This is a genomic window from Streptomyces sp. AA4 (assembly GCF_000158875.1).
Taxonomy (GTDB): Bacteria; Actinomycetota; Actinomycetes; order Mycobacteriales; family Pseudonocardiaceae; genus Amycolatopsis.
This window is the reverse complement of sequence record NZ_GG657746.1, coordinates 2,100,047-2,212,513: the sequence shown is the minus strand read 5'-3', so window position 1 is coordinate 2,212,513 and position 112,467 is coordinate 2,100,047. Positions and strand designations below refer to the sequence as shown.

General features: G+C 70.1%; 107 protein-coding genes and 3 pseudogenes (2 of these 110 only partly in view). 42 read left to right on the top strand and 68 right to left on the bottom strand.

The window, feature by feature from the left end; all coding sequences use genetic code 11:
- On the top strand, positions 1-221 hold the final stretch of the coding sequence (locus SSMG_RS10395; protein WP_009075446.1) for a thiolase domain-containing protein. 943 nt of this gene lie to the left of the window's left edge; the window shows 221 of its 1,164 coding nt (coding positions 944-1,164); its start codon lies beyond the left edge, outside the window; its stop codon occupies positions 219-221.
- 32 nt (positions 222-253) lie between these two features.
- On the opposite strand, the gene SSMG_RS10390 is transcribed toward SSMG_RS10395, so the two are convergent.
- The 3 genes from SSMG_RS10390 to SSMG_RS10380 form a co-directional block, all read right to left on the bottom strand.
- Positions 254-1,282: a YhjD/YihY/BrkB family envelope integrity protein gene (locus SSMG_RS10390; protein WP_199785863.1), complete on the bottom strand. Its 1,029-nt coding sequence runs from the start codon at positions 1,280-1,282 to the stop codon at positions 254-256.
- Between the two features lie 49 nt (positions 1,283-1,331).
- Positions 1,332-2,117, bottom strand: coding sequence for a transglutaminase family protein (locus SSMG_RS10385; protein ID WP_009075442.1), 786 nt, complete (start codon positions 2,115-2,117; stop codon positions 1,332-1,334).
- Between the two features lie 66 nt (positions 2,118-2,183).
- Positions 2,184-3,410, bottom strand: coding sequence for a cytochrome P450 (locus SSMG_RS10380; RefSeq protein ID WP_009075441.1), 1,227 nt, complete (start codon positions 3,408-3,410; stop codon positions 2,184-2,186).
- Positions 3,411-3,665: 255 nt separating this feature from the next.
- Here SSMG_RS10380 and SSMG_RS10375 point away from each other — a divergent pair, with 255 nt between their 5' ends.
- A complete protein-coding gene (locus tag SSMG_RS10375) occupies positions 3,666-4,796 on the top strand; it encodes a steroid 3-ketoacyl-CoA thiolase (protein WP_037713228.1) in 1,131 nt (376 codons plus the stop codon).
- A gap of 355 nt (positions 4,797-5,151) precedes the next feature.
- On the opposite strand, the gene SSMG_RS10370 is transcribed toward SSMG_RS10375, so the two are convergent.
- Positions 5,152-5,529, bottom strand: coding sequence for a VOC family protein (locus tag SSMG_RS10370; protein WP_037713226.1), 378 nt, complete (start codon positions 5,527-5,529; stop codon positions 5,152-5,154).
- A 302-nt stretch (positions 5,530-5,831) separates the two neighbouring features.
- The gene (locus SSMG_RS10365; RefSeq protein ID WP_009075435.1) at positions 5,832-6,314 is read right to left on the bottom strand and encodes a pyridoxamine 5'-phosphate oxidase family protein; all 483 of its coding nucleotides are present in this window, start codon (positions 6,312-6,314) and stop codon (positions 5,832-5,834) included.
- A gap of 82 nt (positions 6,315-6,396) precedes the next feature.
- On the opposite strand from SSMG_RS10365, the gene SSMG_RS10360 reads away from it, so the two are divergent.
- Positions 6,397-7,212 (top strand): alpha/beta fold hydrolase, encoded by an 816-nt coding sequence (locus SSMG_RS10360; RefSeq protein WP_037716879.1) that lies wholly within the window; start codon positions 6,397-6,399, stop codon positions 7,210-7,212.
- Positions 7,213-7,702: 490 nt separating this feature from the next.
- Here SSMG_RS10360 and SSMG_RS10355 read toward each other — a convergent pair whose 3' ends face one another.
- Genes SSMG_RS10355 through SSMG_RS10340 form a run of 4 tightly spaced genes read right to left on the bottom strand, consistent with a single transcriptional unit; the run spans position 7,703 to position 11,743 of the window.
- Entirely contained in the window at positions 7,703-8,869 is a 1,167-nt protein-coding gene (locus tag SSMG_RS10355; RefSeq protein ID WP_234392864.1) for a low temperature requirement protein A, read from the bottom strand.
- Between the two features lie 41 nt (positions 8,870-8,910).
- Positions 8,911-10,113 (bottom strand): amidohydrolase family protein, encoded by a 1,203-nt coding sequence (locus SSMG_RS10350; protein ID WP_009075427.1) that lies wholly within the window; start codon positions 10,111-10,113, stop codon positions 8,911-8,913.
- Entirely contained in the window at positions 10,110-11,543 is a 1,434-nt protein-coding gene (locus SSMG_RS10345; RefSeq protein WP_009075426.1) for a sodium:solute symporter, read from the bottom strand. The genes SSMG_RS10350 and SSMG_RS10345 overlap by 4 nt, the downstream gene beginning before the upstream one ends.
- 2 nt (positions 11,544-11,545) lie before the next feature.
- Positions 11,546-11,743, bottom strand: a complete 198-nt coding sequence (locus SSMG_RS10340) for a hypothetical protein (protein ID WP_037713222.1) — start codon at positions 11,741-11,743, stop codon at positions 11,546-11,548.
- 94 nt (positions 11,744-11,837) lie between these two features.
- Between SSMG_RS10340 and SSMG_RS10335 the strand changes: the two genes are divergently transcribed.
- From SSMG_RS10335 to SSMG_RS10320, 4 genes are all read left to right on the top strand, one after another.
- Positions 11,838-12,719, top strand: coding sequence for an NAD(P)-dependent oxidoreductase (locus SSMG_RS10335; RefSeq protein WP_009075422.1), 882 nt, complete (start codon positions 11,838-11,840; stop codon positions 12,717-12,719).
- 208 nt (positions 12,720-12,927) lie between these two features.
- Positions 12,928-13,962, top strand: coding sequence for an acyl-CoA desaturase (locus SSMG_RS10330; RefSeq protein ID WP_009075420.1), 1,035 nt, complete (start codon positions 12,928-12,930; stop codon positions 13,960-13,962).
- 10 nt (positions 13,963-13,972) lie between these two features.
- Positions 13,973-15,022, top strand: a complete 1,050-nt coding sequence (locus SSMG_RS10325) for an MBL fold metallo-hydrolase (protein ID WP_009075416.1) — start codon at positions 13,973-13,975, stop codon at positions 15,020-15,022.
- Positions 15,004-15,240 carry a hypothetical protein gene (locus tag SSMG_RS10320; protein ID WP_158688004.1) on the top strand — a complete coding sequence of 79 codons (237 nt, stop codon included), beginning with the start codon at positions 15,004-15,006 and terminating at the stop codon, positions 15,238-15,240. Before SSMG_RS10325 ends, SSMG_RS10320 begins: the two co-directional genes overlap by 19 nt.
- Here SSMG_RS10320 and SSMG_RS10315 read toward each other — a convergent pair.
- Both SSMG_RS10315 and SSMG_RS10310 read right to left on the bottom strand, forming a co-directional pair.
- Complete coding sequence (locus SSMG_RS10315; RefSeq protein ID WP_037713220.1) at positions 15,237-16,415, bottom strand: NAD(P)/FAD-dependent oxidoreductase; 1,179 nt, start codon at positions 16,413-16,415, stop codon at positions 15,237-15,239. The two genes, SSMG_RS10320 and SSMG_RS10315, sit on opposite strands and share 4 nt — an antisense overlap.
- The gene (locus SSMG_RS10310) at positions 16,412-17,005 is read right to left on the bottom strand and encodes a PadR family transcriptional regulator (protein ID WP_199785862.1); all 594 of its coding nucleotides are present in this window, start codon (positions 17,003-17,005) and stop codon (positions 16,412-16,414) included. The genes SSMG_RS10315 and SSMG_RS10310 overlap by 4 nt, the downstream gene beginning before the upstream one ends.
- An 80-nt stretch (positions 17,006-17,085) precedes the next feature.
- Between SSMG_RS10310 and SSMG_RS10305 the strand changes: the two genes are divergently transcribed.
- On the top strand, positions 17,086-17,340 hold the full coding sequence (locus tag SSMG_RS10305; RefSeq protein ID WP_009075408.1) for a Smr/MutS family protein: 255 nt from the start codon (positions 17,086-17,088) through the stop codon (positions 17,338-17,340).
- Between the two features lie 28 nt (positions 17,341-17,368).
- Here SSMG_RS10305 and hsaB read toward each other — a convergent pair whose 3' ends face one another.
- From hsaB to SSMG_RS10280, 5 genes are read right to left on the bottom strand one after another with little or no spacing between them, the layout of a single operon-like run.
- Complete coding sequence (gene hsaB / locus SSMG_RS10300; protein WP_009075406.1) at positions 17,369-17,935, bottom strand: 3-hydroxy-9,10-secoandrosta-1,3,5(10)-triene-9,17-dione monooxygenase reductase subunit; 567 nt, start codon at positions 17,933-17,935, stop codon at positions 17,369-17,371.
- A complete protein-coding gene (gene hsaC, locus SSMG_RS10295; protein ID WP_009075403.1) occupies positions 17,932-18,831 on the bottom strand; it encodes an iron-dependent extradiol dioxygenase HsaC in 900 nt (299 codons plus the stop codon). The genes hsaB and hsaC overlap by 4 nt, the downstream gene beginning before the upstream one ends.
- The gene (hsaD, locus tag SSMG_RS10290; protein ID WP_009075401.1) at positions 18,831-19,676 is read right to left on the bottom strand and encodes a 4,5:9,10-diseco-3-hydroxy-5,9,17-trioxoandrosta-1(10),2-diene-4-oate hydrolase; all 846 of its coding nucleotides are present in this window, start codon (positions 19,674-19,676) and stop codon (positions 18,831-18,833) included. Before hsaD ends, hsaC begins: the two co-directional genes overlap by 1 nt.
- Positions 19,676-20,845, bottom strand: a complete 1,170-nt coding sequence (gene hsaA / locus SSMG_RS10285) for a 3-hydroxy-9,10-secoandrosta-1,3,5(10)-triene-9,17-dione monooxygenase oxygenase subunit (RefSeq protein ID WP_009075399.1) — start codon at positions 20,843-20,845, stop codon at positions 19,676-19,678. Before hsaA ends, hsaD begins: the two co-directional genes overlap by 1 nt.
- A 32-nt stretch (positions 20,846-20,877) precedes the next feature.
- Positions 20,878-22,464, bottom strand: coding sequence for an FAD-binding protein (locus tag SSMG_RS10280; RefSeq protein WP_009075397.1), 1,587 nt, complete (start codon positions 22,462-22,464; stop codon positions 20,878-20,880).
- A gap of 100 nt (positions 22,465-22,564) precedes the next feature.
- On the opposite strand from SSMG_RS10280, the gene kstD reads away from it, so the two are divergent.
- From kstD to SSMG_RS10250, 6 genes are read left to right on the top strand one after another with little or no spacing between them, the layout of a single operon-like run.
- The gene (kstD, locus tag SSMG_RS10275; protein ID WP_009075395.1) at positions 22,565-24,241 is read left to right on the top strand and encodes a 3-oxosteroid 1-dehydrogenase; all 1,677 of its coding nucleotides are present in this window, start codon (positions 22,565-22,567) and stop codon (positions 24,239-24,241) included.
- On the top strand, positions 24,238-25,413 hold the full coding sequence (locus SSMG_RS10270; RefSeq protein WP_009075393.1) for a Rieske 2Fe-2S domain-containing protein: 1,176 nt from the start codon (positions 24,238-24,240) through the stop codon (positions 25,411-25,413). Before kstD ends, SSMG_RS10270 begins: the two co-directional genes overlap by 4 nt.
- Positions 25,410-25,676 carry a hypothetical protein gene (locus SSMG_RS10265; RefSeq protein ID WP_009075391.1) on the top strand — a complete coding sequence of 89 codons (267 nt, stop codon included), beginning with the start codon at positions 25,410-25,412 and terminating at the stop codon, positions 25,674-25,676. Before SSMG_RS10270 ends, SSMG_RS10265 begins: the two co-directional genes overlap by 4 nt.
- Positions 25,669-26,694, top strand: a complete 1,026-nt coding sequence (locus tag SSMG_RS10260) for a ferredoxin--NADP reductase (protein ID WP_009075389.1) — start codon at positions 25,669-25,671, stop codon at positions 26,692-26,694. The genes SSMG_RS10265 and SSMG_RS10260 overlap by 8 nt, the downstream gene beginning before the upstream one ends.
- Before the next feature lie 35 nt (positions 26,695-26,729).
- A complete protein-coding gene (locus SSMG_RS10255) occupies positions 26,730-27,566 on the top strand; it encodes a MaoC/PaaZ C-terminal domain-containing protein (RefSeq protein ID WP_286157038.1) in 837 nt (278 codons plus the stop codon).
- A 27-nt stretch (positions 27,567-27,593) separates the two neighbouring features.
- The gene (locus SSMG_RS10250) at positions 27,594-28,061 is read left to right on the top strand and encodes a riboflavin kinase (protein ID WP_009075384.1); all 468 of its coding nucleotides are present in this window, start codon (positions 27,594-27,596) and stop codon (positions 28,059-28,061) included.
- A gap of 1 nt (position 28,062) precedes the next feature.
- Here SSMG_RS10250 and SSMG_RS10245 read toward each other — a convergent pair whose 3' ends face one another.
- Entirely contained in the window at positions 28,063-28,620 is a 558-nt protein-coding gene (locus tag SSMG_RS10245) for a DUF5134 domain-containing protein (protein ID WP_009075382.1), read from the bottom strand.
- A 159-nt stretch (positions 28,621-28,779) separates the two neighbouring features.
- Between SSMG_RS10245 and SSMG_RS10240 the strand changes: the two genes are divergently transcribed.
- Positions 28,780-29,343, top strand: a complete 564-nt coding sequence (locus SSMG_RS10240; RefSeq protein WP_037713217.1) for a dihydrofolate reductase family protein — start codon at positions 28,780-28,782, stop codon at positions 29,341-29,343.
- On the opposite strand, the gene SSMG_RS10235 is transcribed toward SSMG_RS10240, so the two are convergent.
- From SSMG_RS10235 to SSMG_RS10215, 5 genes are read right to left on the bottom strand one after another with little or no spacing between them, the layout of a single operon-like run.
- Positions 29,331-30,503 (bottom strand): lipid-transfer protein, encoded by a 1,173-nt coding sequence (locus tag SSMG_RS10235; RefSeq protein WP_009075377.1) that lies wholly within the window; start codon positions 30,501-30,503, stop codon positions 29,331-29,333. The genes SSMG_RS10240 and SSMG_RS10235 overlap by 13 nt on opposite strands.
- Entirely contained in the window at positions 30,500-30,898 is a 399-nt protein-coding gene (locus SSMG_RS10230; protein ID WP_037713215.1) for a MaoC family dehydratase, read from the bottom strand. Before SSMG_RS10230 ends, SSMG_RS10235 begins: the two co-directional genes overlap by 4 nt.
- Positions 30,895-31,803 (bottom strand): bifunctional MaoC family dehydratase N-terminal/OB-fold nucleic acid binding domain-containing protein, encoded by a 909-nt coding sequence (locus SSMG_RS10225; RefSeq protein WP_009075373.1) that lies wholly within the window; start codon positions 31,801-31,803, stop codon positions 30,895-30,897. The genes SSMG_RS10230 and SSMG_RS10225 overlap by 4 nt, the downstream gene beginning before the upstream one ends.
- Positions 31,800-32,972 carry an acyl-CoA dehydrogenase family protein gene (locus tag SSMG_RS10220; protein ID WP_037713213.1) on the bottom strand — a complete coding sequence of 391 codons (1,173 nt, stop codon included), beginning with the start codon at positions 32,970-32,972 and terminating at the stop codon, positions 31,800-31,802. The genes SSMG_RS10225 and SSMG_RS10220 overlap by 4 nt, the downstream gene beginning before the upstream one ends.
- Before the next feature lie 2 nt (positions 32,973-32,974).
- Complete coding sequence (locus SSMG_RS10215; RefSeq protein ID WP_009075369.1) at positions 32,975-34,042, bottom strand: acyl-CoA dehydrogenase family protein; 1,068 nt, start codon at positions 34,040-34,042, stop codon at positions 32,975-32,977.
- Positions 34,043-34,169: 127 nt separating this feature from the next.
- On the opposite strand from SSMG_RS10215, the gene SSMG_RS10210 reads away from it, so the two are divergent.
- Positions 34,170-35,111 carry an alpha/beta fold hydrolase gene (locus SSMG_RS10210; RefSeq protein ID WP_009075367.1) on the top strand — a complete coding sequence of 314 codons (942 nt, stop codon included), beginning with the start codon at positions 34,170-34,172 and terminating at the stop codon, positions 35,109-35,111.
- Positions 35,112-35,276: 165 nt separating this feature from the next.
- Entirely contained in the window at positions 35,277-36,428 is a 1,152-nt protein-coding gene (locus tag SSMG_RS10205; protein WP_037713211.1) for an IS481 family transposase, read from the top strand.
- A gap of 58 nt (positions 36,429-36,486) precedes the next feature.
- Here the strand turns inward: SSMG_RS10205 and SSMG_RS10200 are convergent, their stop codons facing one another.
- A complete protein-coding gene (locus SSMG_RS10200) occupies positions 36,487-37,041 on the bottom strand; it encodes a Uma2 family endonuclease (RefSeq protein ID WP_286156945.1) in 555 nt (184 codons plus the stop codon).
- A 478-nt stretch (positions 37,042-37,519) separates the two neighbouring features.
- Here SSMG_RS10200 and SSMG_RS10195 point away from each other — a divergent pair, with 478 nt between their 5' ends.
- Both SSMG_RS10195 and SSMG_RS10190 read left to right on the top strand, forming a co-directional pair.
- The gene (locus SSMG_RS10195) at positions 37,520-39,160 is read left to right on the top strand and encodes a TIGR04141 family sporadically distributed protein (protein WP_037716875.1); all 1,641 of its coding nucleotides are present in this window, start codon (positions 37,520-37,522) and stop codon (positions 39,158-39,160) included.
- A gap of 48 nt (positions 39,161-39,208) precedes the next feature.
- Complete coding sequence (locus SSMG_RS10190; RefSeq protein WP_009075358.1) at positions 39,209-39,751, top strand: hypothetical protein; 543 nt, start codon at positions 39,209-39,211, stop codon at positions 39,749-39,751.
- Between the two features lie 10 nt (positions 39,752-39,761).
- On the opposite strand, the gene SSMG_RS10185 is transcribed toward SSMG_RS10190, so the two are convergent.
- Complete coding sequence (locus SSMG_RS10185) at positions 39,762-41,156, bottom strand: wax ester/triacylglycerol synthase family O-acyltransferase (protein WP_009075356.1); 1,395 nt, start codon at positions 41,154-41,156, stop codon at positions 39,762-39,764.
- 59 nt (positions 41,157-41,215) lie between these two features.
- Here SSMG_RS10185 and SSMG_RS10180 point away from each other — a divergent pair, with 59 nt between their 5' ends.
- Positions 41,216-42,454 (top strand): alpha/beta hydrolase, encoded by a 1,239-nt coding sequence (locus SSMG_RS10180; protein ID WP_037713203.1) that lies wholly within the window; start codon positions 41,216-41,218, stop codon positions 42,452-42,454.
- On the opposite strand, the gene folE is transcribed toward SSMG_RS10180, so the two are convergent.
- A complete protein-coding gene (gene folE / locus SSMG_RS10175; RefSeq protein ID WP_009075352.1) occupies positions 42,418-43,020 on the bottom strand; it encodes a GTP cyclohydrolase I FolE in 603 nt (200 codons plus the stop codon). The genes SSMG_RS10180 and folE overlap by 37 nt on opposite strands.
- A 141-nt stretch (positions 43,021-43,161) precedes the next feature.
- Here folE and SSMG_RS10170 point away from each other — a divergent pair, with 141 nt between their 5' ends.
- A complete protein-coding gene (locus tag SSMG_RS10170) occupies positions 43,162-43,872 on the top strand; it encodes a metalloregulator ArsR/SmtB family transcription factor (protein ID WP_037713201.1) in 711 nt (236 codons plus the stop codon).
- 28 nt (positions 43,873-43,900) lie between these two features.
- Here the strand turns inward: SSMG_RS10170 and SSMG_RS45295 are convergent, their stop codons facing one another.
- The 9 genes and pseudogenes from SSMG_RS45295 to kstR all read right to left on the bottom strand — a co-directional run bounded on the left by SSMG_RS45295 (position 43,901) and on the right by kstR (position 52,136).
- Positions 43,901-44,227, bottom strand: coding sequence for a hypothetical protein (locus SSMG_RS45295; RefSeq protein ID WP_009075348.1), 327 nt, complete (start codon positions 44,225-44,227; stop codon positions 43,901-43,903).
- 10 nt (positions 44,228-44,237) lie between these two features.
- On the bottom strand, positions 44,238-44,786 hold the full coding sequence (locus tag SSMG_RS10160; protein WP_009075345.1) for a TetR/AcrR family transcriptional regulator: 549 nt from the start codon (positions 44,784-44,786) through the stop codon (positions 44,238-44,240).
- Position 44,787: 1 nt separating this feature from the next.
- Positions 44,788-45,609 carry an SDR family NAD(P)-dependent oxidoreductase gene (locus SSMG_RS10155; RefSeq protein ID WP_009075343.1) on the bottom strand — a complete coding sequence of 274 codons (822 nt, stop codon included), beginning with the start codon at positions 45,607-45,609 and terminating at the stop codon, positions 44,788-44,790.
- Positions 45,610-45,667: 58 nt separating this feature from the next.
- Complete coding sequence (locus SSMG_RS10150) at positions 45,668-46,819, bottom strand: SWIM zinc finger family protein (protein WP_009075342.1); 1,152 nt, start codon at positions 46,817-46,819, stop codon at positions 45,668-45,670.
- Positions 46,819-48,846, bottom strand: a complete 2,028-nt coding sequence (locus SSMG_RS10145; protein WP_353611751.1) for a DEAD/DEAH box helicase — start codon at positions 48,844-48,846, stop codon at positions 46,819-46,821. The genes SSMG_RS10150 and SSMG_RS10145 overlap by 1 nt, the downstream gene beginning before the upstream one ends.
- Positions 48,847-50,065: 1,219 nt before the next feature.
- Complete coding sequence (locus SSMG_RS44690) at positions 50,066-50,920, bottom strand: IS3 family transposase (RefSeq protein WP_037713023.1); 855 nt, start codon at positions 50,918-50,920, stop codon at positions 50,066-50,068.
- Positions 50,917-51,240, bottom strand: a complete 324-nt coding sequence (locus SSMG_RS46780; protein WP_234392755.1) for a helix-turn-helix domain-containing protein — start codon at positions 51,238-51,240, stop codon at positions 50,917-50,919. Before SSMG_RS46780 ends, SSMG_RS44690 begins: the two co-directional genes overlap by 4 nt.
- Before the next feature lie 39 nt (positions 51,241-51,279).
- Positions 51,280-51,351 (bottom strand): annotated as a pseudogene (locus SSMG_RS47595) (hypothetical protein); the annotation flags it as partial.
- A gap of 152 nt (positions 51,352-51,503) precedes the next feature.
- The gene (kstR, locus tag SSMG_RS10130) at positions 51,504-52,136 is read right to left on the bottom strand and encodes a cholesterol catabolism transcriptional regulator KstR (protein WP_009075339.1); all 633 of its coding nucleotides are present in this window, start codon (positions 52,134-52,136) and stop codon (positions 51,504-51,506) included.
- Positions 52,137-52,286: 150 nt separating this feature from the next.
- Between kstR and SSMG_RS10125 the strand changes: the two genes are divergently transcribed.
- The gene (locus SSMG_RS10125) at positions 52,287-54,287 is read left to right on the top strand and encodes an acyl-CoA dehydrogenase family protein (RefSeq protein WP_009075337.1); all 2,001 of its coding nucleotides are present in this window, start codon (positions 52,287-52,289) and stop codon (positions 54,285-54,287) included.
- Positions 54,288-54,346: 59 nt separating this feature from the next.
- On the opposite strand, the gene SSMG_RS10120 is transcribed toward SSMG_RS10125, so the two are convergent.
- Positions 54,347-55,183 carry an LLM class F420-dependent oxidoreductase gene (locus SSMG_RS10120; protein ID WP_009075334.1) on the bottom strand — a complete coding sequence of 279 codons (837 nt, stop codon included), beginning with the start codon at positions 55,181-55,183 and terminating at the stop codon, positions 54,347-54,349.
- Between the two features lie 107 nt (positions 55,184-55,290).
- On the opposite strand from SSMG_RS10120, the gene SSMG_RS10115 reads away from it, so the two are divergent.
- Positions 55,291-55,995: a class I SAM-dependent methyltransferase gene (locus tag SSMG_RS10115; RefSeq protein ID WP_009075331.1), complete on the top strand. Its 705-nt coding sequence runs from the start codon at positions 55,291-55,293 to the stop codon at positions 55,993-55,995.
- Between the two features lie 4 nt (positions 55,996-55,999).
- Here the strand turns inward: SSMG_RS10115 and icmF are convergent, their stop codons facing one another.
- Positions 56,000-59,239, bottom strand: a complete 3,240-nt coding sequence (gene icmF, locus SSMG_RS10110) for a fused isobutyryl-CoA mutase/GTPase IcmF (protein WP_009075329.1) — start codon at positions 59,237-59,239, stop codon at positions 56,000-56,002.
- Positions 59,240-59,361: 122 nt separating this feature from the next.
- Here icmF and SSMG_RS10105 point away from each other — a divergent pair, with 122 nt between their 5' ends.
- The 5 genes from SSMG_RS10105 (at position 59,362) to SSMG_RS46775 (ending at position 61,422) form a co-directional block, all read left to right on the top strand.
- Positions 59,362-59,694, top strand: coding sequence for a helix-turn-helix transcriptional regulator (locus SSMG_RS10105; RefSeq protein ID WP_009075328.1), 333 nt, complete (start codon positions 59,362-59,364; stop codon positions 59,692-59,694).
- A complete protein-coding gene (locus tag SSMG_RS10100; RefSeq protein ID WP_009075326.1) occupies positions 59,691-60,128 on the top strand; it encodes an SRPBCC domain-containing protein in 438 nt (145 codons plus the stop codon). Before SSMG_RS10105 ends, SSMG_RS10100 begins: the two co-directional genes overlap by 4 nt.
- Positions 60,125-60,775 (top strand): DUF899 domain-containing protein, encoded by a 651-nt coding sequence (locus SSMG_RS10095; protein ID WP_037713194.1) that lies wholly within the window; start codon positions 60,125-60,127, stop codon positions 60,773-60,775. The genes SSMG_RS10100 and SSMG_RS10095 overlap by 4 nt, the downstream gene beginning before the upstream one ends.
- 84 nt (positions 60,776-60,859) lie before the next feature.
- The gene (locus SSMG_RS10090; protein WP_255409844.1) at positions 60,860-61,285 is read left to right on the top strand and encodes a dihydrofolate reductase family protein; all 426 of its coding nucleotides are present in this window, start codon (positions 60,860-60,862) and stop codon (positions 61,283-61,285) included.
- Entirely contained in the window at positions 61,240-61,422 is a 183-nt protein-coding gene (locus SSMG_RS46775) for a dihydrofolate reductase family protein (RefSeq protein WP_255409884.1), read from the top strand. Before SSMG_RS10090 ends, SSMG_RS46775 begins: the two co-directional genes overlap by 46 nt.
- Before the next feature lie 139 nt (positions 61,423-61,561).
- Here SSMG_RS46775 and SSMG_RS10085 read toward each other — a convergent pair whose 3' ends face one another.
- The 4 genes from SSMG_RS10085 to SSMG_RS10070 form a co-directional block, all read right to left on the bottom strand.
- Positions 61,562-62,125 (bottom strand): ATP/GTP-binding protein, encoded by a 564-nt coding sequence (locus tag SSMG_RS10085; protein WP_037713192.1) that lies wholly within the window; start codon positions 62,123-62,125, stop codon positions 61,562-61,564.
- A gap of 28 nt (positions 62,126-62,153) precedes the next feature.
- A complete protein-coding gene (locus SSMG_RS10080; RefSeq protein WP_199785860.1) occupies positions 62,154-62,657 on the bottom strand; it encodes a DUF742 domain-containing protein in 504 nt (167 codons plus the stop codon).
- Positions 62,658-62,931: 274 nt separating this feature from the next.
- Entirely contained in the window at positions 62,932-63,384 is a 453-nt protein-coding gene (locus SSMG_RS10075) for a roadblock/LC7 domain-containing protein (RefSeq protein ID WP_009075317.1), read from the bottom strand.
- Positions 63,381-67,538, bottom strand: coding sequence for a nitrate- and nitrite sensing domain-containing protein (locus SSMG_RS10070; RefSeq protein ID WP_199785859.1), 4,158 nt, complete (start codon positions 67,536-67,538; stop codon positions 63,381-63,383). The genes SSMG_RS10075 and SSMG_RS10070 overlap by 4 nt, the downstream gene beginning before the upstream one ends.
- A gap of 970 nt (positions 67,539-68,508) precedes the next feature.
- Here SSMG_RS10070 and SSMG_RS10065 point away from each other — a divergent pair.
- Positions 68,509-68,949 carry a DUF485 domain-containing protein gene (locus SSMG_RS10065; protein ID WP_037713188.1) on the top strand — a complete coding sequence of 147 codons (441 nt, stop codon included), beginning with the start codon at positions 68,509-68,511 and terminating at the stop codon, positions 68,947-68,949.
- A complete protein-coding gene (locus SSMG_RS10060; protein ID WP_009075312.1) occupies positions 68,946-70,547 on the top strand; it encodes a cation acetate symporter in 1,602 nt (533 codons plus the stop codon). The genes SSMG_RS10065 and SSMG_RS10060 overlap by 4 nt, the downstream gene beginning before the upstream one ends.
- Before the next feature lie 60 nt (positions 70,548-70,607).
- Here SSMG_RS10060 and SSMG_RS10055 read toward each other — a convergent pair whose 3' ends face one another.
- From SSMG_RS10055 to SSMG_RS46065, 5 genes are all read right to left on the bottom strand, one after another.
- The gene (locus SSMG_RS10055) at positions 70,608-70,958 is read right to left on the bottom strand and encodes a DUF3817 domain-containing protein (RefSeq protein WP_037713186.1); all 351 of its coding nucleotides are present in this window, start codon (positions 70,956-70,958) and stop codon (positions 70,608-70,610) included.
- A 26-nt stretch (positions 70,959-70,984) separates the two neighbouring features.
- Entirely contained in the window at positions 70,985-71,371 is a 387-nt protein-coding gene (locus SSMG_RS10050; protein ID WP_199785858.1) for a hypothetical protein, read from the bottom strand.
- A gap of 665 nt (positions 71,372-72,036) precedes the next feature.
- Entirely contained in the window at positions 72,037-72,969 is a 933-nt protein-coding gene (locus SSMG_RS46770) for a lytic transglycosylase domain-containing protein (RefSeq protein ID WP_050788142.1), read from the bottom strand.
- 412 nt (positions 72,970-73,381) lie between these two features.
- Positions 73,382-73,864: a hypothetical protein gene (locus tag SSMG_RS10040; protein WP_037713183.1), complete on the bottom strand. Its 483-nt coding sequence runs from the start codon at positions 73,862-73,864 to the stop codon at positions 73,382-73,384.
- 340 nt (positions 73,865-74,204) lie between these two features.
- Entirely contained in the window at positions 74,205-74,372 is a 168-nt protein-coding gene (locus SSMG_RS46065) for a hypothetical protein (RefSeq protein ID WP_009075303.1), read from the bottom strand.
- A 196-nt stretch (positions 74,373-74,568) separates the two neighbouring features.
- Here SSMG_RS46065 and SSMG_RS10035 point away from each other — a divergent pair, with 196 nt between their 5' ends.
- Entirely contained in the window at positions 74,569-75,090 is a 522-nt protein-coding gene (locus tag SSMG_RS10035) for a GNAT family N-acetyltransferase (protein WP_009075302.1), read from the top strand.
- A 32-nt stretch (positions 75,091-75,122) separates the two neighbouring features.
- On the opposite strand, the gene SSMG_RS10030 is transcribed toward SSMG_RS10035, so the two are convergent.
- A complete protein-coding gene (locus SSMG_RS10030) occupies positions 75,123-76,265 on the bottom strand; it encodes a CaiB/BaiF CoA-transferase family protein (RefSeq protein ID WP_009075300.1) in 1,143 nt (380 codons plus the stop codon).
- A gap of 27 nt (positions 76,266-76,292) precedes the next feature.
- Positions 76,293-77,438, bottom strand: coding sequence for an acyl-CoA dehydrogenase family protein (locus SSMG_RS10025; protein ID WP_009075298.1), 1,146 nt, complete (start codon positions 77,436-77,438; stop codon positions 76,293-76,295).
- 104 nt (positions 77,439-77,542) lie between these two features.
- Here SSMG_RS10025 and SSMG_RS10020 point away from each other — a divergent pair, with 104 nt between their 5' ends.
- Together SSMG_RS10020 and SSMG_RS10015 are read left to right on the top strand one after the other, a co-directional pair.
- Positions 77,543-78,151, top strand: coding sequence for a TetR/AcrR family transcriptional regulator (locus SSMG_RS10020; protein WP_037713178.1), 609 nt, complete (start codon positions 77,543-77,545; stop codon positions 78,149-78,151).
- A 66-nt stretch (positions 78,152-78,217) separates the two neighbouring features.
- A complete protein-coding gene (locus tag SSMG_RS10015) occupies positions 78,218-79,828 on the top strand; it encodes a succinic semialdehyde dehydrogenase (protein ID WP_009075294.1) in 1,611 nt (536 codons plus the stop codon).
- Between the two features lie 203 nt (positions 79,829-80,031).
- Here SSMG_RS10015 and SSMG_RS10010 read toward each other — a convergent pair whose 3' ends face one another.
- The 8 genes from SSMG_RS10010 to SSMG_RS09975 all read right to left on the bottom strand — a co-directional run bounded on the left by SSMG_RS10010 (position 80,032) and on the right by SSMG_RS09975 (position 90,119).
- Positions 80,032-83,037, bottom strand: coding sequence for a helix-turn-helix transcriptional regulator (locus SSMG_RS10010; RefSeq protein WP_199785857.1), 3,006 nt, complete (start codon positions 83,035-83,037; stop codon positions 80,032-80,034).
- A 673-nt stretch (positions 83,038-83,710) separates the two neighbouring features.
- Entirely contained in the window at positions 83,711-83,917 is a 207-nt protein-coding gene (locus SSMG_RS10005) for a hypothetical protein (protein ID WP_037713173.1), read from the bottom strand.
- 185 nt (positions 83,918-84,102) lie between these two features.
- Positions 84,103-84,306, bottom strand: a complete 204-nt coding sequence (locus SSMG_RS10000) for a DUF397 domain-containing protein (protein ID WP_037713171.1) — start codon at positions 84,304-84,306, stop codon at positions 84,103-84,105.
- A gap of 13 nt (positions 84,307-84,319) precedes the next feature.
- Positions 84,320-85,219: a helix-turn-helix transcriptional regulator gene (locus SSMG_RS09995; RefSeq protein WP_009075286.1), complete on the bottom strand. Its 900-nt coding sequence runs from the start codon at positions 85,217-85,219 to the stop codon at positions 84,320-84,322.
- Between the two features lie 426 nt (positions 85,220-85,645).
- On the bottom strand, positions 85,646-86,539 hold the full coding sequence (locus SSMG_RS09990) for an acyl-CoA thioesterase II (protein WP_199786200.1): 894 nt from the start codon (positions 86,537-86,539) through the stop codon (positions 85,646-85,648).
- A gap of 45 nt (positions 86,540-86,584) precedes the next feature.
- Positions 86,585-88,009, bottom strand: coding sequence for a pyruvate kinase (pyk, locus tag SSMG_RS09985; protein WP_037713168.1), 1,425 nt, complete (start codon positions 88,007-88,009; stop codon positions 86,585-86,587).
- A gap of 157 nt (positions 88,010-88,166) precedes the next feature.
- Positions 88,167-88,832 carry a DUF2461 domain-containing protein gene (locus SSMG_RS09980; protein WP_009075280.1) on the bottom strand — a complete coding sequence of 222 codons (666 nt, stop codon included), beginning with the start codon at positions 88,830-88,832 and terminating at the stop codon, positions 88,167-88,169.
- Between the two features lie 60 nt (positions 88,833-88,892).
- On the bottom strand, positions 88,893-90,119 hold the full coding sequence (locus SSMG_RS09975; protein WP_037713165.1) for a glycoside hydrolase family 18 protein: 1,227 nt from the start codon (positions 90,117-90,119) through the stop codon (positions 88,893-88,895).
- A 166-nt stretch (positions 90,120-90,285) separates the two neighbouring features.
- On the opposite strand from SSMG_RS09975, the gene SSMG_RS09970 reads away from it, so the two are divergent.
- Together SSMG_RS09970 and SSMG_RS09965 are read left to right on the top strand one after the other, a co-directional pair.
- Positions 90,286-90,591: a helix-turn-helix transcriptional regulator gene (locus tag SSMG_RS09970; RefSeq protein WP_009075277.1), complete on the top strand. Its 306-nt coding sequence runs from the start codon at positions 90,286-90,288 to the stop codon at positions 90,589-90,591.
- 10 nt (positions 90,592-90,601) lie between these two features.
- Positions 90,602-92,038 carry an aromatic amino acid ammonia-lyase gene (locus SSMG_RS09965; protein ID WP_009075275.1) on the top strand — a complete coding sequence of 479 codons (1,437 nt, stop codon included), beginning with the start codon at positions 90,602-90,604 and terminating at the stop codon, positions 92,036-92,038.
- Here the strand turns inward: SSMG_RS09965 and SSMG_RS09960 are convergent.
- Together SSMG_RS09960 and SSMG_RS09955 are read right to left on the bottom strand one after the other, a co-directional pair.
- The gene (locus SSMG_RS09960) at positions 92,035-92,589 is read right to left on the bottom strand and encodes a 3'-5' exonuclease (protein WP_037713163.1); all 555 of its coding nucleotides are present in this window, start codon (positions 92,587-92,589) and stop codon (positions 92,035-92,037) included. The genes SSMG_RS09965 and SSMG_RS09960 overlap by 4 nt on opposite strands.
- A 63-nt stretch (positions 92,590-92,652) precedes the next feature.
- Positions 92,653-95,469 carry an AAA family ATPase gene (locus tag SSMG_RS09955; protein ID WP_158688003.1) on the bottom strand — a complete coding sequence of 939 codons (2,817 nt, stop codon included), beginning with the start codon at positions 95,467-95,469 and terminating at the stop codon, positions 92,653-92,655.
- A gap of 169 nt (positions 95,470-95,638) precedes the next feature.
- Here SSMG_RS09955 and SSMG_RS09950 point away from each other — a divergent pair, with 169 nt between their 5' ends.
- Positions 95,639-97,387 (top strand): putative Ig domain-containing protein, encoded by a 1,749-nt coding sequence (locus SSMG_RS09950; protein WP_199785856.1) that lies wholly within the window; start codon positions 95,639-95,641, stop codon positions 97,385-97,387.
- Positions 97,388-97,436: 49 nt separating this feature from the next.
- On the opposite strand, the gene SSMG_RS09945 is transcribed toward SSMG_RS09950, so the two are convergent.
- From SSMG_RS09945 to SSMG_RS09935, 3 genes are all read right to left on the bottom strand, one after another.
- Positions 97,437-97,871, bottom strand: coding sequence for a VOC family protein (locus tag SSMG_RS09945; protein ID WP_009075267.1), 435 nt, complete (start codon positions 97,869-97,871; stop codon positions 97,437-97,439).
- 9 nt (positions 97,872-97,880) lie between these two features.
- Positions 97,881-99,155: a S41 family peptidase gene (locus tag SSMG_RS09940; RefSeq protein WP_199785855.1), complete on the bottom strand. Its 1,275-nt coding sequence runs from the start codon at positions 99,153-99,155 to the stop codon at positions 97,881-97,883.
- 83 nt (positions 99,156-99,238) lie between these two features.
- Positions 99,239-100,264, bottom strand: a complete 1,026-nt coding sequence (locus SSMG_RS09935; RefSeq protein WP_009075263.1) for a 6-phosphofructokinase — start codon at positions 100,262-100,264, stop codon at positions 99,239-99,241.
- Between the two features lie 291 nt (positions 100,265-100,555).
- Between SSMG_RS09935 and SSMG_RS09930 the strand changes: the two genes are divergently transcribed.
- Positions 100,556-101,647, top strand: a complete 1,092-nt coding sequence (locus SSMG_RS09930) for a 3-deoxy-7-phosphoheptulonate synthase (RefSeq protein WP_009075261.1) — start codon at positions 100,556-100,558, stop codon at positions 101,645-101,647.
- A 543-nt stretch (positions 101,648-102,190) separates the two neighbouring features.
- Here SSMG_RS09930 and SSMG_RS09925 read toward each other — a convergent pair.
- Together SSMG_RS09925 and SSMG_RS09920 are read right to left on the bottom strand one after the other, a co-directional pair.
- Complete coding sequence (locus tag SSMG_RS09925; protein ID WP_009075260.1) at positions 102,191-102,679, bottom strand: polyadenylate-specific 3'-exoribonuclease AS; 489 nt, start codon at positions 102,677-102,679, stop codon at positions 102,191-102,193.
- Positions 102,680-102,699: 20 nt separating this feature from the next.
- Complete coding sequence (locus tag SSMG_RS09920; protein WP_037713154.1) at positions 102,700-103,461, bottom strand: 1-acyl-sn-glycerol-3-phosphate acyltransferase; 762 nt, start codon at positions 103,459-103,461, stop codon at positions 102,700-102,702.
- A 216-nt stretch (positions 103,462-103,677) separates the two neighbouring features.
- Between SSMG_RS09920 and SSMG_RS09915 the strand changes: the two genes are divergently transcribed.
- Genes SSMG_RS09915 through SSMG_RS09900 form a run of 4 tightly spaced genes read left to right on the top strand, consistent with a single transcriptional unit; the run spans position 103,678 to position 106,617 of the window.
- Positions 103,678-104,445, top strand: coding sequence for a carboxylesterase (locus SSMG_RS09915; protein ID WP_037713153.1), 768 nt, complete (start codon positions 103,678-103,680; stop codon positions 104,443-104,445).
- Entirely contained in the window at positions 104,442-104,993 is a 552-nt protein-coding gene (locus SSMG_RS09910) for a hypothetical protein (protein WP_009075254.1), read from the top strand. The genes SSMG_RS09915 and SSMG_RS09910 overlap by 4 nt, the downstream gene beginning before the upstream one ends.
- A 10-nt stretch (positions 104,994-105,003) precedes the next feature.
- Entirely contained in the window at positions 105,004-106,143 is a 1,140-nt protein-coding gene (locus tag SSMG_RS09905) for a glutamate--cysteine ligase (RefSeq protein WP_009075252.1), read from the top strand.
- Positions 106,144-106,161: 18 nt separating this feature from the next.
- Positions 106,162-106,617, top strand: coding sequence for a YdeI/OmpD-associated family protein (locus SSMG_RS09900; RefSeq protein WP_009075251.1), 456 nt, complete (start codon positions 106,162-106,164; stop codon positions 106,615-106,617).
- On the opposite strand, the gene SSMG_RS09895 is transcribed toward SSMG_RS09900, so the two are convergent.
- Positions 106,614-107,180 (bottom strand): TetR/AcrR family transcriptional regulator, encoded by a 567-nt coding sequence (locus SSMG_RS09895; protein WP_037713150.1) that lies wholly within the window; start codon positions 107,178-107,180, stop codon positions 106,614-106,616. The genes SSMG_RS09900 and SSMG_RS09895 overlap by 4 nt on opposite strands.
- Before the next feature lie 107 nt (positions 107,181-107,287).
- Here SSMG_RS09895 and SSMG_RS09890 point away from each other — a divergent pair, with 107 nt between their 5' ends.
- Entirely contained in the window at positions 107,288-108,076 is a 789-nt protein-coding gene (locus SSMG_RS09890) for an oxidoreductase (RefSeq protein ID WP_009075247.1), read from the top strand.
- 1,507 nt (positions 108,077-109,583) lie between these two features.
- Here the strand turns inward: SSMG_RS09890 and SSMG_RS46765 are convergent.
- The 5 genes and pseudogenes from SSMG_RS46765 to SSMG_RS09870 all read right to left on the bottom strand — a co-directional run.
- Positions 109,584-109,938: pseudogene (locus SSMG_RS46765) on the bottom strand (NTP pyrophosphohydrolase); the annotation flags it as partial.
- Between the two features lie 93 nt (positions 109,939-110,031).
- A pseudogene (locus SSMG_RS46760) lies at positions 110,032-110,415 on the bottom strand (NUDIX domain-containing protein); the annotation flags it as partial.
- 303 nt (positions 110,416-110,718) lie between these two features.
- Positions 110,719-111,660 carry an ROK family protein gene (locus SSMG_RS09880; protein ID WP_009075243.1) on the bottom strand — a complete coding sequence of 314 codons (942 nt, stop codon included), beginning with the start codon at positions 111,658-111,660 and terminating at the stop codon, positions 110,719-110,721.
- Complete coding sequence (locus tag SSMG_RS09875) at positions 111,661-112,119, bottom strand: hypothetical protein (RefSeq protein ID WP_037713145.1); 459 nt, start codon at positions 112,117-112,119, stop codon at positions 111,661-111,663. It abuts the gene before it with no gap.
- On the bottom strand, positions 112,116-112,467 hold the 3' portion of the coding sequence (locus SSMG_RS09870; RefSeq protein WP_009075239.1) for an ArsA family ATPase. The gene runs 806 nt beyond the window's last position; the window shows 352 of its 1,158 coding nt (coding positions 807-1,158); the start codon falls outside the window, past its right edge — the gene reads right to left on this strand; the stop codon is at positions 112,116-112,118. The genes SSMG_RS09875 and SSMG_RS09870 overlap by 4 nt, the downstream gene beginning before the upstream one ends.

The following is a 112,467-nucleotide window of genomic DNA, read 5'->3' as shown; positions in this document are numbered from 1 at the left end:
CGATCGGCGGGCGGCTGCCGGTGAACCCGTCGGGCGGCGTGCTGTCGTCGAATCCCATTGGCGCGTCCGGGATGCTGCGGTTCTCCGAAGCGGCGAAGCAGGTGATGGGCCGCGCGGGCGATTATCAGGTGGACGGGGCTCGGGTCGCGATGGGCCACGCTTACGGCGGCGGCTCGCAGTATTTCAGCATGTGGGTCGTCGGGGCGGAAAAGCCCTCGTGAGTGTTCCGGCCGGTTAGAACCGGCTTAACCACTCACGAGTCCCTCCGCCGCCCCCTTCTCAACGCGACCGCTGTCCCCAACGCCCCGACCACCGCCCCCAGCAGCGCCGCCTTGCCGCTGTTCTGCTTGGGGGCGATGATCGGCCGCAGCTGCGTCGCCGCCGGGGGCTGGATCGGCTTGCGCGGCGCGTCGCGGGCGGTCGCGGTCCAGGCCGTGATGTAGATGAGCATCCGGGCGATCAGCGAGATGAAGAACAGCAGACCGATGACCGAACCGAACGCCACGCCGGACGGCGATTTGCTGATCAAGTTCAGGTAGAACCCGCCGGCCAGTTTGAGCAGTTCGAAGCCCACCGCCGCGGCGACCGCGCCGCGCATCGCGCTGCGCCAGCCGACGCGTTCCCGCGGCAGCCGGGTGAGCACCCACAGGAACACCAGCCAGTCGGCGAGCAGCGCCAGCGGCACCGAGACGAACGACAGCAGGTTGTGCCCCCAGCTCGTGTCCTCGACGCCGACCAGCCCCAGCAGCGAACGGCCGACCGCGGTGCCGGACACCGAGATCCCGAACGACACCAGCAGCGCCGCGGCGAGGCCGAGCAGCGCCAGCACGTCCATCAGGATCGTGCGCAGCAGCGGGCCTTCGGACCGGTTCTGGCCGTACATCGCGGTGAGCGCGTCCCGCAGCGCGTTCATCCAGTTCCAGCCGGAGTACAGGCCGACGACCAGACCGGCGACCCCGACCCCGGTGCGCTGCTCGACGAACCCGGTCAGGAGCGACGAGACCTGGGAGCCGATCGGGCCGGGCAGCGAGCCGGAAATGCCGCGTACCAGCGCGTCGAGCAGGTGCGGCTGCGTCGCGAGCACGAAGCCGGCCGCCGACGAGGCCACCATCAGGATCGGCACCAGCGACAGCAGGCTGAAGTAGGTAATCGACGCGACGTAGTGATAACCGCCGTAGTCGATGTACCGGTTGGTGGCGCGTGCGATGTGGTCCAGCCATCGGTACCGGGCACGCGCGCGGGCCCACTTGCTCGGCCCCGGGGTCTTGCTGGAACGCTTCACCGTCACTGTTTACCCAGCGGACGCGCTCTTTGTCGCAAAAGACACGCATTCAGGCCAGTACGACCGGGGCGTGCCCGTCGTCACGCGGCAGCGGTTCGTCGGTCGTGGCGAAGACAGTCGCGCCGAGGAAGTCGAGTTCGCAGCCCAGCGTCGCGAGGAACGGGGTGTCGGCGGCGTCGCGTCCGGTGGCGATGCGGAGCATGGTCTGGCGCGGGGCCAACCGGGTGGCGTCGAAGACGTACCAGCGGCCGTCGATGCCTGCTTCGAAGACCGCGTGGAAGTCCATCGGCTGCAGACCCGGCGCATACACCGACGTGTAGCGCGCGGGTACGTCGACGAGGCGGCACAACGCGACGCATACGTGCGCGAAGTCGCGACAGACGCCTTCGCCGGCGAGGAGCGTGTCGATGGCGTCGTGGGTGGGGCCGCCGGAGCCGACGACGTACGCGAGCCTGCGGTGTACGTGGTCGACGATCGCCTGCACTCGCGCCCGCGCGCCGGTCAGCTCGCCGATGCCCGGTGGCAGCAGACCGCCCATCCGGTCGGACGGGCAGTACCGGCTGGGCCGCGTGTACCGCGCGATGTCGGCGAGCGTGACGGATTCGGCGTTGCCGCGATGCAGCACGCGTTCGCCGTGGTAGGTGACGCGGTGCTCTCCCTCGGCGAGGTCGTACACCTCCGCGCGAGTGCCGTGTTCGAATTCGGCGGTGCGCGCGGAACCGGCGTCGGACACGGCGAGTTCGCCGGCGTCCGCGCGCACGGCGGCGACCGAAATCGCGGCGAGGCCGGGTTTCGTCACCCGGACGCCGAATTCCACGTCTACCGTCGTGCGCACGGGGCCATCATGCCGGTGCGTCGCGCGCCTTGCCGGACAAGCCGTTCGCCCGGGCGTTTCGCCTGCTCAGGCGTAGCGGACCTGGTAGTGCTTGATCCCGTTGAGCCAGCTGGAACGCAGCCGCTCGGGCGCGGAGACCTTGGCGATGCCCGGCATCACGTCGGCGATCGCGTTGAAGATCAGGTCGATCTCCAGCCGGGCGAGGTTCGCGCCGATGCAGTAGTGCGAACCGGTGCCGCCGAAGCCGACGTGCTGGTTGTCCTCGCGGAGGATGTCGAACTTGCCGGGTTCGTCGAAGACTTCGGGGTCGAAGTTGGCCGAGCTGTAGAACATCCCGACGCGGTCGCCCTTGCGGATCCGCGCGCCGCCGAGTTCGGTGTCGCGGGTCGCGGTGCGCTGGAACGCGACGACCGGCGTCGCCCAGCGGACGATCTCGTCCGGCGCGGTCTTCGGGCGCTGCTCCTTGAAGATGTCCCACTGGTCCGGGTGGTCGAGGAACGCCTTCATGCCGTGCGTGATCGCGTTGCGGGTGGTCTCGTTGCCCGCGACGGCCAGCAGGATCACGAAGAACCCGAACTCGTCGGAGCCGAGCGATTCGCCGTCGACGTCGGCCTGGACGAGCTTCGTGACGATGTCGTCCATCGGGCAGCGGCGGCGGTCCTCGGCCATGTTCCAGGCGTAGTCGACGAGCTCCGCGGACGCGGCGATCGGCTCGAGGTCGTATTCCGGGTCGTCGTAGGCGATCATCTGGTTGGACCAGTCGAAGATCTTGAGCCGGTCCTCCTGCGGCACGCCGATCAGTTCGGCGATCGCCTGCAGCGGCAGCTCGCACGCGACGTCGGTGACGAAGTCGCCGGAGCCCTTCTTCTTGGCCTCGTGCACGATCCGCTCGGCGCGGTCGCGCAGGGTGTCCTCGAGCTTCGCGATCGAGCGCGGGGTGAACCCCTTCGACACGATGCGGCGGAGCTTGGTGTGCTGCGGCGCGTCCATGTTCAGCAGGACGAGCCGGTTGGCGTCGAGGCCCTCGGCCGTCATCTGGTCGTCGAACCGGATGATCGCGGTCTTTTCCCTCGACGAGTAGAGCTCGCTGTCGCGCGAGACCGCCTTGACGTCGGCGTGGCGCGTGACGACCCAGTAGCCGTCGTCGCCGAAGCCTGCGGTGTTGTGCGGCTGCGGGTTCCACCAGACGGGCGCCGTGCGGCGGAGTTCGGCGAACTCCTCCAGGGGCAGCCGGCTGGCGTAGAGGTCCGGATCGGTGAAGTCGAAACCGGCGGGCAAAAGGGGGGCTGCCACGGCTTGGCCTCCTGCGCGGGATCGGCGGTGATACCCAACTGCAACGCGTTCTATGACCCCAGTAGAGCATACGGTGTTAACCAACGGAACCCGCTTGAGTGAAACCTGTTTACTTTACCGTTCCAGAACCAATTTGCGCAGGTGAGCGCTTGCTCATCCCGCAGTGATCGACTTCCGTGCTGTCATGCGGTCGCTTGTCATTAATAGGAACGTGTTCTAGTTTTGCCGGGGACGGAGCTTCGGAAGGGGACACTCGTGGGCGAACCGGTGATCGTGGCCGCGGCACGCACGCCGATCGGCAAGCGCGGCGGCTGGCTGTCCGGCCTGCACGCGGCCGAACTGCTGGGCGCGGCGGTGCGCGGGGTGGTCGAACGGGCCGGCATCGATCCGGCTCAGGTGGAGCAGGTGATCGGCGGAGCGGTCACGCAGGCGGGCGAGCAGTGCGGCAACCTGACCCGCACCGCGTGGCTGCACGCGGGCCTGCCGGAATCGACCGGAGCCACGACGATCGACGCGCAATGCGGTTCGGCGCAGCAGGCCGCGCATCTGGTGGCCGGGTTGATCGCGGCGGACGCGATCAGCGTCGGCGTGGCCTGCGGTGCGGAAGCGATGAGCCGGGTGCCGCTGGGCGCGAACCGCGGCGAGGGCGTCGGCTCCCCCAAGCCGGACTCGTGGTCGATCGACATGCCGGACCAATACGGTGCGGCGGAACGGATCGCGATCCGGCGAGGCATCACGCGCGAGGACGTCGACGCTTTCGGCGTGCGGTCGCAGGCCAATGCCGCGGCCGCGTGGTCGGCCGGGCATTTCTCCCGGGAAATCGTGCCGGTCACGACGGAAGCCGGGGTGGTGGACCGGGATCAGGGCTTGCGCGAGACCACAATGGAGGGTCTGGCACGGTTGAAGCCCGTGGTGCCGGACGGAATCCACACGGCGGGCTCGTCGTCCCAGATCTCCGACGGCGCCGCGGCGGTGCTGATCATGGACGCCTCGCTGGCCCGCTCGCTGGGCCTTCGCCCCCGCGCCCGAATCCGGCGGCAAGCGCTCGTCGGCGCGGAACCGTACTACCACCTCGACGGCCCGGTCCAGGCCACGACGAGGGTCTTGGAGGCGGCCGGGATGAAGATCGGGGACGTGGACCTGTTCGAGGTGAACGAGGCCTTCGCGTCGGTCGTGCTTTCGTGGCAGCGCATGCACAATCCGGACGAGTCGCGGGTGAACGTGAACGGCGGGGCGATCGCGCTGGGACATCCGGTAGGGAGCACCGGCGCGCGGTTGTTGACGACCGCGCTGCACGAACTGGAACGGCGGGACGCGACGACGGCGCTGGTGTCGATGTGCGCTGGCGGGGCGATGGCTACGGCGACGATCCTGGAGCGGATCTGAGTTCCCCGGGGGCCTGGTGTGTCCGTTGTCCGAGGTGCGGGACGACGGTGCTGCTTTCGACGTGCGCAGGCGGGGCGATCGCCACCGCGACGGTTTTCGAGTGGATCTGAGTTCAGCGGCGCAGCACCACCGTGCCCGTTGCCCGAGGTCGCTGATCTGCGGGACGACAGTGCTGGTGTCGACGTGCACTGACGGAGCGATCGCCACCGCGACAATTCTGCAGCGGAGCTGAGTTCACCGGCGCAGGACCGGCGTGTCCGTTGGCCGAGAGGTCGCCGATCTGTGTGACGGCGTTCGGGCCGTTTCTTGCCGCGCTGGCACGAATGTCGTTGCGGCAAGGGAACTTCGCGCGTCACTAGGGCCGGTCGTCAGTCCAGAGGCAGAACGGGTGCCCTGCCGGGTCCAGCAGTACGCGCACGTGGGGTTGCGGCTGGAACTCCGCCACCCGCGCACCCGCGGCGACCGCCTTTGTGACTGCGGCTTGCAGCGCCGTGCGTCCGTCGACCTCGAAGTCGAGGTGCAGTTGCATCTGCTGCTCCCCGACGGTCGCGGGCCAGACCGGGGGCACGTACTGGGTTTCCAGCTGAAACGACAGCCCTGCCCCGCCGCCGGGTGGGCGCAACGTGACCCACTCCGGTTCGTCAGTGCCGATCGGCCATCCGAGCAGCTTCCGGTAGAACTCGGCCAGCGTGCGGGGGTCGGGTGCGTCTAGGACGGTGGAGGTGAGTTTCATCAGGCCAGACTAGGGTTTCTGGCGCTGTACGCTTCTCCCCCGCGGCAAGACCGTCGCTGCGGGCGGCGAAGCCCAGCCGGACGTCACCGCAGACCAGCGCGGTCGCCGTCTACTGCGTCCGCGCTTCAGAAGGTCGACGATGGTGCCGCCGCGACCGGGTCGCGTCAGTCGAGCAGCTGCGCTTTCTCGGGCGCGGCGCATCCTCGCGTCTGAGCGCGCCCCACTGCCTCGCCCAAACCCGACATGCTTCCCCGGCCGTCGCTCCCTCACCGGATCTCAGCGGGATCCGCCAAGCAGCCCCGTCAGCTCACCTCCAGTTCCGTCCGCACCGCGGGGCCGTTGTCCGGTCTCGCGAAGCGCACCCAGCTGCCGGGGTGCCACGATTCGATCCACAGCGTGTTGTCTTCCACCCACGTCACCACGGCCTCTCGCAGATCCAGCCGGAACAGGTGGCTTTCCTGCCCCTCCTGGACGCGCGCGACCTCCGCCGGGTCGGTGATCTCCACCGCGTGGCCGGCGATTTTCGCGTCGCAGTCGTCCTCGATGCCGGGGAACGCGTGGAGCGCGAACCGGTCGTCGCGTTGGAGATCGCGGGCCTTGACCGCGCCGAGCATCGACCCGAGGTACGCCTCGCCGTCGCGGAAGTCGATCTCCGAACCGCTTACTCGTGGCGCGCCGTCGCGTCGCAAAGTGGCCAAGACGTGCGAATCCGCGGCGGCGAAGCGGGCTCGTACGCGCGAGGCCAGTGACGGGGCGGCGGCACTGAACTCATCCCAACTCGTCATTCCCGGAGTCTCGCACCCGCCACCGACAAAAACCGGCGTCCCGGAAGCGATCGGGTGAACCGGGTTGTGCTTGACTCTCGGCATGATCGCGGAAGATGCGGAGACTGCCCAGCATCGCTGTCCGGTCGAGGGCGGGGAACTGGCCGTCCGCACGACCGGCGAGGGGCCGCGGCTGCTGCTGGTCCCCGGCGGCACCGGTTCGGCGGACTCGTTCCGGGCGCTGGTCAAGCTCTTGCGCACGGATTTCACCGTGATCACCTACGATCGCCGCGGCCATTTTTCCAGCACGGACACCACGACCGGGCCCGTTCCGGTGGCCCTGCAGGCGGACGACGCCCTCGCGGTGCTCGACCACGTCGGCGGCACCGGGCCGGTTTCGATGTTCGGCACCAGTGCCGGTGCGTTGATCGGGCTGGATCTCGTCGCGCGGTACCCGGATCGGGTTGCCACGTTCGTCGCGCACGAGCCGCCCGCGATCCAGCTCATGCCGGACGCCGCGGGCATTCTCGAGGCCGCCGCGGCGCAGGTTCGGTTGGCCCGTTCGGGTGATCTGATGGGGGCGGTCACGCGGTTCGCGGACGGGATCGCCGGCGCCGCCCTGCCCGACCTGCCGCATCTGCGGCTGCCGAACGAGGCCGACTGGCTCCGGCTGTTCGACCGCGAGCTGACCGAGTTCTTCGACTACCTGCCGGACTTGCGCGCGCTGCGCCGGACGAACACCGAGATCGTGCCGGTCGCCGGGGAGGCCAGCCGCGGCTGGTACCACTACCAGCCCGCCAAAATCCTCGCGCTCGAACTCGGGCTGCCGTTCACCGAGACGCCGGGTGCGCACCTGGCGCCGCAACGCAATCCGGCCAAGTTCGCGGCGGCGTTGAAGGAACTTCTCGCCAACGCCTGAGAGTCGTGAGGGGCACCTTCACGCGCGCCGAAGGCGGCGAGGGGCACCCTCACGCACGCCGAAGCCGTGAAGGGTCCCTTCACCCACGCCGAAAGCAGCGAGGGGCACCCTCACGCACGCCGAAGCCGTGAAGGGTCCCTTCACGCACGCTCCGCGTGCGAGACCACGCCGAAAGCCGCGAAGGGCACGCTCACACACACCGAAAGCAGCGAGGGGGACTCTCGCGCACGCCGAAGCCGCGAAGGGTCCCTTCACCCACGCCGAAAGCAGCGAGGGACACCCTCACGCACACCGAAAGCAGCGAAGGGCACCCTCACACACGCCGAAGCCGCGAAGGGTCCCTTCACCCACACCGAAAGCCGCGAAGGGCACCTTCATCGACGCTGAGTCCGTCAGGGTCCCCCTCGCCGACACCGTCAGGGTGCCCGGCCCGGATCGGGGCTGTCCGTGAGGGGCTCCTTCACGGACGTGAGGTCCCTCAAGGAGCCCTTCACGGACCTTCCGCGCCCGCAGCAGCACCCCGCCGACGCCAAGGAAACTCCCGCACCAACCCCGGCAGCACGGCCAGCAGCAACACCCACAAAAACCGCGGCGGAGTCAGCGCCCCGCCGAGGAAGGCCAACGCGGCCGGAATCCCCACCCCGGCGAGCACCGCGGCGAAATCCCACCCCCGCCACATCCCGGAAGCCGCCCGTGCGACCACGCCCACCATTGTGAACGCCGCGACGCATCCGCACAGCAACCATCGCGTCCCCGCGGCGACATGCCCATGCGCGACAGACTCCACGGCATCCCCGAAACCCGCCGCCAAAGCCGCCAGCAGACCGGCCACCAGGCAGTGCACCGGCAGCAGAACGCGCGGCCCCCAAGCGGTCTGCGACAAATACGGGATCCCGCCGAACCCCTGGTACAGCGCCGCTCCCCACAAAGCCGCCAGCAGCGCCAAAACCCCGAGCACGGTCGAGAGCAGCGGCCACTCCCAGTCCGGGATCTCGGTCATCGCGTCGGTGACCGTCAGGACGCCCTCGCCGAGCACGATGATCGTGAAAAGTCCCAAGCGCTCGCCGAAATGCGCGATGTCCAGATGCGCGAAAGCCAGCCCCGGAGCGGATCGCTTGGACTGGGAGACCCGTTCCGCGACCCGTTCCGCCACCTGCTCCCCCGACATGGTCAGCCCGGCCACCAGGTCGATCCCCAGCCCGAGCGCCCACAGCGCGTACTTCCACGGCGCGTCGACCCACAACGAAACAACCCACGGCACCACGCCCATCCCGGCGTGCACCACGGGCCATTCGACGATGATCCGCGTGCTTTCGCGGCCTTCCCACACCCGGCTCGCAAGCGCGCGCACGGCCACATACGAGATGGCGAAGCCCTGCGCGTGCTCGCCGAGGTCGTGCACCGAACCGGCCATGAAAACCAGTCCGGCCATCGCCAGCAGCACCGGCATCGTGCGGGCCGCTTCGCCGGTGACGTTGCCGTACACGGTGAAGCACATCCACGCGGTCCAGAACGCGAGGAAGCACACGACGTAGAGGCCGGCGTCGCTCCAGGAAGTCGTTCCGCGCACGAGGTGCGAAAGCTGGGCGACGCCGGCGACCGCCACCAGGTCGAAGAAAAGTTCGAGCCAGGACGCGTGGCGTTCCCCGGTTTTCATGATCACGGCGGACAGTATGCCGTGATCATGAAGCTACCGGCCTAAACCGCGCGCGCTCCGTCCTGCCACACTTCCCGAACGTTCCCCGCCAGAGCCGGGAAATCGTACACATCGCCCGAAACGACCACGAGATCCGCGCGATATCCGGGAGCCAGCCGGCCCAGTTCGGCGTCCTTGCCCAGCAGCCGAGCGGCCGACGACGTGGCGGCGACCAGCACGTCCGCGGGGCTCATCCCGGCCGAGCGCATCAGTTCCAGCTCTTCGAGGTTCGTCCCGTGCGGGCCGACGCCGCTGTCGGTGCCCATCGCGATCCGGACCCCGGCTTCGGCGGCCCGGCGCACCGAATCGAGGTGGACCTCCGCGACCTCTTTCGCCTTCTGCACCACCGCGTCCGGCAGGGCGGCACCGGCGGCGGCCGCGCGGATGACGTTCACCGGGGCCACCAGCGTCGGGACGAGCCAGGTGCCGTGCGCGAGCATCAGTTCGATCGCTTCGTCGTCGAGGTAGATGCCGTGTTCGATCGACCGGATCCCGGCGCGGACGGCGTTCTTGACCCCCTCCGCGCCCTGGGCGTGGGCCATCACCGCGCGGCCCTGCATGGTCGCTTCGGCGACCAGGACGTCCAATTCCTCCGGCGTGAACTGCGAATGCCGCGGATCGTCCCGAGGAGACAGCACGCCACCGGTCGTGCAGACCTTCAGCACGTCGGCCCCGGCGCGCAACAGCGTCCGTGCGACTCGGCGCATCTCGTCCGGTCCGTCGGCCAGCGCGCTCGGGCGGCCGGGGTGCGGGAGCGACAGCGGAACGCAGTGCCCGGACGGCATCCATCCGTCGCCGTGCCCGCCGGTCGGGCTGATCAGGCCGATCGCGATTTCCAAGCGGGGACCGGGAATCAGGCCGTCCGCGACCGCCTGCTTGATGCCGAGATCGGCCCCGGCGGCGTCGCGGACCGTGGTGATGCCGAGCTTCAGCGTCGTCCACAGGTTCCGGGCGGCCTCGTAGAACTGGTACGAGAACGGCTTCTGCACCCGCTGCAGCAACCCGAGGTCGGACACCGTGACGTGCACGTGGCAGTCGAACATCCCGGGCAGCAGCGTCGCTCCGGCGCAGTCCACCGCGCGGTCGCCGTCGAGGCCCGTGCCGACCTCGACGATCCGGCCGTCCTCGACCGCGACGTCCGCCGGCGCGGGCGCGCTGCCCGCCCCGTCGAACACCGTGCCGCCGGTGAAAAGGGTCCGCGTCATACCGGTTCTCCTGTCTGCACAACGTCTCCGGACCGGGTCACGGCCCGTTCGATGGCTGCCGCGATCGCGAGCACGACCACGTTAACGGCAAGCCCGACCAGCCCGACGTTGACCGTGCCGACGAGTTTCGGGTCCACGAAGGTCAGCCAGATCACCACGACCTCGCCCGCGAGCAGCCCGGCGAACACCGGGGCCTTGCCGACCGGGACCTTCTTCAGGAAGCCCAGCAGGTTCGCCGGGGCCAGCTGCACCGATCCGGAGTACGTGAGCAGCAGCAGGTTCGCCAGCAGGTCCGGCCGGAAGATGCCGAGCACCAGGGCCAGCGCGCTGGCCAGCACGACCGTCCCGTGGTTGATCCAGAACTGCTTGCGCTCGCTGCGCACCCGGGTGATGTTCCGTGCCACCAAAGAGGAAATGCCGATCAGGATGCCCGCCGCGGGCACCATCGCGGTGGCCGTCGCGGCGACGACCACGAGGCCGGTGACCCAGCCCGGCAGCGCGTCCTTGCTCAGCGTCAGCAGGACGCCGTTCGGGTCGCTTCCTTTGGGCACCACCAGGATCGCGGCGAACCCGATGATCATCGGCAGCAGCAGGCACAGCTCGTACACCGGCATCCAGGTGTAATTGCGGCGCAGCACCTTCGGGTCGCGCGCGGACATCAGCGCGGGCCAGGTGTGCGGCAGCGTCATCAGGCCGACGCCGATCGCGCTGACCAGCATGCTCGTGATGAACCACGTGTGGTCGTTGGACCCGGCGTGCACGAACAGCTTCTCCGGATGCAGCTGGTCGATCTTGTGGAACACCCCGGACACGCCGCCGGCGAAATGCGCGGGCACCGCGATGATCAGCACCACCAGGACGACGAGCATGATCGCGTCCTTGAAATACGAAGTCGCCGCGACGCCGCGCAGCCCGGCCCACAGCACGAACGCGACCACCAGCACGCTGCCCGCGATCATGCTGAGCGTGCCGGACGCGTGGTCGCCGGTCACGAGCCGGACGATCAGCCCGAGCCCGGTGATCTGCAGCTGCAGGTACGGCAGCACGAACACGACGCCGAGGATGGCCGACACCGTGCCGAGCGCGCGGCTCGAGTACCGGTCCTCGAGGAAATCGCCCTGGGTCAGGTAGCCGCGTTCCTTGCCCATCCGCCAGATCCGCTTGGCGAGGAAGAACAGGACCACGTAGGCGATCGGGACGTACGGCAGCGCGTACATCGCCGCGACGCCGCCGGAGAACGCCAGCCCGGCCATGCCGAGGAAGGTGAAGGTCGTGAAGACCTCGCCGGCCTGCAGGAACCACATGGTCAGCGCGCCGAACTTCCGGCCGCCGACGGTCCATTCCGCGAGGTCCGCGGCGGGACGGCGGCGGCCGACGAAGCCGAGCACGCCGATGAGCAGGATGCCGGCGAGAGTGAAGGCGAGGATCATCGTCAATCCTCCTCGCCGCTGCGGGACAGGAGCCGTTCGGACAGCAGCAGGGCCGGGGTGAACATCAGACACCAGAAGGCGCCCCAGACCATCATCTTCGGCAGGCCCAGCCACAGGCCGGAGGAGTTGACGAAGGGCAGGAACGGCATGAGGACGAGAGCGACTACGGGGACGATCGGGGGGAGGTAGTAGCTGCGCATGGGCACACGTTGCCAGAAGACGTGTCGCTCGGCAGGTTGGTTTGATACCCCCCGACCTCGGGGTTCACCGGGGACGGGTCGAGGAAGGATGAACATGGCCGAATCAGCGCGCCGGGTGGGCTTCGTCGGGCTCGGGAGGATGGGCACGGCGATGGCCGGTCGCCTCGTCGACGCGGGGTACGACGTCACCGTGTGGACCCGCAGCGCGGGCAAGGCGGACGGCTTGGCGGCACGAGGCGCGACCGTCGGCGAAACTCCGGAGGACGCGATCGCCGCTGGGACCGTCTTTTCCATGCTGAGCGACGAAAACGCGGTGCGGCAGGTGTTCACCGCCGAGCGGCTCCGGTCCGCGCCGGAGGGCTTTATTCACGTCAATCACGCGACGATCAGCCCGGAGGCGGCCCGCGAGTTCGCCGCGCAGGGCGGGCGGTACCTCAGTGCGCCGGTGGTCGGCCGCCCGGAGGCGGTGGTGGCCGGAAAGCTGACCCTGCTGGTGTCCGGCGACGCGGACGTCCGTGCCGAAATCGCGCCGATGCTCGCCGCGCTCGGACGGCGGGTCTGGGAGTTCGGCGACGCGGCCGACGCCGCGCCGACGGCGAAGATCTCGGTGAACTACCTGATCATCCACGCGTTGCAGGCGCTGTCCGAGTCGATCACGATGCTGCAGCACGCCGGATTGGACGCCGGGCAGTTCGTCGACCTGATCAACGATTCCGTCTTCCCCGGCGCGGTTTACCGCGGCTACGGAGACGCCATCGCCGCCAGCGCCTACACGCCGCCGGGATTCACCGCAGCGCTGGGGCTGAAGGATCTGAAGCTCGCGTTGTGCACCGCCGGCGAGCTCGGCGTCGAACTGCCCACCGGGCCGGTTCTGCGGGACGTATTCTCCACCGCGGTCGAGCAGATCGGCGCGGACCTCGACTGGGCGAGCATCGCCGAGGTGACCCGGCGGCGCTCCGGCGGCGAGCCGTCCTGAGGAGCCGCCGAACGAAGGAAATTTCCCCGGCACCCGGAGTAACCCGGTCGTCCCGGGAACCCGCGCGGGTGCCATCGCGGGAGCCCCATCGCCCGCTTGAGCAGCACCCCTTCGGGCATGCACAGGAGGCATGGTGGGGGCAACCCCAGGACGATCCGTCGGGTCTGCAGGTTTCCCGTCGGGGCGCCGCGCCGCAATACTCGCCCGGGTGACCACCGAAAAGCTCGTCCTCCCCTCGCCCCCACGGCCGGGAAGCGACTTCGCCCGGCTCTGCCGCCGGATCACCGACGCCGGTCTGCTCGACCGGCGCCCCGGCTACTACACCGCTCGAATCTCGCTCGTGACCGTGCTGTTCGCGGGAGGCTGGGTCGCGTTCGCGCTGCTCGGCGACTCGTGGTGGCAGCTGGCCGTGGCCGCGTTCCAGGCGTTCATGTTCGGGCAGATCGCCCTGCTTTCGCACGATCTGGCGCACCGGCAGGTGTTCCGGACGCGCCGTCCCGCGGAGATCGCCGGGCGGCTGGCCGGCAACCTCGGCATCGGGATGAGCTACGGGTGGTGGATGGACAAGCACACCCGCCACCACGCCAACCCGAACCACGAGGAGCTGGACCCGGACGTCGACCCGGACATCCTCGTCTGGTCCCAGCGCCAGGCCCGCGAGGCGCGCGGCCTGCCCCGGTTCGTCGGACGGCACCAGGCGCTGCTGTTCTTCCCGCTGCTCACCCTCGAAGGTCTCAACCTGCACTGGTCCGGCATCCGCGCCGTCGCGCGCCCCGGCCTGCGCCGCCGCGGGCTCGAAGCGGCGCTGCTGGTCACCCACCTGGCGGTCTACCTCGCCGCGCTGTTCATCGTCCTCCCGCCCGGTCTCGCACTGCTGTTTTTCGCGGTCCACCAGGGGCTGTGGGGCGTCTACATGGGTTCGATCTTCGCGCCGAACCACAAGGGCATGCCGACGCTGACCGGCCGCCCGGAGCTGGACTTCCTCCGCAAGCAGGTGCTCACCTCCCGGAACGTCGCGGGCGGACCGGTGATCGACGTCCTGCTCGGCGGCCTCAACCACCAGATCGAGCACCACCTGTTCCCGAGCATGCCGTCGGTGCACCTGCGCCGCGCCCAGCCGATGGTGGAGGCGTACTGCGCCGAGATCGGCATCCCCTACGTGCGCACCGGCTTGGTCTCCTCGTACCGGCAGACGCTTCGGCACCTGCACGAAGCTGGGGCCCCTCTCAGGAACGCTTCGTAAACTCGGTGGCATGAGCTTCCGGGCAGTCACTCCGGCGGCCTTCGGCGCGAAGGCCGCCGGAGCTCGTGCGGAACGGATGCGCCAGTCCCCGCAGTACGCCGACGGCGTGTTCCACAACGCCGCCGCCACTCGCGCGACGCCCGCCTCCCCCGGTGCCCTCGTGCGCGAGTTCTTGTTCGGCGAGGACCGCGCCCGCCGCCGTCCGGGCGGGGCGGTCCCGCTGGTTTCCGCGCCGGCCGCCACCGCAGCGGACGGGCTTTTCCTTACCTGGTACGGACATGCGTCCACCCTGGTGGAGATCGACGGCGCCCGGGTGCTGTGCGATCCGGTGTGGGGCGAGCGGGTTTCGCCGACGACGTTCGCCGGTCCGCGACGGCTGCACGCGCCCCCGGTTTCCCTGCGCGAGCTGGGCAGGCTGGACGCGATCGTGATCTCCCACGACCACTACGACCACCTGGACCTGCCCACCGTCCAAGCCTTGATCGCGCTGACCGACGCGCCGTTTCTCGTCCCGCTCGGCGTCGGCGCGCACCTTGAACGGTGGCACGTCCCGGCCGCGCGGATCATCGAACTCGACTGGCACGAGGACGCCGTCGTGGCCGGGATCCGGTTCGTCGCCACGCCCGCGCAGCATTTCTCCGGCCGCGGCCTCGCGAACGACAGCACGCTGTGGGCGTCGTGGGTGCTCGCCGGGCCGGAGCATCGCGTCTACTACAGCGGCGACACCGGGTACTTCGCCGGTTTCGCCGAGATCGGCGCGAAGTACGGTCCGTTCGACGCGACGCTCATCCAGGTCGGCGCGTACGCCCCGAACTGGCCGGACATCCACATGACGCCGGAGGAAGGCGTCGCCGCGCATCTGGACGTGCGCGGCGGGCTGCTGGTCCCGGTGCACTGGGCGACGTTCACGCTGGCCATGCACACCTGGTCGGACCCGGCGGACCGGGTGTGGCGGGAGGCGAAGGCCAACGACCTCCCGCTCGCGATCCCGAAACCCGGACAGCGGATCGACGCCTCCGCCCCGCCTCCCGTGGACGGGTGGTGGCAGACCCTGGGCTGACGGGCGGTTCCCCCGTCCGTCCGCGCCCGGACCCCGCCGCGCTGATCGACGCCGTCACGCACGGCCCCGACTGGCGCGCCGACGACCTGCTGCGGGCCTCCGAACGGACTCAGCTCCGCGTGATCCGGACTGGTGGTCCCCCGGATGCATTGACCGTGCTGGGATTGCTCGGCCGCACGGCCCTCGTCCGCCGGTCCGCGCTCGCCCGCCTCCGCTAGGCCGAAGCGAGCGAGGACCCGAACTCGATCCGGTGCCGATGCAGGTCCCCGAACATCTTCTCCGGGCTCATCACCGTCTTCATCATCACGGGCATCAGCAAGTCGCGCACGATCCGCGCGACCGGCCCCGCGGCCTTGTCGTTGTTGATCTTCGCCGCCCGTGCGATGATCCGTTCGACGCGTTCCCGCCGGGCCGCTTCGTACTGGGCGAAAGCCGTTGCCACGTCCGGAGCGTCCCGCAGCGCGCGAGCGAGTTCGAGGGAACTCTCGACCGCCTGCGAAGCGCCCTGTCCGGAACTCGGCGACGTCGGATGCGCGGCGTCGCCGACCAGGACGACCCGGCCGCGGTGCCACGTCCGCACCGTCGGGATGTCCTCCAGGATCCCCGGCTGGCCGACGTCTTCCGGCTTCAGCAGGGCGATGATGTCACGCGCCGGAATGTCGTCCGCGTGCCGTTCCCGCAGCACCGAAAGCCAGTGCTCCGGCGACGCGGACTTCGCCTCAGCCGGATCGGCGGCGGGAACGTTGCTGAACCAGAGAATCTCGTCCGCGTCGACGAAATACCCGAAGAACGCGCGCTTGCCGAAGGCGAAATGCTGATAGTTGCCGGTCGTCGGCAGTCCCGGGTTGCGGATCCAGCCGCCGAGGCCGAGCAGTCCGGTGTAGCGCGGAGCGGGCGCTGCCGGGTCCAAAGTGGACCGGACCGCCGACCGGATGCCGTCCGCGCCGATCAGCACGTCCGCCGAAACCGAGGAACCGTCCGCGAAGTGCGCGAGCACCTGGTCCGGCTTGTCCTCAATGGACTTCAGCCGCTTGCCGAATTCGACCGTGATCCCCCGGCGCAGCGCTTCGTCCATCAGCGCGCGGTACAGCCGGTCGCGGCGCAGCAGCAGGCTCGACGGCAGGTCCGGCAGTCCGTCGAATCTGCCGACCACGCGTCCTTTGTGGTTCTGCATCACCATTCCCGGCACCTCGATGCCGACCGCGGCCACCGCGTCGTCGGCGTCGATCTGGCGCAAAGCGTTGCGGCCGTTGGGAGACAGCGTCAACGCGCTGCCCACTCCGTCCGCCGCCTTCGGATAAGCCTCGTACACGGCGGCTTCGATTCCCGCCCGCTGCAACGCCATCGCGGTCGTCGCCCCGGCGATGCCGCCGCCGATCACTGCTACGTTCATGATTTCCCCTTGAAGTAGGTTTCCCACGCCTGCCGGTAGTCCTCCCCGGCGACCGACTCGGCGAGCCGTTCGACGAAGCCGCGCTCCGCCTCGACCTTCGTGAGCCGGTAGTCCTCCTCGACCAGGAACCACCAGGCGAGCCCCTGCTCCCGCCCGGCGTCGAGCGTCGCGCGGATGTCGTCGGCGATCGCCGCGAGCGCGACGAGCCGCTGCTGGAGCAGCTCGTGCACCTCGTCCGCGGGCAGCACCACGAACAACGACAGCGCCGCCCCGAACAGCGGGTACTCGGTGGCCGGTTCGGCGACGAGCTCGCGCATCCAGTCGAACAGCTCGAGCCGCCCGGTGGGCGTGATGGCGTAGACCGTCCGCTCCGGGCGCGCCGAATCGCGCAGCGTCTCCTGCGCCGCGATGAACCCGGCCTTCTCCAGCTGCCCGACCACCATGTACAGCGAGCTGCGGGTGTACTTGAAGTCCCGCTCCTTGCCGTAGTCCACGAACCGCCGGGCCATCTCGTACGGATGCATCGGCTCCTCGAGCAAGCCCGCCAGCACGGCCAGCCCGAGCGGATTCCCCACCACGCGTCGTTTCACCACTGCTCCCTTAGTCAGGATCGACTATACGCGGAGGAGTAGTTGATGTCGACTATCAGTTCGTGGGGTAGGAAGGACCTATGAAGCTCAAGCTCGATCTTCACGACATCTACAACCGCGGCGGGGAGATCGACCGGGCGCTGCGCGCGGTCATCGACGAGGCGGTCGCGAAGAAGGCGCCGCTCGTAGAGATCATCCCGGGCAAGGGGTCCGGGCAGCTGAAGAAGCACGTGCTGCGGTTCCTGGAGCGCAAGGACGTGAAGGCGCTCTACCACCGCGTCGAGAAGGACAAGGACAACTTCGGGCGGGTGTTCGTGCACTTCCGCTGGAAGTAGCGCGAGCACCCGCCCGAAGCGGCAGAGGTCAGAGCCAGTCGTCCGGGCGGGGCCAGGGCATCAGCGCGGTGAGCGCGTCCGGCACCGGTTCGGTGACCGTGTAGCGGCCGCGGTGGAACAGCAGCGGGCGGGCGTCGGACGTCTCGCCCAGTGCGGTCACGCGACCGACCACCACGTAGTGGTCCCCGGCCGGGTGGACCGCCTGCACCTCGCAGTCCACCCAGGTCAGGGCCCCGTCCAGCAGCGGCGCGCCGGACGGCGCGGGCCGCCAGGAGACTCCGGAAAACTTGTCGCCGCCGCGGCGGCCGAATTCGGCACAGACCGCCTGCTGGTCTTCGGCGAGCACGTTCACCGCGAACGTGCCCGCCGCGGCCAGCGCGGGCCAGGTGCGCGACGTCCGGGCAACGCAGAACAGCACCAGCGGCGGGTCCAGCGACAGCGCCGCGAAGGACTGGCAGGCGAAACCCACCGGTCCGGTCGGCGCGACGGCCGAGGAATCCTCGACGTACCCGGTCACCACGGTCACCCCGGTGCAGAAGTGGCCCAGCACCTCGCGAAACCGGTCCGACACAGCCTCGGGGACGGCGGCTGTCATTGCGCGCCTACCGAGAAATCGTGGCCCCACAACGAAACCGCGGTGCTCTCGCGAGCGATCCACGCCTCGTCCTCGACCTGCCGGCCCTCGCAGCCGAACTCGACGTCGAAGCCGCCCGGGGTCTTCATGTAGAACGACAGCATCAGGTCGTTCACGTGCCGGCCGAGCGTCGCCGACATCGGGACGTTCTTGCGTTTCGCGCGGTCCAGGCACAACCCGACGTCGTCGGTCTCCTCGACCTCCACCATCAGGTGCACGATCCCGCTCGGCGTCGGCATCGGCAGGAACGCCAGGCTGTGGTGCCGCGGATTGCAGCCGAAGAACCGCAGCCACGCCGGGTCGCCGTCGGCCGGGCGGCCCACCATCTGCGGCGGCAGGCGCATCGAATCGCGGAGCCGGAAGCCGAGCACGTCCCGGTAGAACCTCAGTGCGGCCTCGTTGTCGTGGGTCGACAAAACCACGTGCCCGAGGCCCTGCTCGCCGGTGACGAACCGGTGGCCGTACGGGCTCACCACGCGCCGGTGCTGCAGCGCGACCCCGTGGAACACCTCCAGCGTGTTGCCGGACGGATCGGTGAAGCTGATCATCTCCGCGACGCGGCGGTCGGCCAGCTCCTCAGGCGTGCCTTCCTTGTACGGCACCGAAGCCGCGTCGAGCCGGGCGCGGACGTCGTCCAGTTCCGCGGCGTTGGCCGCTTCCCAGCCCGCCTGCGCCAGGCGGTCCTTCTCCCCCGGCACGATCACCAATCGCGCCGGGAAATCGTCCATGCGCAGGTAGAGCGCGTTCGGGTCGGTGCCCGAACCCTCCACCATGCCGAGCACCTTCAGCCCGTAGACGCGCCAGGCGTCCATGTCGGTGGCTTCGATGCGCAGATATCCCAGCGAACGGATAGCCATCACGAACTCCCGAGGAAGTCGAGGGCGAGTCGGTTGAACTCGTCGAACTTCTCCAGCTGCGCCCAGTGCCCGCAGCCGCCGAACACGTGCAGTTGCGCACGCGGAATCGTCTTCAAGGCCAGCATTGCGCCGTCGAGCGGGTTGACCCGGTCCTCCCGGCCCCAGACGAGCAAGACCCGTTGGCGCAGGCGGTACGCCTCGCGCCACAACATGCCTTCCTCGAAGGAGTCCGGCAGGCTGAAGGACTTGCCCATCGCCCGCATCGCCGCGAGCGACTCCGGCGAACGCGCGATCTCGAAGCGTTCGTCGATCAGCTCGTCGGTGACCAAAGCCTGGTCGTGCACCATGATCCGGAGGAACGCTTCCATCCGCTCCCGCGTCGGGTCCCCGGCGAACTTCGACAGCAGCCGCACGCCTTCGGTCGGGTCCGGCGCGAACAGGTTGACGCTCAACCCGCCCGCGCCCATCAGCACCAGCCGTCCGGCACGACCGGGATGGTTCAGCGCCAGCCGGACCGCCGCGCCCGCGCCGAGCGAGTTGCCGACGAGGTGCGCCTTTTCGATGCCGAGCCGGTCCATCAGGCCGACGATCGCGTCCGAACTGTGCCGGAAGTACTGCGGGTGGTCGGTCGGCTTGTCGGACCGGCCGAACCCGGGCTGGTCGATCGCCAGCGTGCGGTAGGACTTGCCGAACACCGGCAGGTTCCGGCCGAAGTTGCTCCACGCCGAGGCACCGGGACCGCCGCCGTGCAGCAACAGCACCGTCTCGACGTTTTCGGCGCCGGATTCGTGGTAGTGCAGGCGAAGCCCGCCCGCGGTGTCTGCATAGGAACCTTCGGGCGTCATCAGACCATCGCATTCTCGACGGGCAAGCCGAACTCGCCGGTGCCGAACATGACGTACGCGCGTTCCGCGTCGTTCGCCGCGTGCACCCGGCCCGCGTGCGCGTCGCGCCAGAACCGCTGGATCGGCGTGCCCCGCTGCAGCGCGCGGCCGCCGGAGTTCTCGAAAAGCCGGTCGATCGCGGAGATCGCCCGCTCGGTGCCGCGCACCTGGTCCCGGCGCACCCGCAACCGCGTGCTGAACGGCAGCTTCTCGCCCTTGCAGGCCAGCTGGTACAGCTCGTCGATATTGTGCGTCAGCTGCAGCCAGGCCGCGTCGATCTCGCTGCCCGCCTCGGCGATCCGCACCTTCGAGAACGGGTCCTCTTTGGACTGTTCGCCCGCGTAGGCCGCCCGCACCCGCTTGCCCTGGTGCTCCACGTGCGCGTCGTACGCGCCCTGCGCCATCCCGATGATCGGCGCGGTGATGGTGCTCGGGTGCACGGAACCGTACGGCAGCCGGTACAGCGGCCCCGGATTGACTTCCTGCCCCGGCGTCTTGCACTTCGACGTCGCCATGAAGCTCAGCGCGCGGTGCTTCGGCACGAACACGTCGTCGACGACGATGTCGTTGGACCCGGTGCCGCGCAGCCCGACCGTGTCCCAGACGTCCACAATGGAGTAATCCGAGATCGGCACGAGATACGTGCAGAAGTCCACCGGCTTGCCGTCGGCGAACGCCGGCCCGCCCAGCAGCACCCACGTGCAGTGGTCGCTTCCGGACGAGAAGCTCCATCGCCCGGACAGCCGGTAGCCGCCCTCGACGACGGTCGCCTTGCCCATCGGCGCGTACGAAGAAGAAATCCGCACGTCGTGGTCCTCGCCCCACACGTCCTCCTGGGCCTTCGCGTCGAACAACGCGACGTGCCACGGGTGCACGCCGAGAATCGACGCGACCCAGCCGGTGGACCCGCAGGCGCTCGCGATGAGCTTGACCGCGGTGTAGAAGGTGACCGGGTCGGCTTCGTAGCCGCCGTACGGTTTCGGTTGCAGCAGGCGGAAAAATCCGGTCTCCTGCAGCGCTTTCACTGATTCGGCGGGGATCCGACGGGCGTCCTCGGTCTCCTGTGCGCGTTCCCGCAGCACGGGAAGCAGGTCGCGCACCCCCGCGATCACGGCAGCCAGCTCGCTCATCGGCCGTCCTCTCTCGCTCGACACGCTCAAGACTAGAACACGTTCTCGTTTTTGTCGACGCGGTCCGCCCCGCGCGCGCCGTGCAACCCAGCCCGGCGACCGGAAAACACGCAGTCGGCCAGCGAAAGTCCGCTCACATACGACCTGGAACAGATTCCCACCGCGGTGCGCCCGGCAGCGTAAAGCCCGCGTACGCCGGCCACCGCGCCGGTGTCCTCGTCGACCACCAGGCCGCCAAGCGTCAGCATCGGGCACGGGTAGCCGAGGTTGGGTTTCACCGACACGTCGATCAGCGAGTACGGCGGCGTGTCCAGCGGCCGCGCGAAGTCCGCGGGCTTGCCCGCCGGATCGGGACCGCGCTGGTATTCGGCGTACGTCGCCGCCAGCCCGGCCGGGTCGATCCCGGCCCGCTTGGCCACTTCTTCGAGCGTCCCGCCGGTCACCCGGCCCTTGCCCAGCAGGTACCGCAGCTGCAGCGTCGCGAACCATTGGCCCTGCTTGCGCCCGTCCCGGCGGGCTTCGGCGACGATCGGCTCGTCGACCAGCAGCCAGCCGCGTCCGCCGTGTTCGGCGATCATGCGTTCGCCGATCGCCGCGCCGTACCGGGATTCGTCGATGATCCGGCGGCCGTCCGCGTCCACCAGCAGCCCGCCGAGGAACGCCGTCGGCGGCGTGAGAAAACGCCACGCCGACACCCGGTCCAGTTCCGCCGTGCGCCCGCCGACCTCGACACCCATCCGGATGCCGGAACCGTCGTCCGCCGACGTCCCGAGATCCAGCCCGCCGCGATACGCGGGCGCGTGCTCGCGCACCATCGCCCGGTTCACGATGAACCCGCCCGCCGCCAGCACGACGCCCCGGCGCGCGCTGATCCGCAGCTCACGCGCGTGCTTGCGCTCGATCCGCTCGACCCGCTGGTGCAGCGACCGACGCATCGCGGGCACGTAGATGCCCGGCTTCGCCGCCCAATCCGCGAGCCGCGCGTGCCGCGCCCGCACCCACGACGGCGCGTCTCGCAAAGTGTGCGTGAGCACCCCGGTGACCGTGCCGGAGTCGTCGGTGATCAGGTTCATCGCCTGCGTCTGCGGCAGCACCTGCACCCCGCGTTCGCGAGCCGCCGCCAGCAACTGCTTCATCAGCAGCTTCCCGGATGTACCCGGCCCCTTGACCCGGTGTCCGCGCGGCGCGGGTTTCGCCACGTCGCGGAAGCCGCCGGACAGTTCGCTGCCGGAGTAGTACAGGTAATGCTTGTTGCTGGGATACGACGTCTTGTAGTCGCACATGCTGCCCTCGAACGGCACGCCTTGGCGCTCCAGCCACGCCACCAGGTCGACGCTTTCCTCGCAGAACCGCCGCAGCGTCCGTTCCGACACGACGTCGCCGGTTTCCATCCGCAGGTACGCGTACATCGCGTCGACGCTGTCTTCGACACCCGCGGCGCGCTGCTGCGGCGTCCCTCCCCCGGCGTAGACCACGCCGCCGCTCACGCGACTGGCCCCGCCGCCGGAAAACCGGTCCACTAGGAGCACGCTGGCGCCCGCGTCGGCCGCTTCGATGGCCGCGCACACGCCGGCCGCGCCGGCTCCGATGATCACGACGTCCGCCCCGAGCTCGTCCATAGTCCGCCACCCTAGAACTGGAACACGTTCTCGTCTATGGTGACGGAAGTGGCCCCGAGCAGGCCAGCTTTAGCCGATAACACGTTGCATGTGAGGTGGCATGTCGGACGAGTACGACGTGGTGGTGGCCGGCAGCGGCGCCGCCGGGATGACCGCCGCGCTCGCCGCCGCCCATCGCGGGCTTTCCGTGGTGGTGCTGGAAAAGGCAGCCTGCTTCGGCGGTTCGACCGCCCGCTCCGGCGGGGGCGTCTGGCTGCCCGGCAACCACGCGCTGCGGGCCGCGGGCATCGAAGAACCACCCGAACGCGCGAGGCAGTACCTGGAGTCGATCGTCGGCGACGTGGTGCCGGAGCAGCTGCGCACGACCTTCCTCGACCACGGTCCCGAGGTGCTCGAGTTCGTCACCCGGAACACGCCGCTGGAGTTCAAGTGGGTGCCCGGGTACAGCGACTACCACCCGGAGGCGCCCGGCGGACGTCCCGGCGGCCGGTCGGTGGAGCCCAAGCCGCTCGACGGCAAACTGCTCGGCGCCGACCTGGCGAAGCTCGAACCGCCGTACAGCGCGCCGCCGCTCGGCGTGCCGATCACCCAGTCGGACTATCGCTGGCTGAGCCTGATCGCCCGGCATCCGCGCGGATTCGCCCGGATGCTGTCGCTCGGGATGAAATGGCTGGCCGGACGCGTCCGCGGCCAGCAGCCGCTGTCCATGGGGCAAGCGCTTGCGGCCGGGTTGCGGAAGGGCCTGCGGGACGCCGGCGTCGAGGTTCTGCTCGACACGCCGTTGGTCGATCTGCGGGTGGAAAACGACGTCGTGACCGGCATCGTAGCCCGGCGCGACGGCGAGGAGACGCTGTTCCGCGCGCGGCGCGGGGTGGTGCTGGCCTGCGGCGGCTTCGAGCACAACGAAGAGATGCGCACCAAGTACCAGCGCGCGCCTATCGGCACCGAATGGACCGTCGGCGCGGCGGCGAACACCGGCGACGGGATCAACGCCGGGCTCAAGCTCGGCGCGGCGACCGACCTGATGGACGACGCGTGGTGGGGCCCGTCGTTCCCGCTCACCGGCGGTCCGTGGTTCGCGCTCGCCGAGCGCTCGCGGCCCGGCTGCCTGATGGTCGACTCGCGGGGCACGCGGTTCGTGAACGAATCCGCCCCGTATGTCGAGGCCGTGCACGCGATGTACGGCGACGGCGACGGACCCGGCAAGCACGTCCCCGCGTGGCTGGTGTTCGACCAGCGCTACCGCGACCGCTACCTGTTCACCGGTCTCGGCCCGCGGCAGCCGCTGCCCGGGCGTTGGTACAAGGCCGGGATCGTGGCGAAGTCCGCGACGCTGGCCGGGCTCGCCGAGAAGATCGACGTGCCCGCCGACGCGCTGGAGCAGACCGTCACGCGGTTCAACGGCTTCGCGCGCAAGGGCGTCGACGAGGACTTCCAGCGCGGGCTCAGCGCCTACGACCACTACTACGGCGACCCGCGCAACCGCCCCAACCCGAGCCTCGGCGAACTGGCCAAGGCCCCGTACTACGCGGTCCGCGTCGTGCCCGGCGACCTGGGCACCAAGGGCGGGCTGCGGATTGACGAGAAGGCCCGCGTCCTGCGCGAGGACGGCACGGTCGTGCCCGGCCTCTACGCGGCGGGCAACACCAGCGCGCCGGTGATGGGCCGGACCTACGCCGGACCGGGCGCGACCATCGGCCCGGCGATGGTGTTCGGCTACCTTGCGGCACAGGCGCTGGCGAACGAAGATCAGACCGGCACGGGAGGCAGGCAGTGACGCCGAAGAGCGAGGGATCCGAGATCCGCACGATCGACGCGGGGGCGCCCCCGGCGCGGTACGCCCGCGGCTGGCACTGCCTCGGGCTCGCCGAGAGCTTCCGCGACGGCAAACCGCACGCCGTGCAGGCGTTCGGCACGAAGCTCGTCGTGTTCGCGGACACCGCGGGCAAGCTGAACGTGCTCGACGGGTACTGCCGGCACATGGGCGGCGACCTGACGCAGGGTTCGGTGAAGGGCGACGAGATCGCGTGCCCGTTCCACGACTGGCGGTGGGGCGGCAACGGCAAGTGCAAGTCGATCCCGTACGCCAAGCGGGTCCCGCTGCGGGCGCGCACCCGGGCGTGGCAGGTGCTGGAGGAGAACAAGCAGCTGTTCGTCTGGCACGACCCGGAGGGCAACCCGCCGCCGGAGAACGTCGTGATCCCGCGCGTCGAGGGCGCGTTCAGCGACGAGTGGAGCAACTGGACCTGGGACTCGATCCTGATCGAGAACGCCAACTGCCGCGAGATCATCGACAACGTGGTGGACATGGCGCACTTCTTCTACATCCACTACGCCTTCCCCACGTATTTCAAGAACGTGTTCGAGGGCCACATCGCCACCCAGTACCTCAACACCAAGGGCCGCCCGGACATGGGCATGGCGTCCAATTACGGCGGCGAGGAAAACCTGCTGCGCTCGGAGGCGTCGTATTTCGGCCCCTCCTACATGATCAACTGGCTGGTGAACTCCTTCCAGGGCTTCGAAATCGAGAACGTGCTGATCAACTGCCACTATCCGGTTTCGCCGACGTCGTTCGTGCTGCAGTGGGGCATCATGGTCAAGAAGATGCCCGGCGTTTCCGACGAGCACGCGGACAAGATCGCGAAGAAGCTCGCGAAGGGCATCGGCGTCGGCTTCCTGCAGGACGTGGAGATCTGGAAGAACAAGACCAAGATCGACAATCCGCTGCTGTGCGAGGAGGACGGCCCGGTCTACCAGCTGCGCCGCTGGTACGACCAGTTCTACGTGGACGCCGCGGACGTCACCGAGGACATGACGCGCCGGTTCGAGTTCGAAGTGGACACCACGAAGGCCAACGAGGTGTGGGCGGCCGAGGTGCAGGAGAACCTGGCGCGCCAGCGGGCGGAGGCCGAGGCGGCGGCTCAGTCGGAGGAGGCTGGAGTGTGACGGCCGAAGCCACCGAATTCCTCACGTCCGGGCTGCGGCCGCACGAATGCCGCAGCTGCGGAACCTGTGTGCTGGTCAAGAAAAACAGCCTCAAGCACACCAGCATCCAGTGGACCACCGACGCGGCGACCAGCTGTCCGGTGTTCGCCGCGCACGCCGCTTCCGGCGGCACCACCGCGTTGCTGGACACCTGCGAGAAGCTGGCGGACAGCATCGACAGCGCGGTGCGCGACGGCGATTTCGGGCAGGTGCGCAATGACTGAAATCGTCACGCTCACCGTCGCCGAGGTGATCGAGGAAACCGCGGACGCCCGGTCCATCGTGTTCACCGTCCCGGACGAGCATCGGGAACGGTTCGCCTACTCCCCCGGGCAATTCCTCACGCTGCGGATTCCCAGCGACCAAACGGGTTCCGTCGCGCGGTGCTATTCGCTTTCGAGCGCGCCGCACGAGGGGCGGGTGCAGGTCACGGTCAAGCGGACTACCGACGGGTACGGCTCGAACTGGGTCTGCGACGAACTGAAGGCGGGCACGACGATCGACGTGCTGCGGCCCTCCGGCGTGTTCTGTCCGTCCTCTTTGGACGCGGATTTCCTCCTTTTCGCCGCGGGCAGCGGGATCACGCCGGTGATGTCGATTCTCAAGTCCGCACTGGAAAAGGGCGACGGCCAAGTGGTGCTCGTCTACGCGAACCGCGACGAGCAGTCCGTCATTTTCGCCGCCGAACTGCGCGAACTGGCCGAGCGGTTCGGCGACCGGCTCACCGTGGTGCACTGGCTGGAAACCTTGCAGGGCTTGCCGACCGTCGCCGCGCTGCGGGCGCTCGCCAAGCCGTACGTGGGGCACGAGGCGTTCCTCTGCGGCCCAGCGCCGTTCATGGCCGCCGCGCAGGACGCGTTGCGCGAACTCGGCGCGCCGCGGGAACGCGTGCACGTGGAGAAGTTCCACTCGCTCACCGGAAATCCGTTCGCGGACGAGCCGGAACCGGAGGACGAGACCGGCGGCGAGACCACCGCGCTCACCGTCGACCTCGACGGCGAGACCCGGCAGCTCACCTGGCCGCGGCAGCGCAAGCTGCTCGACCACCTGCTCGCCGAGGGTCTCGACGCGCCGTATTCCTGCCGCGAGGGCCAGTGCAGCGCGTGCGCGTGCCGGATCGTCTCCGGCGAGGTGAAAATGCTGAACAACGAGGTGCTGGACGCCGAGGACATCGCCGACGGGATCGTGCTGGCCTGCCAGTCGGTACCGTTGACCGACGAGGTGTCCGTCAGTTACGAGTGAGTGGAGAGCCCGTGCCCATCGACCCCGCGGTCGCGATCGGAGCCGATCTCGGCGAGGTCCGTTTCGCCTGGACGCCGTCCGACGTGCTGCTGTACCACCTGGCGGTCGGCGCGGGCGCGGATCCGGTGGCCGAGCGCGAACTGCGCTACACCTACGAACGCGACCTGCGCGTGCTGCCGACCTTCGCCACCGTCGCGGCGAACCTCCGCACGTTCGAGCCGCCCGCGCTGAACTTTCCCGGCGTCGACATCGACCTGGCGAAAGTGCTGCACGGCAAGCAGGAGATCGCCCTGCACCGGCCGATCCCGGCCGAGGGCAAGGCGGTCGCGCGCACCCGGATCGCCGACGTCTTCGACAAGGGCAAGGCCGCGGTGCTGGTGCAGGAGACCGAGGTCGCCGACGAGTCCGGCGCTCCACTGTGGACAGCCCGGTCCAGCATCTTCGCCCGCGGCGAGGGCGGCTTCGGCGGCGAACGCGGGCCGTCGGACAAGATCGAATGGCCGGACCGCGAACCGGACGCGGTGCTCGACGTGCCGACGCTGCCCCAGCAGGCGCTTCTGTACCGGCTGTGCGGCGACCGCAACCCGTTGCACGCCGACCCGGCGTTCGCCAAGGCCGCCGGGTTCGACCGGCCGATCCTGCACGGGCTGTGCACGTACGGCGTCGTCGCGAAGGCCGTGGTCGACGCGTTCCTCGACGGCGATCCCGAGCGCGTCTCGGCATTCGGGACGAAGTTCGCCGGCGTCGTGTTCCCCGGCGAAAACCTGCGCGTGCGCGTGTGGCGCGAAAACGGACGTCTGCTGGTCACGACCACCGCGTCGGAACGCGGCGACGCGCCTGTGCTGGCCGACACAGTGCTGACGCCCCGCTGAGCCTCGGGACCGTTATACCGTTGTCCCATGGCGGACGAGCGAGACGGCACCTTCTTCGTGGTGCGCGGGCCAGTCGAGCCGGGCGACAAGCGCGGCCGCGAGCTGGGCTTCCCCACCGCGAACATCGCGCTGCGCGACCAGCGCGGCGAACTCGGGGACGGGGTGTGGGCCGGCTGGGCGGAGCGCGCGGACGGCACGCGCGTGGCCGCCGCGGTGTCCGTGGGCCGCCGCCCGACCTACTACGGCGCCGACGGCTACCGGCTGGTCGAGGCCTTCCTGCTCGACTTCGAGGGCGACCTGTACGGCGAGCGCCTCACCGTCTGGCTCGGCAAGCACCTGCGGAACCAGCGGGGTTTCGATTCCTCGCAGGACCTGATCGACGCGCTGGGCCACGACGTCGCCGCGGCTCGCGAGTGGGTGGCCGCGCATCCGGCGGACACGCTGCCGAAGCTGGACGAACTCCCGCCGGACGGCGAAGTCCACCGGATCGGCTGAGTCAGATCCCCGCGAGCAGCATGACTCCCATGCCCGCGCCCATCACCGCGCGGCACAGCGTGCGCGACGCGTGTCCCGGCACCGTCGTGCCGCGCGACCGCATCGCCACCACGCCCGAGCGGACCGCGTCCGCCGCGAAGTAGGCCGCCGCGGCTATCGCGACCACCGGCCACGCCAGCCGGGTGTCCATTGTGGACATGGTGAGCCACGGACCGTGCCCCATGCCGTCGTGCGGCATCGCGGTGACCATGTACAGCATCGCCGCGGCCGACAGCGCGTGGTGCGCGCAGCCGTGTCCCTCGGCCCGGCCTCGCCACGCGGACCAGGCGAACCAGCCCGCGGTCAGCACCAGCACCGCCTGCCAGCCCGCGGCCGGGATCGGGCCGCCGACCGGGGACAGCATCGCGACCATCGCCACGACCAGCAGGAGCTCGGCGAGGTCGCCGTTGCGCACCCGGTGGCCGAGGCGGACGTAGTCGAGCCGCACCAGCCGCAGCACGCACGGCAGCGCCAGCAACGCGAACAGCGCGGTGAACATCCAGGCCAGCGGGACAGTCACCTCGGCACCTCACTCCTCCGGACACGCTGCGTCACACGGGCCTTACCACCGTGACACGCCCCAGGTCGCGGGCACCAGCCAGCAATGAGGTGATCCGCGTTGACCCACAAGGGCTATGCGCGCGCCGACAAGCGCAGGTCAACCCGCTATCCTCGGCCGATGCGCCCGCTTCGGTACTCCATCAACGTGACGCTGGACGGCTGCGTCGACCACCTCGCCGGCATCGCCCCGGACGAGGAGCTGCACCAGCACTCGACCGAGATCATCGCGCGCGCCGACGCTCTTCTTTTCGGCCGGGTGATCTACCAGATGATGGAAGAGGCGTGGCGGCCGTCCGCGGAACCCGTCGACCGGCCGGCCTGGATGGAGTCGTTCGGCCGGACCATCGACGCGGCGAAGAAGTACGTCGTGTCCAGCCGGCTCGAGAGCGTCGACTGGAACGCCGAACTCGTGCGCGGCGATCTGCGGGAAGCGGTGCTGCGGCTCAAAGAGCAGCCCGGCAAGGGCCTGTACACCGGCGGCGTGCAGCTGCCGCTCGCGCTGGCGTCGATGGGACTGATCGACGAGTACGAGTTCGTGGTGCACCCGCGGATCGTGGGACACGGGCCGACGTTGTTCGCCGGCCTGCCGCAGCACCTCGACCTGAAGTTCGTGGACCGGCGCGAGTTCTCCTCCGGAGCGGTCGCGATGCGGTATGTGCCGAAGGATCCTCAGCGAGCCTGAGTCAACACCAGCCCGCTCGTCGGGACGCCGGTTCCCGCCGTGACCACCGCGGTCCCGGCGTTCGAGACCTGATTCGCCGCCGTTCCGCGCAGTTGCCGGACCGCCTCCGCGATGCCGTTCATGCCGTGGATGTACGCCTCGCCGAGCTGGCCGCCGTGCGGGTTGAGCGGCAGCTTCCCGTCGAGCGTGAGCGTGTCGCCCGCGATGAAGTCCTTCGCCTCGCCGCGACCGCAGAAACCCAATTCCTCCAGCTGCATCAGGACGTACGGGGTGAAGTGGTCGTACAGCACCGCGACGTCCACATCGGACGGTCCGATTCCGGACTGCGCCCACAACTGCCGTCCGACCACGCCCATTTCCGGCAACGCGGCGAGATCGTCTCGGTAGTAGCTGGTCATCACGTACTGGTCCGGTCCGCTCCCCTGCGCCGCCGCGGAGACCACCACCGGGGCCTGCCGGAGGTCGCGGGCGCGTTCGAGGCTGGTGATCACGAGCGCGACGCCGCCGTCGCTTTCCTGGCAGCAGTCCAGCAGGTGCAACGGTTCCGCGACCCAGCGCGAGGCCTGGTGTTCCTCCAGCGTGATCGGCCGGCCGTGGAACCAGGCGTTCGGGTTCGTCGCCGCGTGCGCCCGGTCGACGACCGCGATCTTGCCGAAATCCTCGCTGGTGGCCCCGTATTCGTGCAGATATCGCTGCGCGACCATGGCCACCGTCGCGGCCGGGGTCGCGATGCCCATCGGGTAGTGGAACGCGTTGTCCACGCCGGACGTATTCACCTGCTGGGCCGCGGCCACCGACACGCGGCCAAACCGCATTCCAGAGCGCTCGTTGAACGCGCGGTAGGCCACCACGACGTCGGCGATCCCGCTGGCGACCGCCATGGCCGCCTGCTGCACGGTCGCCGCGGCCGCGCCACCGCCGTAATGCACGCGGCTGAAGAACGTCAGCTCCGGGATGCCCAGTTCGCGGGCGAGCGCGATTTCCGCGTTGCCGTCCATGGTGAACGACACCATTCCGTCCACATCGGACGGTTTCAGTCCGGCGTCGGCCAGCGCGTGGCTGACGCACTCGGCCGCCAGCCGCAGCTCGCTGCGTCCGGAGTCCTTGGAGAACTCCGTCGCGCCGATCCCGGCGATCGCGGTGGTCCCGGTGAACGTCATGCGTCCTCCTCCGGCAGCGTCAGCGAAACCGTGCCGGTCACGTGCGCGCCCAGACTGTCCATAGCGGACACTTCGAGTTCGAGGTCGTTGCCGTCGCGGGCGGTGACCTTGCCGGTGAAGGTGAGCGTGTCCCCGGCGTAGCACGGCACGCCGAGCCGGATTTTGATCGAGCGGATGAGCGCCTGCGGACCGGCCCAGTCGCTCACGTACCGCTGCACGAGCCCGGTGTCGGTGAGGATGTTGAGGAAGATGTCCTTCGATCCGCGCGCGACCGCGGCGTCCCGGTCGTGGTGCACGTCCTGGAAATCCCGCGTCGCCAGCGCGGTGCTGATGACGAACGTCGGCGTCGCCTCTATCACCATCGGCGGCAGTTCGGTCCCGACTGCGGCAGTCATCGCGCCACCTTCCACGCGGGCAGGGTCAATTCGTCGTCGACGCGCACGAACGCGGCGGTCACCGGGAGTCCGATGTGGACCTCGTCCGGCTCGGCGTCCAGCAGCTCGGCCATCAAGCGCACGCCTTCCTCCAGCTCCACCAGCGCGACCACGAACGGCAGCCGCTTGCCCGGCACCGCGGGGTGGTGGTGCACGACGAAGCTGTAGACGGTTCCGCGTCCACTTGCGACCACGTAGTCCGGCACCGTGTCGAGCGAGCCGTCCGGCGGCATCGGACCGGGCGGATGCCGCAGCACGTCACCCCAGCGCTGGATGCGCAGCTCGCCCTCGCGCAGACCGTCCCAGAAGAACTTGGTGTCGTGGCTGATCACCGGCCGCAGCACCGGCGACGGCGGCGGTTCCGGTTCGCGCGGGCGGAACTTCAGCACGCGGAACACCATGTCCGCCACTAGTTCCCCGTCGACGTACCAGTTCGTCCGCGTGGTCACGAACCAGCCCTCGCCGAGCCCGGTGCGCTTCGGGCCGGTGACGTCCTCCAGCACGTTCGTGGTCGAAACGTGCTCTCCGGGCCGCAGGTAGCGGTGATAAGTCTGCTCGGAGTTGGTGGCCACAATGGACGTGTACCCGGCGTCGTCCAGCACCTTCAAGATCAAGCCGAGCGGGTCGTCGTCCCCGCGCACGCCGTGCAGCCCCGGCATCGTCCACACCTGCGCCATCGCCGGCGGCGCGACCAGTCCCTTGTGGACACTTGCCTCGGCGAACTCCGCGTCGGTGTACACCGGATTGGCGTCGCCGATCGCCTCGACCCAGTTGTTCACCATCGCCTGATTCACCGGATCGCGCGCGTACCTCGGCGCGCTTTCGCCCTGTGCGGCGATTTTCGCGGCGGCTTCCTCGATCGTCATCGCGGCACCCTCGGCAGTTTCAGTCCGGCGGAGGCGATCAGTTCGCGCTGGATCTCGCTGACGCCCCCGCCGAACGTCAGCACCAGGTTCCGTTTCGCCAGCACGTCGAGCCATTCGGCGAGGTCCGCGGTGTCCGGGTCGGCGAGGTCGCCGTGCCGCCCGACCAGCTCCTCCAGCAGCCTCCCGATCCGCTGGATCCGCTCGGAGGCGAACACCTTCGTCGCCGAGGCGTCGGCGATCTCGACCGACCCGTGCGCCGCGGCCGCCGCGACCTGCCAGTTCAGCAGTTCGTTGACCCGCGCGACCGCGAACGTTTCGGCGAGCACCGCGCGGACGTCCGGAAGGTCGAGCAGCGCCGTGCCGTCCGGGGTCCGGCGCGCCGCCGCCCACGCCCACACGCGGTCGTGCAGGCCGCCGATGCGCCCGGCCGGGCCGAGCATCACGCGCTCGTGGTTGAGCTGGGTGGTGATCAGCCGCCAGCCGCGGTTTTCCTCGCCCACCAGCATGTTCGCCGGCACCCGGACGTCCTCGTAGAACGTCGCGTTGACGTGGTGCGCACCGTCGCAGGTGATGATCGGGGTCCACGAATAGCCGGGGTCTCGGGTGTCCACGATGAGGATCGAGATGCCCTTGTGCTTCGGCGCGTCCGGGTCGGTGCGCACGGCGAGCCAGATGTAGTCCGCGTCGTGGCCGCCGGTGGTGAAGATTTTCTGGCCGTTGATCACGTACTCGTCGCCGTCGCGGACCGCGCGCGTGCGCAGCGCGGCGAGGTCCGTCCCGGCTTCCGGTTCGGTGTACCCGATGGCGAAATGCACTTCCCCGGCCAGGATTTTCGGCAGGAACAGCGCTTTCTGTTCCTCGGTGCCGAAGGCCTGCAACGTCGGCCCGACCGTCTGCAGCGTGACCGACGGAAGCTGCACGTCCGCTCGAGCGGCTTCGTCGACGAAGATGTGCTGCTCGATCTCGCCGAAACCGCCGCCGCCGTACTCTTTGGGCCAGCCGACGCCGAGCTTCCCGTCGCGGCCCATCCGGCGCACGACGTCGCGGTACACCTGGCCGTGCCGCTCGCGCAGCAAGGCCCGACGCTCGTCGGCAGTCAGCAGGCCCGCGAAGTACTCGCGCAGCTGCGCCCGAAGTTCTTGCTGCGCGGCTGTCAGTTCGATGTGCATGCTCATCCCGCCACTCGTTCGCCCAGCCGGCCGAGCCGGTGCGCCGCTCCCCCGACGGCGCGGCCGAGGTCCTTGATCGCCGAGGAGTACCGGTGCAGCGGATACGTGCGGTCGACGCCGACGCCGCCGTGCAAGTGATGACAGATCGCCAGCGCGGACGGCGCTTCCTCGGTCAGCCAGTACGCCGCGATGTCCAGCTCAGTGTCCGCGTCCAGCCCGGACGCCAGCCGCCACACCGCCGACACCGCGGCCAGATGCACGGTGCGGGAAGCGACGTAGACGTCGGCGATTTGCTGTGCCACGGCTTGGAAAGTCGCCAGCGGACGACCGAATTGCGTGCGCTCGCCGACGTGCTGGGCAGTCAACGCCAAGGCTCCGGCGAGCAGTCCGTCGCCGAGCGCGAGCGCTCCTGCCAACGCGTACCGGTGCAGCGTCTGCACCGCGTGCCCGGCGGTGCGGTCACGGAGGAAATCCGCTTCGCTGACCCGCGCGCCGTCGAACCGCACCGTGTATTCGGGCGTCCCGGTCGCGTTGTACGCGGGCAGCACTTCGACCCCGTCCGCCTGCGGGTCCACCAACGCGACGCCGGTCCCGCCCGGCAATGCGATCGGCGTGAGAATCCGCGTGGCCTCCGCGGCATACGGCACGTGCGTCTTGACGCCGGTCACCGACCAGGCCCCGTCCGCCGCCGCACCGCTGGTCCCGGGGAGGGCGGTCAGCGGCGCGGACGGCTCGTGCAAGGCGGCAGTGAGAATGGTCTCCCCGGCCGCCGCGGGCGGCAGGAACTCAGCGCGCTGCGCCGGGGTGCCGAGGGCCTCGATCGGCAGGAGCCCGAGCGCCAGCACGGCGTACGCGGGCACCGCCGCCGCGGCCCTTCCGACCTCGGTGAGCACCGGGGCGACGTGGTCGACGCCGAGCCCGTCCCCCCCGAGGTCGGCGGGCAAGGGCAGCGCGAGCAGGCCCGCGTCGGCCAGCGCTCGCCACTGGTCCGCGGGTTCGTCGGCCTTCCCGAGCACTTGCGCGGCGAGCGAGGTGATCTCGCCCTGCGTATCGTCGGGGGTGAAGTCCACTCCGGTCTCCCTCCACCTAGGTGGAACACGTTCTATTTTTAGCCGGTATGGGCTGGCTCGGCAACCCCCGGGATCCGGGGCCCGAGCGGTGGATCGACCACGAAGCGGAGAGGGGCGGCACGCCGACGTGGGTGCGGAACAAGTTCTCAAATCAGCGCTGGGCGACGTCGGCTGGCAAGCGACCCGCAAGCTCGCGACCATCCCGCCGACCGCGGGCGTGCCCGACCCGAAGCCGCTGTCCCTGCCCGGCCGCGGCCAGACCGTCGTGGTCGACGTCGGCCCCCGGCACGCACCCGCGGTCATCCTGCTGCACTCGGTCGCCTGCACCGGGCTGCTGACCTGGTATCCCGTGCTGAAGCGGCTGTCGGCCAACCACCGGGTGGTGGTGTTCGACCAGCGCTGGCACGGCCAGGGCATCCGCTCGCAAGACTTCACCCTCGACGACTGCGCGGACGACGTCGTGGCGGTCGCGGACGCGCTGGGGATCGGCGAGTTCATGGTCGCGGGCTACTCGATGGGCGGCATGGTCGGCCAGCTGACCGCCCACCGGTACCCGGACCGCGTCACCGGCCTGGTCCTGTGCTCGACGGCGAGCAACTTCCGCCGCGGCCTCCGGCAACGCGTCGCGCTCGACGTGTTCGGCCGCACCCTGCACCTGCTGCGCGACCAGGCCCGCATCGGCCTGGTCCCCGGCGAACCGCGCCGCGAACGCCTCGCCCGGCTGGAGGACCACCGGTGGGCGCTGGAGGAATTCCGCTCGACGAGCCCGTGGGCGATCGCGGTCGCGCTGGACGAGATCGGCCGCTTCGATTCGACCCCGTGGCTGCACACCCTCACCCTGCCCGCCGCGGTCGTGGTGACCTCGCGGGACGGGTTCATCGCACCGGCGCACCAACGAAGCCTGGCGCGGCGGATTCCCGGGGCGGCTGCGTATGAGATTCCAGCCGGGCATACCGCGTGCGTCTTCGCGGCGGACCAGTTCGTGGCGGCGTTGATGGCGGCGTGCACGTCGGTGCAGGCGGCGATCGGCGGGCTGGAGCGGGCGGCGGAGATCGCGGATTCGGCCTAGGGCTGGGTTCTCGTGAGTGCGGAAGCCGGTTCTAACCGGCTGTCTGAGTTCAGGACATCGTGAACAGGTGATGTTTCAGGACATCGTGGACACTGACCGGCCTGTCGGTCTGGTCGCCACGGCTGCTGTGGTGATCATGCGGCGATGGGCAGAGCAGGGTTTTCGATGGATCCTGAGTTCGTCGCCGCGGTCGCTGGCGCCGCCGCGGGCGAAGACGTCAACATCGCGCGGTTCTGCCGCGAGCACGGTGTGTCCCGGACGGTGTTCCACAAGTACCTGAACCGGTTCCGGGCCGAGGGCGCCGACGGGTTCACCCGCCGCAGCACCGCCCCGCACCGCCGCCCGACCGCGCTCGGGACGGAGGTGGCGGAGGCGGTGCTGCGTGCCCGCAAGGAACTCGCCGACGAAGGGCTCGACAACGGGCCGATCTCGATCCGCTGGCGGCTGGAAGCCCAGGGCGCCGCTGCGGTGCCGTCGCAGTCGGCGGTCTACCGGATCCTGCGCGCCCACGGGCAGATCGTCCCGCAGCCGCGCAAGAAACCCCGGACGCGGCGCCGGTTCGAATACGCCGACCCCAACGGCTGCTGGCAGATCGACGGCATGGAGCACCACCTGGCCGACGGGACGAAGGTCTGCATCATCCAGATCCTCGACGACCACTCCCGCCTCGACGTCGGCGCCTACGCGGCGACCGGCGAGACCACCGCCGCCACCTGGGCCGCCCTGCAACACGCCTTCGCCGGACACGGCCTGCCCGTGGCGCTGCTGTCGGACAACGGGCTCGCCTTCTCGGGCAAACACCGCGGCCGCATGGTCGAACTCGAACGCCGCCTCGCCGCCCTCGGGATAACCGCGATCGCCGCCGCCCCGCACCACCCGCAAACCTGCGGCAAGAACGAACGCAGCCATCAGACCCTGCAGAAATGGCTCGCCGCCCGACCGGCCGCCGGCACACTCGCCCAGCTGCAGGAACTGCTCGACGAATACCGGACGATCTACAACCACCGCCGCCACCAAAGCCTCAACGGCGACACGCCCCGGCAGCGCTACGACGCCCGGCCCAAAGCCGTCCCCGCCACCGGGCCGCGCCGGCCCAGCGGCCTCGCCACCCGGCCCGTCTCGGCCACCGGCGTCATCGCGTTCTCCGGATGCTCCATCGTCCTGGGACGCCGATGGGCCGGACACACCGCCAGCGTCTACTGGCAAGGCGACCGCGTCACCGTCATGATCAACGACACGATCGCCCGCCAGCTCACCCTGGACCGATCAGTACGCTACCAACGCCTCGCCAACCAAAAACTGCCCACAAAGTCCTGAAACACATCTGTTCACGAAGTCCTGAAACATGGCAGCCGGTTCTAACCGGCATCAGCACTCACGAGTACGTCGACACCAGATCCGCCGGGCGAAGCTCCAGCCGGTACGGCACTTCCAGCCGCACGACGTCGTCTCCGGTCGCCTCGCCGTCCAGCACGTACTCGCCCTCGGCCAGGCGGAAGCAGCTCAGCGTCGGCTCGTCCGGCTCGATCACCCAGTAGTACGGGCATCCCGCGAGTGCGAGCCGGGCCGGTTTCAGGAACCGGTCGATGTGCCTGCTCGACGGCGACACCACCTCGACCGCCAGCACCGGGACGCCGACCAGGGCGCGTTCGGTGAAGGTTTCGCGCCGCCCGATCACGACGTCCGGGATCATCACGGTGAACTCGTCGAGCACCACGTCCACCGGCGCGGGGAGGACCTCGCAGTCGGCAGGGCACACCGGGGTGAGCGCGGCGAGGAGGCGCGCGACCACCCGCTGGTGCAGCGGACGCGGGGACGGGCTCACCAGAAGCGTCCCGTCCACCAGCTCGTACCGGCGGCGTTCATCCGAGATCGTCTCCAGGTCCCGACGCGTGAGACGGTCGCCGTGCGCGAACATCGGGACTGTCATCATGCTGCCCCCGCAGGCGGGCCGACCGGAAACGACTCGGCCAGGGTAGTCGGGCACGCGCGGCAGCGCGAACCGTCCCGCGACCGGCGCCGGACCCGGCTAGCCCATTCGCCGCGCGGCGCGTTCGCCGAATCGCTCACCATGCGTCACCGAAACGCGGGGATACCGCCCCGGTCAGCCCAGCCGTGCCCAGCGAACAGGTTCTTTCCCGGGAACGGGACAATTTATTCCGATCGCAATTCCGCGTCCAGTAAACGGCCATCACGGGATCACCCACTCGTTGCCCGGCCTCGGAAAACCCGCTGTGGCACATCTCGGAAGGAAACCCTATCATCGGCCGTGCCCGCGTCCCGTGAATGGGTAATTCAACGGGATTTCACCATTTCGCACGCCATTCGCGCTCCGTGATTAACCGGCCGTACCGCCGCGCGGCCTACGCTGATCGGACGTCCTGGAATTCCGTCCTTCGGTGGTGGTCATGCCTGCCCCCAGCCGTCCGGCGTCCCTCTTCCGCCTCGACGGCTCCGCGGCGGAATCCGACCTGCTGACCCCGCTGTCGGCCGACCAGATCACCGCCGACCGCCCGGTCGACCTGCCCGGCACGCGCGCCCGGCTCGTCGCGGGCGCGTTCCGCACCGAGGCCCCGCACTGGCTGCCGCACGCCGAAGCCCTCGGCGGCGGCCCGCTCGACCTGCCCTCGACGCTGCCGTTCGCCGTCCTGCTCGTGCCGCGCCCGCCGTGGACCTACGCGGTCACCTGGGGCGCGGGACATCTCGTGCTCAACGACGAACACGTCGAGCAGGGTTTCGGGCTGCGCTTCGGAATCCGCCGGCTCGACCCGTTCGACCTCGGCCTCGTCGCGAGCGCCGCGCTGGACGTTTCCGCGCGCGCCACGCAAATCTCGATCCCGGGCGGCGGCGAACTGTCCGCGTTCCGGCTCGAACCGTACGGCGACCTCGTGCACCGGCTCGCCGGTTCGGCGGATCTCACCGACCTCACCTACGGCCGGGTGACCGGCAAGCGCTACCGCATCCGCGTCGGCACCTCGCTCTGGGCGCCGCTGGCGAAGGATCCCGAAGCGTTCCTGGCCGATCTCGACGCTGTCGGGGCCGTCGTCGACGAGCCGGACGCGGATTCCGCACTGCGGTTCATCGCCCAGACCCGCCCGATGGACCGCCACCACCCGCTCGTGCCCGAACTCGAACGGCAACTCGCCGAAGCGCTCGGCGGCAGCGACGCGCTCGGCCTGGCCTGGCCGTCCAGCGCCGCGAACGACGCGGAGAACGCCGGTTCGTTCCGCATCACCGGCCTCGGCCCCGGCGGCCCGATCCACGTCCCCGGCCGCCTGGAACTGGACCACCTGACCACGCGCCTCTCCGGAATCCCCGTGGAGCGGCGGCTGAAAGCCCTGCGCGCGGGCCGCATCACGACGTGCGCCGACGAGGCCGGCGCGGAACCCACCGGAGCGCCGCTGCCCGCCGCGCGCTGGCTGGTGTTCGAGACGACCGTCGAGCACACCCGGTACGTCTTCCATCAGTCGCGCTGGTACCGGATCGGCGAGACATACGTGGCGCAGATGCGGGATCAGGTGCGCGATGTGCTGGCGCGCAAGCAGATTTGGCCGGACGTCACATGGAAACCGAGCGGGCAGCCCGACGACGAGCATCGGTACTGCCAGCAGGTGGCCGCGCTCGCACCGGGATATCTGTGCCTGGACAAGGATTTCGCGAGCACTCCCCTGCATCCGCGGTTCGAACTGTGCGATTTGCTGGGACCCGAGGACGAGCTGATCCACGTCAAATGGCTGGGCCGGGCGACGGCGGCCAGCCACCTCTACACCCAGGCGCTCGTGTCTGCCGAAGCTTTGCACGACGAGCCGGAAGCGTTGGCGCAGCTGGCCGACAAAGTGTCCACATTGGACCCCGGCCGGACGCTGGGCGGCGCACCGGACACTGTCGTGCTCGCTGCCGCCGGGCGGGCGTGGGAAGTCGACGAGTTGTTCACGCTCTCGCAGGTCGCCTTGCTGCGACTGGACCGGGCGGTGCGGAGCTTGCGGGCGACGTTGAAGGTCGCCGACATCCCTTACACGGCGAAGAAGAAGCGTCGACACGGAGGGTGACCCAAGGTGCGGAATCGGGGACAATAGACCTCCGGAAGAGGGGGCCCGATGTCTGAAACGCCTGAAAGCACCGGCGGCACACCGTCCGGCGGCGATCCCAAGCACATCAAGGAGTGGCTCGGCGTGGCGACCGCGGTGCTCGCCCTGCTGGCCTGGTTCGGGATCCACAACTGGGACGAGCTGAAAGCCTGGTTCGATCGCCATTCCGCGCATCCGCAGACGACCGCGCAGTCCGCCTCGCCGCAGCCTGCCTCCGTGCGGTCGACCCCCACCCGGACCGCCCCCGTGCAAGACCCCGGCTGCGGGCAGGCCACGAGCGTGATGCGGGAGAGGAAGACGAGTCTCGACGCGAATCCGTCCGGCCCGGCCGATCCCGGGTCCGCGGCCGCCGAGTTCCGCGGTTGCGCCGCCGAGTTCGCCAGCGCGGCCGACGAAGCGGGCACCGGCCGGGCGCGCACCGAGATCCGGATCGTGGCCAGCGACCTCCGCCTCATCGCGAGCGGCTTCGAGAACCGCGATTTCCAGGGCGTCAAAGCACTGGCGGACAAGATGGACGCCGACTGCCGGGCCGTGACGCTGGAGTGCTCGTAGCGCCCGGCGATCAGACCGGCGCGGCCTTGCTCAACTCGTCCATCGCCTCCGGCAGCGCGTCCGCCAGCGGCCACAGATCCTTCACCAATTCCTTGGCCCCCAGCAACCCGACGCCGATCTTGCCGTCGTTCGACAGCACCGTGATGTTGAGCCCCGCCCCGTGAAAGACCGGCCCCAATGGGTACAGCCCGGTGATCCGCGCGCCCAGCAAATACAACGGCATCGGCGGACCGGGCACGTTCGAGATGATCAGGTTGTGCACCACCGGATGCCGTTCGGCCAGCCGCAGCGCCGAATACGCGCGCACGCCCAGCCCGAACACCGTCGCCGGGGAGAACTGGGCCCAGTCGGCGAGCATGTCGGCGTCGATGTCGTAATGGTGGTCCTTCGCGCGGCGGTTCGCCTCGGCCAGGAAGAACACGCGCGCCGCCGGGTCGGACAGATGCGTTGGCAGCGAAGCGAAAAAGGCGGACACCCGGTTGCTGCCGCGATCGCGTTCCGTGCGTTCGTGCACGGACACCGGCACCGTCGCCACCAGCGGGTCTCCCGGCAGTTCGCCGCGGCCGAGCAGGAATTGCCGCAGCGCACCGGAAACCAGCGCCAGCACCACGTCGTTCACGGTGACGCCGAAAGCGTCCTTCACCTGCTTCACCGCGTCGAGGTCCAGCTGCGCGAAGGCGACCGAACGGTGCCCGGTGATGGTGCCGTTCAGCGAGGTCCGCGGCGCGGTGAACGGCACTGGCATTCCCTTGCCGCGCAACGCTTTTCCGAGCCAGCGCGGGACCAGTTCCAGCAGCTCCGGCAGCAACCGGGCGATCTCGAACGGGCGGTGCAGCAGCGAATCGGCGCTCTCGCGCAGCAGCCGCAGCCGGGTGGGGAGACCGTCGTTGTGGCGCTCGCCTGCGGGCAGTTCCGGCAGCGGCGCGTCGGGTTCGAGACCGGCTAGGTAGCCGATCAGGCTGGCCCCGCCGACGCCGTCGACGCTCGCGTGGTGCATTTTCAGCAGCACCGCCAGCCGCCCGTCCGAAAGACCCTCGATCACGTAGCACTGCCACAGCGGATGCGCGCGGTCGAGCCGCTGCCCGGCGATGTGCGCGCACATCTCGGCGAGTTCGCGGTCGTCGCCCGGGGCGGGCAGGCCGATCCGGTGCACGTGGTTGTCGAGGTCGAAATCCTCGTCCTCGACCCACACCGGATGGTTCAGGTTCCACAGCGGATTGTGGAGTTTGCGGCGGAACGCCGGGATCACCGCGACGCGTTCGGCGAGGCGGCGCTTGAACTCCCCGAAGGTGTAGCCGCCGGGCATGGTCGAGCCGTCGAGGGTGAGCAGGCCGCAGACGTGCAGGACCTGCGAGGGCGTCTCCAGGTAGAGGAAGCTCGCGTCCAGCCCGCTCAGTCGCTGCATGTCTGCCAGGGTAAGGCAGAACCCTGGCCGCGGCGCTCGGCGGAGGTAGCATCGGGCAGGTGAAACCGGACTTCGTGACCCGCCGCGCGGCGCAGCTCGGTCTCGCCGCACTCGCCGTGGCACCGCCGAAACCGCGGTCGACCTCGATCCCGGTGTTCTTCGCCGGCTGGCTCACCGGCGAACTCGCGCCGCACCTGCTCGCGCTCACCGCGGCCGACACCGTGCAGCACCTCGCGCGCCACGGGGTGCGCCGCCCCAGCGACCGCGTCGGACTGGCGTTGGCCGGGCTGTCCGCAGCCGGTTTCGCGTCGCTGATCGGGACCTCGCTGAAGGCGCGCCTCGAGGTCGAGGCCGCGCTGGTCGAGGCGCTCGGCGAGGACTACAAGGACCACCTGGAGAGCCCCTCGGACTTCTCGACGCCGTGGGGCCGCCTGCTGATGCCGTTCCGGATGCACGAGCCGGACGTCGTGCGCGACCGGAACGTCGCGTACGCCCCCGGTGGCAAACGTTTCCTGCTGGACGTCTACCGCCCGCGCGAGACGGTCCGCGACGCACCGGTGCTGCTGCAGATCCACGGCGGCGCGTGGACGATCGGCAACAAGGAACAGCAAGGCCTGCCGCTGATGCGCCACCTCGCCCGCCGCGGCTGGGTCTGCGTCGCGATCAACTACCCGCTCTCCCCCGCGTCGCGCTGGCCCGCGCACATCGTGGCGGCCAAACAAGCGCTCGCCTGGATCCGCGAACACATCGCCGAGTACGGCGGAGACCCCCGGTTCGTCGCGGTGACCGGCGGTTCGGCGGGCGGGCACCTGGCCGCGCTGCTCGCGCTGAGCCAGAACGACCCGGCACTGCAACCCGGGTTCGAGGAGGCGGACACGAGCGTGCAGGCCTGCGTGCCGCACTACGGCGTGTACGACATCGCCGCCTCGACCGGCGAGGCGGAAAGTCGGTACCGGCTGGAAAGCCTGATGGCGCGCCGGGTGTTCGCCCCGGAGCACCGCCTGGACGACTACCTCGCCGCGTCCCCGATGGACCGGGTCTCCGAGGACGCCCCGCCGTTCTTCGTGATCCACGGCAAGCACGATTCGCTCGTGCCGGTCGCGGAAGCGCGGGAGTTCGTCGCGCGGTTGCGGGCTAAGTCCGCCCATCCGGTGGCGTATGCCGAACTTGCCGGGGCGCAGCACGCGTTCGACGTGTTCCCGTCAATCCGCAGCACGCACGTGGTTCGGGGTGTCGAACACTTCCTCGACTGGGCCTACGCTCAGGCGTTCACGCCGGTCAACGAGAAGAACTCCTGACGCGACCGGGCGTCCTCCCGAAGCGTCCCCATCAGCGTGGACGTCACCGTCGACGAGCCGGTCGCCTGTACGCCGCGCAGGGTCATGCAGGTGTGTTCGGCCTCGATCACCACGCCGACGCCCTTCGGGGTCAGCTGGTCGCCGAGCCAGCCCGCGATCTGCTTCGTCAGCCGTTCCTGCACCTGCGGGCGGCACGCGAAGTGCTCGACGACGCGCGCCAGCTTCGAGAGTCCGAGGATCCGCTCGCCCGGCAGGTACCCGACGTGCGCGACCCCGATGAACGGCAGCAGGTGGTGTTCGCAGACCGACCGGACCGGGATGTCGCGGGCCAGCACCAGTTCGTCGTAGCCCTCGTCGTTGGGGAACGTGGTCAGGTCGAACGAGCGCGGCGTGAACAGCTCGGCGTACGCGCGGGCCATCCGGCCGGGCGTGCCGCGCAGGCTCTCCGAGTCGAGGCTGATGCCGAGGGCGCGCAGGAAATCCCCCGCCGCGTTCTCGGCCGCGGCCAGGTCGAAGCCGGGGACTGGCTCGTGGACGACGCGGAGGGCGGTTCCGGACGACTGCATGGGCGATCCTCGGGCTTCGGGGCTGGCAGGACAGGGTTTCGCCGATAAATCTTTGTCTTATTGCCCGGTGGAGTCAATGTGACCAGGTGAACAAGCCAGGTGGCGGGTTCGGGGAACCTCGCTGGGCGTTATCGTGGGTGTGTGACGAGTGACCTGGCGACCATCCGCGCGGTAGCGGCGCTGGACGAGGACCTGCGCCGGGGCATGTACGCCTTCATCCGCGACGCCGGCCGCCCGGTGACGCGCGAGGAGGCGGCCGCCGCGGTCGGCATCTCGCGCAAGCTGGCCGCGTTCCACCTGGACAAACTCGTGACGGCCGGCCTCCTGCGCGCCCGCTACGAGACAGTCGGCGGCGTCCGGAAGGTGGGCCGCGCCCCGAAGGTCTACGAACCCGCCCCCACCGACTTCGCGATCACCATCCCGCCCCGGCAGCCGGACGTCCTGGCCGCGATCCTGGTCGACGCGGTCGCCTCGGCGGCCCCTGGCGAACCGGCCCGCGACGCCGCCCTCCGCGAAGCCGGACGGCACGGGTCCGCGGCTGGCGCCGCCGAACGCGAACGCTCCCGACCAGGCCGTTTGGGCACCGAACGCGGGCTGACCCTGACGAGCACGGTCCTGGCCCGGCACGGTTTCGAACCCAACCGCGAGACGCCGGTGTGCCTGCGGCTGCGCAACTGCCCGTTCCAGCCGCTGGCAGGCCGCGCGCCGGACCTGGTGTGCGGCATGACGGACCGGTTCCTGAACGGGGTCGTGGAAGGCCTCCAGGTCCCGGGCGTGACGACGGCCCGGGTCGCCCCGCGCGACGGCGGGTGTTGCGTGGAACTTCGCGGGACGGAGTCGACCGGCAGCTGACTCGGCGCGCGGACTACCCGGAACCGAGTCAACCGGCCGCCTTCAGCCTGCGGGCCAGGTAAGCGGGGATGTCCTCCAGCTTCACGTGAGCTTCGAAAACACCCCGGACGTCTTCGAAGGCGGCCGTCGAGAGATCCGCCGCGACGAACGCGTCGAATTCAGCGTCGTCGATGGCGAACGAGAGGAACCAGTTCCAACCGGACGTCGGAGCCGACTCCGGGTGCAGCTCCACGACGACAGTCCGCGCCGGAACGCGGGTTTCCAGGTCGGCTTTCCAAGCGCGGCAAAGATCGAGCAGGAACGGGCGCTGCCGGGCCCATCGGTCAGCGGCAGAGCGCGGGGTCTGTCTTGCCACGTGCGCAAAGCTAGCCGAACGAGACCGCGCGCAGGACTCGCTCCACATGTGCGGCAGGCCAGTCCTCCGGGAACGGCCGGGTGCGCAGCAGCCAGCGATGGAAAACCGGGCCCAGCAACAGTTCCGCGCCGTCGTCCGGGCAGGCGATCTCGGCGCGGGCCAAGCGGTCGGCGAGCGCGCGCAACTGCGGGCCCAGCAGGCGGTCCAGGACCTCGGCGCCGATGGCCGGATCGGTCTGCAGTTCGGCGGTCACCGCGCGGAGCAGGCGGTCGGTCGCCGGATCGGTCAGTTCGGCGATCATGCCGCGCACCAAGGTTTCCAGGTCAGCGCGCAGGTCGCCGGTGTCGGGGATGGCGACTTCGCCGGTTGCGTCGAGGCTCTGCTCCAGCAGCGCGTCGAGCAGCACCGCGGCGGGCGACGACCACGTGCGGTACAGCGTTTGCTTTCCGGCGCCCGCGCGGGCCGCGATGCCCTCCATGGTCAGGCCGCCGAAACCGGACTCGGCGGCGAGGGAGAGCACCGCGGCGTGCACGCGGGCTCGGGTGCTGGCGCGCGCCACGTCAGATCTCCGCGTCGGCGAAACGCTTGTCCTTGCGGTAATCCGTCAGCCGTCCGGACAGCGCGGTCGCGACCATCGCCGGGGCGTCGGCACCGGTCAGGACGCGCAACCGCTGGTCGGCGGGGTCGTTCACGTGCTGCAGGATCTCCGCGGCGATCTCCGCGGGCGGGGTGCCGCCGCCGGTGCCGGTGGTCGGCCACGGGACGGTCGTCGTGCCGAACATCCGCTCGCGCAGTCCGTCGTACGCCGGGTCCGGGGCGGCGAACCGCATGCTGCCGGTCGCCCATTCGGTGTCCATCCCGCCCGGTTCGACGATGCTCACCCGCACGCCGAACTCCGCGACCTCCTGCGCGATCGCCTCGCTCATCCCTTCCAGCCCCCATTTGCTCGCGCTGTACAGCCCGAATCCGGGCACCGAACCGGCGCCGCCGACCGACGAAATCTGCACGACGTGGCCCGACCGCTGCTCCCGCAGCACGGGCAGCGCCGCCTGCGTCAGCCACAACGCGCCCAGCAGGTTCGTCTCCAGGATGTCCCGCGCTTCGTCCTCGCCCACCTCCTCGGCCATGCCGACCAGTCCGTAACCGGCGTTGTTCACCACCACGTCCAGCCGTCCGAACTCGGCCACTGCCCGCCGCACGGTTTCCCGCGCGGCGGCCCGGTTTCGCACGTCGAGCACGTGCTCGACGACGTTCCGGTGTTCCGGCGCGCTCCCCGGCGTCCGGACGGTCGCCAGCACGCGATCGCCCGCTTCCGCCGCGGCAAGCGCCAGCGCACGGCCGAGGCCGCGGCTCGTTCCGGTGATCACCCAGGTTCTCGTCATGACGCCCACGCTAGCACGAAACGAGACGGTCCGTCTCGTTTCGCTGGGCGTCAGCGTTTCAGCCCTCCGCGGGGTAGGCGAGATCGACCGGCTGCTCGGCTGGCGGTCCGTCCGGCCACCACTGCCCCGCGACCCGCACGAACCGGTACCACCGGCGGTCCCTTCCATAGCGCAACTGCACCGGCCCGGCTGTCACCCGGTTGCGCCATACCTTCACCTCCCCCGCCAATTCCGCGAGTTCCGCGCGCGCCGCCGCCAACGGGCCGGGCCCGGGATTCCACACGTCCCGCAGCGCCGCCAGCCCGCTGCGGCCCGCTTCCCGCCACGCCTGCGCGGACACGATCAGCTCCGACGGCGCGACCTCGGCGGCGGCCGCCAGCCCGAAGACGTCCGCACCCGGCCGGGCCGCGCGACGGGCCAGGTCCTCGGCGAAAGTCAAGTCCGCCAACGCATCTCGGGTGTGCAGCAGCTCGAGCGCGAGCGACGCGGCGTCGGCGGCCAGCGCGGCGAGGCCGGCCGACGTCAGGCCGGAGCGGGCGGGCGGGTCGAGGTCGAGCACGGCGGGCGGACCGGCTTCTCCGGGAATGGCGGGCAACGGCGGCAGCGGCGCGATCCGGCGCGAGTAGGCTTTTTTCGGCGTCAGGCCGACTTCCGGAGGGCGAGCCTGGCGAGCGCTCGGAGTCCGCAATTCGCGCAGTTGAGCCAAAACCTCGTCCCGGCCTCGGCCGCGCAGGGTGAACAGCACGAACGGATCGGCATCGACCTCGTCGGCGACCAGGTAGTAGACCGCGGCCACGTGTTTGCACGGATTCGCGCTGTCCGGACAGGAACACCGCGGCCGCAGATCGCCGGGTCCGGGCAGCAAATCGGCCCCGGCCTCGCGCGCCTGGACGGCCAGTTCCTCCGGCAACTCTCCGTCGAGTAAGGCGGCGGCATGCCCGAGGCGGCGACCCGCGACGTCGAGCAGCTTGTCCCATTCCGACTCGCTGAACACACGCATCCGGATCGCGACGCGGTACGGGTCCGGGCGGCTTCCCCGTACCCACGCGGTGATCTCGCCCGCGCCGATCTCCAGCTGGTCCACGACGCCCTTGCGCGCGTACGTCCGCCCGCGCGGCAACCGGTTCGGGTCCAGTTTGGCGCGCTGCTCCAGCGCTTCCACCCACGCCCGGCCCCACCACCGGCTCCCGAACGTCCGCCGCGGCGGCATCATCCGCTCCCGAGCCGGACCAGGTCGGCGAGCTGGTCGTCGGACAGTTCGGTGATCCAGTCCTCGCCCGCGCCCACGACCGCGTCGGCCAGCCCGCGCTTGGTTTCCAGCACCGCGGCGATCCGTTCCTCCAGCGTGCCTTCGGCGATCAGCCGGTGCACCTGCACCGGCCGGTCCTGCCCGATCCGGTACGCGCGGTCGGTGGCCTGGTCCTCCACCGCCGGGTTCCACCACCGGTCGTAGTGGATCACGTGCGTGGCCTGAGTGAGGTTGAGCCCGACGCCGCCCGCCTTGAGCGACAGCAGGAACACCGGCACCTCGCCGGACTGGAAGGCGGCCACCATCTCGTCGCGCTGCTTCGGGCCGACCTCGCCGGACAGCAGCGCGGTCGGCAGCCCGCGTTCGGCGAGCCGCCGCTCCAGCAACCGGCACAGCCGCACGTACTGGCTGAACACCAGCACGCTCTCGCCCTCGTCGAGGATGACGTCCAGCAGTTCCTCGAACGCGGCGAGCTTGCCGGACCGTCCGCTCAGCACCCCGGCGCTTTCCTTGAGGTAGTGCGCCGGGTGATTGCAGATCTGCTTGAGTTCGGTGAGCAGCTTCAGCACCTGCCCGCGCCGCTGCACCCCTTGCGCCTCCCGGATCTGCGCGAGGTTCTCCCGGACGACCGCCTCGTACAGCGTGGTCTGCTCGGCGGTGAGCGGGACGTACCGGTCGGTCTCGGTTTTCCGCGGCAGCTCCGGCGCGATGTCCGGGTCGGTTTTGCGGCGGCGCAACAGGAACGGCCGGACCGTCGCGGCGAGCCTTCCGGTGACCGTCTCGTCCCGGTCCCGTTCGATCGGCCGCGCGACGGTGCGCCGGAACTTCTCCAGCGGGCCGAGCAGCCCCGGCGTGGTCCAGTCGAGCAGCGACCACAGTTCGGTGAGCCGGTTCTCCACCGGCGTTCCGGTGAGCGCCACGCGCGCCGCCGCGGGCACCTGCCGCAGTTCCTTCGCCGTGGCGGACAACGGGTTCTTGACGTGCTGCGCCTCGTCCGCGGCGACCATGCCCCAGTCCACTTCGGACAGCAGCTCCCGGTCGCGGCGCAGCACCCCGTACGTGGCGAGCACGACCTCGTCCGGCGCGAGATCGTCGAGATGCCGTCCGCCGCCGTGGAATCGCCGCACCGGCACATCCGGCGCGAACTTGCCGAACTCGCGTTCCCAGTTGCCCAGCAACGACGTCGGGCACAGCACGAGCGTCGGCCCCGCGGCCTGCGCGCGCCGGTGCAGATGCAGAGCGATGAGCTGGATTGTCTTGCCCAGCCCCATATCGTCGGCGAGACAGGCACCGAGACCGAGTTCGGTCATCGCGATCAGCCAGCCCAGCCCGGCTCGTTGATACGGCCGCAGCGTGGCGGTGAGCCCCGCCGGTTCCTCGACCGGCGCGGGCTCCCGTTCCCGCAGGCGTTCGGCGAGCCCGGCCAACGCCGGTTGCGGGGCGAACTCGACGCGTTCGCCGTCGACCTCCAGTTCGCCAGTGAGCGCCGCGGCCAGCGCTTCGGCCCCGGTGAGCCGCGACCGGCGGGCCCGCATCCGCGCCAGCAGAGCGGGATCGAGCTTCACCCACTGCCCGCGCAACCGGACCAGCGGACGTTTGGCTTCGGCGAGCGCCGCGACTTCCTCGTCGGTGAGTTCGCTGCCGCCGAGACTGAGCCGCCAGCGGAACTCCAGCAGTCCGTTGAGCGGAAACGCGGGACCGGATTCGCTCGCCGGAGCCTGCGTGACGCTCGCCTTCGCCCGCACTTCCCCGGCGAAAAGATCCTTGGGCCACAGGACTTCGATGCCCGCGCCGCCCAGGTCGCGCGCGCCGGTGCCGAGCAGGTCGACCACCTCGTCGTCGGACAGCGGCAGCGTGGTGGGCGCCGGTTCGGACAGGATCCGGCCCAGCGGCGGCCACGCGCGCGCACCCCGCCGCAGGCCGAGCAGAAGCTGCGTTTCCACCTGGTCGCCGAGCCGGTGCACAACCGCCTCGGGCGCGTTTCCCACAGCGTGGCCGCGTCGACCACCAGACTCGGTTCGAGGGTGGAACGGACGGCCAGTGCTCCGGAGAATTCCTCGTCGGTCGCTTCGATCCGCAACAGCAGTTGCGCGCCGTCCGGGCTACGGGCTTCCAGTTCGGTGAGCCAGGCCGCGCCGTCCGGGTCCAGCAGCGTCGGCTGCGCTTCCGCGAACGCCGCCCCGCCGGATCCGACTGCCGCTGCCGGACTGCGCACGAGCACGTCCGCCGCTGCGTCCCAGACCGCGCGGACCAGTGATTCCGGTGAGTGCAGGCGGATTCGTTTCACGCCGGACAGCGGCAGCGCGTGTGCTTCGGGCGGCAGCGCGGCCGCTAGTCCGCGCAGGAGTTCTTCGTCTGCTGCGTCCAGGGGGCCTACCCGCCAGGTGGCCAGTCCGCTCGGAGTGGAGGCTGGGCGCAATCGTCCGCGTGCCACGGAGGTTCACTCCGGCGTTGACCACTGCCGACCATGCTGTCAGCGACGGGCTCGTTTCGTCCGGTACTGCGAGGAGGCGCGGGAGTGCTTTCGCGAGCGGGACGAGTCGGGCGACCACCTCGGTGCGGGCGAATTTTCCGCCGCCGGGCAGGACTAGCTGGATCGGGGTGTCTCCCTCGATCTCGTCGCCCCATAGCGCCAGGGTTCCCTCGCGCGGGGGGTCGGAGGGGAGGTAGGTGGCTTGGGTGGTCTGGTCGAACTCCACCTTCGCACGGTAACTGGTGGGTCTGACAGTTTTGCTGTTCGGCCTGGTGGGCGCTGCTCGTCGCCTGGCGGCGACATTGCTGCGCCTTGGTTGCGTGGGGCACCCCGAAGTTTGATTGTGCTGACGGTCTGGGGGTGCTTGTCAAGGCGGGAAAGATGCCTTGACAAGCACCCCCAGACCGCAGGGCGGCTTCGTATCGGGGTTGGGGGAGGGCTGGGTGCCACGCTGCTTGAGTGCACCGGCGGCGGTTTTTACGCGGCTTAGGTGAGTGGTTGCGGTGGGGGGCGCGGCGTGCGGGTAGCGCCCCAATGTGGCATTGGGTGCATGTGACGCACCCAATGTGGCGTTCGGTGCATGTGATGCACCCAATGTGGCGTTCGGTGCGTCTGACGCACCCAATGTGGCATTGGGGCGCATCCCGGGCGGCGGGGCGGCGGGGGCGGCGGGTGGGTCGTGAGGGGAACCCTGAGTGAACTGGGCCCCGGAAGTTGGACTGGTTATGTAGAGGTTAGGCGGCGAGGGTCTGGGCCCGGTATTCGGCCGGGCTCAGGCCTTGGAGCGTGGTGGAGATGCGGGTGGTGTTGTACCAGTCGATGTAGTCGTGCAGTGCCGTGATGAACGTGTCGACGGTGTCGAACTTGGTGTGGTGGAAGAGTTCTTCTTTGAGGTGGCCGAAGAAGTTCTCGGCGACGGCGTTGTCCAGGCAGGTGGCTCGCCGGGACATCGACTGGGTCAGGCCGGCGTCGGCGAGCAGGGAGCGCCAGGAGGCGTGCCGGTACTGGAAGCCCTGGTCGGAGTGCACCAGCGGGCGGGCTCCGGCGGGCAGGGTCGCGATCGCGGCGCGCAGCGAGGAGTTCGTCAGCTCCAGCGTCGGGGACGGCCCGCAGGCGTAGGCGATCACGGACCGGTCGAACAGGTCGATCACGGGCGAGAGGTAGACCTTGCGGTCGCCGATGCGGAACTCGGTCACGTCGGTGACCCATTTGGTGTCCGGGGCCTCGGCGCCGAACTCGCGGTTGAGCAGGTTCTCGGCGGCCGTGCCGGGCCGGCCGGGCCAGGACCGGCGCCGGCGCGGCCGCCGGACCTGGCAGACCAGGCCGAGGGCGTTCATCAGCGCGAGCACGGTTTTCTTCGCCACCCGCCAGCCGGCGCGGGCCAGGACCGTGTGGATCCGCCGGTGCCCGTAGCGGCCGCGGGCGGCCTCGAACGCCTCGGCGATCGCGGCCTTGAGCCCGGCGTGCGGGTCGGGCCGGTCGGGCCGGGCCTGGTGGTGGAAGAACGTCGACCGGGCCAGGCCCGCGACCGCCAGCAGCACCGGCAGCGGATAGTCGGCCTTGAGGGCGGCGACGGCCTGGGTTTTCACCCTCGCCCCTGCTCCCTCAAGGCCCGCAATTTTTTTAGGTAGGCGTTCTCCGCCGACAGCCGCAGGTTCTCCGCCCGCAACCGCTCCAGCTCGCCGGGACCCGGCGAGTCCGCGACACCGGGCGGACGGCCTTTCGGCTTGGGCCGCAACGCGTCCTCTCCCTCGCGCCGATACGCCCGCGCCCAGTTCTCCACGAGTTTGGGCGAGGACAGCCCGTGCTCGCGCGCCAGCTCGGCCGCGGTCGCCTCGCCGCCGACATACCGGCGCACGACCTCCAGCTTGAACTCGAACGCGAACGACCGCCTGCCTGGCTTGTCCATCAGCGCTCCCGCGCTCCGCAGCCTCCAACGATCACGCAAGCGTCGCACGGCACCCGCCGACACCCCCAACCGGGACGCCACGGCCTTCGCGCCATACCCGTCCTCGAACAACGCAACAGCGGACGCCCGCTGCCACTCAGACAACGAACTGCGTGGATGCAACGAACCACTCCCCGGACAGCTGGAACTGGATTCCCAGTCCAACTTCCGGGGCGCAGTTCAGAGGGACTCTGAGTGCGTGAGGGTTCCCCTCACGTACTGGGCTACTTGTCCAGGAGCAGGTGAACGGAGAGTTCCAGGCGGCTCGCCACGTCTGCGGCGGAGGCGCGGCGGGTCACCCAGGCGACCAGGTTCGCCATCCACACATCCGCCACCACGTGGAAGATGTCGCGGTCCGACTCCGTCGGGTCCTCGATGCCCATCGCGCTCGCGAACATGTCCTCCATCAGGCGGCCGACCAGTTCGACCTCGGCGGCCGCGGACGTGTCGGCGAACATGAACGCGCGCACCATCGCCTCTGTCAAATGCGGGTCGCGCTGCATCAGGCGGGTGTTGCGGCCCAGGACGAACATCAGCCGCTCGGCGGGGGTTTCTCCGGGGATCGCGCTGCGCTGGATTTTCTCGTGCGCGGCCTCGAACTGCTGTGCCAGACCCGACACGAGCAGGTGGATCTTCGACGGGAAATACCGGTACAGCGTGCCCAGCGCGACGTCGGCCTTCTCCGCGACCGCGCGCATCTGCACCGCGTCGTAGCCGCCCTTCGAGGCCAGGGCCAGCGTCGCGTCGATGATGCGGCGGCGGCGGTCCCGCTGGGCCGCGGAGCCCAGTTCCTCGCCCATCGCGCCGAGGCCGTTCGCCCGCGTTTTCGCCGCCGGCGTCTTCGCCTTCCCCGGCATCGCCAATCCCCTCTGCCTTGCGGAACTCGTTCCAGTTTCCGGGTAAGCGTACCTGCCCTGGAGAAAGGTTCAACTCGCGACCGCCTGGCGGAAAAACTATAACACGTTCTACACTCGCCAGTAGCTCCGTACCCCGCGAGGAGGAGACCGATGCCGGTCGCGCTCACCGAGGAACAAACCGCGCTCGCTGCCGCCGTGCAGGCCTGGGCGGCGGCACACGATCCGATCGCCGCTGTGCGCTCGGCCGAACCCACTGGCGCCAGTCTGCCGGACGGGTTTGCCGCGCTCGGCCTCACTGGCATCGCGCTGCCCGCGTCGGTGAACGGCGCGGACGGGACGGTCGCGGATCTCGCGGCCGGGCTCGCCGCCGCTGCGGAGGCGCTGGTGCCGGGGCCGTTGCTGAGCACCGCACTGGCCGGGTTGCTGCTCGCGGAGCACGCGAAGGAACTCGCCGCCGAGATCGCCGACGGGACCGCACAGGTCGCGGTGCAGTTGGAAGAATCGGCGACCGTGCCCGGTGCGGACGCCGAGTCGTGGTTGCTCGTGCCGCGCGGCGACCGGTACGTCCTGGTTCCGCCTGGAACAGCGGTGGAACCGTTGGCTCCCTTCGACTTTTCCCGGTCGCTCGGGCGCGTCAAGGCCGACGCCCGCGGAGAAGTGCTGGACCTGCCGGACGTCCGCGACCTCGCGGCGACGCTCGCGGTCGCGGAAGCGGCGGGTGTGGCGCGTTGGTGCCTGACGACGGCCGTCGAGTACGCCAAGGTCCGGGAGCAATTCGGCCAGGTCATCGGCGCTTTCCAGGCGGTGAAGCACCTCTGCGCGGAGATGTTGTGCCGCACCGAAGCGGCCGAGGCGCTGGCATGGGACGCAGCTTCGTCAGTCAGCGATCCGCTGGCCGTCGCGAGCGCTGCGGCAGTGGCGTTGGATGCTGCGGTCGAGAACGCGAAGGACTGCATTCAGGTACTCGGCGGAATCGGGTTCACCTGGGAGCACGAGGCGCACCTGTACCTGCGGCGCGCGTTGGCGTTGCGGCAGTGGCTCGGCGGTTCGCAGCGATGGCGGAAGCGGGCCGCAGACCTCGCGTTGGCCGGGAAACGGCGGACGCTCGGGGTGAACGTCGGCGAGGATGCCGAGGTGACCCGGCTGGTCGCGGAAATCGCCGCGCAGCCGGAAGAAAAGCGCCGGACCGCGCTCGCGGACTCGGGTTTGCTCGCCCCGCACTGGCCCCAGCCGTACGGTCTGGGCGCGGACGCGGCCACCCAGCTGCGCATCGACGCCGCATTGACCGCGGCGGACATCCGCCGGCCGGACCTGGTGATCGGTGGCTGGGCAGTACCGACGATCCTCGCGCACGGCACCGACGACCAGCGCGAACGCTTCGCCAAGCCGACCCTGCGCGGCGAGGTGACGTGGTGTCAGCTGTTCAGCGAGCCCGGCGCCGGCTCGGACCTCGCGTCGCTGCGCACCGTGGCGCGCCGGACGGACGGCGGCTGGCGGCTGACCGGGCAGAAGGTGTGGACGTCGCTCGCCCACGAGGCGGACTGGGCGATCTGCCTCGCCCGCACCGACCCGGACGTGCCGAAGCACAAGGGAATCACGTACTTCCTGGTCGACATGCGCGCCGACGGAATCACCACGCGACCGCTGCGCGAGATCACCGGCCGGAGCGTGTTCAACGAGGTCTTCCTGGACGACGTGTTCGTGCCGGACGCCGATGTCGTCGGCGAACCCGGCGCGGGCTGGAAGCTCGCGCGCACGACGCTGGCGAACGAACGCGTCGCGCTGGGCCGCGGTTCCGCGGTGGGCGAGAACGTGGAGGCCCTGCTGGAATCCGCGCCCGGGGACGTGGACCGCGACCGGCTCGGCACGTTGATCGGGCAGGGCAGCGCGTGTTCGGTGCTCGACCTGCGCGCGACGCTGCGGCGGCTGGACGGCCTCGGACCGGGCGCGGAATCGTCGGTGGCGAAGCTGCTCGGCGTGCGGCATCGGCAGGAAACGGCCGAGTTCGCGCTCGAACTCGCCCCGGAACTGGTCGCGGAAACCCAAGCCGCACAAGAGTTCCTGCTCACCCGCTGCCTGTCGATCGCGGGCGGCACCACCCAGGTCCTGCTGTCCGCCGCCGCGGAACGCGTGCTCGGCCTGCCGCGCTGAACGTCCGTGAAGGACTCCTTGAGGGAATCAGATTCCCTCAAGGAGTCCTTCACGGCACGCTATTCAGCGCGGAAAGCGGCGGCGAGACGGGCGTATTCGTCCAGCAGCGCCAGCGTTTCCGCCTCCGGCAGCGTCGGCAGCATGAACCCGTAGTGGTCCAGCCCGGCGTCGGCGTACTGCTTGATCGCGTCCGCGTCGGCGGGTCCGCCGAAGAGCTGAGACGGCATGTCCCCGCGTCCCGCGTCGGCGAGCTGCTGGCGCACGCGGCGCACGTCGTCCGGCGACACCGCGGGGTTCGGGATCCAGCCGTCGCCGTATTCGATCAGCCGCTTCAGCGCCGCGGGGCTCGCGCCGCCGACGTAGATCGGCGGATGCGGCGTCTGCACCGGCTTCGGCCACGCGAAGATCGGGTCGAAGTCGAGGTGCTCGCCGTGGAACTCGGCCTGCTCCTGCGTCCAGATCTCCTTCAGCGCCCGGATCTGCTCGTTCAGCAGCGCGCCGCGGGTCTTCGGATCGGTGCCGTGGTTGACCATTTCCTCCCGGTTCCAGCCCGCCCCGACGCCGAAGGCGAACCGTCCGCGCGACACCAGGTCGAGAGAGGCCGCCTCCTTCGCGGTGTGGATGACGTCGCGCTGGATCAGCAGCACGACGCCGGTGCCCAGCACCAGGTTCGAGGTGTTCACCGCGGCCGCGGTCAGCGCCACGAACGGGTCGAGCGTGCGGTAGTAGACCCGCGGCAGCTCGCCCCCGCTGGGGTACGGCGTTTCGCGGCTCGCCGGGATGTGCGAATGCTCGGCGAGGAAGAGCGACGCGAATCCGCGCTCCTCCGCCGCCTCGCCCAGCACGTCGGGCCGGATGCCTTCGTCGGTCACGAACGTCGAGATCCCGAAATCCATGCCTCCTTCTACTCCGCGGGCCGGGCAGGTATTCCCCCGGGCTGTTGACAGATCACCGGTCCGGTCCGCTAGCGTTAAATCATCACCCGTTGAATAGGAGGCTCCGGATGGACGTGACGGACGTCGACTTCGAGGAGATGTACCAAGGCAAGACCCCGATCGGGGAGAAAATCCCGTGGGACATCGCCGGCCCGCAACCTGCGGTGGTCGCCCTCGAAGCGGACGGCGGTTTCCACGGCGAAGTGCTCGACATCGGTTGCGGTCTCGGCGAAAACGCGATGTACCTCGCGTCTCGCGGACACCGCGTGACCGGTCTCGACGGTGCGCCGACCGCGCTCGCGCGAGCCCGCGAAACCGCCGCGAAGCGCGGCCTGGACGTCACTTTCGCCCAGGCCGACGCAACCCGGCTCGAAGGGTACGAAGGCCGCTTCGACGCAGTCCTCGACAGTGCGCTTTACCACTGTCTCGACGAAGAAGAACGACACGCGTACGTGGCGGCGCTCGGGCGCGCGACCAAGCCCGGCGCACAGCTGAACATCTTCTGCTTCTCCGACGCGGTACCGGAGAACTTCCCCATCCCGTACCGAATCACCGAGCAGAATCTGCGCGAAACGGTCGGCAACGGCTGGACGATCACCGCGCTCGAACCGGCCGTCTACACCACCGCGATGAGCCGCGAGGGCTTGATCGCCGCGGTCGCCGCCGTCTCGGAGGGCGAACCGCCGGACCCGACCGCGCTCGACACGCTGGACGTCGACGAGCAGGGCCGGGTCCTCGCCCCGGTATGGCGGCTGGCCGCCACCCGGGACTGACCGGTCAGACGTTGCGCCGGTACTGGCCGCCCACCTCGAAGAACGCCTCGGTGATCTGACCGAGCGAGCACACCCGCGCGGCATCCATCAGCACGTCGAACAGGTTGCCGCCGCGGGTGGCCGCCTCGCGCAGCGCCTTGAGCGCCTGCTGGGCCTCCTCGCGGTGCCCCTGCTGGAACTCGGCCAGCCGGCGCAGCTGGGACTGCTTCTCGTCCTCGGTCGCGCGGGCCAGCTCCACCTCGACGTCGTCCTCCCCCGCCTTCGGGTTGCGGAAGGTGTTGACGCCGATGATCGGCAGCGAGCCGTCGTGCTTCTTGCGCTCGTACAGCAGCGATTCGTCCTGGATCCGGCCGCGCTGGTAGCCGGTCTCCATCGCGCCGAGCACACCGCCGCGTTCGGAGATCCGGTCGAACTCGGTGAGCACGGCCTCCTCGACCAGGTCGGTCAGCTCGTCGATGACGAACGAGCCCTGCAGCGGGTTCTCGTTCTTCGACAGGCCCCACTCCTTGTTGATGATCATCTGGATGGCCATCGCACGGCGCACCGAGGACTCCGAAGGCGTGGTGATCGCCTCGTCGAACGCGTTGGTGTGCAAGGAGTTCGCGTTGTCGTACAGCGCGCACAGCGCCTGCAGCGTGGTGCGGATGTCGTTGAAGCTCATCTCCTGCGCGTGCAGCGACCGGCCGGAGGTCTGCACGTGGTACTTGAGCTTCTGCGACCGGTCGTTCGCGCCGTAGCGCTCGCGCATCGCCACGGCCCAGATCCGCCGCGCGACCCGGCCGAGCACCGAGTACTCCGCGTCCATCCCGTTGGAGAAGAAGAACGACAGGTTCGGCGCGAAATCGTCGATGTCCATGCCGCGCGCCAGGTACGACTCGACGTAGGTGAACCCGTTGGCGAGCGTGAAGGCCAGCTGCGAGATCGGGTTCGCCCCGGCCTCGGCGATGTGGTAGCCGGAAATCGACACCGAGTAGAAGTTGCGCACCCCGTGCTGGATGAACCACTCCTGGATGTCGGCCATCATCCGGAGGCTGAACTCGGTGGAGAAGATGCAGGTGTTCTGCCCCTGGTCTTCCTTCAGGATGTCCGCCTGCACGGTGCCGCGGACGTTCTTCAGCGCCCATTCCCGCAGCTCCGCCGCTTCGGTCTCGGAGGGCTCGCGGCCGTGCTCCTCGCGGAACGCGGCGAACTTCTGGTCGATCGCGGTGTTCAGGAAGAACGCGAGGATCGTCGGCGCGGGACCGTTGATCGTCATCGACACCGAGGTGTTCGGCGCGGTCAGGTCGAAACCGTCGTAAAGCGCCTTCATGTCGTCCAGCGTCGCGATGGACACGCCGGAGGTGCCGACCTTGCCGTAGATGTCCGGGCGGGTGTCCGGGTCGTGGCCGTAGAGCGTGACCGAGTCGAACGCCGTCGACAGCCGCTTGGCCTCGGAATCGGCCGACAGCAGCTTGAACCGGCGGTTGGTGCGGAACGCGTCGCCCTCGCCGGCGAACATCCGCGCCGGGTCCTCGCCCTCGCGCTTGAACGGGAACACGCCCGCCGTGTAGGGGAAGTAGCCGGGCAGGTTTTCCCGGCGCAGGAAGGAAAGCAGCTCGCCGGACTCGGTGTAGCGCGGCAGCGCGACGCGCGGGATCCGGTTGCCGGACAGCGTTTCCCGCCACAGCTGGGTGTGCAGCTCCTTGTCCCGGATCTTCACGACCAGCTCGTCCTGCCGGTATTCCTCGGCGAGCACCCGGAAGCGTTCGAGGAGCTTGGTCGATTCGCCGTCCACATCGGACTCCGCGGCGGCGAGCAAGCCGTCCAGCGCGTCGGTGCTGGCGTCCGCTTCGGACAGCGCGGCCTTGGCCGCGGCCAGGTGCTCGCGCTTGCGGACCGCGGCGACCTGCTTCTCGGTCTGCTCGTGGTATCCGCGCACCGTCTCGGAAATCTCCGCGAGGTAGCGCGCCCGGTTGCCCGGGATGATCGTGCTGGCGTCCGTCGAGACCTTGCCCGAAACCTTCGGCAGCGTACCGGCCGACACCGACAGCCCGCGGTCGGCGAGCAGGTCCCGCAGGTGCTGGTACAGCGCGGTCACGCCGTCGTCGTTGAACTTCGCCGCGCTCGTGCCGTACACCGGCATGTCCTCCGGCGCCGAGCCGAACGCCTCGCGGTTGCGCACCAGCTGACGCGCGACGTCGCGCCGCGCGTCCTCGGCGCCGCGGCGCTCGAATTTGTTGATCGCGACCACGTCGGCGAAATCGAGCATGTCGATCTTCTCCAGCTGCGACGCGGCGCCGAACTCCGGCGTCATCACGTACAGCGACTCGTCCACGTAGTCGACGATGCCCGCGTCGCCCTGCCCGATGCCCGGCGTCTCCACGATCACCAGGTCGAATCCGGCCGCCTTGCAGGCCAGGATCGATTCCTTGAGGCCCACCGGGATCTCGCCGCTGGTGGTGCGGGTGGCGAGCGAACGGAAGTACACCGGGGAACCGTCGAGGCAGTTCATCCGGATGCGGTCGCCGAGCAGCGCGCCGCCGCCCTTGCGCCGCGACGGGTCCACCGCGAGCACGGCGATGCGCAGCTTGTCTTCCTGGTCGAGCCGGAACCGGCGGATCAGCTCGTCGGTCAGCGAGGACTTGCCGGAACCGCCGGTGCCGGTGATGCCGAGGACCGGCACCTGCCGCTGCCCGGCCGCCTCGGCGATCGCCGTGAGCCAGTCTTCCGGCAGGTTCTCGCGCTGCAGCTGGGTGATCACCCGCGCGAGCGCCGGCACCTCGCCGGACAGCAGCTTGTCGACCGAGGCGGGCGGCTGCGCGGACAGGTCGCTGTCGCAGGCCTTGATCATCATGTTGATCATGCCCGGCAGGCCCATCTCGTAGCCGTCTTCCGGCGAGAAGATCCGCGCCACGCCGCGCGAATGCAGCAGGTCGATCTCCTCGCGCACGATGACGCCACCGCCGCCGCCGAACACCTTGATGTGCCCCGCGCCGCGCTCGTTCAGCAGCTCGACGAGGTAGCTGAAGTACTCGACGTGCCCGCCTTGGTAGGCGGAGATGGCGACGCCCTGGACGTCCTCGGCGATCGCCGCCGTGGCCACCTCGTCGACCGACCGGTTGTGGCCGAGGTGGACGACTTCCGCGCCCTGGGACTGCAGGATCCGCCGCATGATGTTGATCGAGGCGTCGTGGCCGTCGAACAAGCTGGATGCCGTGACGAACCGGACCGGGTTCGCGGGACGGTACAGGTCGCTGCCGCTCATCCTCCCAATTTACTAGGACTTCCTACTATTGGAAACCCGAGCCGAAAGTGACCCGGCTCTCAAGGGTTGACATCCAGGCTATATTCAACCTGTCAGTTAATTAACCAAGTGATTGAGCACCGATGCCGACGGACCAGCTGAGCACCACTTTCGCCGCGCTGGCGGACCCGACCCGGCGCGCGATCCTCGCCCGCCTGACCGAGGGCGAGGCCACCGTCAACGAGCTGGCCGAGCCCTTCGAGGTGAGCCTGCAGGCGGTGTCGAAGCACCTGAAAGTGCTGGAGCAGGCGGGCCTGATCAGCCGGGGCCGCACCAAGCAATGGCGACCCTGCCGGCTGGAAGCGGGGCCGCTGGCCGAGGTGGCCGGATGGGTCGCGGAGTACCGGCGGTTCTGGGAGTCCGGATTCGACCGGCTGGACGAGCACCTGCGGCAGTTGCGGGAGGGGACTGAATGAGCGAGCTGACCATCGTGCGGGTCTTCGACGCGCCCCGGGAGCTGGTGTTCCGGGCCTGGACCGACCCGGCGCACCTCGCGAGCTGGTTCGGCCCGCACGGCTTCGTCGCGTCCGAGACCAGCACCGACCCGCGTCCCGGCGGTACCTGGCACAGCCGGATCACCAGCACCGAACAGGGCGTCGACCGCCAGGCGTCCGGCGTCTACCGCGAGGTCTCGGCGCCGTCCCGGCTCGTGTTCACCTTCCGCTGGCAGCACCCGGAGGACGAAGTCGGCGAAACGCTCGTCACCATCGATTTCGCCGAATTGGCAGGCAAAACCTCGATGACGTTCCACCAAGCCCCGTTCCCGAATGAAGCCGAACGCGACGGACACAGCGACGGCTGGCAGTCCGGTTTCGAAGATCTCGACCGCATCCTGGAGGACATGAAATGACCGCCGCACTCCCCCGCGTCGTCTCGCCCGAGGAATGGGAAAGCGCCCGGGAAGACTTGCTGCGCAAGGAAAAAGAACACACGCGCGCGGGCGACCGGCTGGCCGCGGAACGCCGCCGGATGCCCATGGTCCGCTTCGCGAAACAGTACGCATTCACCGGCCCGGACGGCCCGCGCACCCTCCTGGACCTTTTCGAAGGCCGCCGCCAGCTGATCGTCTACCACATGATGCTCGGCCCCGGAAACGAAGCGGGCTGCCCGGGCTGCTCGCTGTTCGTGGACTCCATGGGCCATCCCGCCCACTTGCACGCCCGCGACGTCACGCTGAAAATCGTCGCGCCCGCGACGCCGCCGGAGATCGAGCGGTACTGGGCCAGGATGGGTTGGACGCTTCCGTGGGTTTCCGCCGCGGGCACGGATTTCCCCGCGGACTGCGGAGTCGGCGGCGGTTTCGGGGTGAGCGTGTTCCTCCGCGACGGGGACGACGTCTACCGCACCTACTTCACCTCCGGCCGCGGCGGCGACCAGTTCGTCTCCACCCTGCGGTACCTGGACGTCACCCCGTTCGGACGGCAGGAGGCGTGGGAAGAGGAGTCCCGCGGCACCGACGCGCCCAGCAGCTGGTGGCGGCGGCACGACGAGTACTGAAACTTTCCTCGCGCGAGATGTCCGGCCGGCCGCGGCGGCTCCGACCCCTTGGCGACCCATTCCCGCCAAGGAAGCGAGCCCGCCATGGCCGACCTGGTCTACCTCGTCCACACGTCGCTGGACGGCTGCGTCGAAGGCCCCGCCGGAGAGTTCGACTGGCCGCTCATGGGACCGGAACTCTCGGACTACTCGAACGAACTCTCCGAGCGCGCCGCGATGTTCGCCTACGGCCGCCGCGTATGGGAAATGATGGCGAGCTACTGGCCCGTCGCGGAGTCCATTTCGGACCATCCGCACGACCTGGCCTATGCCCCGCTGTGGCGGAAGAAGCCCAAATTGGTCTTCTCCCGCACCCTGACCTCGGCGGACTGGAACACCCGCATCGCCGGCGGCGACCTGGCCGAAGAAGTCGCCGCACACAAGGCAGCCGCGGACGGCGACCTCGTCCTGATGGGCGGCTACGCCTGGCCGCCGAACTCGGCCGCCGCGGGCTCATCGACGAGTACCTGATCTGCGTCCACCCGGTAGTCCTGGGCGGAGACAAACGCCCCTTCGCCGAAGGCGCCGACCGCACAAACCTGGATCTGCGGGAAACCCGCACCTTCGACAACGCGGTCGTCCTGCTCCGCTACCGCACGAAGCTCTGACTCCCGAACCGACCACAACGCGGGATCGCGTCGGCGTGTGGAGGGGCAGTGTGCACGGCCCCCCAGACCGGGCGCACTGCCCCTCCACACGCCGACTTAAATGCGATCCCGCCGCGGCGGCGGAGCCGACGCCAAAATTTCAGTGGGCTTTCGCAGCGCGCAACGCGATCCACTGCCGCATCGCGTACTCGACCAGCGTGATCAGCGTCTGCTTCGTCGATTCCCGCTCCCGGGCGTCGCAGCGGACGATCGGAATGCTCGAATCGATCGACAGCGCCTCGCGCACATCATTGATGTCGTGTTCCAGCACGCCGTCGAAGGTGTTCACGCCGACGATGTACGGCAGGCCGCGGTCCTCGAAGAAGTCGATCGGCGCGAACGAGTCCGCGAGCCGCCGGGTGTCGGCGAGCACGACCGCTCCGATGGCGCCGCGCACCAGGTCGTCCCACATGAACCAGAACCGCTGCTGGCCGGGCGTGCCGAACAGGTAGAGGATCAGGTCCGCGTCGAGCGAGACGCGGCCGAAGTCCATGGCGACCGTGGTGGTCGTCTTGTACGGGGTCTGGTCGAGGTTGTCGATGCCGCGGCTGGCGTCGGTCATCATCGCCTCGGTGGTGAGCGGAACGATTTCCGACACCGAGCCCACGAAGGTCGTCTTGCCCGCCCCGAAGCCGCCCGCCACCACGATCTTCGCCGATGTCATGGTCGGGGGCGCGGTTTCCCGCGGTGCCTTAAAGCCGACGGAGTCCACTCAAAACCCTTTCCATCAACATCAAGTGTGCTTCGGCGCCGTCCTGGCCCGAGATCGTCCGGTGCACGGTGACGAGGCCGGCGTCGGCCGCGTCGCTGATCAGCACCCTCGCCACCCCCAGGGGCACGGACAGCTCCGCGGCGATCTCCGCCACCGAACGCGGGGTCCGGCACGCCTCCATGATCGAGATGCTCTCGATCTGCTCCGCCGCCGCCTGGGGGAAGCCCCCCGCGGCGACATGGTCTTTGGTGGAGATCAGAGTCTCCAGTTCGAGCGCGTAGTTCGCCCGGGTGCGCCCGCCGGTGAGAGCGTACGGGCGCACGATCGACGTCTCCTCGGCCGGGTCCACCCGATCGTGGCGCTCGGGCCGGACGATCGCCGACGGCATCGAGAACTCGCCGCTCGGCGGCCCCGGGTCGAAGAGCCCGCCTGGTCTGGGGCCGTCGGAGTCCGTACTGCCCGGTGGAGAGACGAGAGAGGTCACACCATCTCCTTGGTCGGCCGGCGGCACGGGTGCCGCCGGCGGGTCCGCTGCCGCGTGCGCTCCCGCGGCGGGCGGCGCTGGGGACTGGGATTCCTTCTTTTCTTTGCCGCTCTTCTTCCGTTTTCTGCGCGAGCGGCCCGAATCCAGGCTGAACCCGTTGAGGACGTCGGCGAACGTGCCGTCGTCCCCGGCGGCGGGCTCCTCCCCGCGCGGGGGTTCGCCGCCGGTACCGGGCTCTTCGCCGAACAATCCGGACCCCTGGCTCATCGCGCCATCATCCCACCGGTTCGCCGATCAGCGAGCCCCCGGCGCCCTGCAGCTGCGCGCGCAGCTCCGGGGTCAGGATCTGGCCGACGCGGTCGACGAGCATCGTCATCTCGTAGGCGACCTGCCCGATGTCGCAGTTGGGCGCGGCGAGGATCGCCAGGCAGGAGCCGTCGCTGATGGACATCAGCACCATGATGCCGAGTTCCATCTCGACCACGGTCTCGCGCACCGCGCCCGCCTCGAAACAGCGGGCGGCGCCCTGGGTCAGGCTGACGAGCCCGGACGCCACGGCGGCGAGCTGGTCGGCGCGGTCGAGCGGCAGCCGGTTGGAGGCCGTCAGCAGGAGACCGTCGGCCGACACGACGACCGCGTGCGCGACGCCCGGGACGCGGTCGGCGAAGTCGTTCACCAGCCAGCCGAACTGGTTCTGCTGCGGCTGGGCCGCATTCGGCGAGGTCATTCACCCTCCAATGTTTCGTGGTTCTTCTCAGCGGCCTGCGCGGTGCGGTGCCTGCCGCGCTGGATCCCCTGCTGGAAACTGCTCAGGCGACCGCGCACGTCGTGCGCATCGCGGGACGGACGGGGGCTCGCCGACCCGGCGGGCGGCGGTGCGCTGCCGGGAAGAAGCTGTTCGCCTCGGCGGCGCCGAGGCAATCCTGCCGAAGTGAACGAGGCGGGTGTCGACTGGGACACCGACTGGACGGTCCGCCACCCCTCGTCGGAACCGAAGTTCCACTCGGTGGTGGTTTCGGCAGGAGTCGTGGAGGGGCTCGCCGAACCGTCCGAACCGGCTGGCGGCTGGGCGTCCGGTCCGGCGGAGGACTCCCGCGACGGAGCCTGTCCCGGCACCAGCGGCTGACCCCACAACCCGGTCTGCGCCGGGGTTCCGGACTGGGCCGGGAGGTTCTGGCCGGGCGTCCGGGTCTGGCCCAGTCCCTGCGCCGAAGCCGAAGCCGCCGGGGTCTGGTCCGCCGTCGTGCCGGACTGCTCCGCATTCTCGGCCTGCTGACCCGGCGCGGCGGCCGGAGCCTGCGCGGCTCGCCACGTCGTCAGCGGCGAAGCCGGGCCCGGGTTCTCGGCGGGCTTGCCCCACAAGGAGGTCTCCTGCGCCGCGGCCGGAGCAGATGCCTGTCCGTTCGCGGAAGCCGGGCTGTCCGCCTTCTCCGGCGTCGCGGTCTGGCCGTTCGCGGAAACCTGGTCGGCGGCGGTCTGCCCGGTGCCGGCGACCGCGGCCTCGAGCCCGGCCACGGCCGCCGGGACCTGGTTCGGGTCGGCGGTCGGCGGGGCGGGCGGGAGACTGCTCGCGCCCTTGCGGCGGGTCGGCAGGCTGTCCGGCTTCTCCGGCCGGACGGTGCGGTTCGGTTGCGGCGCGGGCAGTTCCGTGCGCGCGGCGGGCTCCTGGCGCGGCCAGCCGCCGTCCGGGTCGAACGCCGGGGGCACGGCCTGCACGGGTGCCGTCTCGTTCGACGAGTCCGCGTCCGCGGGCCGTTCGCCGAACCCGGCGGGCGCGTCCTTCGCACCGGAACCGGACTGAGTCGTCGCGTCCGGACGGTTCTGGTCCGCGGGAACGCCGAACGCGCCGGCGACCGTCTGCCGCCGCCGGATCGCCGCGTCGTGGGCGCGAGCCCGCTCCGGCGACGTCGTGGCATTCGAAGCGTCCGCAGCGGCGGAATCCGCTGCGGCGCCGGTGGTTTCCGGCGCGGTGCCGCGGACTTCCTGCCGTCCGCGCGTGACGCCGCGCTGGAAGCTGTTCAGCCGTCCCCGCACGTCCGCCGGGTCGCGGACCGGGAGGTCGCTTCCCTGCGTTTCGGCCGCGGGGACCGCCGGTTCCGGCGTGGCGCTGCCCGGCATGAGCTGTTCGCCGCGGCGGCGCCGGGGAAGGCCCGACTTCGTGAACGCGGTCGGCTCCACCTGGGACAGCGCCTGGACCGTCCGCCAGTTCTCGTCGCTCGCGAAATCCCAGTTGCGCTGCTGGTCCTGGTCCGCCTCCGGCTCCGCGGCGGCCTTGCCGGACGCGGCCGGAGCGGACGCGGACGGCGGCTGCGCGGGCGAACGGAACCACGCCGACAGCATCTCGTCGAAGATCGGCGTGTTCTCGATCGTCGTCTCCGCCGCGGACGGCGGCGGGACCTCCGGCACCTGCTGCGCGGCCTGGTTCCACCAGTCGCTCAGCGTCGTCGCGTTGGCCGCGGAGAACAGGTCCTTGCCCGAGGGCAGTTCGCCGTCGCGCTGGTCGCGGCTTTCCGCGGCCGGTTCCGGTTCGGGCTCCGGACGCGGCGGCGGGACGTCGACGATCTGCGGAAGCTTCGGCGCGGGCGGCGGCGGGGCGGGCGTGTCGTCGTCGCGCGGGATCGGGCTGAACAGCGCGGTTCCGGACACCTCGAGGTCGGACGGCGGACGCGCGACCTTGTCCCCGGAGAAACCGGCGAGGTCGCCTGCCGACGGCCAGCGCTGGGTTTCCTCGGAGTTGCTGCCCTGGTGCGGAACGAGACCCGGCACGGCCGACCCGTTGGAGGCCGGGCGCTGCCGGCGGGGCAGGCCGCCCGGCGCGACGGGCGGGGCGGCGAGGCTCGCCTTGGGACCGGGCAGCTGGCCGGGCTCCGACCGGTCGCCCGGCGTCGTGGCCAGCCCGGTCATCACCAGCTCCGGCGGCACCACCACGGTGGCCCGCACGCCGACGATGTCCTTGCCGCCGTGCAGCGAAACGCCGATGCGGTGGCGGCCGGCGAGGCGGCCGACCACGAACAGGCCCATCCGGCGCGAGGTCGCGAGGTCGACCGAGCCCGAGTCGGTGAGCCGGCCGTTGGCCTCCACCACCTCGTACTCGTTCATGCCGATGCCCTTGTCGAGGATGTCGACGTTGAGCGAACCGTCCTCGGCGAGCCGCGTCGCGACCGTCACCTGCGTTTCCGGCGCGGAGAACGCGGTCGCGTTGTCCAGCAGCTCCGCGATGAGGCGCTGGACGTCGCTCGCGGCGAACCCGACGATCTTCACCGCGGGCGGGTGCTGCACCGAAACCCGTTGGTACTGCTCGATTTCCGACACCGCGGCACGCAGCACGTCGTGCGTGGCGACCGGCTGGCCGGAACGGCGGCCCGGCTCGGCGCCGGAGAGGACCATCAGGTTCTCGTTGTTGCGCCGCATCCGGGTGGCGAGGTGGTCGAGCTGGAACAGCGTGGCGAGCTGGTCCGCGTCCTCCTCGTCGCGCTCCAGCCGCTCGATCAGCTGCAGCTGCCGCTGCACGAGGCTCTGGCTGCGGCGCGACAGGTTGACGAACACGCTGGAGTAGCCGGCGCGCATGGCGGCCTGTTCGGTCGCCAGCTTCAGCGCCTGGCTGTGCACCTTCTCGAACGCCCGCGCGACCTCGCCGACCTCGTCCTGCACCTGGACCGGCACCGGTTCGACCTCGACGCTCTGCGCGCGGCCCTCCTGGATGTTGCGGACCGCCTCGGGCAGGTCCTTCTCCGCGACGTCCAGCGCGCTGCGGCGCAGGACCTTCAGCGAGCGCAGCAGCTGGCGGGAGATGACGAACACGACCGCGGCCGCCGCGGCGAGCGCGGCGAACAGCAGCACGGCCAGCAGACCGGCACTGCTGCCGGCGTCCTCGACCAGCGCGGACGACGCCGCGGTGAGGTCGGCGGTCATCCGGCCGGAGACCTCGGTCAGCTGCGAGGTCACCGCTTTCGAGGCGTTGTTCCACTCCTGCGGCGAGAGCCGCTTGAGCGCGTCGTCGGTGGAGACGCCCTGGCCGCCGAGCACGGTGCCGAGCATCCGCTTGCGGTCGTAGGACGTGTCCGGCTTGAGCGTGCTCTCGAAGTCGAGGCGCTGCGGCGCGGTCGCGGCGGCGTTGAAGTCGGCGATCCGGTCGTCGAACCGCAGTTCCGCGTCGCGCACGTCGCTCAGCTGCTGCGGGGTCAGGGTGCCCGCGGAAATGCCGTAGCTCACCAGGGACTGGGTGACCGACACCTGTTCCTTGGCGGCTTCGAGGTCGTGCAGCGCGCTCGGGGTGCTGCCGAGCGCGTCGGCGCTCGCGCCCGCCGACACCGCGGTATCGGCTCCGATCAGCGCGCTGGTGACGGCGTTGTAGTCGCCGACCGCCTCGGCCGCGTTCAGCAGGCCCGCCCCGACCTGCTGGCGGATCACCGCGATTTCGTTGACCTGCGCGTTCGCCGAGTTCACCGCGCCGGACACGCTCGAGCCGTCGCCGCCGACCCGGGCGGCCGCCTCGGTGAACGGCGCGACCGCGGCGTCGGTGGCCGCGCGGGCCGCCTTCAGTTCCGGAGTCACGCCCGAGGTGCCCGCGATGAGCTGGGCCGCGGTCTGGGTGCGCTCGCGCTGCAGCCCGTCGGTGAGCGCGCGCAGCTGGGTGCTCAGCGCGACGAGCCGGTCGATCCGCTGGTAGTCGCTCGACCGCGAGACCTGGCCCGCGATGGCGGTGATGCCGAGGACGAGCGCGAGCACGATGGGGACGATCGTGACCGCGGACAGCTTGACCGGCAGGCTCCAGTCCCGCCAGCGCAGCGCGGCGCGCCAGCCCGACGACCAGCGCGGCCGCTTGGGCGGGCGGCCGAGCAGCTTCTCCACAGGCACTTGGCCTTCTCCTGCAACGGTCACGAAAGTGACTCCCTGTCCGGCGTCGTGGCGGCCCGTCGGCGGTCCCCTCGGGCCCCCGCGCTCCCGGTGCGCAGCGCGCTCCCGGCGCGGGGTCCCGCGGTCCGCCTGCCCGCGCGTCCGACCGGGGGCCGGCACGACCGGGTCGATCCTTCACCGGGCCGGGAGGCGATCGGCTTCCCGGGACTATGCACGTGCACGACGCAACTTGCGGACTGCACGGCGGTGGTCGAGATCAACTTGTCTGTGCCTATCGATCGCTGCGGGCGGCTGGGGCCAAAGAATCGTACACCAATCGCCGCCCGCGTTATTGCGTTCCGCATCGGGGGGCTGACCTGGGAAAATAGTCAAAACTGCGAAACTTGGAGCCGCAGATTGGACCAGGAACGCCCGGCGGGGGAATTCCGGTTACCCGCCGCTCTCGGCCTCGACGTCCGGCCGTCACCCGATTAGCCTACACAGGGTAAGCGACACCCCCAATAGAACTACACCCTGTGCCCCCGTCGAGTGGGTACGGCCAGAAGTTGAACCCGATGTTGTGGAGATGCAGCGACGCGCCGCCCGACCCGGTGATTTTTGCCAGCTTCCCTCCCCATCCGGGGAATCGCCGCCCAGGCCGCGACCTGCTCGCCGAAGCGGAGCGGCTGCTCGTCCCGTCCGACGGCTACGATCGGTCACCATAGTGGATCTTGACCAGCCCGCACTCCTCCGTCTGCCGCAACCCCGGAGGACCCGGCAACTCTCCGTGACATCGGTGCTCACTATTCCGAGTGATCATCCCGTGATCTGCCCAGGCGTGCCGTTTCGCGCTATTTCCCGGGCGAAAAGGAATTTCCGGTGCCCTCGCGAACCGCCTTTTTCCGCGTTCCGGCGGCGTCGTTACTATGGCCGCCTCCCAGTCCGCAAGGGCGATCCGGGCGCTTTCCCGAACGATGCCCGCCGCCATCCACCGCGCAAGTTGCCGGAGGCAGCCATGCACAACGTCGCGCGCACCACCGGCCCGGCCGCCTCGGCCGAGGACACCGGCCAGATGCCCGCGCTGTTCGACCGCGAAGGAGGCGACTCCGCCCCGCGCGGCAGGCGCCGCAAGCACGGCCCGGACTACGAGCAGATCCAGCGCAGCCCCCAGTTCCGCTCGCTGCGCAGCCGCTTCCGCCGGTTCGTGTTCCCGATGAGCATCGGGTTCTTCGTCTGGTACCTCGCCTACGTCGTGCTCGCCGCCTACGCGGGCGAGTTCATGAGCACGCCGGTCTTCGGCCTGGTCAACGTCGGCATGCTGCTCGGCCTCGGCCAGTTCGTCACCACCGCGGCCATCACCGCGCTGTACGTCCGCTTCGCCGACCGCGAGATGGACCCGCGCGCCGCCGAGATCCGCGCGCGGGCCGCCGCTGTCCCGGAAGGAACCCCTCAGTGACTACCGCTTGGCTCGCCGAAGGAGCTTCGGCGAGCAACCCGTTGATCAACACCGGGGTGTTCGCGCTGTTCGTCGCGATCACCCTGTACGTGGTCTACCGCGCGGGCAACCGCCGCTCGTCCACGTCGGGCTACTACACCGCCGACAGCGCCTTCACCGGAAGGCAGAACGGCGTCGCGCTGTCCGGCGACTTCCTGTCCGCGGCGTCGTTCCTCGGCATCGCCGGCGCGATCGCGATCAACGGCTACGACGGCTTCCTCTACTCCATCGGCTTCCTCGTCGCGTGGCTCGTCGACCTGCTGCTGCTCGCGGAGCTGCTGCGCAACACGGGCCGCTTCACGATGGGCGACGTGCTCAGCTTCCGGATGAAACAGCGTCCGGTGCGCGCCGCGTCGGCCACCTCGACGCTGGTGATCTCCTTCTTCTACATGCTCGCGCAGATGGCGGGCGCGGGCGGCCTGGTCGCGCTGCTGCTGGACGTCCACTCCAAGTGGGGCCAGGCGCTGGTGATCACCGTGGTCGGGCTGGTGATGATCTCCTACGTGCTGCTCGGCGGCATGAAGGGCACCACGTGGGTGCAGATCATCAAGGCCACCATCCTGCTCACCGCGGCCTCGCTGATCACGGTGTTCCTGATGGGCAAGTACGGCTTCAACTTCTCGAGCCTGCTGCGCGCGGCCGCCGACCACAGCCCCATGGGCACGGACCTGCTCTCGCCGGGCGGCTCCTACGGCAAGAACGGGACCACGAAGCTCGACTTCGTGTCGCTCTCGCTGGCCCTGGTGCTCGGCGTCGCCTCGCTGCCGCACGTGCTGATGCGCTTCTACACCGTGCCGAACGCCCGCGAGGCGCGCCGCTCGGTGGTGTGGGCGACCGCGTGCATGTTCGTGTTCTACCTGTGCACGCTGGTGATCGGCTTCGGCGCGGCGGCGATCGTCGGCCCGGACGAGATCAAGGCCGCGCCCGGCGGCGAGAACTCGGCCGCGCCGCTGCTGGCCCTGCACGTCGGCGGGACGGTGCTGCTCGGCGTCATCTCGGCGGTCGCCTTCGCGACGATCCTCGCCGTGGTGGCCGGGCTGACGCTGACCGCGTCCGCTTCCTTCGCACACGACGTGTACGCGAACGTCGTCAAGCGCGGCAAGGCGGAACCGGAGGACGAGGTCCGGGTGGCCCGGCTGACCGCGGTCGTGATCGGCGGGTTCGCCATCGTCGGCGGCATCCTCGCCAACGGCCAGAACATCGCGTTCCTCGTGGCGCTCGCGCTCGCGGTGGCGGCGTCGGCGAACCTGTCGACCCTCCTGTACTCGCTGTTCTGGAAACGGTTCAACACCACCGGGACGCTGTGGAGCATCTACGGCGGGCTCATCGCCTGCGTCGTGCTGGTGCTGTTCTCGCCGGTGGTGTCGGGCGCGCCGGACTCGATCTTCCCCGGCGTCGACTTCCACTGGTTCCCGCTGAAGAACCCGGGTCTGGTCTCCATCCCGGTGTCGTTCCTGTGCGGCGCGATCGGCACGTTCGTCGGCGGCGCGAAGGGCGACCCGGAGAAGCACGCGGAGATGGAGGTCCGGTCGCTGACCGGCATCGGCTTCGGTTCCTGACGCCTGCCTGGCACGGAAAAACCGCGGCACCCGTTCGGGCGCCGCGGTTTTTTTCGCCGCTCAGAAGATGTCGCGCCCGGCCTGCACGCGGTGGGTCACCCGGCGCTCGACGACGAACGACACGAACGGGACGCATCCGGCCAGCAGGACCAGGACGGTGCTCTTGATCGACCAGCGGGCCTTGAGCGCGAGGTCGATGGTGAGCACCAGGTAGATCATGTAGAGCACGCCGTGGATCGGCGAGTACACCGCGGCGGGCGTGGCGTTGCCGAAGCCGTACTCGATGATCATGGTGGCGCACAGGGCGAGCAGGCCGACCCCGGTCACGTACGCGCTGGCCCGGAACCGGGTCAGCGAGCCGGACACCTTCGACTGGCGAGCAGGGGCGGCACCGTCGGTGCTGGTCGTCATGGGAGCGTCCTCACTTCCGCGGGCGTTCAGGACTGCTGGTCGCGGGCGTTGAGCTCGCGCAGGTAGCGGTTGTAGGCGGCGAGTTCGTCGTCTTCCTCGACGGGAGCGGCGGCCGGTCGCGGGGCGGGCACGCGGACCGGGGCCGGGGCGGGCGCCTGCTCGCCTTGCTCGGCGGTTTCCTCTTCGCGTTCGCGCAGCTTCTTGATGCGCCAGAACATGAACGCGGGGAACAGTCCGAAAAGGGGCCATTGCAGCACGTAGCCGAGGTTCTGGAAGGTGCCGGTGGCGGACGTGAACCGGTCCCACTGCCACCAGGCCAGCCCGCAGCACAGCGCCAGGCTCACGACGCTCGTGGCGACGATCAGGAGCCGGCGCCCGAACGGGGACACGGCCGGGCCGGGATCTGCGGGCACGGTATCGACGCTAGCACTGGCCGGAAAAACCGTTCCTGAGAGGCGGCGAGGTCGTGACCGGCGCCCCACCCGGCGCTCACGGCTGGGTTCCCCGCGCGCCCGGCGCTTGGCTCGCCGCTCCCCCGCCCGCTTGCTGCCTCCGCGGCCCGGCTCGGTCAAACTCCCCCAATGCCACATTCGGTGCGTTCAGCGCACCGAACGCCACATTGGGTGCATGCGACGCACCCAATGCCACATTGGGGTTTTCTCAGTAGCGCGGGTGCACCTGCCGCGACCGGGCTGCGGGAGTGGAACACCCTTCGAGCCGCGTGCGAGAGCCGCTGCGGCGAACCCGCCCCGACGACGCGCGCGCACCGGCTGAGATGGGCTCCTGCGAAGTCCGTGAGGGGAACCCTGAGGGACTCTGATTCCGTCAGGGTTCCCCTCACGGACTTCGCGCCACCCGCCCCCGCCACCCGTGCAACCCGCTGCCGAGACAACCTCGTTGCCCGCGTCCCAGACACTGAGGTGCGGCCTGTGAAGGACTCCTTGAGGGAATCTGATTCCCTCAAGGAGTCCTTCACAGACCGGCAGCGGGTCGTGAGGGGAACCCTGCCGGACTGAACGACCACGAAAGTCACCCTCGCGGAGAGGTCGGGGCGTGCGGAGCGAGGCAAGCCGGGGCGTCAGCCCGCTTGCACCTTCTGTGCCGCCTTCGCGTAGCCGTCCGCCAGGCCGAAGACCTTCTGCGCGTACTCCGTCGAGTTGTTGTACGACAGGATCCCCGCCCACCACCCCGCCGGGCTGGCCATGTCGCGGCCGCCCGCGCACAGGTAGCGCGCGGCGGTCAGGGCGGCGTCGTCGATCTGCTGCGGGTCGGCGCGGCCGTCGCCGTTGCCGTCGGACGCCCATTTCCGCCAGGTGCTCGGGATGAACTGCATCGGGCCGACCGCGCGGTCCGCGACCGGGTCGCCGTCGAGCTGGCCGCCGTCGGTGTCGCTGATCGCGCGGACGCCGGCGGAACCGTCGAGCGGGACGCCGATGATCGGCTTCGACGGGCGGCCGTCCGCGCCCAGGACCGCTCCGCCGTACTGGCCGTGGTTGGACTCGATGCGGCCGATGCCGGCGAGCGTCGCCCAGGAGATATGGCAGCTGCGGTCGACCTCGCGCATCGCGAGCTCCGCGTTGCCGTACGCGCGTACTGCCCGGGCCGGGATGCCGGTGACCGGCGCGACCCGGTCCGCCCACGCCTGCAGCGGATCGCCGCCGGTCGGGCGCGCCGACTGCGGCGCGGTGCCTTGGTCCGCCGCCCCGCCCGCGACGACGGCGTTGACCGGCGCGATCGAACCGGGTTTGACGTCGACCGCTTTGACGCTCAGCGCCGGGATGTCGGTCGTGGTGGGGCTGGCCTCCGGAGCGGCCGCCCTGGTGACGATCCAGACCCCGCCGCCCGCGACCGCGAGCACCGCGACGACGACGGCGAACCGCACCGCGAGCGCGGCGCCGTGGCCGCGACGAGCGGGCGAGGGGACGGCAGCGGGAGCCGCGGTCTCGTCCCCGGTCTGCGCGGTGTCGGGGGTCTGTCCGGTGGCGGGCACGAAACTCCGGTCCTCCAGCATGGCTTGGGGGTTCGCAACACACAACGAGCCCGCGCAGGTTAGCGTTACGCACGCATCGTCAGGTCCCCCGCCACGCCGGTTCACCCGGCCGGGTAGCCGAGGTCCCGTCAGGTGGACGGTTGCTGCCACACAAAGCTGGGCGCAGCTTGCCGGAAGACCGCTTCCGGCAGGCTATTCAGCTGTTCGCTGGAGCGACCGATCGCAGTGTCCGAGGCAGCGGCGCTCGAGTTCTTGCGGAACAAGCTCAGCGCCGAGATCGAGTTCGCCGCCGCGCCGGAGACCGACGCCGAGCGCGAACCTCAGCGACCCGGATCGGGCGAGAGCCAGACGATTCCGGGCGCTTCGCCGTGTTGCCTGGCCGATTCGCCGACCAGGCAACACAGCTGTCAAACAGGCTTTCGCGAACCCGCGGTCAGGCGGGCTTCTGCTGCCGCGCCAGGCGCGCGACGCACCATGCGGGCGCGCTGCCCCGGCGCAGGTGCTGCAGGACCGTCATCGGACCGAGCCGCCGGGCGAGGTCGGACGGCGCGAGACCGGCCGCCCGGTAGTCCAGGGCGCGCTGGTCCAGCGGGCTGATCCCGGCGTCCCACCACTGCTGCGCTTCGGCGACGTCGCCGACCATCTGCCACCAGCCCGCGGCGGCGACGAGCAGTTCTTCCGGGACCTCCGGCAGCCGGGCGCGCATCGCGTCGAGGTAGCCGGGGTCGGCGGCCTCGACCGGGGCCCAGCGGGCGGGTCCGGACCGGGCGCGCTGGCCGGGGATGCCGGGCGGAGCGGCCGGCGCGTCGGCCAGCCAGGCCGAGGCGATGCGGTCGACCTCCTGCTCCTCAGGGGTCTTCTCGCGCTCGGCCGACCACTGCCGGATCAACGCGTCCACTCCGGGATCTCCGGTCATCCCTGCCTCCTCATCGGTCCCCGACGGGCAGGCATTTCGATCGCCTGCCCCGTTGCGCGTCCACGATTGGCTCCCCACGCGTGACCGGGCCGAAAACCCGCCGTGACCCGGCTCCCGGGGGGGCCGGAGAACCGGCTGATCACGCAATGTGAGCACCGTAGGGCGGCACCCGCTTTCTCCGCCATACCCCGGACCCCGGAAATTCCGTGACCAGGCGGTTTTACGGGCCAATCCACCCGGATGGTCGAGCGAAGTGCCCGAATCCCGGGATCCGGTGACAAAGCGTGACTGGCTGGCCGGAGGGCGCGCGGAGGCGGCCCGGCGAGCGGGAAAACCCGGGTCAGGCGAAGAGGCTCTTGAAGAAGGTGACGATCGCTTCGGCGCCGTCCTTGAGCCAGCCGAGCACGCGGTGCACGAAGTCCGCGGAGTGGGTGGGCTGCGTGATCAGGAAGAACAGCACGAGCGCGACCACTCCGACGACGACGATCTTCTTCAGGCCGCTCGACATGGTTTCGTCCCCCTCCGCTCCCCCCGCGCCCGGGCGGACGCAGGCCCCGCCTCGGCAGAGTCGCGTCCCACTCTAGTGACGACGCGCCGGAATGGCCCGTCGCAGGCCCCCATCCGGCCGGAAAGCTCACGACCGGGTGACCCCGGCCACCATCGGGTGAGCCGGGCCCCGCGGACGCCCCCGGTACGCTCCGGCGATGGACGACGGCCCAGTGACTCTCCGCCCGGTGCGCGAGTCCGACCTCGGTCTGCTGGAGGCCCTGACCAACGACCCGGAGACGGTCGGCGAGCACCAGTGGTTCGGCTGGCACGACCCCGGCTACGTCCGGCGGCTCTGGCGCGAAAACGGCATGCTGACCACCGACAACGGCATGCTCGTCCCGACGCTCGACGAACGCCCGCTCGGGCTGGTCTCGTGGCATCGCACGCGGACCGGCCCGCACACCTACTGCTGGAACATCGGCATGGTCCTCCTGCCGGAGGCGCGCGGGCACGGCCTCGGCGCGCAGGCGCAGCGGCAGCTCGTGCGCTACCTGTTCGCGCACACGCAGTTCAACCGCGTCGAGGCCAGCACCGAGGTCGGCAACCGGGCCGGGCAGCGTTCGCTGGAGAAGGCCGGGTTCACCCGCGAGGGGATCCTGCGCGGGTTCGACTTCCGCGACGGGCAGTGGCGCGATCACATCCTCTACTCGGTGATCCGCTCCGACCTGCCGTCGTGAGTGTTCAAGCCGGTTAGAACCGGCTTGAACACTCACAAGATCGCGCCCGCCTCCCGCAGCGCCGCGACTCCCGCGTCGTCGTAACCCAGCTCCGCCAGCACCTCCGCGGTGTCCGAGCCCTTCTCGTGCGGTGCTTCCGGCGTGGCCGCGGGCGTCCGGTCGAACCGCGGCGCCGGGGCGGGCTGCACCGTGCCGCCGATGTCCACGAACGTCCCGCGCGCCGCGTTCTGCGGATGCTCGGCGGCCTCCCACGGCGACAGCACCGCGGTGAGACACGCGTCGGTGCCTTCCGCCCGCGCGACCAGTTCGTCGCGCGTGAACCGGCCGACCGCCTCCTCCAGGATCTTGCGCAGCCGCGGCCACTGGCTCTGGTCGACGTGCATCGGCAGGTCTTCGTTCTCCAGCCCGAGCACCTTGACCAGATCAGCCCAGAACCGCATTTCGATCGCGCCGATGGCGACGTACTTGCCGTCCGAGGTCTCGTAGGTGTCGTAGAACGGGGCGCCGCCGTCGAGGAGGTTCTCGCCGCGCTCCCCCGGCCACACACCTGCCGCGCGCATTCCGTGCAGGCTCGTGGTCAGCAGCGCGGTGCCCTCGACCATCGACGCGTCCACGACCTGACCGCGTCCGGACGTCGTGCGCTCGTGCAGCGCGGCCAGCACGCCCATCGCGAGCATCAGGCCGCCCCCGCCGAAGTCGCCGACCAGGTTGAGCGGCGGCACCGGGCGTTCGCCCGCCCGGCCGATCGGGTCGAGCGCGCCGGCGACGCCGATGTAGTTGATGTCGTGCCCGGCCGCCGACGCGAGGGGACCGTCCTGGCCCCAGCCGGTCATCCGGCCGTACACGAGCCGCGGGTTGCGCGCGTGCACCTGTTCCGGGCCGATGCCCATCCGTTCCGCGACGCCCGGCCGGAAACCTTCGATCAGCACGTCGGCGCGTTCGGCCAGTTTCAGCACCAGTTCGACGCCCTCGGGCGTTTTCGTGTTCACCCCGACCGACCGCCTGCCGCGGGCGAGCGGGTCGTTCGGGATGCCGAGCACGTCGGAGCCCGGGGTGGCGCGGTCGACGCGGATCACGTCGGCGCCGAGGTCGGCCAGGATCATGCAGGCGAACGGAGCCGGCGCGAGCCCGGCCAGCTCCACCACCCGCAGCCCGGCGAGCGGACCTTGTTTCACGGAAAATCCTTTCGCGGCAGCAGATTTTCAGAGCGTGCGGGAGATGATTTCCTTCATGATCTCGCTGGTGCCGCCGAAGATCCGCGAGATCCGCACGTCCGCCCAGGCCCGCGCGATCGGGTACTCGGTCATGTAGCCGTAGCCGCCGAACAGCTGCAGGCAGTCGTCCACGACCTTGTTCACCCGCTCGGTCGTCCACAGTTTCGCCATCGCCGCGCCCTGCACGTCGAGTTCGCCGCGCAGATGCCGTTCGATGCACTGGTCGAGGAACGCGCGCGACACCGCGGCTTCCGTCGCCGCCTCGGCGAGCTTGAACTTCGTGTTCTGGAAATTGAAGATCGGGCGGCCGAACGCCGTGCGTTCCTTGGTGTAGTCGATGGTCAGGTTCACCGCGGCCTCCAGGCCGGCCACCGCGGTCACCGCGATGATCAGCCGTTCCTGCGGCAGCTGCAGCATCAGCTGGATGAAGCCCTGGCCCTCGGCGTCGCCGAGCAGGTTCGCGGCGGGCACGCGGACGTCGTCGAAGAACAGCTCGGCGGTGTCCTGCCCCTTGAGCCCGACCTTGTCGAGCACCCGGCCGCGGCGGAAGCCCGGGGTATTGGTCTCGACCACGATCAGCGACACACCCTGCGCGCCGGCGTCCGGGTCGGTCTTGCACGCGACCACGACGAGGTCGGAGTGGAAACCGTTGGTGATGAACGTTTTCGCGCCGTTGATCACGTAGTGGTCGCCGTCGCGGACCGCGCGCGTCTTGATGTTCTGAAGGTCTGAACCAGTGCCGGGCTCGGTCATCGCGACCGCGCCGACCAGCTCGCCGGTGGCCATCTTCGGCAGCCACTCGCGCTTTTTCTCCTCCGACGCGTACGCCAGGATGTAGTGCGCGACGATTCCACTGTGGACGGTGACGCCCCACGCACTGTCCCCGGCACGGGCCTGCTCCTCGTACAGCACGGCTTCGTGCGCGAACGTGCCGCCGCCCCCGCCGTACTCCTCCGGGATCGACAGGCACAGCAGGCCGAGTTCGCCCGCCTTGGTCCAGATTTCCCGGTCGAGCTTCTTCTCCGCCGCCCAGCGCTCCTGGTTCGGCACGAATTCCTTCTGCAGGAACGACCGGGCGAGCTCCCGGAGGTCTTCGAGTTCGGTGGTGCTCCACGAGCTCTTCTGGATCTGCAACGGCACGGCTGGCCCTCCCGCGAGCTGGAAAACATGACGCTTGGCAGGTAAGTTCTAGCCGGAATGTACATCCCATCCGTCCGGTACGTAAAGCAGGAGCCGCGATGACTGAGGTCGCCCGGGGACACCGCACCCAGGCCGAACGCCGCGAGCAGACGCGCACCGCACTGCTGGACGCGACGATCGACTGCCTGGTCGACATCGGGTACTCGCGGGCTTCGGTGCAGGAGATCTGCACCCGCGCGGGCGTCTCGAAGGGCGCGGTGCAGCACTACTTCGCCACGAAGGCCGAGCTGATGGCCGCCGCGGTCGAGCACCTCACCACGAAGCTGCGCACCCAGCTCGCCGCCTCGCTCGGCTCGCTGCCGGGCGGCGCGTCCGGCGTCGCGGCGGCGATCGACCTGCTGTGGGAGGGCTATTCCGGCACGCTCTCGACCGCGGTCACCGAGCTGTGGGTGGCCGCCCGGACCGACCCGGAACTGCGCGCCGCGATCCGGCCGGTGGACCGCGCACTGGGCCGGGCGACGCTCGGGCACATCAGCGAAGTAGCCGGTGACCTGCCGAAAGAGCGCGCGGAGATGCTGTTCTGGCTCACCGTGAACCTGACCCGAGGCCTCGCCCTCGACGCCGAACTGGGCGGTGACCCGCGTCGGCGCCGTCAGCTGCTGGAGGAGTGGAAGCGGATCGCCGTGCTGCTGTACTCGGACGACTAGTGTCCATACCCCGGTATGGTGTACTCGTCGGTAACACCCGGCCCCGCACGGAAGAAGGTGCGCTCGATGACGAGTACGACCCCGGCGAACGTCACCGGTCAGCCCCTGCCCGCAACCGTCGGCGGCGTAGCAGGCGCCCCGTCCGCGTCCCGCGCAGCCGCACTCGTAGCCCGCGTAACCGGCGGCGCCGACAACGCGCCAGTGCAGATGACCGCGCCCTTCACCGGGCAGCCGATCACCTCCCTCCCCCAGGCCGACGACGCCGAAGTACGCGCCGCCTTCGCCTCCGCCCGCGAGGCCCAGCGCGAGTGGGCGGCGCTGCCGGTGACCCGACGTCAGCAGTTCCTCGTGCGCCTGCACGACCTGGTCCTCGCGCGGCAAGCGGAGGTCCTGGACCTGGTCCAGGTCGAAGCAGGCAAGGCCCGAATCGACGCCTTCGACGAGGTCAGCGCCACCGTCCTGGTCGCGGCTTACTACGGCAAGCACAGCGCGAAGATCCTCTCCCCGCGCCGCGCCCCCGGCCTCATCCCCGGCCTGACGCGCGCGGGCGAACTCCGGCACCCCAAGGGCGTCGTCGGAATCATCTCCCCTTGGAACTACCCGCTGGCCCTGACCGCGATGGACGTCTTCCCTGCCCTCGTCGCCGGGAACGCAGTCGTGCAGAAACCGGACAACCAGACCGCGCTGTCCGCCCTGTGGCTGCAGGAACTGGCCGAAGAGGCCGGACTGCCCGCGGGCCTGTGGCAGATCGTGCTGGGCCGAGGCTCGCAGATCGGCGACGCCCTGCTCGAAGAATGCGACTACCTGTGCTTCACCGGCTCGACCCCGACCGGCAAAGACCTGGCAGGCCGCATCGCACAGCGCCTCACCAGCTACTCGCTGGAACTCGGCGGCAAGAACCCGATGATCGTCCTGCCGGACGCAGACATCGCCAAGGCGGCCGCAGGCGCGGTTACGGCGTGTTTCTCCTCAGCAGGCCAGCTGTGCGTTTCGGTAGAGCGGATCTACGTGCACGACAGCATCCGCGAGGAGTTCACGCGCGAATTCGTGGCCCGGACCGCAGCCCTGCGCCTAGGCGGGTCGCTGGACTACCACGCCGGAATGGGTTCGCTGACGTCGAAGAGCCAACTGCAAACCGTGACCGCCCACGTGGAAGATGCCCGGGCAAAAGGTGCCCGCGTCCTCACCGGCGGCCGCCCCCGACCAGATCTGGGCCCGCTGTTCTACGAACCGACGGTCCTCACCGACGTACGCCCCGGAATGACCCCATTCGCTTCGGAAACCTTCGGCCCAGTCGTCTCGATCTACGGATTCAGCGACGTCAACGACGCGATCGAGCGAGCCAACGACACCCCCTTCGGCCTGAACGCGAGCGTCTGGACCAAAAACGGCCGAGCAGGCTGGGAAGTAGGCGCCCGCCTGAAAGCAGGCACGGTCAACGTCAACGAAGGCTACGCAGCAACCTTCGGCACAGTCGGCGTCCCCATGGGCGGCATGAAGGAATCCGGCGCAGGCCGCCGCAACGGCGCAGAAGGATTGCTGAAATACACAGAACCTCAATCCATCGCAGTACAACGCGGCCTAGCCCTGCGCCCGCCAAAAGCAGTACCAGGCTCCGTCTGGGCCCGCTTCATGACACTGAGCATGAAACTACTGCGACACCTACCAGGCCGGTAAAAAACCGCAGCCAAACCACCCAAACAGCGAGGCACCCAGCCCCTCCCCCAACCCCGATACAAAGCCGCCCTGCGGTTCGGGGTGCTTGTCAAGGCATCTTTCCCGCCTTGACAAGCACCCCCGAACCGTCAGCACACTGAAAAATCGGGGTGCCCCACGCAACCCAAGGAACGGCAATGTCGCCCGCCAGGGCGACGAGCCGATCACTCCGGCACAGTAAGCAACCCCCGGTCGTAAGCGATCGCGACGGCCTCGGCCCTCCGACTGGCCCCCAGCTTCGCCATCACCCGCGAAAGATGCACGCTCACCGTCTTCTCGCTGATGTACAACTCCTCCCCCACCTGCCGATTCGTCCGCCCCAGCGCGACCCGCTCCAACACATCCCGCTCGCGGTCAGTCAACGGATCCACCTGCGGCCGCACCACCGGAACCTCGACCCCGGCCAACTCGACCCGAGCCCGATGCGCCAAATCCCGCACCGCGTCCCGCAACGGAACGGCATCCAGCTTCACCGCCACCGCATGCGCCGCCTCCAACACCTCCGCAGCCGCCGCGGACCGCCCGGCCCCGAGCAACGCCTCCCCTTGCCGCCACCGGCAAACCGCCTGCTCATACACCGCGCCATAGGAATAGGCCTCCGCCGCCTCTCCCCACAGCTCAGGATCAGCCGGCCCCGCCAACCCCGACGCGGCAGCCTCCATCCGCGCCAGCCAAGCCCGCCCCTCCGGTCCCATGGTCCCGGAACGGGGATGCCCCTCCGCGGCACAACGCCGCCCATGCTCCAAAAGCCGCCGCCCCGCCGCCACCGCCGCTTCCGCCGCGGCCAGATCCCCCTTGGCCCGGGCCTCCGCTGCCAACGCGGCAGCCGACGGAATCGCCAGCGCCACGATCCGGATCCCGCCCAGCAGCGCGGTCTCGACCTTCTCCAGCCAGCCGACCAATTCGTCGGTGATCCGCAGCGCCTCGGCATGCTCCCCGCGCCACGCCGCCAGTTCGATTGCCGCGTCGCCCGCGGCCAAGGCGATCTGCAGATCCGCCATCCACTGCTGCCGCAGCCCCGGCAACGCCTTGGCCGCGTCCTCGAACCGGCCCCGCCCCACCAGGAACAACACCCAGTTGGCCAGAATCCGCGCCGCGACCGCGCTGGACACGCCCCGCCGCGCGCGCCCCGCCGCGTCTTCCTTCGGCCAATCTCCGCTGAGATACCGCAGATAGAGCAGCCGAGCGCGCAATTCCAGCCCGTACGCGCTCCAGGTGAGCCCGACCGCCTCGGCTCGCTCGACCCCGCGCGCCGCGTGGGCGAGCGCCAGCTCCATCTCCGCTTGGTCGTCGTAGCTGAGGGCGAGGAAGTACATCGCCCGGATCTCGACGTTCAGCGCGCCCGCCTTGTGCGCCTTGCGTTCGGCCTCGCACAACCGCTCGCGCGCCTCGACCGGATCGCCCGCCCCGTCGGCCAACGTGCCCAACGTGACCAGCGCCGACGCCTCAGCGCCCACCGCCCCGACCGCACGCGCGTCGGCGACCGCGGTGTGCGCGCTGGCCAACGCCTCGTCCGGCTGGTCGAGCAGCCGCTGGAACCCGGCCCGCGAGGCCAGCACCCACGCCCGCGCACCGCTCGGCTCCCGGTCCGCGACCAGCTCCCAGGCCCGCTCGATCGCCCGAACCGCCTCGTCGAACGTGCCTTCCAACGTAAGCAGCGTTTCGGCCAGCCGACGCCACACCTTCGCCGCGTGTTCGGGCGATGCGTCCGGCTTCAGCGCTTCGGTCGCGGACCGCGCGTAGGCCACCGCACGCTCCGGCTCGCCCGACGTGCCAGCGAAGTACGACGCCTCGCTGAGCAGCTTCAGCTCGTCCACGCCTTCCGGCCGGTTTTCCGGAGCCACCGCGTCCCAAATGGCCTGCGCCTGCTCGATGTGCCGCAGCGCAGCGCCCGGCGCGCCGAGTTTTTCCGCTTCGTCGGCGGCGCGCAGCAACGCGGGGAGGGCAGTGTCGAAGTCCCGGCTTTCCAGGCTGTGGAAGGCCAGCTTCGCGTCGTGGCCGCGCCCCTGCGGCATCGACTGGATCCGCGCGGCGTACCCCGCGTGCATCCGCGTGCGCTCGCCGGGCAGCAGATCGGCATAGACCGCTTCCTGCAGCAAGGCGTGCCGGAAGGTGTAGAAACCGTTCTCGATCACCAGGACGTGGTGCTGCACGGCCTCCCGCAGCGCCTCGTCCAGCTCCAGGTCGCCGAGCCCCGCGACCTGCGCGAGCGCGGCGTGCGACACCGATTCGTTGGCCACCGAGATGACCCGCAGCACCCGGCGCGTCTCGGCCGGGAAGCGTTCCAGCCGGGCGAGGAGGACTTCGGCGAGCCCGGCGGGAAGGTCCTGGCAATCGGCACCGGTGGCGAGCAGTTCCTCGACGAAGAACGGATTGCCCTCGGACCGTTCGGCGATGTCCGCGACCACGTCCGGCGACAGCGGTTCCTCGGCCAGCGCCGCGACGAACGCCCGCGCGTCAGCCGGCCCGAACGGCGCGAGCGTGAGCTGTTCCACCGTGTTCAGCCGGACCAGTTCGGACAACAGGCCGCGCAGCGGATGCCGGCGGTGGACGTCTTCCTCGCGATAACTGCCGACCACCAGCAGCCGCTGCGCGCGCAAGCGGCTGAGCAGGAAGGACAGCAGGTTGCGGGACGAGGAATCGGCCCAGTGCAGGTCTTCGAGCAGGACGACCACCGGCTGCGCCTGGCCGACCTCGGTCAGCACGCCCAGCACCGCGTCGAACAGCTGAAGCTGCCCCAGGTCCTGCTCCGGCCGGATCCGGCGGACGCCCTCGCGCTCCCCTTCGGAAACCTGCCCGTGGTCGCCGGTGGCCGCGGGCTGCGGTTCGCCGCCTTGCGGCAGCAGCATCCCGAGCGCGGACCGCGCCCGCACCGCGGCCGACACCGCGGGATCGCCCGACGACCCGAGCGGGGCCAGCGCCTCGGCGAACGGGAGATAGGGCAGACCGCCGTCGCGCACGTCGATGCACCGGCCGGTGAGCACGAGCCCGCCGCACGCGGCGACGTGCTCCCCGAGCGCGGTGAGCAGGCGGGTCTTGCCGACCCCGGCGTCGCCCGCGATCAGCACCGCACCTGCTTCCCCGCGTTCAGCGCGCGCGAAGGCCGCGCGCAGCCGCCGCATCTCCTGCGTACGGGCGACGAGCGGGATTCCGGAACCGAGACGAGGCACGAGATGCATTCTCACCTACACCCCCGACAGTTCCGACATGGATTTCCTCGTGGCGACCGGTTCGGACAGTGATCTCCGTCCGATCGGCGGACCGAGGACGGCTGGCGCGGCCGGTGGACCTCGTCCCGGGAGCCGGTTCGGCCGGTTGGTCCCGGGGCGAGGGGGCTTCCGGAGGGAAGGGCCGGGGCTCGCGCCGGTGCTTCGGATCTGGACGCACCCAATGCCACGTTCAGTGCGTCGGATGCACCCAATGTGGCATTGGGGCGATCGTCGACAGTCGCGGCGGCGGGAGGCTGCGGGAGGAGCGGCGGCGGGAGGCGGCGGGAGGAGCGGCGGTGGAGCACTTCTCGAAGCGGCAAGGCCGGATCGGATCCCCGTCCGGCGAGCGAGGCGGCGGTGAGCCGATCCCTTGCTTCAGGGCCGACCCGGCGAAGGCGGTTGCGCGCGATCCGGTCAGTCCTCCGGCCAGCGACGCCGCCCAGGTCCGGCAACCGAGGCCGGTCCCGTCCCGCCAGCCTGCCGGAAGCAGCGGAAACGAAGCGGAATCCGGCGGACGGAGCGGCCGACCCGGAATCCGTGTTCCGGCTCAGCCGCCCCGCCCGACCCCCTTACCGTCCCCGACATCCGTGCTGACCTCCGTGCCCGGCATCCGAGCGGCTCCGCGGCCCGGGGCTCAAGCGGTATGTCGCGCCCTGGCCTCCGGTACCGTCGCCGTGCGCCTTTCCTGGCGGGGCACCTCGACGTTCGTGATGCGGTGCGCCCGCACCCAGCGGACGACCCGGTTGCCCCGGCTCAGGCGGGCTTGGCGGGCGGCGCGGCGCAGTTCGGCCATCCGGTAGTCCACCTCGGCGCGGGTGGCGTCCCAGTTGTAGTCGCTCATCGTGTTCTCCCCAGCGGGTCGTCGTTCTCGAACGATGTCCACTTTCGTGCTGAGGGCCCGCCCCGGGCATCAGGTGATCGCCTACTCCCGGGCGCGAAAAGACCCCTTACCCGCGCGGTGACCTAAGGATGTCCAGGTCGAGCGGGGTAAGGGGTCTCAGTGCAGCGATCAGTCGAGCGAACGGATCAAGCCTGTCCCCGGCTGTCGGCGCGCACCGCGTCGAGCAGCCCCTGCCAGCCGGCGGCGGGCAGGCGGAAGGCTCCTCCTTCGGGGTCTTTGGAGTCCCGCACCGCGGCGCCGCCCGCGACGAAGGCGACCTCGACGCAGTCGTTGCCGCCGCCGCTGTAGCTGCTCTTGCGCCACTGGGCCCCGGAAAGGTCGGCCGTCATGGTCCCCACATCCTCACTGTCTCGGGTTGGTGTTCCTCGGTTCCTGAACCGCGGCGGCCTGTTCGGCGAACCGGCCGGCCGCGTCGGTGATCAGCGCCACCGAATCGTCCGGTTTCAGCGCTGCTGCGCGCAGGTGGTCGAACATCAGCGCGTAGCGCCGGACGTCTTCGGGCTGTTCGAGGTACAGGCCGCTGGAGGTGCTGTCGTCAACGTAGACCACGTCGGGATCGGCCTGCTCGGGGAAGCCCATGATGAGGAACGGTCCCTCCATGCCGGGGTGCGCCCCGGCTCCGAACGGCACCACCTGGACGGTCACGTTCGGCTTTTCCGCCATCGCGGTGATCCGGTACAGCTGCTCGGCCATCACCTCGGGGCTGTCGACCACGCGGTGCAGCACCGCCTCGTCGATCACCGCCCAGTACTCGACCGGCGGGTCGTCGTTCAGCAGCTGCTGGCGCGCCATCCGCGCGGCGACCCGGCGGCGCGTCTCGGACTCTTCGGCGTCCGGGCGCAGCGCGCGGATCACCGAGAACGCGTAGCGCTCGGTCTGCAGCAAGCCCGGGACCAGCAGCGCCTGGAACGCGCGCAGCGAACTCGCGTCGGCTTCGAGGCCGACGAAGGTGCCGGTGAAGACTTCGTTGTACGCGTGCCACCAGCCGCGTTTGCGCGCCTCCCGCGCCAGCTGGACGAGCGCTTCCTGCTCGTCGCCGGTGATGCCGTACAGAGCGAGCATGTCCCGCGCGTCGCGCGGGGTGACGCCGACGTGGCCGGTCTCGATGCGGCTCACTTTGGACGCCGAGCACTCCAGCTTCTCGCCGACCTCGTCGATGGTGAGATCGGCGGCTTCGCGCAGCCTCCGCAGCTCGCTCGCGAGGCGCCTGCGGCGAACGGTCGGTCCCTGGCCTCTCGCCACGGCAGCACCTCCGGTCCGTATTGTTGCCCGCACTGCATATCTAACCAGGTGATCGACTTGTCAGTGGAGTAATAACACCGGCGAATTCCCACTGCCGCCGCGGATCCGGCCGTCGCCGGTTCCGACCTGCATTGTGCAGAGTGCGCTTGTACTCTGGCATCCTGCGGGCCGAGACGCGAATCCAACCGCGCCGACGGCCCTGAGCAGCGTAGACGACGGCCGTGCCCGGCTATTCGCGGACACCGGCCGAATGCGCACGACCACGGTGTCCGGGGCCGCCCCCCGACCGGTCCCGGGCACCTTCCTTTGCTTCGCGGTATTACTCAGACGGGTTTTTCCGCGCAATTTCGCCACGAGAGTGTGATGATTTCCGGCGATTTCCGTGCAGACAGCCACTCTGAGTGGTCATCGAGGGGGTGGCTGTCCTCAACGGACCCGCAGCAGTCCTTCTTGGACGACGGTGGCGACGTGCAGGCCGTCGCGGGTGAAGAACCGTCCGGTGGCCAGCCCGCGGGCGCCCGAGGCGCTGGGCGACGTGCTGTCGTAGAGGAACCACTCGTCCGCCCGGAATGGACGGTGGAACCAGAGCGCGTGGTCGAGGCTCGCGCCGAGCACCTTGTCGACGTCCCAGTACACGCCGTGCCGCGCCAGCACCGAGTCGAGCAGCGTCATGTCCGAGGCGTAAGTGAGCACGCAGACGTGCAGCAGCTGGTTGTCGGACAGCGTGCCGTCGGCCCGCATCCAGACGCGGTGCTGCGTCGGGCGTTCACCGGTCGAGCGGGTGATCCACGGCGGCTCGCCGATGTAGCGGATGTCGATCGGCCGCGGACGTTCGGCGTGGCGCAGGCCGTACCCGGCGGTCAGTTCGGGGAAGGTCGGCAGCGATTCCGGGTCGGGCACGTCGGCGGGCATGGTCTCGGCGTGGTCGATGCCCGGTTCGTCCTTCTGGAACGACGCGGACAGCGAGAAAATCGCCTTGCCGTGCTGGATCGCGACGACGCGGCGGGTGGTGAACGAGCGGCCGTCGCGGATCCGGTCCACTTCGTACACGATCGGGACGCTCGGGTCGCCGCCGCGGATGAAGTACGCGTGCAGCGAGTGGACCCGCCGTTCCTCCGGGACGGTCCGCCCCGCAGCGACGAGCGCCTGCCCGGCGACCTGCCCGCCGAACACGCGCACCGGCGAGTGCGCGGGCGAAACGCCGCGGTAGATGTTCTCTTCGATCTTCTCCAGGTCCAGCAGCGCGACGAGCTTGTCCAGCACCGGCTGCCCGCCGCCACCGACGCTCGTGTCGAGTTCGGTGGCGGCTTCCCTGGCCATCTCAGTCATGCCGGAACCATATGTGCCAGGGTTCCGGCGCGTCCCTTATGCGTGGTCGTCTTCACCGAGCCGGTGGACGTGGATCAGGTTCGTCGACCCGACGGTCCCGGGCGGGGAACCGGCCACGATCACCACGAGGTCGCCGCGCTGGTACTTGCCCATTTCGAGCATCGCGTGGTCGACCTGCTGGATCATCTGGTCGGTGGAGTCCACCCGGGGCACGATCTGCGTCGTGGTGCCCCAGGTCAGCGCCAGCTGGCTGCGGACGCTCTGCTCCGGCGTGAAGGCCATCAGCGGCAAGCGCGTGTGCAGCCGCGCGAGGCGGCGCACAGTGTCTCCGGACTGCGTGAACGCGACCAGCGCCTTGGCGTTGAGCCGCTCGCCGATGTCGCGGGCGGCGTAGGAGATCACGCCCCGCTTGGTGCGCGGCACGTGCGACAGCGGCGGCACGACCGGCGAATCCGTCTCGACGGCCTCGACGATCCGGCCCATCGTCTGGACCGTTTCGATCGGGTACCGGCCGACGCTCGTCTCGCCGGACAGCATCACCGCGTCCGCGCCGTCGAGGACCGCGTTCGCGACGTCGGACGCCTCGGCGCGGGTCGGGCGGGAGTTGTTGATCATCGACTCCAGCATCTGCGTGGCGACGATGACCGGCTTCGCGTTCTCGCGGCAGATCTGGATGGCGCGCTTCTGCACCAGCGGGACCTGCTCGAGCGGCAGCTCGACGCCGAGGTCGCCGCGGGCGACCATCACCGCGTCGAAGGCCAGCACGATGGCCTCGAGGTTGTAGACCGCCTCCGGCTTCTCGATCTTCGCGACGACCGGCAGCCGTCCCTTGCCGACGCGGTCCATGACCTGGTGCACGAGGTCGATGTCGGCCGGCGAGCGCACGAACGACAGCGCGATGAAGTCGACGCCCAGGTGCAGCGCGAACTCCAGGTCCTCGATGTCCTTGTCGGACAGCGCGGGCACCGAGACGTCCATGCCGGGCAGCGACACGCCCTTGTTGTTGCTGACCGGGCCGCCCTCGGTCACCTCGCACACGACGTCCGGGCCCTCGACGTCCTTGACCACCAGGCCGACCTTGCCGTCGTCGACCAGCAGCCGGTCGCCCGGCTTGGCGTCCTTGGCAAGTCCCTTGTAGGTGGTGGAGACCCGGTCGTGGGTGCCCGCGACGTCCTCGACGGTGATCCGGACGACGTCGCCGGTGTGCCATTCCGCCGATCCGCTGGCGAACGTGCCCAGCCGGATCTTCGGTCCCTGCAGGTCGGCGAGGATCCCCACCGCCCGGCCGGACTCGGCGGCCGCGGACCGGACCAGGTCGTAGACCTGCTTGTGGTCGCTGTGGCTGCCGTGGCTGAAGTTCATCCTCGCGACGTCCATCCCGGCGTCGACGAGTGCCCGCATCTTCTCCGGGGTGGAGGTCGCGGGACCCAATGTACAAACGATCTTCGCGCGTCGGCTCACGTCCGGAGAGCCTAGTCGCTCGGGCCGCTCGCGTCTGTACCGATCCCGAAGTTCCGGCCCCGGAACGCGGGAAGGATTCAGTTCCGGGCACCGGCGCGCGCTGCGCGGCGGCGCCGCACGCGGGCTCCCGGAATCACCCGAACGGGGGAGGCCGGGTTCAGCGCCGCGGTTTCTCGCTCGGACCCACGTGGTCGCGCGCCCATTCGTTGAATTTCCGCAGCTGACGCCACGATTTCCGCACCCGCTCGAGTGCCTCGCGCTCGTGCAGGAAGTCGTCCGGCTCCCAGGCTCGGACGGCGTACACCGAGCGGTGGCGCAGCAGGTCGAGACGCGGATGATCTTCGGCGAACCCGCGCGGTTTGGACTTCAGCCGGTCACCGAGAATTTCCCAGCCCGCCTTGCGCAGGCTCGCCAGGATCTTCTCCAGCGCGGGCCCGTGCAGTTCGGTGTCGACGGCCGTGCGGTACCGGGCCAGCTGGTCCGAGGCGAGGTGGAAACAGCCGCCGCCGACGCGCAGCCCGGCCGGGCCGACCTCGACGTAATACGCTCCCCCGCCGCGGCCGGCCTCGATCACGCCGCCGCAGTGCGTCTTGTACGGCGTCTTGTCCTTGGCGAACCGGACGTCGCGGTACGGCCGGAACACCTTCGCCTCGCCGAAGCCCGCGCCGAACTCCGGCTCCAGCTCGGCCAGCAGCGCCTCCATCGGAGCCCGGACGTGCTCCCGGTAGATCGCGACGTGGTCGTCCCAGTAGGCCTTGGTGTTGTCCGCGAGCAGCCCGTCGTAGAACTCGACGGCGTGCTCCCCGAATCCGCTGAACTTCACCCGCAGCACGATAAACCGGGGCACCGACAGAATCGGCGCCCCGGCGGTATCGAGCGGGCCTTACTTGGCCAGCGCCGTGATCAGCTCGCCGTTCGAGGTGTCGCCGGACAGCTCCCAGAAGAAGGTGCCGCCGAGGCCCTGGGACCTCGCGTACGCCGTCTTGCCGGAGATGGTCGCCGGGGTGTCGTAGCTCCACCAGTTCGAACCGCACTTGGCGTACGCGGTGCCCGCGACGGTTCCGGTCGCCGGGCACTTGGTCTTGAGGATCTTGTAGTCCTCGATGCCCTGCTCGTACTTGCCCGGAGCCGGTCCGGTCGCGGTGCCGCCCGGGGCGCTCTGCGTGACGCCGGTCCAGCCGCGGCCGTAGAAACCGATGCCCAGCAAGAGTTTCGAAGCCGGAACGCCCTTGCTCTTGAGCTTCTGGATGGCCGCGTCCGAGTAGAAGCCCTGGGTCGGCAGGCCGTTGTACGACGTCAGCGGCGAGTGCGGCGCGGTCGGGCCTTGCGCGGCCCAGGCGCCGAAGAAGTCGTAGGTCATCACGTTGTACCAGTCGACGTACTGCGCGGCGCCCGCGTAATCGGTGGCGTCGAGCTTGCCGCCGTTGCTGCCGTCCGCGGAGATCGCAGCGGTGACGAGCTTCGACGAGCCGAACTTGGCCCGCACGGCCGCGAGCAGCTTCTTCAGCGCGTCGGGTCCGCTCGTGTCACAGGTGAGCCCGCACGCGTTCGGGTACTCCCAGTCGAGGTCGATGCCGTCGAACAGCCCCGCCCAGCGCTTGTCGTTGACCAGGTTGTAGCAGGAGTTCGCGAAGGCCTCGGGGTTCTTCGCGGCCTGCCCGAAGCCGCCGGACCAGGTCCAGCCGCCGAACGACCAGATGACCTTCAGCCCGGGGTGCTTGGCCTTCAGCTTCTTGAGCTGGTTGAAGCTGCCCGCGAGCGGCTGGTCCCAGGTGTCGGCGACGCCGTCGACGCTGCCCGCCGCGTCGTAGGTCTTCTGGTAGTCGGCCCACGCGTCGCCGATCGCGCAGCCGCCGCCGGTGACGTTGCCGAAGGCGAAGTTGATGTGCGTGAGCTTGTTCGCCGAGCCGGACGTCTCGATGTTCTTGACGTGGTAGTTGCGGTCGTAGACGCCCCAGTCGGTGAAATAGCCGACCACCTTGCCGGACGCGGCCTCGGTTCTCGCTGGGGCGGCCGTCGAGGCGGCGGGGACGAGCGCGGCCGCGGCGGCGAACGCCGCGGTCACCAGGCCGGCCAGGGCCAGCAGGCGTTTTCTGCGCAAGCGAAGCATCGTTGCTCCCTTCAGGAGTCACCGTCGGTGCTCACCTGATGACGGTGGGGACAAGCGCACCGTAAGTGGACTAGACCACCAGGTCAATGGTTTAGACCACAAACCGGACATTCGGCGGTACGCGCATTCCTTGACAGGCATATGCCCCGCGAGGCAGATTTCCGGGGTGATGCAGACCTTCGACGTGCTGGCCGAACCCCGCCGCCGCGCGCTGCTGGACCTGCTGCTCGCGGGCGAGCGGTCGGTCGGCGAACTGGTGGCCGAACTGCGGCTCAGCCAGCCCGCCGTGTCCAAGCACCTGCGCGTCCTGCGCGAGGCGGGGCTGGTGACAGTGCGGGTGTCCGCGCAGCGCCGCTGCTACCGGCTGCGCGCCGAACCGCTGGCCGAAGTGGACGCGTGGCTCGCGCCCTACCGGCAGTTCTGGGCGGACCGGCTCGACGCGCTCGAACAGCGGCTCGACGAAACCGAATGAGGAGCACGCCGTGATCCGAGTGGACGGCCGGACCCTGCGGTGCGCCGACGTGGTCACGGCGGCGCACACCGAAGGCCCGCTGGCGATCGACGTCTCGATCGCCGCGCTGCGAGCCGCCGAGCACTCGTGGAAGCTCGCGGAGGACCTGAGCACCCGGCGCGTGGTCTACGGCCGCACCACCGGCGTCGGCGCGAACAAGGACGACGCGGTGGACGAGCCCGCCGAACACGGCCTCCGCCTGCTGCGCAGCCACGCCGGCGGCAGCGGTGAACTGCTGCCCGACGGCCAGATCCGCGCCATGCTGCTGATCCGGCTCAACCAACTGCTCGCCGGCCGGTCGGGGATCAGCCCGGAACTGATCGGCGCGCTCGCTGAAGCGGTGCGCACCGGAACGCTGCCCGTGGTGCACCGGCTGGGCGCGATCGGCACCGGCGACCTCGCTCCCCTGGCGGAAACCGCCCTCGCGCTGGCCGGGGAACGCGAGTGGGCAATCGGCGCGGTGCCACCGGTTCCGGTGCACGCGGGCGACGCGTTGGCGTTCATGAGCAGCAACGCCGCGACACTCGCCGAAGCGACTCTCGCGGCGATGAGCCTGGACACGCTCACCCGCGCGAGCCACGCCGTCGCCGCACTCACGTACGTAGCGCTCGACGGCAACCCTGAGGCGTACGCGACACCTGTGCACGAAGCGCGTCCACACGCTGGACAGGTGGCGTGCGCGGCTGAGATGCGTCGGCTGCTGGGCATGCACGGCACGCCTAAGCCGGGGCGTCGGCTTCAGGATCCCTTCGGGCTGCGCGCTTTCCCTCAAGTGCAAGGTCCTGCTTTGGACGCGATCCACTACTTGCGTGACGTGCTCGCCGTGGAAATCAATGCCAGCACGGAAAATCCGATGATCTCCACGGTGCACGGCGATGCTTACCATCATGCGCACTTCCACACCGCGTACGTGTCGACTGCCCTCGACCAAGCCCGCGCGACGGTGCATCAGGTCGCGGAGCTGTCCGTGGCCCGGTTGGGAGACTTGGTGGAACCGGAATTCACCGGACTGCGCCCGTTTCTCGCGGTCGGGCCGCCGGGGAGTTCCGGGGTGATGATCTTGGAGTACGTCGCACACGACGCCCTGACCGAACTGCGACAGGCGGCACTGCCCGCGACACTCGGGACCGCGGTGGTGTCGCGCGGGATCGAGGATCACGCAAGCTTCTCGACCCAGGCCGCGCGGGCGGCCACTGCGGCTGCTTCAGCTTATCGGCAGGTGCTGGCTTGCGAGCTGGTCGCGGCGGTGCGGGCGTTGCGGATTCGCAAGGCGGAACTGGTGGACCTGCCGGTGCGGGCGGCGTTCGCGGCTGCGGAGGGGGTGTTGGACGAGCGGCTGGAGGATCGGCCGTTGACTGACGACATCGCGAAGGCGGCGGGAGTGTTGGACGAATTGGCGCGGATCTAACCGACCGGCCACGCTCCGCGTTTCGCGATCTCCAGCACCAGAGCGCCGATGTTCCATGCGTCGTCGTCCCCGCGATGGTGACGCCCTTCCAACGGAAGGCCTGCGACGGCAAGGGCTTGCGCCATTCCGGGACGACGACGCAGGCCGTACGCCGCGGTGAACGCGACCTTCGCGTTGGTGTGCAGTCCGGTGAACGGGTACTCGGTGCCGGTGTGGCGGCATTGCCGGGTGAACTGGTTGCGGTCGTAGTCACCCCAGCTGGCCCACGGCAATTCCGTCGTGCGATGCCGCACCGCCAGCGTCCGGCAGGCCTCCCGAAACGACAGGCCACCGTCCACCTCGGACTGAGTCAACCCGGTGAGTTCGGTGCAGAACGGACTCACCTCGGACCGAGCCGGGCGGACCAGTATCCGGTGCTTCGCCACCCGCTCGCCCGCACGCAGATCGACGACCGTCAAGCCGATTTCGATGATCTCGCTGACCTGGCCGGGCGGCGGCTGGTTCTCCCAGCAGGTCGCTTCGACATCGACCACGTTCAGGAGGCTTTCCATGCCAGCAAGGGTAGGAACTGAAGGCAACCGAGTTACCGCGACCGCCCTATGTGGACAGTCTACTCACTCCCCCGCCAACGCATCCCGCCGCAACTCCGTGAACAACTCCTCCGCCCGCCCCCGATCCCGAGCCGCCCCCATAGAGTCGCCGAGGTGATCCGCCAAGGCAGCGCGCGCCGCACTCACCCGCGCGAGCAGGTAAGGCGAAGCCAGCCGTTCAGCCAACGACCAAGCCTCCTCCATGCTCTCCTCCGCCGACGAAACAGCCCCGCACCGGAGAAAAGCCAGCCCCTGCACCCGAAACGCGTCCGTGCGGGCGAGGATATGGTCGATGTGCTCAGTACAAGCCACCGCCTCCGCAGCGGTCTCCCCGGCGGCAACCGGGTCCCCGGACGCCAGTTGGGCTTCGGCGAGGAACGGCAGTGCGTCGGTCATCTGCCAGCTCCGTTCCCCTTGCAGCGCAAGCAAAGGCAGCAACCGACGCACCCCTTCAGCCGGTCGGCCCGCGCGTACGTCGTTCTCCGCCAGCTGGGCGGACGCGTTGCAGATGATGTCGGCGTTGTCGCTTTCCCGGCCCAGCCGAAGCACTCGAGTCAGATCGTCGGCGGCCGTCGCATAGCGGCCGCAGGCGGACCAGAGGGCGCCGCGGCCGATGAGGGCCATCGCGCCGCACATGGGCGAGCGGCCGTGTCCGGCCAGTTCCAGTGCCTGGCTGAACCGTCGCAGTGCGTCGCCCCAGCGGCCGACGTAGACCGCGCTCGCGCCGACGTTGCAGACTGCCCGGCTGAGCAGCTCCCGGTCGCCCAGTTCTTCTGCCAGCCGGAGGATTCGCTCGAACTGCCGGTCGGCGCGGGCCAGTTCGCCGCGGTAGTGGTGCAGGACCGCGACCCCCGTCAGCGCGCGGACGACGATCTCCCGGTCGCCGCACAGTTCCGCGGTCGCTGCGGCGGTGTGCAGATCCGTCAGTGCTTCCTCGTTGCGGCCGAGCAGGCGTAGGGCGAGTCCGCGACGCAGACGGCCGCCGGCGAGACCGTGCTCGTCCCCCGCCGACTCTGCCGCGACGATCGCGGCGGTGGAGACCTCGACGGATTCCCGGTAGCGCGTGCTCTGATACAGATTCGCGGCGCGGGCCAACCGCAGCCGCACGGCAGAGCCGCCAGGGCGGTCTTCGGTCAGCGTCGGCGCGATCCGGGCCAAGCCCTCGCGCGGAGTGCCGCGTTGGTAGTGCAGGTAACCGATCCTCGCGATCACGAGGCGCTGCCGTTCTTCGTCGCCTTCCTTGCGGTACACCAAAAGCGCGCGTTCGGCGGCGGCGAGCGCGGCGTCGTACCGACCGGCCGCGGCGAGTGCGTCCGCCCACGCTTCGGCGGCTTCGGCGACGGCGGCCTGAGAACCGGTGCGGTCCAGCAGGTCGACTAGTGCGCCCCAGTGCTGTGCGGCCGTGTCGTGCGCGGCTTGTCGGCTGGCTTTTTCCGCGGCGTGCCGCAAAGTCTGCGCAGCGCGTTCGGTGTCCTGCGCGTGCGTGTAGTGATAGGCCGCCGCGGCGCCGCCCAACGCGTCGGCGAGTCTGCGGTGCAGGACATGGCGACGGCTTGGCGGCAGGTCGCCGTTCACGACTTCGGCGACCAGTTCGTGTGTGAGCCGGACGCCCTCGGCGTTCTCGTCCAGCAGCCGCGCGGTGTGCGCGGGAGCCAGCACTTCGGACAATTCGGCCGGATCCAGCCCGGCGGCCGCGGCCAGGACGTCCGGGTCCATCCGCTGCTGCCCCACCGCGAGCAGCGTGAGCACCTCGACGGTGCGCTCGGGCAGCGAACCGACCTGCCGCCGCACCGCGTGCGCGAGGCCCCACGGCAGTTCCGCGGGCGGTTTGCCGGATCTGCCCAGTACGTGTCCCAGCTGGACGAGGAACAACGGGAGTCCGCCGGCGAGCCGGAGCACCCGGTCGCGAGCGGACGGGCCGACCTCGGTTCCGGCGCTGCGGTGCAACAGGGTCGTCGCGTCGTCATCTGCCAACGGGGCCAGCGAATGCTGGGTGACCAAGCCTTTCCGGTACAGCTCGAGCAGCGTGTCGGCCAGCGGTTCGGCCGCGGCGAGTTCGGTGTCCCGGTAGGCGGCGAGGAAACGGACCCGGTCCGGCCGGACGTCCTGCACGAGCGAGGCCAGCAGCGCGAGTCCGTCCGGACCGGCCCATTGCAGGTCGTCGAGGATCACCAGCACGCCGTGCCGCCGGGCGAGCGTGTCGAGAAACCGCGCTGCTTCGGCGAACAGCAGCCAGCGAGCCGGAGCCGGTTCGGCGGTGCGTTGTTCGGGCAGCAGGAACGCCAGGCCCGGTCCAGCGGGATGTTCCGACACGTGCCGGGCAATGGCTTCGGACAGCGGCGCGTACGGCTCGCCTCCGTACCGGGAGCACGCGGACGAGAGCACCACCGTGCCCCGCGCCTCGGCCAGCGTCGCGGCCTCGGCGAGCAGCCGGGTCTTGCCGATTCCGGTTTGTCCCGCGAAGACCAGAAACGGCCTGCCGGTGCCCGAAATGTGCTTGTCCAGCAAGGCGTGTTCCTCGACGCGGCCGACGAGGCCGGGTGCCGGACGAGGAGGGGCGACCGGGCGGTCCGGCGGACGCTGCCTGCCGCGCCGCGCAGCCGCCAGCAGTTCGGCCCGGTCGTCCTCGGGCAGCGCGAGACCGTCGGCTAGCAACTGCACGGTGACTCGCCGCGGATGCCGTTGCCCGCGTTCGAGATTCCCGACGCCGCGCGTGCTCAGCCCGCAGCGCTGCGCCAGTTGTTCCTGGGTGAGCCCGGCCGCCCGGCGCAACCGGACCAGCGTCCGGTCGAACGTTTCCGTCCCGCCGTCCGGCATGTCCCGCACCTCCCGCCGGTCCATGGTCGCTCGCCGGGAGGCGCGGAACATCCTCCGAAGGTCGGGTTCCTCCTCCCGGCACAACAGCCGGTTGTGCCGGTTGTTCCTGGTTCGGGCCGCCTCGGTGAAATCCAATGGCGGCACCGCTTTTCGCCCGCCCTCCGGGCAGCGGCGTACGAGGAAGGACGCGATGATGCGTGCAGGAATGACCTTGAGACGGCTGGCCGCCGCCGGCGCCGCGCTCGCTCTCGGAGCCGGGGTGGCGGCGACCTTCACCCCGGTCGCCGAGGCCGCGGCCGGCCCCCAGCTGAGCCCCGCGTCGTGCGCGAACGCACCCGCGGGCTACGCGAAATGCCAGGCCGTGCAACTGGTTTCGGCAGGTGCGCGACCGGCTAATGCGATGAGCCCGGCCGATCTGCAGAAGGCCTACGGCGTCGCCGGGATGAAGAGCGGCGGGACCACCGTCGCGATCGTCGACGCCTTCGACGACCCGGGCATCGAGAAGGACCTGAACGACTACCGGTCGCAGTGGAACCTGGGCTCCTGCACCAAGGCGAACGGCTGCCTGACCGTGGTCGGCCAGGACGGCACGAGCACGCTGCCGTCCAAGACCGACTCGGGCTGGGCGACCGAGATGGCCATCGACGTCGACGCGGTCAGCGCGCTCTGCCCGGACTGCAAGATCCTGCTGGTGGAAGGCAACAGCAACGAGGACAGCGACCTCGCGGCGGCGGTCGACAGCGCGGTCCGGCTCGGCGCGAAGATCGTGTCCAACAGCTACGCCGACCACGAAAGCGCGATCCCGGCGGACGCCGAGCAGCACTACAACCACCCGGGCGTCGCGATCCTCGGCGCCACCGGCGACTGGGGCAGCGAAAGCGGTACCCAGGCCGAATACCCGGCCACGTCGCCCGAGGTGGTCGCGGTCGGCGGCACCACGCTGACCGCGTCCGGCAGCGGCTACTCCGAAACCGCCTGGAGCAAGGCGGGCAGCGGCTGTTCGAGCAAGTTCAGCAAGCCCGCGTTCCAGAACGGGATCACCACCGCCTGCGACAACCGGGCCACTTCGGACATTTCGGCCGACGCGGACCCCAACAGCGGCATCACGATCTACGTCAACGGCCAGCAGTCGCAGTACGGCGGCACCAGCCTCGCCACCCCGATCGTCGCCGGCATCTGGGCGCTCGCCGGGACGCCGAAGGACGGCGACAACGCCGCGACCTACCCGTACGCGCACCCGGGCGACTTCAACGACGTCACCTCGGGCAGCAACGGCAGCTGCGGCACGGTGATCTGCAACGCGGGCACCGGCTGGGACGGCCCGACCGGTCTCGGCACGCCGCACGGCGTCAACGGCCTGACCCCCGGCGGCGGCACCAACGGCAAGCTGAGCGTCAGCAACCCGGGCAACCAGAACAGCGTGGTGGGCAAGGCGGTTTCGCTGAAGGTGACCGCTTCCGGCGGCACCTCGCCCTACACCTACTCGGCGAACGGGCTTCCGGCCGGGCTGGCCATCGACGGCAAGACCGGCTCGATCACCGGCACGCCGACCGCCGCGGGCACCAGCAACGTCACCGTGACGGCCACCGATGCCGCCGGGGCGACCGCGCAGGCTCCGTTCACCTGGACCGTCACGACGGCCCCGGCGGGCAAGCTGACCGCGACCTTCACCACCGACTACGACTACGGGTTCGGCGCCTTCGCGCACTTCACGATCACCAACGGCGGCGCGTCGGCGGCGAACGGCTGGACGCTGTCGTTCGACCTGCCGTCGAACGAGTTGCTGTCGAACACGAACCCGGGCACCGCGTCCGGGTCGACCGGGCACATCGTGATCACCGGCCAGGACAGCATCCCGGCGGGCGGCAGCCTCACCGTGTCGCAGATCTACGACGTGTCGAGCGGCTCGTTCACCGCTCCGTCCAACGTGTCCGTTTCCTGACCCCCGGACAGTCGCCGTGCCGCGGTCGATCCGCGGCACGGCGGCTTCGTCAGTCCAGGCAGAACTCGTTGCCCTCGACGTCCTGCATCGGAATGCAGGACTCGTTCACGCCGTCCGCCTCCAGCACCTGCACCACCGACGCGCCCAGCGCCGTCAGCCGTTCGGCCTCGGCTTTCAGCGCCGCGAGGCGTTCCGCGCCGACCAGCCCACTGCCGACCCGGATGTCCAGGTGCACGCGGTTCTTCACCACGCGGCCCTCGGGCACGCGCTGGAAGAACAGCCGCGGACCGACCCCGGTGGGATCGACACAGGCCGCCCACGAGCCCTGCTCCTCGGGCGGCTGGGCTCGGTCGAACTCGGCCCAGTCGGCGAATCCCTGCGGCGGCGGCGGCACGACGTACCCCAGCGCCTCGCACCAGAAACGGGCGACGCGCGCGGGTTCCGCGCAGTCGAAAGTGACCTGGAACTGTTTGACCGACCCCATGCGCTCACCTTACCGGCGGGCGGCGGCCAGCGCCGGGTCCCGTCCGGCGGCGAGGTCGTCCGGGTCGTACACCGGGACTTCGACGTCCGGGCTGATGCCGGTGCCGTCGTAGGTACGGCCGTCCGGGTCGAGGTACTCCTCGTTCGGCAACGCCACCTTCCAGCCCGGCTTCGGCAGCGTCCGCTCCAGCAGGTCCGAGAAAGCGCCCTGAGTGGACTGTCCGATCAGGACGGGGCGAGGCTGTCGGTTCCGCAATGCCTGCAGGAAGGTCTCTCCCGCGGAGACATCCAGGCTGCCGGTCAGGACGGTCAGCGGTCCGGGGTAGCGCGGCGCGGCGGCGGGTTGCACGAAGAACGGTTGCGGCACGGTGAACCGCGTCGGGTCGTCCGAGTCGTTGCGGGCGCGTTTGGCGTAGGCGAAGTGCGGGACGTCGGTCAGCCGGGCGGCGACCTGCAGGCCGAGCGGGTCGTCCCCGCCGCCGTTGACGCGCAGGTCGAGGATCAGGCCGCGCAGCGCGTGCACCCGGTCTGGGGTGAAGATCTCGTCCAAGGCTTTCGCCAGCACCTTGCTGCTGGCGGCGAAAGTGTCTGCGTAGTCGTGGAATCCGCTGATCCGCAGGTATCCGCGGCCCTCCGGCAGATCCGCGTAGGCGATGGCTCCGTCGGCCCACCGCTGGACCGGCACACCGAGATTCGCGTCGGCCACGGCGATCACGCGCGGGACGGTCGTCTTCAGGTCCGGAGTGCCAGGTCGCGGAGAGGAACAGTGCTGACCTGCCGCGAGAAGGCCGACATGAGCGTCGTGCAGCGGGCGGATCAGTCCACATAGGACGTCGAAGAGGCGTTCCGGATGTGCGGCGAGCTCGCGGCGGGCAGCGTCCCCTTCGGACTTCCAGTCGACGCCTTTCGCGCGGAAAAACGGATAGTTCTCGGCAAAAGTGTGCCAGAAAACGTCGAACACGTCCGCGGCCGAAGTCTGGCATTCCGCGGGCAACCCGCCGGGAACGCGTCGCAACCGGCGCACGCCCAGATTGTTGTCGAAGCTCATCCGGCCCGGCCGGAGGGTGACGACCGAGCCTTCGTTCGTGGAAAACCTGGTGCCGTCCCCGGTTCCGGACAGCGTGCCAGGGAGGCAGCTGACCTCGGTGACGTCGTAGGTCGTCAGCTTGCCGCCGGACACTTGGGCTAATTGCCCGTACCCGTCGGTGCGCCACACACCGTCCACAGTGGAAGCCGGAGCCGCGGTCACCGAGAGCATCGTCAAGCCCGCCAGGAAGATTCGCACGAGCCCGAGAGTAGAAAAAGGCCGGGGGCGCACGGAATACCGCGCACCCCCGGCACTGTGGTGGGGTTTCCCCTACCGGAGACTCAGCCGAAGAACACTTCGGCTTCCTGGTACCGCTCCAGCGGAACGGTCTTCAGCTCGGCCGTCGCCTCGGACAGCCTCACGCGCACGATGTCGGTGCCCTTGAGCGCCACCATCACGCCGAAGTCGCCGTCCGCGACCGCGTCCACCGCGTGCAGGCCGAAGCGCGTCGCGAGGACCCGGTCGTAGGCGGTCGGGGTGCCGCCGCGCTGGACGTGGCCGAGCACGACCGCACGCGATTCCTTGCCGGTGCGCGCGGAGATCTCATCGGCCAGCCAGTTGCCGATGCCGCCGAGCCGGACGTGCCCGAAGGCGTCCTTCTCGCCGGTCAGCAGCTTCTCCTCGCCGCCCTCGGGCAGCGCGCCCTCGGCCACGACGATGATCGGCGCGTACTCCTTTTCGAAGCGCTGCTCGACCCACTGCACGACCTGGTCGACGGAGAAGTGCCGCTCCGGCACCAGGATCACGCTCGCGCCGCCGGCGAGGCCGGAGTGCAGCGCGATCCAGCCCGCGTGCCGCCCCATGACCTCGATGACGAGCGCGCGGTGGTGCGATTCGGCCGTGGTGTGCAGCCGGTCGATCGCCTCAGTGGCGATGGAGACCGCGGTGTCGAAGCCGAACGTGTAGTCGGTGGCCCCGAGGTCGTTGTCGATCGTCTTGGGCACGCCGACGACGCCGATGCCGTCGTCGGTCAGCCGCTTGGCGACGCCGAGGGTGTCCTCGCCGCCGATCGCGATCAGCGCGTCGACCCCCTGGTCGGCGAGCACCTTGCGGATCTGGTCGACACCGCCGTCGACCTTGTACGGGTTCGTCCGCGACGACCGCAGGATCGTGCCCCCGCGGGTGAGGATGTCCTCGACGTCGGCGAGGCCGAGCGGCCGGCTGTCACCGGTCAGCGGGCCCTGCCAGCCGTTGCGGAAGCCGACGAAATCCCAGCCGTGCACCTCGACGCCCTTGCGGACCACCGCGCGGATGACCGCGTTCAGGCCGGGGCAGTCTCCGCCCCCCGTCAGCACACCGACACGCATTCTGTTGCCTCCGTCTTCCTCGCAGGGAGAGTCCAGTCACAGTCCGCGGACAGCGTAGCGGCTTCCATCTGGATCGGTGCAGGCCGGACCACCTGCCCAATCCGGTCCGGGCGGAGCCGTCGCGGCGGTGTGTTACCGTGACGGCGTGCAGCGCTATTTCTGGTTTACGAAGCCGGCCCCGGGTGGGCACGGCGGCGTGAACCTGCGCTGACCTCCACCCCGAGCCGGATCTCGAACCGGCTCGGCGAATCCCCCGCGGGTCGGTGTCCACCAGGAAGGAACCACCCGCTCATGAGCACCCCCCTCGTCGCCGCCCCCGCCGACGCGAGCACGCTGGACAACCGCCGCACGACGTCGGTCAGTCCCCTCATCTCGCCCGCCCTGCTGCGCGAAGACCATCCGGTGGACGCCGCGGTCGCCAAAGTGGTGCAAAACGGCCGCACGGAAACGGTCGACATCCTCGACGGCCGCGACGACCGCCTGGCCGTGATCGTCGGCCCGTGCTCGGTCCACGACCCGGAAGCCGCCCTCGACTACGCCCGCCGCCTGGCCGCGAAGGCCGAGGCCCTGCGCGAAGACCTGCACATCGTGATGCGGGTGTACTTCGAAAAGCCGCGCACGACGCTGGGCTGGAAGGGCCTGATCAACGACCCCGACCTGGACGGCACCTTCGCGGTCAACAAGGGCCTGCGCCTGGCCCGGAAACTCCTGCTGGACGTCTCGGAACTGGGCCTCCCGGTGGGCTGCGAATTCCTGGACCCGATCACCCCGCAGTTCATCGCGGACATCGTCACCTGGGGCTCGATCGGGGCTCGCACGGCGGCCAGCCAGGTCCACCGGCAGCTGTGCAGCGCCCTGTCCATGCCGGTCGGGATCAAGAACTCGACCGAAGGCGACATCCAGGTGGCGGTGGACGCGACCCGCGCCGCCGCGGCCTCGCACGTCTTCCCCGGCATCAACGTGGACGGCCTGGCCGCCTTGGTGACGACCGCCGGAAACCCGGACTGCCACGTCATCCTGCGCGGCAGCTCCGCGGGCCCGAACTACGACCCCGCTTCGGTCGAGGAAACCCTCGCGCGCCTGGCAAAGTCGGGACTCCCGGAACGCCTGGTGATCGACGCGAGCCACGGCAACAGCAACAAGGACCACGTCCGCCAGTCGGAAGTGGTCCGGGACCTGGCCGCCCGGATCGCCGCCGGAGAACGCGGAATCGCCGGCCTGATGCTGGAAAGCAACCTGGTGGCCGGACGCCAAGACCTGGTCCTGGGCCGCTCGGAGGACCTGACCTACGGCCAGTCCATCACCGACGCCTGCATGGACTGGAACACGACGGAAGACCTGCTGGACACCCTAGCGACCGCCGTCCGCACCCGCCGCCGCTGACCAGCTCGGCCGTCCGTGAGGGCCACCTTCACGGACTCTGAGTCCCCCAGGGTTCCCCTCACGACAGCCACCCCCGTGAGGGGCCCCCTCGCGGACCACCGCCGATGCCGCACACCTCCGGTTCGCCCCCCAACGCCACATTGGTTGCACCCCACGCACCCAACGCCACATTGGTTGCGTCACATGCACCCAACGCCACATTGGATGCGCCAGACGCACCGAACGCCACATTGGGTGCGTCACATGCACCCAATGCCACATTGGGGCGCTACCCGCACGCCGCGAACCCTAAGCAACACACCCCCCAAGCCGCGCAACAAACCGCCGCCGGTGCACTCAAGCAGCGTGGCACCCAGCCCCTCCCCCAACCCCGATACGAAGCCTCCCTGCGGTCTGGGGGTGCTTGTCAAGGCATCTTTCCCGCCTTGACAAGCACCCCCAGACCGTCAGCACAATCAAACTTCGGGGTGCCCCACGCAACTCAAGACGACGGCAATGTCGCCCGCCAGGGCGACGAGCCGCCCGAGACCGCGACCAGACGACTCACCGCCTCCGAAACGCCGCCTCAATAACCTCCCACCGCTGCAAATTATGCCGAGCATCAGCCAACGCGTCATGCTGATCCCCAGGCGCAGCAGGCAACTTAGGCTTCCCCGCGTCCTCCCACCGCTGCCGCAAATCCCGAGTGAACCGAGGCAACTGCCGCGGCAAGGCAGGCATCGGCCCCCACAACTGCGCCAACGCCACGTGGTCGTAAGCCGCGAACCAGGCCCACAGCTCGATCCCGCCGGGCGGCTTCCCGAAGAACTCCAGCAGGTCAGTCCGGATCCGCTCCCGGCTCCGCCAGGCCGGATCCGCCGGCGAAGGCAGCTTGGGCAGCACGTTCTCCCGCACCCAAGCCCCGGCCCGCCCCGGGTCGAAATCGGTGGACACGGCGTAGAACTCGCGCCCGCGCTCGTCAACGACACCGATCGACACCAGGTCAATCGTCACGCCGTCCTCAATAAACTCGGTGTCGTAGAAAAAACGCACCGGGGAACTCTAGTAGGGCGCTACCCGGCCTTCGTCTCCGGCACCCGGTCGACGTCGAGACCGCGCGGCTGGGCCGGCACCTCGGGCTTCACCCCGGCCGCCTCGGCGGCGAGCAGTTCCTTGGCCTTGGCCGCGTAAATGTCGACGTATTCCTGTCCGGACAGCTCCATCAAGGCGTACATGATCTCGTCGGTGATCGACCGTTCGATGAACCGGTCCCCGGCCAATCCCTCGTAGCGGGAGAAGTCGAGCGGCTTGCCGAAGCGCACCTCGAGCCGCCGCGGCCACCACATCCGGGAGCCGATCGGGTTGACCTTGTCCGTGCCGACCATGGCCACCGGGATCACCACGCCGCGCGATTCGAGCGCGATCCGGGCGACGCCCGTTTTGCCCTTGTACAGCCGCCCGTCCGGGGAGCGCGTGCCCTCGGGATAGATGCCGAGCAGGTGCCCGTCCTTGACCAGCCGGATCGCGGTGTCGAGCGCGGCCTGCGCGGCGTTGCCGCCCGAGCGGTCGATGGGGAACTGGCCGACGCCGGTGAAGAACCACTTCTTGAGCAGGCCCTTGAACCCGCGCTCGGTGAAGTACTCCGATTTCGCCGGGAAGGTGACCTTGCGCTTGACCCGCAGCGGCATGAAGAACGAATCCGCGACCGCGAGGTGGTTGCCGGCGAGGATGGCGCCACCCGTCTCGGGGATGTTTTCGGCGCCGACGACTTTGGTGGGCCACAGCGTCTTCAGCAGCGGCCCGATGAACACCCACTTCATCAGCCAGTACAGCACCGGGTTCAGTCCTTTCCTGCCCGCGCGGGCCCCGGCAGGTCAGGGTACGGAACGAGCACCGGCCGGCACAACGAGAGAACGGACGGTCACCCGGGGCAGCGACCGATCTCACAGCGGGAACGGAAGAATCCTCGCTTCCGGAGTAGGCCCCACAACCCGGCTTCGGCGTGAGAGCATGGGAGGACTCCACCGCTTCGATTCGGAAGGGCGTTCGTGATGGGCGTGCTCGCCGGCGCGGAACCGTTCTCCCACCCGGGATCCTCCGGGGCCGGCTTCCTGCTCTGCCACGGATTCACCGCGACGCCCGCCGGCATGCGCGCCTGGGGCGAGCACCTGGCCGCCGAGGGCTTCGCGGTGCGCTGCCCGCTGCTGCCCGGCCACGGCACGCACTGGCGCGAGCTGAACCGGACGACCTGGCAGGACTGGTACGCAACGGTGCGCGAGGCGCTGCTGGCCCTGCGCGCGGAGTGCGACCAGGTGTTCGTCGGCGGGATGTCGATGGGCGGCACGCTCACCCTCCGCCTCGCCGAGGAATTCGGCGCGGACATCTCCGGCCTCGTGCTGGTCAACCCGTCGGTCACGCGGCTGAGCCTGGACGCCAAGGTGCTGCCGCTGCTGTCGCGGGTGGTCCCGTCGATCCGCGCGATCGGCAACGACATCGCGAAGCCCGGCGAGGTCGAACTGGCCTATCCGCGCACGCCGGTGCGAGCCGCGGCGAGCCTCGCCCGGCTGTGGAAGATCGTGCGCGCCGACCTGCCGAAGGTGACGCAGCCGGTGCTGCTGCTGCACTCGCGGGTCGACCACGTCGTCGAACCCGAGAACTCGCAGATCGTGCTGGACAGCATCTCGAGCACGGACGTGACCGAGGTGGTGCTGGAGAACAGCTTCCACGTCGCGACGCAGGACCACGACGCGGAACTGATCTTCAGCCGCAGTGTCGACTTCGCCCGGAAGCTGCGGGCGGGACAGGTGGGTGCCGGATGAACCGGGGGAAAGGCGCGGACGGACCCGAGGACGTCGACGCCACGTTCGCCGAGATCGTGGCCGACCTCCGGGCCGAGGGCGTGGGCGTGTTCCTGGACGAGGACCCGTTCTCCGGCGCCGAACCCGACGCGCCCTCCGGAACCGAACCCGAAGCGGGCAAGGCCAGGCCGAAGCCCGCCGCGGACCCGCCCGCTCCTGCCGCGCCGCCGGCCGCGCCCCCTTCTGTGTCGTCTTCGGAAGGCTGGCGCACCGGCGGCGCCGACTGGGACACCACGATGTTCTCCGGCGACCCGGCCGAGGACGACGAGCACTACGTGCCGCCGGAGCCCCCGCCGCTGCCGCGCTGGCGCAAGGGCGCGTTCGTCGTGCTGCTGTTCTTCGTCGTCGGGCTCCTGCTGCTGATCGTGCCGAACCTCATCGGGGTCGGTCCCGCGCTCGCCACGCCGCTCGGCATCCTCTCGCTCGCCACCGGCATCGCGCTGCTCCTGCTGCGCGTGCGCCAGGGCCCGCCGCCGGGCGCGGACCCCAGCAACGGCGCCCAGGTCTGACCGGACGGGCATGCGGATCGACTTCCAGGCGTCCCGGCGTTCCACCGTCGGCGCGGAATGGGAACTCGCGCTGGTGGACCGGCGCAGCGGCGAACTGCGGTCGGTCGCGGAGGAACTCCTCGCCGCGGTCCGCCCGGACGGCGCGCCCGAGCATCCCCGGATCAAACAGGAACTGCTGCTCAACACGATCGAGGTGGTCAGCGGCGTCTGCCGCACGGTCGGCGAGGTGAAACACGACCTCGCCGAGGCGCTCGACGAGGTGCACCGGGTCGCCGACCCGCTGGGCGTCGAGGTGTTCTCCGCTGGCTCGCACCCGTTTTCCTCGTGGTACCGGCAGAAGGTGACCGACAAGGAGCGCTACGCCAAGCTGATCGACCGCACCCAGTGGTGGGGCAGGCAGATGCTGATCTACGGCGTGCACGTCCACGTCGGGCTCGACCACCGGGACAAGGTGCTGCCGGTGCTCGACGGGCTGTTGCGCTACGAGCCGCACCTGCAGGCGCTGTCCGCGTCGTCGCCGTACTGGTCCGGAGAGGACACCGGGTACGCCTCGAACCGGGCGCTGATGTTCCAGCAGCTGCCGACCGCCGGGCTGCCGTTCCAGTTCCGCGAGTGGGCGGAGCTGGAGGGCTACGTCGAGGACATGTTCACCACCGGCGTGATCGACCATTTCTCCGAGATCCGCTGGGACATCCGCCCGGCCCCGCATTTCGGCACCATCGAAATGCGCGTGTGCGACGGGTTGCCGACGCTGCAGGAGGTCGGCGCGATTTCGGCGTTCACGCAGTGCCTGGTGGACGATTTCAGCGCCCGCCTCGACAAGGGCGAGACGCTGCCGGCGCTGCCGCCGTGGCACGTGCAGGAGAACAAGTGGCGCGCCGCCCGCTACGGCCTGGACGCGATCGTCATCCTCGACGCGGCCGGCCGCGAACGCCTCGTCACCGAAGACCTCGCCGACGTGCTGGACCGGCTGGAACCGGTCGCCAAGCGGCTGGACTGCGTCCGCGAACTGCGCGATGTCGAGAACATTCTCCAGGTCGGCGCGAGCTATCAGCGGCAGCGGGCGGTCGCGAAGCAGTACAACGGGTCCTTGAAGGCCGTAGTCGCCGCTTTGGTCACCGAGATGCGCGACGGCGTCCCACACGCTTAGCTGGGCCGGGAGGCACCGATGTCGCATACGTTCCGCACGCTCGTCGAGCTCAACGGCAAAACCGCCACCGGCCTTCGGGTCCCGGCCGAGGTCGTCGAGGCCCTCGACCAGGGGCGGCGGCCGAAGGTGCGGGTGATGATCGGCCCGCACACCTACCGCAGCACCGTCTCGGTCTACTCCGGCGAGTTCATGCTGCCGCTCAGCGCGGCGAACCGCGAGGCGGCCGGAGTCGCCGCCGGGGAGACGGTCGAGGTCACGCTCGAAGCCGACCTCGCCGAGCGGACCGTCGAACTGCCGGACGACCTGGCGTCGGCATTGGCGCGGCGGACCGGCGCGCGGGCCGCGTTCGACAAGCTTTCCTTTACCGCCCAACGGGAACGGGCCGAAGCCGTCACCTCGGCCAAGCGCGCCGAAACCCGGGAACGGCGGATCGCGAAGATCGTCGCCGAGCTTGCCGGGGACGGGCTGGCCTAGCTGATCGTCACGCCCGGTTTGCCGAAGCCGCCGAGCACCGTGTCGACCACTCGGGTGGCCAGCACGTCCGGGTCGGCGGAGTCCTGGTCCTGCGCTGCTTCGTGGATGAGCGCGCAGTACACGCGGCGCGCCCAGACGAGGTCGACGCCGGGCCGCAGCGCGCCGCTTTCCTCCAGCCGCCGGAAGAAGACGTCGCACTGGGCGACCACGTCCGGGGTCAGCACGCCGTCTTCCGCCGGATGCGCGTTCATCGCGAATCCCCAGCGGAGCTTGACGCTCAGCACCTTCGCGGTCACCTGGTAAAGCGCGACCAGCGGAGGCGTGACGTCGGGCCGGACGCTGGCGAGCGCGTCGTGGAACTGCTGGGTCGCCCAGAGGGTCATCGCGTCCACCAGCGCGTCCCGGCTGGCGAACCGGCGGTGCACGGTGGTGCGCGAGACGCCCGCGGCCTCGGCGATCTGCTCCATCGTCGCCGCCGGGTTGTCACTGAGCACGCGTTCGGCCGCCTCGAGGATCGCCTGGGCCGTCCGTTCCGAGTCCGCGCGCAGGGCCCGTTTCTCCATGCTGCCCAGTTTACGCCATGGTTGCTACTCGAGTCATAGTTGCGACACTCGTGTTGCAACTGCTAGCTTAGTCGCATCGACCTTGACCCGACTTTGGGGGATTTCCGATGGACCTGCAGCTGACCGGCAAGACCGCCGTCGTCACCGGAGCGAGCCGGGGAATCGGCCTCGCCACGGTCTCCGCGCTGATCGGCGAGGGGATGCGCGTGGTGGCCGCCGCCCGCACGATCACGCCGGAACTGAAGGAAACCGGCGCGGTGCCGGTCGCGGTGGACCTCTCCGCCGCGGAGGGCCCCGGACGGTTGATCGACCAGGCCGTCGCGGAACTAGGCGGCTTGGACGTCCTGGTGAACAACGTCGGCGGCGGCGACAATGCCAGCGGGCAGGCCGGCGGTTTCCTGTCGGTCACGGACGAGCAGTGGACGGACCTGCTGGAGCTGAATTTCCTCGCCGCGGTCCGGGCTTCCCGTGCCGCGCTGCCACATCTGATCGAACGGCGAGGCGCGATCGTCACGGTTTCCTCGAACGGTGCGCGGATGCCGCATTCGGGCCCGATCGCTTACACCACCGCGAAAGCCGCGCTGACGGCGTTCGGGAAGGCGTTAGCGGAGGAGTTCGGCCCGCGAGGAGTACGGGTCAACACCGTCTCGCCGGGCCCGGTTCGCACCGCGCTGTGGGAAGGTCCGGACAGCTACGGTGCCGAACTGGCTTCGTCGATGGGGTTGTCGCACAAGGATTTGCTGGCCGGTCTGCCCGCCGGTGCCGGAATGCTGACCGGACGACTGGTGGAACCGGCCGAGGTGGCTGCGTTGATCGCGTACCTGGCGTCGCCTGTGGCCGCGAGCATCACCGGCACGGATCATCTGGTGGACGGGGGTTCGGTGAAGACCGTGTGACGACTGACGGGGGCCGCGGAGAGCTGGCGGGGCGGGATCGCCGAACTGGGTGCACTGCTCGTGATCCGTCGCCGCCTGGTCCCGCCAACTGGCTGCCGAAGGTGAGCGACGTCCGCTCAGCCGCCCAGCTCCGGCGACAACGTCCCCAGCCCCAACACCCGCGCCACAAGCCCCGACTCGACCACGCTGGACCGCTCAGCCGCCCAGCTCCCGCAACAACGTCCCCAGCCCCAACACCCGCGCCACAAGCCCCGACTCGACCACGCTGGACCGCTCAGCCGCCCAGCTCCCGCAACAACGTCCCCAGCCCCAACACCCGCGCCACAAGCCCCGACTCGACCGCCGAAGCTGAGCGACGTCCGCTCAGCCGCCCAGCTCCGGCGACAAACGTCCCCAGGCCCCAACACCCGCGCCACAAGCCTCCCCGACTCGACCACGCTGGACCGCTCAGCCGCCCAGCTCCCGCAACAACGTCCCCAGCCCCAACACCCGCGCCACAAGCCCCGACTCGACCACGCTGGACCGCTCAGCCGCCCAGCTCCCGCAACAACGTCCCCAGCCCCAACACCCGCGCCACAAGCCCCGACTCGACCACGCTGGACCGCTCAGCCGCCCAGCTCCCGCAACAACATCCCCAGCCCCAACACCCGCGCCACAAGCCCCGACTCGACCACGCTGGACCGCTCAGCCGCCCAGCTCCCGCAACAACATCCCCAGCCCCAACACCCGCGCCACAAGCCCCGACTCGACCACGCTGGACCGCTCAGCCGCCCAGCTCCCGCAACAACATCCCCAGCCCCAACACCCGCGCCACAAGCCCCGACTCGACCACGCTGGACCGCTCAGCCGCCCAGCTCCCGCAACAACATCCCCAGCCCCAACACCCGCGCCACAAGCCCCGACTCGACCACGCTGGACCGCTCAGCCGCCCAGCTCCCGCAACAACGTCCCCAGCCCCAACACCCGCGCCACAAGCCCCGACTCGACCACGCTGGACCGCTCAGCCGCCCAGCTCCCGCAACAACATCCCCAGCCCCAACACCCGCGCCACAAGCCCCGACTCGACCACGCTGGACCGCTCAGCCGCCCAGCTCCCGCAACAACATCCCCAGCCCCAACACCCGCGCCACAAGCCCCGACTCGACCACGCTGGACCGCTCAGCCGCCCAGCTCCCGCAACAACATCCCCAGCCCCAACACCCGCGCCACAAGCCCCGACTCGACCACGCTGGACCGCTCAGCCGCCCAGCTCCCGCAACAACATCCCCAGCCCCAACACCCGCGCCACAAGCCCCGACTCGACCACGCTGGACCGCTCAGCCGCCCAGCTCCCGCAACAACATCCCCCAGCCCCAACACCCGCGCCACAAGCCCCGACTCGACCACGAAGGAACGCTCAGCCGCCCAGCTACAAACAACAACATCCCCAGCCCCAACACCCGCGCCACAAGCCCCGACTCGAGCACGCTGGACCGCTCAGAAAACCCAGCTCCCGCAACAACGTCCCCGGCCCCAGCACCCGTGCGCCGAGAGCCCCGACTCGGCCGCGTAGTTCGCGGTCGGCCGTCACCACCACGACGTAGTAAAAAAAGGCGTTCCCTGGCGGCAGCGGTGACCTCGACGATTTTCGAATCGCCGTCGGTCTCCGCTGCGACGACCTCGACGCCCGGGATCGGTTCCACTCCCCGGGCCTTGCCCTCGACCACCAGCACCACCCGGGGCCACCAGGACCACGCCGGGCCCGCGCCGATGCCGGTCACGTCGTCGCGCAGGCCGTGTTCGGCGGGGGCGGTCAGCTGGTCGCGCAGCCGTTCCGCGGCGCCGTGCCGGTCGCGCCACCAGCCGTCGGGGCGGGAGCCCATCACGTTCGCGGCGTCGACCACCAGGACCAGTTCGCGGCCCAGCTGCTCGCGCAGCACCGGCCAGGCGAGGGCGAAATCGCGGTGCAGGTCGAGCGCGGCGACCTCGTCCGGCGGGACCCAGCGCATCTCGGCGCTTTCCTCGTTCGCGACCGTGGCCTGCAGGGCGCTGTCGGCCAGCCCGAGCACGGTCGTGTACTGCCATTCGCCGTGGTCCAGCACCGAAGCGGACATCGCGCGGAACGCGGACGCGGGGATCGCGGCTTCCTCCCACGCCTCGCGGGCAGCGGCCTCGTGCACCGTCTCGCCGGCTTCGAGCGCACCGCCGGGCAAGGCCCAGGTACCGCCGTTGTGCACCCACCACGCACGCCGCTGCAAGAGCACGCCTCGGCTGGGATCACACAACAACAGTCCGGCCGCACCGAACGCGCCCCAGTGCTGCCTGCCGCAAGAACACCGCACGAAGCGGTTGGCGGTCATGGGCGTCACCCGGCCCAGCCTTCCACAGAACCTCGTGCGTGTTAATCCCGGTGAGAACCCCTCGTGCCCGCCGACGCCGGTTCTCGGATCCGCGCCAACGGCCAGCACCGCACCTCGCGCGCATCCATCCCGCCGACACCCCGTCGTGCCCGCCGGTTCTCACCGGCGCAGCCGCTCACAACGTGTCCATCGCCAACGCAACCGTCCGAATCCGCGGCAACGACCAGCCCCGCGCCTCGGGCGCGTTCATCCCGCCGAGAGCCCCTTGTGCGCACCGCCGCCAGTTCTCACCGGCACCAACACTCACAACGTGTCCATCGCCAACGCAGCCGCCCCGACGATCGCGGTGTCATCCCCCAGATGCGCCGTGCGGATCCGCGCCAACGGGCGGTGCCGCGCACCCGTGATCGCCCCGGAGTAATGCTCCCGCGCCTCGTCCAGGAACAGCGGCGCGGATTCCGACACTCCCCCGCCGATCACGATGATCTCCGGGTCGAAGACGTCCGCCACCAGCGCCAAGCCCTCGCCCAGCCATTTCGCCAGCTCGGCCATGGCGCGCAAGGCGATCGGGTCGCCGTCGCGGGCCGCGCGGGCCACTCGGCGGCCGGTGACCGAGCCGGGGTCGCCGGCGATTTCCCGGGACAGCACGGTGGAACGGCCGGGGTACCGCGCCAGCAGCTCGACCGCGGTCGCGGCCAAAGCTGTTCCGCTGCAGTAGCGCTCCCAGCAGCCGTACTTGCCGCACGGGCACGCGCGGCCGTCGCGCACCACGGTGAGGTGGCCCAGTTCCGGGGCGACTCCGTGGGCTCCGCGGTAAATCTCGCCGTCCAGCAGCAAGCCCGCGCCGATGCCGGTGCCTAGCGCGACCAGGGCAGCCACCCCGGCGCCGCGCGCGGCGCCGAAGCGGTGTTCGGCCACGACCGCCGAATTGACGTCGTGCTCCAGCGTCACCGACAGGCCGACCCGCTTGGCGATCCGGTCCGCGACCGGGGCGTTGCGCCAGGCCAAATGCGGCGCGAACATCACCGTGCGGCGATCCCGGGCCACGAAGCCCGCCACCGCGAGGCCGACCGCGGCGACGTCGTGCCGGTTGCGCAGATCCTCGACGACCCCGGCGATGGCGTCCTCGAGGGCGCTCTCCTCGCTCGGCGTCCCGACGCGCGCCGTGTCCAGCAGCGAGCCGCGCTCGTCCACGACGCCGGCGCGCACGCTGGTGCCGCCGACGTCCACCCCTACGGTCAGCAATCAGTTCTCCCGCTCCGGCTGCCAGTCCGCGCGCTTGCGGACGGCGATGTGCTGGACCCGCGACGACGGCTCCGAAGACGAAGACGCCGCCGCCGCGGCGGTCGCGGGCGGATGCGCGGCGGGCCGGAACCCGGGCATGTGCACGCCCTCCTCCGGCTCCCAGCGGTCCGCGAGCACCGCCCGCAGCAACGCGACGAGCTGGGCCGCCTGTTCGAGAACCCGGGCCACGAACTCCGGCCGCTCGCCGCGCACGACGGCGACGATCGCACACAGCGGGCACCACCCGCATCCCGAAGTGCTGTCCTCCACATCGGACGCGCCCGGTTCCTCCGGCGAACCGTGCCCGGCGGCCAGCACCCCTTCCAGCCACGGCGCGGCGCGTTCGAGCACCATCTCGACCAGCAGCCGGATCTCCTCGGCCAGCTTCAGGCCGTCGGCGTCGCTGTGTTCTTCGCTCACCCGGGTCCCCGGTTCCCGACCAGGCTGACCACCAGGCCGTCGGCATCGGATTCCGCGCCGGTGATCCGGCACGGGCGCAGCGTCTCGGGCAGGGCGACCAGGCGGCGGAACCCGTCGACGGTGATCGCCAGGTCGTCGTCCACGCGGGCGAGGTCGACCGCCGAATCCCGGTCCAGCGGGAGCGCGACCCGCAGCCGGAAGCCGTCCCCGTCGGCAGCGACCGACAGCAGCGGCGTGACCGGTTTTCCGTTGCCGGACAACGGATCCCGGCCGCCGTACAGCTCGCGGGCCAGTTCCGCGAGCGCTTCGGCGCCCACCGGTTCGCTCGCCCGGTGCTCGACGCGGGCC

Excerpts from the sequence above, each read along its gene's own strand:
- SSMG_RS10370 (WP_037713226.1), bottom strand. The coding sequence starts at position 5,529 with ATGAAACTCACCTCCACCGTCCTAGACGCACCCGACCCCCGCACGCTG.
- SSMG_RS10365 (WP_009075435.1), bottom strand. The coding sequence starts at position 6,314 with ATGACGAGTTGGGATGAGTTCAGTGCCGCCGCCCCGTCACTGGCCTCG.
- SSMG_RS10360 (WP_037716879.1), top strand. The coding sequence starts at position 6,397 with ATGATCGCGGAAGATGCGGAGACTGCCCAGCATCGCTGTCCGGTCGAG.
- SSMG_RS10355 (WP_234392864.1), bottom strand. The coding sequence starts at position 8,869 with ATGAAAACCGGGGAACGCCACGCGTCCTGGCTCGAACTTTTCTTCGAC.
- SSMG_RS10350 (WP_009075427.1), bottom strand. The coding sequence starts at position 10,113 with ATGACGCGGACCCTTTTCACCGGCGGCACGGTGTTCGACGGGGCGGGC.
- SSMG_RS10345 (WP_009075426.1), bottom strand. The coding sequence starts at position 11,543 with ATGATCCTCGCCTTCACTCTCGCCGGCATCCTGCTCATCGGCGTGCTC.
- SSMG_RS10340 (WP_037713222.1), bottom strand. The coding sequence starts at position 11,743 with ATGCGCAGCTACTACCTCCCCCCGATCGTCCCCGTAGTCGCTCTCGTC.
- SSMG_RS10335 (WP_009075422.1), top strand. The coding sequence starts at position 11,838 with ATGGCCGAATCAGCGCGCCGGGTGGGCTTCGTCGGGCTCGGGAGGATG.
- SSMG_RS10325 (WP_009075416.1), top strand. The coding sequence starts at position 13,973 with ATGAGCTTCCGGGCAGTCACTCCGGCGGCCTTCGGCGCGAAGGCCGCC.
- SSMG_RS10315 (WP_037713220.1), bottom strand. The coding sequence starts at position 16,415 with ATGAACGTAGCAGTGATCGGCGGCGGCATCGCCGGGGCGACGACCGCG.
- SSMG_RS10305 (WP_009075408.1), top strand. The coding sequence starts at position 17,086 with ATGAAGCTCAAGCTCGATCTTCACGACATCTACAACCGCGGCGGGGAG.
- hsaB (WP_009075406.1), bottom strand. The coding sequence starts at position 17,935 with ATGACAGCCGCCGTCCCCGAGGCTGTGTCGGACCGGTTTCGCGAGGTG.
- hsaC (WP_009075403.1), bottom strand. The coding sequence starts at position 18,831 with ATGGCTATCCGTTCGCTGGGATATCTGCGCATCGAAGCCACCGACATG.
- hsaD (WP_009075401.1), bottom strand. The coding sequence starts at position 19,676 with ATGACGCCCGAAGGTTCCTATGCAGACACCGCGGGCGGGCTTCGCCTG.
- hsaA (WP_009075399.1), bottom strand. The coding sequence starts at position 20,845 with ATGAGCGAGCTGGCTGCCGTGATCGCGGGGGTGCGCGACCTGCTTCCC.
- SSMG_RS10280 (WP_009075397.1), bottom strand. The coding sequence starts at position 22,464 with ATGGACGAGCTCGGGGCGGACGTCGTGATCATCGGAGCCGGCGCGGCC.
- kstD (WP_009075395.1), top strand. The coding sequence starts at position 22,565 with ATGTCGGACGAGTACGACGTGGTGGTGGCCGGCAGCGGCGCCGCCGGG.
- SSMG_RS10260 (WP_009075389.1), top strand. The coding sequence starts at position 25,669 with ATGACTGAAATCGTCACGCTCACCGTCGCCGAGGTGATCGAGGAAACC.
- SSMG_RS10250 (WP_009075384.1), top strand. The coding sequence starts at position 27,594 with ATGGCGGACGAGCGAGACGGCACCTTCTTCGTGGTGCGCGGGCCAGTC.
- SSMG_RS10240 (WP_037713217.1), top strand. The coding sequence starts at position 28,780 with ATGCGCCCGCTTCGGTACTCCATCAACGTGACGCTGGACGGCTGCGTC.
- SSMG_RS10235 (WP_009075377.1), bottom strand. The coding sequence starts at position 30,503 with ATGACGTTCACCGGGACCACCGCGATCGCCGGGATCGGCGCGACGGAG.
- SSMG_RS10230 (WP_037713215.1), bottom strand. The coding sequence starts at position 30,898 with ATGACTGCCGCAGTCGGGACCGAACTGCCGCCGATGGTGATAGAGGCG.
- SSMG_RS10225 (WP_009075373.1), bottom strand. The coding sequence starts at position 31,803 with ATGACGATCGAGGAAGCCGCCGCGAAAATCGCCGCACAGGGCGAAAGC.
- SSMG_RS10220 (WP_037713213.1), bottom strand. The coding sequence starts at position 32,972 with ATGCACATCGAACTGACAGCCGCGCAGCAAGAACTTCGGGCGCAGCTG.
- SSMG_RS10205 (WP_037713211.1), top strand. The coding sequence starts at position 35,277 with ATGGATCCTGAGTTCGTCGCCGCGGTCGCTGGCGCCGCCGCGGGCGAA.
- SSMG_RS10200 (WP_286156945.1), bottom strand. The coding sequence starts at position 37,041 with ATGACAGTCCCGATGTTCGCGCACGGCGACCGTCTCACGCGTCGGGAC.
- SSMG_RS10195 (WP_037716875.1), top strand. The coding sequence starts at position 37,520 with ATGCCTGCCCCCAGCCGTCCGGCGTCCCTCTTCCGCCTCGACGGCTCC.
- SSMG_RS10190 (WP_009075358.1), top strand. The coding sequence starts at position 39,209 with ATGTCTGAAACGCCTGAAAGCACCGGCGGCACACCGTCCGGCGGCGAT.
- SSMG_RS10185 (WP_009075356.1), bottom strand. The coding sequence starts at position 41,156 with ATGCAGCGACTGAGCGGGCTGGACGCGAGCTTCCTCTACCTGGAGACG.
- folE (WP_009075352.1), bottom strand. The coding sequence starts at position 43,020 with ATGCAGTCGTCCGGAACCGCCCTCCGCGTCGTCCACGAGCCAGTCCCC.
- SSMG_RS10155 (WP_009075343.1), bottom strand. The coding sequence starts at position 45,609 with ATGACGAGAACCTGGGTGATCACCGGAACGAGCCGCGGCCTCGGCCGT.
- SSMG_RS10150 (WP_009075342.1), bottom strand. The coding sequence starts at position 46,819 with ATGCCGCCGCGGCGGACGTTCGGGAGCCGGTGGTGGGGCCGGGCGTGG.
- SSMG_RS46780 (WP_234392755.1), bottom strand. The coding sequence starts at position 51,240 with ATGGACAAGCCAGGCAGGCGGTCGTTCGCGTTCGAGTTCAAGCTGGAG.
- kstR (WP_009075339.1), bottom strand. The coding sequence starts at position 52,136 with ATGCCGGGGAAGGCGAAGACGCCGGCGGCGAAAACGCGGGCGAACGGC.
- SSMG_RS10125 (WP_009075337.1), top strand. The coding sequence starts at position 52,287 with ATGCCGGTCGCGCTCACCGAGGAACAAACCGCGCTCGCTGCCGCCGTG.
- SSMG_RS10120 (WP_009075334.1), bottom strand. The coding sequence starts at position 55,183 with ATGGATTTCGGGATCTCGACGTTCGTGACCGACGAAGGCATCCGGCCC.
- SSMG_RS10115 (WP_009075331.1), top strand. The coding sequence starts at position 55,291 with ATGGACGTGACGGACGTCGACTTCGAGGAGATGTACCAAGGCAAGACC.
- icmF (WP_009075329.1), bottom strand. The coding sequence starts at position 59,239 with ATGAGCGGCAGCGACCTGTACCGTCCCGCGAACCCGGTCCGGTTCGTC.
- SSMG_RS10105 (WP_009075328.1), top strand. The coding sequence starts at position 59,362 with ATGCCGACGGACCAGCTGAGCACCACTTTCGCCGCGCTGGCGGACCCG.
- SSMG_RS10100 (WP_009075326.1), top strand. The coding sequence starts at position 59,691 with ATGAGCGAGCTGACCATCGTGCGGGTCTTCGACGCGCCCCGGGAGCTG.
- SSMG_RS10095 (WP_037713194.1), top strand. The coding sequence starts at position 60,125 with ATGACCGCCGCACTCCCCCGCGTCGTCTCGCCCGAGGAATGGGAAAGC.
- SSMG_RS10090 (WP_255409844.1), top strand. The coding sequence starts at position 60,860 with ATGGCCGACCTGGTCTACCTCGTCCACACGTCGCTGGACGGCTGCGTC.
- SSMG_RS10085 (WP_037713192.1), bottom strand. The coding sequence starts at position 62,125 with ATGACATCGGCGAAGATCGTGGTGGCGGGCGGCTTCGGGGCGGGCAAG.
- SSMG_RS10075 (WP_009075317.1), bottom strand. The coding sequence starts at position 63,384 with ATGACCTCGCCGAATGCGGCCCAGCCGCAGCAGAACCAGTTCGGCTGG.
- SSMG_RS10065 (WP_037713188.1), top strand. The coding sequence starts at position 68,509 with ATGCACAACGTCGCGCGCACCACCGGCCCGGCCGCCTCGGCCGAGGAC.
- SSMG_RS10055 (WP_037713186.1), bottom strand. The coding sequence starts at position 70,958 with ATGACGACCAGCACCGACGGTGCCGCCCCTGCTCGCCAGTCGAAGGTG.
- SSMG_RS46770 (WP_050788142.1), bottom strand. The coding sequence starts at position 72,969 with ATGCTGGAGGACCGGAGTTTCGTGCCCGCCACCGGACAGACCCCCGAC.
- SSMG_RS10040 (WP_037713183.1), bottom strand. The coding sequence starts at position 73,864 with ATGACCGGAGATCCCGGAGTGGACGCGTTGATCCGGCAGTGGTCGGCC.
- SSMG_RS46065 (WP_009075303.1), bottom strand. The coding sequence starts at position 74,372 with ATGTCGAGCGGCCTGAAGAAGATCGTCGTCGTCGGAGTGGTCGCGCTC.
- SSMG_RS10035 (WP_009075302.1), top strand. The coding sequence starts at position 74,569 with ATGGACGACGGCCCAGTGACTCTCCGCCCGGTGCGCGAGTCCGACCTC.
- SSMG_RS10020 (WP_037713178.1), top strand. The coding sequence starts at position 77,543 with ATGACTGAGGTCGCCCGGGGACACCGCACCCAGGCCGAACGCCGCGAG.
- SSMG_RS10015 (WP_009075294.1), top strand. The coding sequence starts at position 78,218 with ATGACGAGTACGACCCCGGCGAACGTCACCGGTCAGCCCCTGCCCGCA.
- SSMG_RS10005 (WP_037713173.1), bottom strand. The coding sequence starts at position 83,917 with ATGAGCGACTACAACTGGGACGCCACCCGCGCCGAGGTGGACTACCGG.
- SSMG_RS10000 (WP_037713171.1), bottom strand. The coding sequence starts at position 84,306 with ATGACGGCCGACCTTTCCGGGGCCCAGTGGCGCAAGAGCAGCTACAGC.
- SSMG_RS09990 (WP_199786200.1), bottom strand. The coding sequence starts at position 86,539 with ATGGCCAGGGAAGCCGCCACCGAACTCGACACGAGCGTCGGTGGCGGC.
- SSMG_RS09975 (WP_037713165.1), bottom strand. The coding sequence starts at position 90,119 with ATGCTTCGCTTGCGCAGAAAACGCCTGCTGGCCCTGGCCGGCCTGGTG.
- SSMG_RS09960 (WP_037713163.1), bottom strand. The coding sequence starts at position 92,589 with ATGGAAAGCCTCCTGAACGTGGTCGATGTCGAAGCGACCTGCTGGGAG.
- SSMG_RS09955 (WP_158688003.1), bottom strand. The coding sequence starts at position 95,469 with ATGGACCGGCGGGAGGTGCGGGACATGCCGGACGGCGGGACGGAAACG.
- SSMG_RS09950 (WP_199785856.1), top strand. The coding sequence starts at position 95,639 with ATGCGTGCAGGAATGACCTTGAGACGGCTGGCCGCCGCCGGCGCCGCG.
- SSMG_RS09945 (WP_009075267.1), bottom strand. The coding sequence starts at position 97,871 with ATGGGGTCGGTCAAACAGTTCCAGGTCACTTTCGACTGCGCGGAACCC.
- SSMG_RS09935 (WP_009075263.1), bottom strand. The coding sequence starts at position 100,264 with ATGCGTGTCGGTGTGCTGACGGGGGGCGGAGACTGCCCCGGCCTGAAC.
- SSMG_RS09930 (WP_009075261.1), top strand. The coding sequence starts at position 100,556 with ATGAGCACCCCCCTCGTCGCCGCCCCCGCCGACGCGAGCACGCTGGAC.
- SSMG_RS09915 (WP_037713153.1), top strand. The coding sequence starts at position 103,678 with ATGGGCGTGCTCGCCGGCGCGGAACCGTTCTCCCACCCGGGATCCTCC.
- SSMG_RS09910 (WP_009075254.1), top strand. The coding sequence starts at position 104,442 with ATGAACCGGGGGAAAGGCGCGGACGGACCCGAGGACGTCGACGCCACG.
- SSMG_RS09905 (WP_009075252.1), top strand. The coding sequence starts at position 105,004 with ATGCGGATCGACTTCCAGGCGTCCCGGCGTTCCACCGTCGGCGCGGAA.
- SSMG_RS09900 (WP_009075251.1), top strand. The coding sequence starts at position 106,162 with ATGTCGCATACGTTCCGCACGCTCGTCGAGCTCAACGGCAAAACCGCC.
- SSMG_RS09895 (WP_037713150.1), bottom strand. The coding sequence starts at position 107,180 with ATGGAGAAACGGGCCCTGCGCGCGGACTCGGAACGGACGGCCCAGGCG.
- SSMG_RS09890 (WP_009075247.1), top strand. The coding sequence starts at position 107,288 with ATGGACCTGCAGCTGACCGGCAAGACCGCCGTCGTCACCGGAGCGAGC.